This window comes from Vibrio fluvialis (genome assembly GCF_900460245.1).
Taxonomy (GTDB): domain Bacteria; phylum Pseudomonadota; class Gammaproteobacteria; order Enterobacterales; family Vibrionaceae; genus Vibrio; species Vibrio fluvialis.
This window is the reverse complement of the sequence record NZ_UHIP01000001.1, coordinates 1,727,248-1,842,590: the sequence shown is the minus strand read 5'-3', so window position 1 is coordinate 1,842,590 and position 115,343 is coordinate 1,727,248. Positions and strand designations below refer to the sequence as shown.

Here is a 115,343-nt window from a genome sequence, read left to right as displayed (position 1 = left end):
ACCACAGCCAGTACGGGGTCCGAAGTCACGCGCAATGCGGTTCTGCGTTCGGGGCAGGATAGGGTGAAAGTCAGCTTGCGAAGTCCGGAAATGTTGGCCGATGTTGCGATAGTTGATCCGACATTAACGTACGCTACGGATTTGGCGACATCTGGCCGTGGCGCGATGGATGCGTTCACCCATTTAATGGAAGCTTACGTGTGCGGTGAACCCAATCCGTTGACTGACATGATTTGCGAGGAAGGGGTACGTCGCCTCTCCCGCTCAATTCTGGCGGCTTGTGTACGGGATGATAGCAAGGCACGTGCAGATTTATCGTTTGCCGCAATGCTCGGTGGCATGGCTATTACCAACGCTAAACTCGGTGCGGCGCATGGGCTGGCTTCGGCTCTGGGGGGGAAACTCGATGCACCGCACAGCGTGATAACCGCGCGTTTAGCCCCTTATGTGATGCGCGAGAATATTCATGCTGCGCAGCTTGCAGGACGCGAGGATGTGCTGGCTCGCTACCGCAGGTTGTCACATCTTCTCACTGGGCGTAAAAATGCTAATGTCGAAGATGGTGCTTTATGGGCGCAGATGATGTTGGATAAATTGAAGCTACCAACGCTCAGTGAGTATGGCGTTTGCAGTACTTCATTCGAGCAGGTAGCGCGAGATGCGATGAAATCGAATGCGATCAAAGGCAACCCGATTCCACTAACCTCGGAAAGGCTGATTTATATTCTCAATCAGGTTTGTGCATGCCGGGGCGAATGTGTTGACGCGGATATAGAGGCGCACCGACATGGCGCGGTGTTGTTGATCCACGACTCAGCCGAAGAAGAAAGCAGCAAATTGAGCGGATAGAAAGACGGAGCCATCAGGCTCCGTTTTTTAATGATTAAAAGTGTGAAAGCTTGTCGTAACGGGAGTCTTTCAATACTTCTTTCACGCGCTTGAGATTTTCGCGGAAGCCTGAACCACGGCGCAGGGTGAAACCCGTTGCCAGCACGTCGATCACCGTCATCTGCACGACACGGCTCGCCATTGGCATATAGACATCGGTGTCTTCCGGCACGTCCAGACAAATAGACAATGAGGCTGCTTTGTCCAGTGGCGAATCTTTCGCGGTAATTGCAATCACTGTTGCACCGTTTTCACGCGCCAGATTAGCAATCTCGACCTGACTCTTAGTTCGACCAGTGTGCGAGATCAAGACGATCACGTCGTTGTCTGTACAGTTAATGCAGCTCATTCTTTGCATCACAATATCTTCAAAACAGGTAATTGGGATGTTGAAACGAATAAACTTATTCTGAGCATCACGTGCGACGGCAGACGATGCGCCCAGTCCAAAGAACGAAATACGTTTGGCCTGGGTCAGCAGGTCAACCGCGCGGTTGATCTGCATTGGATCAAGGCTGTTTTTTGCCACATCCAGACAGGCCATCGTTGATTCGAAAATCTTGTGGGTATAAGCATCCGGGCCATCGTCTTCTTCGACGTTGCGGTTCACATAAGGTGTACCGTTCGCCAGGCTTTGGGCCAGGTGCAGTTTAAAGTCGGGGAAGCCTTTGGTATCAAGGCGGCGGCAGAAGCGGTTAACAGTAGGCTCACTGACATCAGCCATCTTTGCAAGAGTCGCGATGCTTGAGTGAATAGCAGTTTGCGGCGAAGCCATGATCACTTCGGCAACTTTGCGTTCCGACTTGCTAAAATTTTCCAGATTCTTTTGAATTTTTTCTAATGTATTCATAGTGTTCACGCGGGCGTAGAGAACAACTCGTTGGTAAAGCGATGTGACCATTTAGGGGAGGGAAATAAATCATTTCCAAAAGGTACATTCACCAACGCCATGGGATGAGTATAAACCTAAGCACGGATAATTCAGAAATGAAACGACGTATCGAATGATGAGAATATGACAAGCCTCAAACTAAATTTCATAAAAACTACAGTTTTAAGCTCAGAATTCTCATCAAAAGGAATTCAAATGCGCCGTATTGATGTGTGAGTTACAGCAAAACGAAATAAATTTTCAGTTTGCTGTAACTTTATCCGATAGGTTTATGCCAGGATTTGTTTCGCCAAATGCTCGATTCTGCCCATAAGATTTGGGGCTAAAGCGGCAATCTGGCGTTGTTCTTCAAGAACTGATTGAAGAATTTCATTGGTGGTCAGCGGGTTAGCTAACACAACCCGGAACACGATGGTGTCGAGCTTATTCCAACAGATCGGGTTGAGGCGAGTCCGGGAAACAAAGGATTTACCCGTTTCACGCTGCTTCTTCTGAATAAACTTAGTCAGTTCATTCAGCAGTTCATTTAACAGAACCTGATCGTCTGCATTTGCTTTTTCCAATGCTTGTCTAATGTGTGATGGTAGATAGCGATAGGTCAGCAAGCACAGCTCCGGTTGAGAAACCAGCTCGAAATCATCCTGCGCCTGAATCAGATCAGCGAAGTAACGTGCTTTGGCGATACTTTGATCGATCAACAGTTCGTATCCGGCACGGCTGATAATGTGCATACTGGCGTAAACCAGCATGGCCATACCGGAGCGAGAGCCCTCCAGAGTGTGGCTTCCGAGGTCCTTTGACCCTTTACGCAGAATATATTGTGCGTGATGCTCAATAGAGTTCATGGCGCTCGGATCTTTAAACAGTACCATGCCAGCGCCCATAGGGATGTACAACTGCTTATGGGCATCAATAGTGACGGAATCGGCGAGTTCTACACCATCGAGCAGATGGCGATGATGGTTCGACATCAGAGTTGCACCGCCCCATGCCGCATCGACATGGAAATGGCAGCCTTCCTGATGAGAAATTTCTGCCATGATGCGCAGCGGATCGACGTTACCCGTTTCTGTGGTGCCGGCTACACCGACAACGGCAAATGGTTTGATGTTGTTCGCTTTAAGCTCGGTGATTTTACGCTTGAGATCTTCCGGGCAGATGCGGTTGTTTTCGTCCGTTTTGACTGAAACCAAACCCTCCTGACCAATACCCAGTACGTCGGCGGCTTTTTTCAGTGAGTAGTGGCCGCGCTCGGAAACCAGAATCGCCAAGCCTTCATAGCCATAATGGCGCATGGCTTTGAACAGACCTTCTTTCTCCACGCCGTGGAAATCACCGTCGGCTTTCAGTGCGTTGTTACGGGCAACCCACAAGGCCGTAATGTTGGCGATAGTACCGCCGGAGCAGAAAGCCCCAAGTGAGTGCTCGGCGCTGTGCATCCATTGTTGGTAGAACGAATCTTGCTCACCGTAGATGAGACGATGCAACATGCCCAGAACCTGACGCTCCAGCGGAGTGAACGCTTTAGAGGTTTCGATTTTGACCAGATTCTGGTTGAGGGCAATCATGATTTTGGACAGCGGCATTAAAAAGTAAGGCAACGCCGATGTCATGTGACCGATAAAGCTGGGAGAGGCGGTATGCACCGACTGTGCTACCAGTGTATCAAGCAGATGCTGAGTATGGTCCGAGACAAATTCCGGCTCATCAGGAATGCGCGCATCAGAGAAATCTTTTTCAATCTCTTTCAACGGTTTTTCTTCTGCTACGATGTGTTCGCGCAGAAATTTGTTGAGGTTGCGTGAAAGCTCTTCTTCGATACGGGTCAGTGTTGAGTCTGGCCCTTCTGGCACGGTAAAGATGCGCAGCAGAGTTTCAAAGTTCGCATCCGCGATTTTGTGTTCAGATACCATACAGCGTCGTTATAATTTTTAATCTATCGTTTCAGGCGAGACAATCTAAACGAAAACGGGACCAAAGTCCCGCCTTAATTCGGATGGCCATGGAGAGCAACAGGGCAGAATATACAGAGATGTACCATGCCACCGAGTGTTATTGACACTCGATTTTTTCTGTTTTGGCGATTGCCTCGTTGTACTTGTTAAGTGCACCTTCAATTTGCTTTGGATGGCTTAGAAGTTCAGCAAATGCAGAGCGCAGCTCATAGTTCTTTTCGTGTGGCTTGGCTTGACGATCATCAAACGTCGTTTTGGCGATCTGGCCCAGTTCATCACTGCGTGACGCCAGCACTTTGATATCGTGTTGTTCCAGTTTCAGCCAAGCTTCGACAGGTTGCGCGGTGGCGACTTTTGAAGCGTCATGCTCTAAGTAGTAATGAACCGCTGCACGGCTCAGTTCAAAATGGTGTTGGCGACCATCCAAGAACCATTGGCTCACGTCAGCCAAATCCGGGTATTTTTCCGTCGTCATTTTGGCAAGATCTGAGTACCACGCCAGTGAAGCATCAATGTAGGCATCGTATTTTTTCGCAAAACATTGATTGTCGGCTGCAGCCGCGGTCATTGAGGTAGCCGATAAGAGCATGGTGACAATAAAGCGTTTCATAATCGTTCCTTTTGCGACTTTTTTATCTTTACCCTGTGGGCAGGGTTTTATTGATTTCCAGTTGGGCTTTACTTAATGCGTATGAAACAAAATCGTCACACGCAAGGCGCACCATTTTAAAAGATGTGCAACGTTATTCCTGAGATCTAGCCTGCAAGAGACACAAAGAATAACATTAAAACGGGCACTAACAGGCTGAGAATGAACCCACTGACGATCGCAACTGGCACACAACGCACGCCACCAGTGGTCTGAATGACTGGCAAAGTGAAGTCCATGGCTGTCGCACCCGCGTAACCGATGGAGGTGCACGGTTTGCGACTAATAAACATCGGGATCAGCACCAGAGAAATCAGCTCGCGCAGCAGCTCTATCATAAATGAAGCGCCGCCATAAACCGGACCAAACGCATCGCCCATCAGGATACCGGCCAAAGAGTACCAGCCAAAGCCAGATGCCATTGCCAGCCCTCTGTAGATGGGAATATCCAGAATCAATGCAGCAATGATGCCGCCAATCCAACTGGTGATCATTACCACTGCGGCGATCACCATGCCATGTTTGTTCAATAGGATCTGACCTAAGGTAAGACCGCTGTTGCGAAGCTGAATGCCAATAAAGAACAGCAACAGGAACAGAATCCATTCGCTTGCGGTATCGACCCACGAAAGGTCAAGACTGAAAACGACACCAACCAGCAAGCCACTACCGACCACTAAAATCAGTTTGACGGATTCAAGAGCCATACTAGAAAGAGGCAATTTAGTGTGACTGGTGTCGGTGGCAAGCGGAAGAAAACGGTCAACCAGAGGTAGAGCAAGCAGGTTGCAGGTGCCAAGCAGAACGAAAAATACGCCCGCGTATTTCAGGATCAGTTGCAGGTTGTCACCGAGGTTATCCAAAGCCGCCAGACTGAGTCCCATGAGAAAAAGGATCACATAGACCAGTGATGAGGTAGCTTGGTTAAGTTTGGCGAGCCAGTTTTTATTGTGAATAGAGAACAGATACCCCACCACAAGTGGGGCAAAGATAAACAACATCCCTGATAACATACATTCCTCGAAAAGTGATTTAGAAACCGCTGGCGTTAATTACTGCACTGAGTTGGGTTTTGAATTCCACATCACTGAGATTGCTGAGATTGTAGAGGACTTCTGCGCCGGCCGCGTTGATTTCAACGTCGTGCTCTTCTATCGCATCGTCTTGTTTTCTAAACATAAGTAGGTGATGTGCAATCCGTGCCACATCAAGGTAGCTGACTTCCTGGCAATGTTCTACTAATTCTTCGTTACAAGCCACTTCAAGGAAATCTTCGTCAAATCCCCAATGTTTGAGGACCAGTTTACTGGTGCTGGAACAGCTGGACTGGAAGATTTGCAACGCGATGTCTTGATCGAGGTAGTTGCCGTTTTCGAGGTAGAGATAATATTCATTGACCAGACAAAACAAACCGATGTCAGCCAGCAGGCCAACCAACAGAGCTTTGTCCTGCTCAAGGTGAAGGTAGTTATCGGGTTCAAGCTTTTTGAACGACTGAGCGACTAACACCATGGTCGCTCCCAACTCGCGTGAGACAGAAGCGCTGTTGACCAGGATCTTGTTGCATTCTTTACTCAGATTGATTGAGTGTTTGAGTTGTTCAATGGCTTGTGCTGTGACAATGTCACGTACACGAACGATGCCCAGACGAGACACGGCAGTGAGCAGATCGGTACAGGTAATATTACGGCGGTTAAACACCACGGAGTTCGCGACGCGAATAACAATGGCCGCTAGGCCGGGATCATCAGTTAGGCAGTCAGCGACATCGGAGACGCCAGTTGACTCTTGGGTACACAGTTTCTGAATTTTCAGCACGACATCAGGAATCGGCGGCAGAGAAATCTTGCCGGTACTGATGGAGGATTTAACCAACTGGGCAAACTCACTTTCTAGCCCTTCAATGAGTTTGTGTCGGTTTTCCGGAAGCCAATAAAAAGCTAAGTGATTCATTGTTTATCATTGTTAGTTTTAGTCCTGTTCATTCTACCGATCGCTAATTAATAGAAGCAACTATAAACCGGAAGAAAGCGGCAATTTCTTTACATTTCGATGATCTGTGAGACATTTTGCGTGCTTATTCTGTTCGAAAAGCCAACAAAGATGGTGGCCTTGTGACACTTCTCTCATTCTAGACAAATATTCGATACGTTGATGTGAATTAAGTCCGGACTTATTTCGTTTCGTTAACTATGATATATGAAACATATAGGTAAGCGTGTAGTACATATATAAAGCTTACTAATTAACCTATTCATTTTATTCGCTAAAAATTTGCTGCTATCTGGTGATCTGTCTTAATCGGGGAATGTGATTAAAGGATCAATGGATATGTTTGAGCATAGATTTTTCGATTATGTAATTAAGTTTGGTACCTACCAAAAACGTTCTATGTTTGGTGGTATTGGGTTGTTCCAGCAAGACGCGATGTATGCGCTGCTGACAGAAGATTGCATTTTCATTCGCGGCGGCGAAGATCTCGATGAAGTTTTGACGAATCTTGGCTGTGATAAGTACCGTCATGTGAAGAAGCAGACAACGGCCACCGTTAATTACTACGATATTACGCAGTTATTTGAACAGAACCACTCTGAACTGGACTCCATTATTGAACGTTCAATACTGTATTCCATTGAGCAGCGCTCTTTTCAGAAATCCCAGGCGAACCGTCGTTTGAGGGATTTACCGAATATGCAGTTGACGCTGGAACGAATGGTAAAGAAAGCGGGCGTTGACGATGTGGAAACATTCATGCGTCTGGGTGCGCCGGATGTGTTTAACAAAGTTCGCCGCATTTATGGCAGCGATCTGGATGTGAAGTTATTGTGGAAGTTTGCCGGAGCGATTGAAGGTATTCACTGGAAATTGCTGCAAGAGCCGCGTAAGCGCCAATTGCTCGATATCTGTCACGGTCGTTAAAAAGTATGTGACAAAGAGCGCTGAGACAAGGAAGTACAGAGCTCAATAAAAAAACCGAGGCTATGACCTCGGTTTTTTTGTGTTCGTTTCTCTGCTTAGTATTTGAAACGAGCAGTAAACATCAGTTGGTCGCCGTAGGTATCGTTGATGCGGGCTTCAGCACCCAAAGAGAACAGTTCAGTTGAGTGGAAACGTGCGTAAACTGAGCCGATCCAGTTGTCGTCGTTGTCGATCGAAACGTAACCTGCTTTACCGCCAACTTCCAGCTGTGGACCTAACCACTGACGCACACCCAGATTCAGTTCCATACCAGTATCTGCGCTGCCATTGTTTTTCTTATCTTGCAGGTGGAATAGCATTTCACCTGTAAAGTCTGCCCAGTTGTTAACCGGCGCGTGGAAACCAAAACCCGCCGCCGCGTCGTAGTCGCTCTCAAACTCAGAGTCAACACGTGCAATCACGTGAGCGTTAGGGTGAATAGATTTACTGACTGCAGCACCATAGGTCACAGGGCTTGCACCGATGCGCGCTTCAATGTAGTCGTAGCTGAAGTTGCTCATCACGGATGGGCTGTTACGGTCAACTTCAGCCATTGATTGTGCTGAAGCAAGAAGAAGTGCTGTTGCAATGATTGTTTTACGCATAGTCACGATAAACCTATATCTTTATGATTAATTCCATGGTCGAAAGCGGAATATCCGCTAGGACGTAAAGCCTTGAAAGATAACCAGGCTTCAAAAGTGTCGACATCATAATTCATAGGTGCAGTCTGGCTCCACCAAAAAATGTCATTGTTTTGTCGTCTAAGTAAATATTAAGCAATTAAGATGCCAAATATATGAACTCTTTGTGATTTCCTCTGCGTTTGCTTATTCACCGAAACTGATTCGTTTGGCAGAAATCGCATTGAGGATCTTTTCGGCGTCGAGCACCTGAATCCACGGCATCAGTTCCGCTTCGTTGTCGATAATGTACTGCGTGAGCTGGTCTTTGATCGTTTGGCGCAACTGGTCGCCATGCCACGGCTTAGCCACGTAAAAATGCAGGCTGGCATGATTGATGGCTTCGACGGTATCCTCCAGACCGGCTTGACCCGTCAACAGAATTTTGCGTGTTTTGGCGGTATCTTCGTCGTCGTTTAATTCAATCAGAAAACTGATCCCCGTTTGTTCTGGCATGATGTGGTCACACAAAATCAGCGCCAGAGGAATGTCCTGCTGGCGATAATCTTCAATGACTTCTTTGGCTTCTGCTACAGATTCCGCAGCCTCAATCACGAAGTGTTCTTCAAAACAATCGAGATCCTGAACCACGCTATCGAGCACTTCTCTTTCATCATCGACACATAAAATCATGTACTTATTCATGTTATTTTCCTTATCGCATGATTTAGCGAGGTGAGAGCGGTAACCAAACGCTCATGGTGGTGTAATGACCAAGCTCACTGTCGACGTCAATCCACCCTTGATGTTGCAGCACTATCTGCTGGCAAACTGACAAACCAATGCCCAGTCCGAAGTTGCCTTCCCGCTTGGTGGTGTAGTTGAGGGCAAAAACCTGATCTTTGAGCTCATCCGGTATGCCACAGCCATTATCGGTGAAACTTATGACAGCATAGGTTTGATCATTTTTCTCCTCCATTCGTGTGCGAATGTGAAGTGTGCCGCGTTCAGGGAACGCATCGATGGCATTAGAAATTAAATTGGTCCACACCTGTTGCAGCGCAATTGGCAGACAGCGAAGCGGCGGAATATCGGCGTACTCTTTTTCAACACTGTGCATCTTGAGCCGGTTTTCGAAGATGACCAGAGTGTCTTCAATCCCTTCATGAATATCGACCTGATGAAAAGTTTCGTCATCCGGGCGGGCATAGCCTTTGAGGCTTTTCACCATGTCGGCAATGCGCTGCGCGCATACGTTGATGGAGCGTAAATTGCTGCCGGCAAGATGGTAACATTCCAGCTTATCTACCTGTACTAATGCGTCATCGGGATGGCTTCTTGCAAGATCGATCAGCGTCTGATCGTTTTCGAGGCCAAGTTTTACCAGCTTTTTGGCCAGTAAACGGTGGTGTGTTTTCTCTTCCAATTGTTTAGCGCGAGCGCGCTCTTCGGACGTCGACAGTGGTTTTGCCTGTAAAGCATTACGCAGCAGCGCGGCGCCTTGTGAGTCCCGGGAATGGTCCACGTTGCAGCCGTCGACAATCGATTCGATGTTACGACTTAAGGTTTCTGTGCCGCGTAGGATGGCAGCGACCGGGTTATTGAGTTCATGAGCTACGCCTGCGACCAACTGGCCAAGCATCGCCATCTTCTCACGTTCGATCAGCTGTTGATGCGCCAGTTCGAGCGATTCAAGCGTTTTTTGCAACTGGAGTTTGGTGTTGATACTGCGTTGTAGGCGACGGTTGAAGTGACGTAACAACAAGTTAGTGAACAAGGGTAATAGACTGCTGTCGGAGTGCATCACCTTGGCAAAGACATCACGTTCGAGTTTAATCACTTCGGTCTTGGTCAGAGTAATGGCGGTTGAGAACGAAGGCTCACCTGTGACAAACGACATGCCTCCGACGATATTACCTTTTTTATGCCGAACCACTTCACGTTGCTGGCCGAGATCATCTTTTTTATACAGCGCAACTTCACCTTCAGTGATAAACCATAAAAAGCGGTTCTCTTCGCCTTCCTTAGTCAGCAGATGTTCCGCAGAATAGGTACGACACGCTCGGGTCTCATCCTCTTTTTCAAAAAATTGGTACAAGGCGCCAATGACTTGTTCGGCCAGTTCGGCGTCGGACAGACGATGGTAATCCGTAATAAAGCCTTCGCGGAAAGAGCGCATCTTGTTATCGATATGAGCACGCAAAATGCGCTGTTGATCGAGCAGGGTACTGTAACTCAGGATGTTGTCTTTATCCTGTTCCAGAATGTAAGTGGTCAGCTCCTGTTGCACGGTTTTGCGCAGCACGTTGTCTTGCAAAGGTTTAGTCAGACAATAATCGAGACGGCCTTCGTTGACGGCATTCAGAATCGCCTGAATATCCTGCCCGCAGCTGATCAGCACTTTGCGCGCATTGCGTGTGTGCGGCAGCTTATCGAGGTGAATTAAGAAGTCTGCGCCGTTAAACGCTTCATGATGGCTGGCGACAACCAGAGCCACGGTCTGACCTTGCTCTTCGAGAAATTCTAAAGCCTGCTGAGCATCTTCTACAGAATCCGCAGTATGCAGGTCAAACTTGGCGGCAAACGCACTCAGCTCGTGGCGCCATTGTTCCACGCTGATGGGATTGTTGTCTAAACAGAGCAAAGCGTATCGATTCACGGCAGTCTCGTCGGTTACGGGTCGGCATCGATACTGTAACAAGCTTTGCCAGATGGAATTGGGAGCTAGGTTTGAAGACACTAAACTTTGACTAAGTAGGCATCAATACTCTGATTTAACTCAGTCTTTTCTCATTAATACCTGACATTACGCATTTATACTCGTGTCACTTGAGCTCATTGAAATAACTACGGTAGACTGAGCCAAACAATCAGGAAATCCTTTTATTATGAAAACTATTAAACGAATCGGTGCAGTTGGTGGCGCAATATCATTGGCACTTTGCTGGCCTTTGGCTGTCGGTCAAATCGGTCAGAACGTGATCACAGATGGTGTGAATCACATCGACAACGATAAGGTTAAAGCGGAAGTGGTCAGTTACGATCGTGGCTACCTGACTTCAACGGTCCAAACCCGTTATTCCATCGTAGATCCGGCCATTAAGCTCCAAATGGAAGCGGAAGGTATACCGACCGAAGTTGTGATGAACAGCGAAGTGCATCATGGTCTGCTGAGCCTGACTGCGGTCTCAACGTTCCCGGATTACCCGGATTTCCCCATGGTGATCAACAGTACCACCCGCTTAAACGGCAACACGGAGTACACAGCACAAACGGAAACCTGGCACTATGCCAATAACGGCGAGAATCCATTCACGCTGTCTGTAACACCGATGGTGTTTAAGGGCACAGCGACGACGCTAGGCGAACTGACTTACTCTGCGTCGATTCCATCCATTGATATGGATTTCCCGACGGGTGAAAAAGTTCAGATGAGCAATTTGGCGGGTGAAGGTCAGGGCATACAACAAAACGGTTTCTGGATTGGTCAGCAAAAAATGACCATGGAGCAACTGAATACTCAAGATACGGCAGGTGACTCGCCATTCAGCGCGAAACAGGCATCGTACGAATTCACCTCAACATTGGATGAGCCGAAACAGCGTTTTAGCAGCCAACATATTATCAAGATCGGTGAGTTGGTGAATGAAAGTGGCAAAGTTAACGACGTGCAAATCGATTTCACTTTGGGTGATGTTGACAGCCAGTCGTTTGCCAAACTTTCCGACATCTATCAGGAGAATCCTGATATGTCCCAACAGGCGATTTCTGAAGCGCTACCTTACGTGGACACCCTGTTCGCAAAAGGTTTCAAAGTCAGCATGAACAAAATGGCGCTGAAAGTGGGTGAGGGTGAATTCGACTCTAACTGGTCGTTTGCCATTCCAGAAGGCACTAAAGACGTGCTGCAGGACCCGAGCGTGATTTTATCGGCGCTGACTGGCAATCTGGACACTTTTGTCTCAACTCAGCTAGCGGCTGACTATCCGTTTGTTCAACAAGGTGTTGACGAACTGGTCATGATGGAAATGGCGACTCAGAACGAAAAAGGTTACCAGTTAAAAGCGGATGTGAAAGACGGAAATCTCGTTTTTGCCAATGGTCAACAGGTCCCGCTGGTGGCATTGCTGGTACCGTTAATGATGCAACAAGGTTACTAATCTGCTGATTTAATCGGTTATTAAAGAAAAGAGGTCTTAAGACCTCTTTTCTCGCTTTTTATCCTGATAAAAAAGTGGTATTAATCACACTAATTTTCGATAGCAGGAGCAAGGAACACATGGAGCCGAATACGGACACTGTTTTTAACTTTAGTGCTGGTCCAGCAGCGTTGCCAAAAGCAGTGATGCAAAAAGCACAGGCTGAATTTGTTAACTGGAACGATCTGGGCGTTTCAGTGATGGAAATCAGTCACCGTAGCAAACCTTTCATTCAAGTTGCTGAAGAAGCGGAACAGGATTTACGCGATCTTCTCAACATTCCAGATAACTACAAAGTGCTGTTCTGCCAAGGCGGTGCGCGTGCACAATTTGCGGCGGTTCCACTGAACCTACTGGGTGACAAAACTCAGGCGACCTACATCGACGCAGGTTACTGGGCGGCAAGTGCAGTGAAAGAAGCGAAAAAATACTGCAAACCGGCGGTATTTGACGCGAAAATCGAAAAAGACGGCAAAACGGCTGTCCTGCCTGCCAGCGAATGGAAAATTGACGCGGACTCCGCTTACGTTCACTTCTGTCCAAACGAAACTATCGACGGTATCGAAATTAACGACCTGCCTGTGACTGACAAACCGATCGTTGCTGACATGTCTTCTACCATTCTTTCGCGCGAAATCGACGTATCGAAATACGGCGTGATTTACGCGGGTGCTCAGAAAAACATCGGCCCTGCGGGTATCTGTATTGCGATCGTGCGTGATGATCTGTTGGGCTTAGCCAATGACGTTCTACCCAGCATTCTGAACTACAAACTGCTGGCGGAACAGGATTCGATGTTCAACACGCCACCAACGTTTGCTTGGTATCTGTCTGGCCTGGTGTTCAAATGGCTGAAAGAGCAGGGCGGTGTTAAAGCGATTGAAAAGATCAACCGTGAAAAAGCGGCACTGCTGTACGGTTACATCGATTCTTCAGACTTCTACCGTAACGAAATTCACTCTAACAACCGCTCACTGATGAACGTTCCGTTCCAGTTGGCAAAACCAGAACTGGATGGTACTTTCCTGGAACTGGCTGAAGCGCGTGGACTGACTTCTCTGAAAGGTCACCGCGTCGTGGGTGGTATGCGTGCTTCTATCTACAACGCAATGCCGCTGGAAGGCGTTCAGGCGTTGGTTGATTTCATGAAAGAGTTCGAAGCTCAGTACGCGTAATTGTCTGAGCTTGCTTGCAAGCTTGAACGCGCATTTTAAAAAGCTCAGTGGTCACACTGGGCTTTTTTGTTTCCGTTGCTCAGGGGGCCTTGAGCACAGCGATAAAAAAACCGCCATTGCTGGCGGTTTCTACATGGTTATCAGGCTCGTTGGCTGCTGCGACCCTGCGCTTTACCTTTTCCGGCCGGACGGGAACGGTTTTGACCCTGACCCGCACTGGTATTGGGGCGGCCATTGCTATTCGGTTTACCGTTCTGGCCTGACTTTGCCTGATTGCCCGCAGGTCTGCCGTTAGCTCCCGGCTTCGACTGACCGCCTGGTTTGCTGTTGCCCTGACGCTGACCGGCTGGTTTGTCGCCACGCAGTGCATCAAAGCCCGGTTGTGCCATCGTATGCTTGGTTGCAAAACGGTTCGAACCATGGCGACCAGATTTACGACGTTGTGCCGGCGTCAGTTTCTCACCATCTTCAGATGGTACCAGGCAACCCGGTTTGTCGCCGATCAGGTGTTTTTTACCCATGTTGATCAGCGCTTCACGGATCAGTGGCCAGTTGGCTGGATCGTGGTAGCGCAGCAGTGCTTTGTGCAGACGACGCTGACGCTCACCTTTTGGCACCGCCACGTCTTCACGTTTTTTGTACTTCACGCGTTTCAGTGGGTTCACTTCTGAGTGATACATCGCTGTCGCGTTACACATTGGCGAAGGGTAGAAGTTCTGTACCTGGTCACACTCGTAGTTGTTCTTCTTCAGCCACAGCGCTAGGTTGAGCATGTCTTCGTCTTTTGTGCCCGGGTGCGCGGAGATGAAGTACGGGATCAGGTACTGTTTCTTACCCGCTTCTGCGCTATATTTTTCAAACAGCTCTTTGAAGCGATCGTACGTTCCCATGCCCGGTTTCATCATCAGATCCAGTGGCGATTTCTCGGTATGTTCCGGTGCAATCTTCAGATAACCACCAACGTGGTGCGTGACCAGTTCTTTGATGTATTCCGGAGACTCAATCGCCAGATCGTAACGCACGCCTGAGGCAATCATGATCTTCTTAATGCCGTCGACTTTACGCGCTTCGCGATACAGGTCGATGGTGTGCTTATGATCGGTATTGAGTTTGTGACAGATACCCGGGAACACACACGACGGACGGCGACAGTTGGCTTCCGCTTTTGGATCCGAACAGCCAAGGCGGTACATGTTGGCCGTAGGGCCACCCAAATCCGAAATGGTGCCGGTAAAGCCCGGAACCTTGTCACGAATCTCTTTCAGTTCGTTGATGATCGACTCTTTCGAACGGTTCTGAATGATACGGCCTTCGTGTTCGGTGATCGAACAGAAAGAACAGCCACCAAAGCAGCCGCGCATGATGTTGACCGATGTCTTGATCATGTCATAAGCCGGAATTTTCGCTTTGCCATACATTGGGTGCGGAACACGCGCGTATGGTAAGTCGAACACGAAATCCATCTCTTCTGTCGAGAGTGGGATCGGTGCCTGGTTTACCCACAGTTCACGGTTGCCATGGCTCTGTAGCAGCGCGCGGCCAGAATATGGGTTGGTTTCCAGGTGCAGCACGCGGCTGGCGTGTGCGTAAAGAATACGGTCGTTTTGCAGTTTCTCGTAAGAAGGCAGACGCACGGCTGTCGTCTTGGCATCGTGGCGAGAAGGGCGAATGGTGATCGGTTTGGCTTCGGCTTCTTCTTTTTTGCCGGTCTCGCACTGCGTTTCCACTTCATACGGGTTGGTTGGTACGAACGGCGTGCTTGGTTTATCAATACGCGAAGAGTCGATAATGGTGTAGCCTTCCGGAGCAGCAGGCAGGTTGACTGCAGTGCCGCGCACGTTAGTCATGTCGCTGATGTTTTCGCCATTGGCCAGGCGATGCGCGACTTCGACCAGTGCACGCTCTGCGTTACCAAACAGCAGGATATCCGCTTTGGCATCAAACAGGACCGAGCGACGAACTTTATCTGACCAGTAGTCGTAATGCGCGACGCGTCGCAGGCTGGCTTCAATACCACCCAAAACGATTGGCACATCTTTGTACGCTTCGCGACAACGTTGTGAATACACCAGAGTGGCACGATCCGGACGTTTACCGCCTTCATTGTTTGGCGTGTAAGCATCATCGTGACGCAGCTTTTTGTCCGCCGTGTAACGGTTGATCATCGAGTCCATGTTTCCGGCCGTTACGCCAAAGAACAGGTTTGGTTTACCCAGCGTGGTAAAGGCGTCTTTGCTGCTCCATTCTGGCTGCGCAATGATGCCCACGCGGAAACCCTGCGATTCCAGCAAACGGCCAATGATCGCCATACCGAAGCTCGGATGATCGACATACGCATCGCCAGTGACGATGATGATGTCACAGCTGTCCCAACCCAGCGCCTGCATCTCTTTACGCGATGTCGGCAGGAATGGGGCTGTGCCAAAACACTCGGCCCAGTATTTCTTGTATTCGTTAATCTTTGGTGTATTCATAAGTTTAAAAACTTGCTCACTTTACTAAAGGGGCTGAGTGGCGTTCTGACCATTATTATGTGGTCACAGGGCAAAAGCCTGGCCTCTGTTGTGCGGTCTTCCACTCAACGCCCGACATTCTTGCGCGCTAGAGTCTTCCTGATCTTCATCACTCAGGTTCGCCTCACGCTCATCGCTTCCCGCTGGCGTTATTTACGCGTATTACGAGCGTCCAACCTCCGTTTTCCGCTCCGCTTTGTTCGGCTTAGATTGCGCCTAATATCGCGTATTAAGGTCTCTGTGCGGCCTTAATACCTGCAGTAATACTAGGTGAAAAAAGCAGCCAAACAAAATAGCGGTGGAGTGTATCACGTTCTCGGCAGAGTCGCTCAATTTCTGTGACGGATAACTAAAAACTTTACATTGTGGGTGATAGGACGATGAAGTTGCTTTGCAAGGCGATGGCGCCAATAAAAAAGCCACCGCAAATGCGATGGCTTTTTAGCAAGCGTTATGACTTAAAACCGGGTGGCGAATTAGCCAATCAGGCCTTGTTTCGCCAGGTACTCATCGTACGTACCGTGGAAGTCGTTCACACCATCTTTGGTGATTTCGATAATGCGAGTCGCAATCGATGATACGAACTGACGGTCGTGAGAAACAAACAGCAGCGTGCCTTTGTAGTTTTCCAGAGCCAGGTTCAGTGCTTCGATCGATTCCATGTCCATGTGGTTGGTTGGTTCGTCCATCAGCAGGATGTTTGGTTTTTGCATGATCAGCTTACCAAACAGCATACGACCTTGCTCACCACCAGAAATCACTTTGACCGATTTCTTGATGTCGTTTTGTGAGAACAGCATACGACCCAGAATACCGCGTACGGTTTGCTCGTCTTCGCCTTCGTTTTTCCACTGGCTCATCCAGTCCAGCAACGACATGTCTTCCGCGAAATCATGTGCGTGGTCCTGAGCGTAGAAACCGATGTTGTTGTTTTCAGACCATTTGATCATGCCCGCCATCGGTTCCATCACACCCGCCAGAGTGTTCAGCGTGGTGGATTTACCGATACCGTTCTCACCGATGATCGCGATGCGTTCACCCACTTCAACCATCAGGTTGACGTTGTTGATCAGAATGTTCTCGCCGTAACCCTGTTTCAAACCTTCCACTTCCAGCGCGTTACGGAACAGTTCTTTCTTCTGATCGAAACGGATGAATGGTGACTGGCGGCTTGACGGTTTCACTTCTTCCAGTTGGATTTTATCCAGCTGTTTCTGACGAGAAGTCGCCTGTTTCGCTTTTGATGCGTTCGCAGAGAAGCGGCTTACGAAGGTTTGCAGCTCAGCAATTTGAGCTTTCTTCTTCGCGTTGTCGGCATGCAGACGGTCACGCGCTTGTTCAGCCGCGATCATGTATTCGTCGTAGTTACCGTGGAACAGACGCAGTTCACCGTAATCCAGATCCGCCATGTGCGTACATACGGTATTCAGGAAGTGACGGTCGTGCGAGATGATGATCATGGTGCAGTTACGCGCCAGCAACGTTTGCTCCAGCCATGCGATAGTGTGCATGTCCAGGTTGTTGGTGGGTTCGTCGAGCAGCATGATTTCTGGTTCTGCGAACAGCACCTGCGCCAGCAACACACGCAGTTTCAGACCCGGTGCGAGCTCGCTCATCAGGCTGAAATGTTGTGCTTCAGGAATACCCAAGCCCAGCAGCAGTTCACCCGCGCGTGCTTCGGCGGAGTAGCCGTCCATTTCTGCGAATTCAGTTTCCAGATCGCCAACACGCATGCCGTCTTCGTCGGTCATTTCTGGCAGAGCGTAAATGCGGTCACGTTCTTCTTTGACCTTCCACAACTCTTTGTGACCCATGATAACTGTGTCCACCACCGTGAACTCTTCAAACGCGAACTGATCCTGACCCAGTTTAGCCATACGCTCGTTTGGATCGGTCGAAACAGAACCTGCCGATGGCTCCAGCTCGCCGCTGAGAATTTTCATAAATGTGGATTTACCACAACCGTTGGCACCAATCAGGCCGTAACGGTTGCCATTACCAAATTTAATCGAGATGTTTTCAAACAATGGCTTATCGCCAAATTGCATGGTGATGTTTGCAGTCGTTAACACAAGGCATTCCAAGTTGTTGGTCTACCCGTTCTGACTTGAAGTGACAGTGCCTCTGCGCTGAAGTGGCAGAGGAGCAGGCTTCGAAGTCGATTGGGTACAGTAAATAAGTAAAAAGTTGGCCAGGGCCAACTTTCAAAGCTGCGCGATAGTAACAGTTTTTGTGATTAACATCACCCATGATCGTTCAACTTGATGCGAATCGGCTTGCAAGCCCGGTATTTACTGCATTCTGCGCCTTGGATTATTGCGTTGCGTCCTGTGTTATCAGCGTTGCCGCGGTAGCACAGTGAGTACGCGAATCACAAACTGGTGTAACTCTTTCATGTAGTTTTCCAGAAACGCTTTGGTTCGCTCAGCGGTGACATTGTTATCGTCGTCTATCATGCCATCGTGATATTGCAGATACGCTTCAACGGTATTCATCAGCGGTGAATTACAAAAACAGAGCACACTGCGCAATTGGCTCTGTGCAACCGCTGTACCGATAGCACCGGGTGAAGTGCCGATAACGCCGGAAGGCTTGCTGGCAAACGAGTTCTGCCCCCAGGGACGGCTTGCCCAGTCAATGGCATTTTTCAGCCCGCCGGGAATGGAGCGGTTGAACTCCGGCGTCACAAACAGCAGGCCATCGCAATCGGCGATCGCCTGTTTGAACGCTTTTGCTACCTCAGGAAAATCTGCGTCGTAATCTTGGCTGTATAGCGGTAGATCCTTGATGGGGATTTCCACCAGTTCTAACTCCGGTGGGCTGAGTTTAGCCAGCGCATGAGCCAGCTTACGGTTGATGGAGGTAGATGACAAACTCCCGACGAAATAGCCGATTTTGTACTTGGTCATATCAAGCTCCTGGTTTTTCCTTGCCCACAAGCTGTTTTGGGAATGGCAAAGGAAAGGTCAATAAAACGCGTTGTAAAATCCGCTGTTGGGGGCTGATATAAAACGACTTCGGCCGTCACAAACAGGCAGATCACCGCCCCTAAGTCTAGTGCACGCTAAGAACGGCCACCAATTCAGCGCCGCCCTTTTAATCTGTCCAACAGCTTTGCCGTTAGCGATTCGGCATCGCCGTCCAGTGTATTTGTTTACCATCACTCAGCGTTGCCAGCACCGATTGCGCCTTGATGGTTACGCCATGGTGATTTCGCGAATGCGGTGAAAAATTGGCAATGATGGTGGAGCCATCGCTAAAGGTCGTTTGTTGCAACTGGCCGACATCATCCAACCATTGAAAGTCCGTCAATGCCTGGTTCCAGAGCTGCTGGTGGATCGGAGAAAATCCTTGCTGGTAATGCTTTAGCGCCTTGATTCTCTGGCTTGATGGCGACAACGCTTCATCCCGAGTCAGGTGCACCATCGGCGGCGTGTTGTAGAGCATGCTGGTTAAATCGCGTTCTGCCTGCACATTACTGAATTTAAGGCTGTCGCTGTGCCAATGATGGCTGTTGATCACCTCGTCGTGAAAAACGGTTTGATACAGCGGAACCCGGTACTGCGGGCTAAACAGCAGAGTTTTGTATGGCTCTTTAACTGCTGCTGATTTAAAGAAGAAATCCGGTTTGTGATTCGGATACCAACGACCGAGAAAATAGGGTGAGCGGGTATCGCGCTTCATCTCATTATCCTGCCAACCAAAGCCGATAGTTTCCAGGCCGTGAGCAAAACTGATGCCTTGTGTGGTGAGGCTGTTGCCATCTTCCGACCCCAGAACCAGGCGTTGCTGCTCGCTTATCCACAGCATGCGTTGATTAAACGCACGGAGCATGGCATTTTCACTGGTTGCATCGCGATAATCCTCGCGGGCCATGGCGGTGGCATCCACATCAACAAACAGACTATTGAAGTGTCCGTAGCGGACAATATCGAGCACGCGCTGCTGCACATACGCTAAGTGACAGTTTGGATTGAGGTAGTTACCTTGGCCACGAAAGCCTGGCTGCTTTTCGCCACTGGCTCGTTCGATGGCGCATTGCTCGCGCATTTCGCCGGGCAACTGCGCGGTGAGCCAACTGTCGTTCACGCCAAGGGGAATAGCGGTGTTGTACGAATCGTAAGTGGCCACTAAAAAGCCCGCCTTTTTAGCCTGCTCAACAGCGTCGGGTTGATAGAAGGCCGGCATCCAGTTGTCAAAACCGAGCCATAACTGAGTCAGCCCGGCAGATTGCAAGGTGTTGACCATTTCTGATGTTAACGCTTGCCCCCAGCGCTCAGGCGCTGAGAGGTAGCGCGCCGCGGCGGAGGCGAGCCAACGCTTTTGCTTTTGAGCCGCATCAAACTGTGCTGCAATTGCGTTGTTGCTCAAGGTCGGCGGGGAAGCGGCGAATCGCGCTGCCAGCGAATTGTTCAATGCATCGACCAGCAATTGTTGATGGTAGCGGCTGAATCCGTCTCGCCTTGCTTTCAGAGCTTGCAGTTCTTTACGGCTGGCAGGATCGACAGATAACGTAGAGGCATTGAGATACCAGTCGTTCAGCCCCCACCAGTCGCGTACATCTTGTGTGCTCAGCAAACCTTGCCCGAACAGATATACCTGACTGGCACCAATCAAGCGGGAAATGGCGGGGTTGCGCGCCACTTGTTGTTGCAATGGTGTCGATTGCTGATGCTGTTTGCGCCACTGGCGATAGGCTTTCGCACCATCAAGCGCATGTTTGCCGAGCGACAAGCGAACCTGAAACGGATCATGCTGATTCAGAACAGTGAACTGATGATCAGCCTGCATGTCGAGACGTTCATCTGCTTGGGAGAAGGTCAGCGTATTGTTAGTGGCGCTAAGCAACTGCACCGAAACAAAATTCGCTCCCTGCTGCGCAGTCCAGAACGGCATTTTGAGATCCTGAGTCGTGTTGGCTCCGGAATAGTTGTCGATCAGAAAGTCGCTCCAGGTGCGGTTGTCTGTCGGAATGCGCATCCCTTCGCTAAATGGCAGTAACAGGGCATCGGTGTCGCGCTGCGGCAGATCAAACCAGCGCAAGGTGACGGGATGATTACGCGTGATCCGCGGCTGAGCCGCGGGAGCGAAACTCAGTTCTAGTCCATCGCGATCGAGTGTGGCCGAGACGTTGATCTGGCTTGGCCGGAGCTGCCAACGCGCTGACCGAGCGCTGGTGGCCTCAATGTTTGAAGCCTGCTGCGGCTGCTGGTTAACGCTTAGCGCCGCGCTGTTGACGTGAATTCCGTTCCAGAGGATCGCGAGGTTGTCGGGTGAAATTTGAATCTGCTGCTGGTCACTATTGAGCGTGACAGGGGCGGCATGCACGGAGAGTGTCAGCGCCATCAGTGAAAGTGGAGCCCAAGAGAGCAATGGATGAGTCATAGTGAATTCCTGTGTCAATGAATGTCACTATTACAGCCAGAGTGACACTGACGATTGTCACCGCATTGTCTCTATTGGTGCAGCTATGGCTCCTGCGGTAACGGGATGGCTATCCTTTGCACGTACTCCACCTTTACGCCATGCTGATATTCGAACTGTGTTGCTACTGCGCTGAGGTGTCTGGCCGTAAAGGGAGTTTGCCCAGTGCCGGGCAGTGACGTTTGTGTTGAGGTGATGACGGTCGATAGCTTGACCATGTCATAGTGTTCATCCAGCCACAGCCAGTTTGCTACGGGGTCTGCGCATCCTGCAACGGTCTCAGGCAGACTCAGTGACAGGGTATGAGTCTGCACGTTCACACTCAACCAAGGTTGTGAATCATCGACCGAGACAACCAAAGGGTAGCGATTGGTGCCGAGTTTAAGCTGATAGAGCCCAAACGGTGGCGGAGTGAGCATTTCGCTGGTTTCGATTTCCTGATATTCGGCGCTCGGGGCCAATTGGCCTACTAGCAACGACTCTCCCGAAGGAGCCACAAGTTCAACGGGCACGGAAGAGGGGACCGAATCGGCGCTCAGTTTGATCTGATACCCTTGAGAGGCCACACCTGAGCGGCGAATGAAACTGACGCTGACGCCAGATGCGACTTGTACTGGCTCTGCGCGCAACGCTTTACCGCAATGAGTCTGCGTTAACATGGCTTGTTTCGCCGCATGCCAGTACCGGGGATCGAGCTGCTGTTCGCCGAGTGCAATCTGCAACTCTTGCCACGCCAGATTGGGCTGGTGTTCAGCCAGTGCCAAATAGGTTTTTTGCAATGGTGAGTCTGGAAACCAGCCCGCCTCAACATGGCACGATAGCCCCAATGCGACGGGAAATAGCAAACGCAGGTAATTCATTCCGGTGCCTCATTGAGTCGGTAGCCAACACCGCGATAAGTTTCGATATTGAGTTGCGGCAGTTTCTGCCTTAAACGAAGAATGTGGTTGTCAATCGTGCGGGTGCTGGGAAAAGCTTCATAGCCCCACACTTTGTTGAGCAGTTCGTCGCGATGAAAAACCCGGCCCGGATTCTGCGCCAGCAACACCAGAAGCTGAAATTCTTTTGGCTTGAGCACAACGGCTTGCCCGTTTGTCATCACCTCTCGTTTGGCGAGTTCAATGTGGATCTCGCCATATTGCAGGGAACTGGTGCCGAGCGGTCTGAGCTGGCTGATCACCCTCGCCACTAACTCTTCATGTGCAAACGGCTTGGTCACATAATCTTTGGCCCCAGCCATTAATCCGGCCACTTTCTCCTCGGTTTCCACTTTGGCAGTCAGCATGATAACCGGCAGTGCTTTGCGCTGTAGCCATTGCGGCAGATGCCGGAGCGAATCCCCGTCATTCAGTTGGCGATCAAGGATCACTAAATCGACCTTGTACCACAAAGTCTCTACTTGACGGGCTTCCTGAACCCACAAGCACTGATACCCTTGTGACTCGAACAGCGTCACCAGTCCCTGACCAAGCAGCGTATCATCTTCAATCAACAGCAGGGTGTTCATAACGGCAGCTCCAGAATACAGCGGGTGGGGTGGCGATGAAGGCGCAGTCTGCCACCCATCATCGACATCAGATGAGCCACGATGCTCAGCCCGATGCCCATGTTGTTGGTGTCCGATTGCGGCTGAAAGCGGCGCAGCCAGCGCGTGAACGACGAAGGCAACTCACCGCCATCGCGAACTTCAATCCTGAGCGTCTCCGCCACTTCGGCCTTAAGTAATATCGGCCCTTTGCCATGTTGACGAGCGTTGTTGATCAGGTTGTCGAGACAGATAGTCAGCCAGTAAAAAGGCAGCGCCAGCTCACGTTCGTCATTCAGTTGATAACTCAATCCGTGTTTCTCCGCGATGTGGCTCAGCCAGTCATCCAGCGACGCCGTCTGTTTAAGCAGTGGCTCTGAGCGGCGGGCACTCAGGTAGACTTTGCTGTTTTCTGTCAGTTGGGTGAGACGCTGATGATCGGACATCAGCCGCCACACGGTATCCTGAGTGTTTGGCGATAATTGATCAAACTGCTCGCGGAACAGCTCGACAGTCAGCCCCAGGCTGGTGATCGGCGTGCGTAATTCGTGCGTGAGCAGTTGCAGCACAAAGCGTTTTTCGCGGCTGTGCTGACGACGTGTATAGAGTGATTTGACGAGCAGAAACGTGACGGCTGCGATGAGCGCACTGACTAACAGAGTAAGCCATCGGGCGCTCGCCTCAATGGACGCCATACACAGGTTGCTGTAACGAAACGTGCAGTTTTGCGCGTGCAGATCAAGCTTCAACTGCTTAGCAAGGGGCAGCCAGTGCGCGGCGTCGATCGTTTTCCAACCCTGCTCACCACTGAGCCAGAGCGTGTTGCCCTCCAGCCAGGCGCGATAACCATTGAGCAGACTATCCCGCCCCTGAGAAGACAGGCCCGCGAGCGGAGCATGCAAAGGGTGCTGCTTATGACCAATCGTCAGATAACGTGCCAGTGCGGAACCGGGTACCAACGTCGGGTAGTGTGCCAGATAGCGATCGGCGTAACTGCCTCCGGCCGGGTGGAGCGGTTCGTGGCTGGCGAACCAGTGATGACTCAGCGGTTGGTTATTGCACAGTACCAGTTCAAACTCTACCGCTGTCGCAAGGCGAGCGCGCGGTTTAGCTGGGTGCTGACAAGTTTTCGCCACCTGATACAACTGCTCAATATCCTGCCAACTGAAGCGGCGAAAATCGGGGTAACGGGCACTCTCCAACAGTACTTCGAGCGGTGAATCACTCAGTTGTGACTGAGTGACGCTCAAGGGTTGGGATTGCCAGCTTTGCTGATAAAACTGTTGCCATTGTTCTTGCACACTCTGAGCCTGTGTGGCGCAAGGGAGCAGCAGAACAAAACAGATTGCCAGCGAAAATGGGCGCATTGCAGACTCGTCTAAAGCGTGAAATTGCTGAGATTGTAGTGCGAAATGCCGCTGTTTTGTAACCGCAATGTCAACATCGGGGTGTGGAATGCGCCAACGCCGCAGTATTACAGGCGTTGACGTTTTGGCATGCAGATTTAGTGCGAACGCTTTGCCATCGGATGGCTGTCGTTCATTTGCAGCAGATCCCACAGATTTCCATACAGATCTTCAAACACCGCGACGGTTCCGTAATCGGCTTCGGCCGGCGGGCGGACAAAGTGAATCCCATCTTCGACCATACGATGGTAGTCGCGCCAGAAATCATCGGTATTCAAAAACAGAAATACGCGACCGCCAGTCTGGTTGCCGATAAAAGGCTTTTGCTCCGGTTTGGATGCCTTGGCCAGCAGCAGAGTAACGCCCTGTGAACCCGGCGGAGAGACCACCACCCAACGTTTATCCTGCTCAGGTTGATACGTGTCTTCAACCAGTTCAAATTTGAGTTTATTGATGTAGAAATCCAGCGCTTCATCATAATCGTGCACGACGATACTGATGTGAATGATCGACTGTTTCATGCTGTTCCCTTGTTGGAGGTTTTCGATGGGAGATTAGGTCACACACCTTAACGCAAATCAGGCAAAAAGACACTGCCCTCAAGAGTCAGGTTCTCTCCGTTATTGAAAGGAAAGTGTGAGCCAAGCCGATTACATCTCGGCTTGGTTTGTTAGGATGGAGAACGCAGTTTGGTGATGAAAGGAAACGCAATGAAAACCATCGGAATGATTGGTGGCATGAGCTGGGAATCGACGCTCAGCTACTACAAGGCGATCAATGAAGGCGTTAAAGCGGAGTTGGGCGAGCTGAATTCGGCGCAAATCTGCCTGTACAGCGTCAACTTTGAGCCGATTGAAAAACTGCAACATGAAGGGAAATGGGATGAAACCGCGCAGCTGCTTGCTCAGGCGGCGAAGTCGGTCGAAGCGGGTGGCGCAGATTTTCTGCTGATTTGTACTAACACCATGCACAAAGTCGCGCCAGAGATTGAGGCGCAGATTTCGATTCCGATTCTGCACATTGCGGATGCGACGGCGAAACAGCTGCAACAAGATGGTATTGAGCGCGTCGGATTGCTCGGCACCCGTTTTACGATGGAGCAGGAGTTTTACAAAGGAAGGCTGCAACAGCAGTTTGGTATTGATGTGTTGATCCCTGATGCAGAACAACGGCAGCAGGTGCATCGTGTGATATATGAAGAGTTGTGTCTGGGCACAATTCGACCGGAGTCCCGTGCGCAGTATGTTGAGATTGTGGAAGATCTCCACCGACGTGGCGCTCAGGCGGTGATTCTGGGGTGTACGGAAATTGCGTTGCTGATTCAGCAGCACGATACCGACGTGCCGTTGTACGATACGACGAAAATTCATGCCGAGCAGGCGGTGCAGCTTGCCTTAACTTAAGGAAGAGTAACGATGAGTGACTATTGTGGACAGTGCCGCCAGTTTACCCGCACAGAGGGCGGGCAAGCAGATATTTGTGGCGCCTGGGATCAGCCGACGCAGGCAAAGCGGGCTGCATGTGGCTTTTTCATGCCGCGTAAACCCAAACGGGGCACTCAGCAACAGGCTGGCCAATCCACGGGAGGTGCACAATGACCTCTCGTTATCATGCCAGTTGCCTGTGTCAGCAAGTGACGTTCAGCGTTGCCGGTTTTGAGCCGCTGGTGGCGCATTGCCACTGCACCATGTGCCGCAAATTTCACGGCGCGGCATTTGGTACTCTGGCGGCGACGCAAGACCTACAGTGGCTGAGTGGTCACTCGCTGCTTAAAGAATTTACTGCCGCCAATGGTACCGTGCGTACTTTCTGCTCGGAATGCGGGTCGAGTATTGGTTTTCGCAGCAAGGGGGTTGCCCCGGAGCAGATGGAAGTCGCGCTGGGCCTGTTTGATCAACCCATTCCTGTCTCGCCAGACACCCATATTTACACTCACTACAAAGCGAATTGGTACACGATCCAAGATTCGCTGCCGCAAAAAGGCGAGGGGCGCCGCTCCTGAGTGTCACTCTCATCTCAAAGCGCCTGTGGAGGCGCTTTTTTTCACTTTGACCTCTGGTCCCCACAAGCTTCGGGCGACGTTCAGCTCACTCGCGTCTATTCTTGATAGGTTAGCGGACAAATCTTTGGCATTTCTGCCGTTGTGGTTTGTCCTGTAGCACGCTGTTTCTGCTTTGTTGGAACGGTGGTCTCAGAATGAATTAACGTCATTGAGTTTACGGGATCTGGCTTGCCAGCTGCTGCACAATGACGTCACCAACAACAATAACAGCAATATCCTGATTTAACGGGTGAGTGAACCAATGGCTGTCTAAAAGGAACGTAACATGTTCATCAACAATCTGACTTTGAAAACCCGCTTGATCATCGCGGTTGCAATCCCCTGCCTGGCGCTGGTGATTACCGGGCTTACCAGCCTCAATACGATGTCGACTATGCAGTTTCAGGCGGAGAAACTCTACCTCAACACCGCATCACCGCTGCGTGCGATGGCAGAAGCAGCTTCGCGTATTCCGCGTATGCGAGTGGGGATCGACATGATGCTGCTTCAGGAAACTCCGCTGCGCGACGAGAAAGGCGTCAAAACACGTGTCCAGGAAGCGCGCAATGAAGATATTCCTGAGATGCGCCAAACCATGAAACAGGCGGTGGATGCTCAGCTGAATCCGGAGATGAAACAGCAGGCGCAAAAGCTGCTTGATCAGTTTGAAACCATGGTCAAAACCGACCTTAACCCAATGTTGGATGCGTTTGACCGCGGCGATATGGCCAGCGCCCAGCGCATCTATCGCGACCAGTACGCCAAAACCTATGGTGTGATGCGCAAAGGCGCTAACGATATTCTCGATGCGCTGCTCGCGCAGGCGGAGCGTCGCAACGCAAACAGCGCGATCAGTTATCAGGCCGGACGTCGCGACAGTATGCTGATCATCGTGGCATCCATTGTCATTTCGATTCTGACCTCCTGGTTCATCATCGCCAATCTGCGTAATCGTGTGTCGTTCCTGCGCGAAACCATCGGTGATGCAGCGAAAAATATGTCGCTCAACACGCGCATTAAGCTGGAAGGTCAGGATGAACTGACCGACATCGGCCACAGTTTCAACCAGTTCATTGAAAAGGTGCATGCCTCGATTGATCAGGTCGCGAAAAGTGCCCGCGATTTGGCAACGATGTCGCACAACGTGGCTGATCAGGCTCACCACACGCAAAACAACTGTGTTGCCCAGCGCGATCGCACCGTTCAGGTTGCGACGGCCATTCATGAGTTGGGAGCGACGGTGAATGAAATTGCCTCAAATGCCGCGCAGGCCGCTGACGTAGCCCGCGAAGCCACACATCGTTCAGCGGATGGCCGTGAAGTGGTAAATCAGGCTCAGATGCGTATCACGGAACTGTCGAGCGAGTTGCAGCAGGCGACCGGTGTTGTGGAGGCGCTGGCCGGACAAATTAATGCCATCAGCTCTACACTGGATACGATTCGCAGTATCTCCGACCAAACCAACTTGCTGGCGCTTAACGCTGCGATTGAAGCGGCGCGTGCTGGCGAGCAGGGCCGAGGTTTTGCGGTGGTGGCCGATGAGGTGCGTACTCTGGCAAGCCGTTCGGCGGCATCGACCGATGAGATTCAGGAAGTGATTGATAAACTTCAGGCCGAATCCAAACGTGCGGTGGCCGTGATGGAAAAAGGTCGCGAGAAAAGTGTTCAGGTGGTCGATTACGCCAACAAGGCCAACGACTCTCTGGAGCAGATCAACGGCCACATTGACCAAATCAGTGATCAGAACATTCAGGTGGCAACCGCCACAGAGGAGCAGGCGAGTGTGGTGGAAGACATCAACCGTAACGTTGAAGACATCAACCAACTGACAATGCAAACCACGGATATCGCGGCGCAGCTTAATCAGTCGAGTGCCAGCCTGCAAAAACTCTCTTCCCAACTCGATAAACTGGTCGGGCAGTTCCGTCTGGCTTAGTGTGGAGCACCAACCGAATAACCTAAAAGGCGCCGAGGCGCCTTTTTTCTTGGTTTAATCCGGAAAACGTCTGGCAGAGGCAAAAGAGTCCGGCTGGCAGTAATCCTCGACGAAGTCATCCATGGTGATCGGCTTACTGAACAAATAACCCTGAAAGAAGTCCACGCCATGCACCGTCAGGTATTGCAACTGCTCCGGGCGTTCAACGCCTTCCGCGACGGTTGGAATATTCAGGCGGCGAGCCAAATCGAGTACGTTATTGACGATGTGATTCGACAGCGCATTCTCACCAATCAAATCGACGAAACTCTTATCAATTTTCAGGTAATCGGCTTTAAACATCTGGAAGTAGATCAGGCTCGAGTGGCCGGTGCCGAAATCGTCGACCGAGATCAGCACATTTTCCTCTTTGAGCGCCTGATAGGTATCCATCAGTTCGACGGCTTCCACCGCCTGTTCGCGTTCGGTCAGTTCCAGAATCAGCTGGACGTGGGGCGCGTTGATCATCTGGCGAAAGCGCTGGCAGCAGTGAACAATCTTACGGTCGGTCAGTTGTTCGGCGCTGATGTTAAATGACAGATGGAAACCGTCCGGCAACGCGTTGGCAATCGGGGCCAACTGCTCGGCAGCTTGCTCCATCAGGGATTCGGTCAATTTGTGCGATAGGCCACCCCGTTCCAGAATCGAAATGAATTCATAGGGCCCGATGATACCCAGTTTCGGGTGATGCCAGCGCACCAGAATTTCGCCGCCGACCAGACTGCCGCCACAGTCAAAGATCGGCTGAATATAAGGTTTGAATTGCTGGTGCGCCAAACCGCGTGCCAGTTCACTGGCGAGGCGCTCTGGTTGACAAAGAAAGCGATAAAACTGATAGCTGGCAAACAAATACAGGGCAAACGGGATCACCAGGTAATACGCCACGCGCTGCGCAAGTTCCCAAAAATACATCTTCTGATCGAATTGAACGCGCATGGTGTAGTCGTATTTGGAGGATGGAAACAACTCGCCCTTGATGAGGCGTGAGGCCGGATAGCCAGTGGTGAGCTCTTTGTCGGCCAGGATCAGGGTCGGCTTGATGAAATCGGGATTGATTTTCAACTGATAGAGAAAGTAGTTCATCGACAGCTCGTACACCAGCGACTTGTCACGGTAATAGACCGAAACGGGCTCAATGATGCCGGTATCCAGGCTAATGGAGGGGCCGCTTACCGCCACTGGCGACTGATCCATATACCCACGCAACGAGTTGCAAAAGCCGAGACGTAGTGGTTTGGTGGCGGTCAATCCACCTGGAACCTTAAGAATTTCTTCCATTAATTGCGGTTTGAGTGACTGACAGGAATCACTCAGACTCGGCACCAGATGTTGGGTCGCTTTGTCGAGTTGCGCGAAGAGGTTGTCCAGTTGATCCAACACGTTGGTGGCTTCACCTTGCGCCTGCAGAGCGATCTGGCGCGCGACGAGCTGATACGCCAGCATTACAGAACTTAAGGCGAGAACAATAAACAGCAGTCCCGCATAAAGACGAGCTTTAAGCAGGCGGGACTGACGATAACTGGTCGAAGACGTGTTGAACAAAATTTTTCATCCCTTAACTGCGTGGAAGCGAAAAATAGCCGTAGGTTACTAATACTTTAACTTATAACGAATGCTGTCCGTGCGACAGCTTGATGGAATCACAAAAATTGTGATCCGGGTAAAGCTTAGAAAATGAGTCTATCTGGCAAAACTTCTAGTAGTTCAATCGATTACATTGTCGTTTAGAACGATAAAAGCTTGCGCATCATCACCTCTTTTATTCGGTTTGTAAATGCGCATCGATTCATATTTTTGAGGGGGCAACGTCGCTTTATTTTTCTTCGTTATGCCACAATGGTTGTTCAAATCGGGCGTGTTCGACATCCCATCATGGAAAGGACCACAAGGAGATCGATGGACATTATTCTCTATAGCGCGCAGGGCTCGAACAGCTCGGAGCGAGTGGAGTGGACGCTTAAGTACAAAGCCATTGCGTATGCTCGGGTGGAAGTGACTGGCGAGCAACTGACGTCCACTTATTTGCAGATAAATCCGCTTGGTTATGTGCCGGCATTGTCGGTGAACGGGCTGGTGCTCACGGAGTCGATGGCCATCATTGAGTGTATGGAGGAGCTTTTTCCTCATCCGCCACTATTGGGCGGCGATGTGATGACCAAAGTCCGAGTGCGCGAGATCTGCGAATACGTCAATGGATCCATTCATACGCCGCAGAACCGTAGTGTGCTCAAGGCACTTCGCCCGGAACTCAATGAGCACGACAAACGTAAGTTACGCGCCCAATGGATCACGCAAGGGCTAGAGAAACTGGCGCTCAAACTGTGCCTCGATTCGCCGTTCGCGGTGGGTGAAACTTTTTCATTAGCTGACATTTTTGTGGCCACCATCTACAAGAAAGCGTTGCAGCACGGCGCACGTCCGATTGCCTTCTATGACTGCCATCTCGCTCAACTGCGTGAGCACCAACGTATCGCGCATGCAGAGCCTCAATCGTCAACCTAAGGAACTTACGGTGTATCAACTTTATTACTATCCGAATAACGCCAGCCTGGCGCCGCATTTTCTGCTGCATTACATGCAACTGCCGTATGAGTTGGTGCTGGTGGATAAGCGTACTCAGTCACAAAAATCGCCTGAGTATCTGAAGCTCAATCCGGCGGGGCGAATTCCAACTCTGGTGGACAAGGGGCAGGCCATCTTTGAAAGCTCTGCAATCTGTATTCATCTCTGTGAGCAGCACCCTGAACACGGGTTGATGCCGGAAATGGGAGATCCAGCTCGTCCGCTGTTTTATCAATGGCTGGCGTATCTCAATAACACGCTTCAGGCTGAACTGATGGTGCGTTATTACCCGCAGCGTCATACCAATGATCCCGCGACGATTCCCCATGTCGTCGCGGCGCAGGATGAGCGCATCGGTGATGCGTTGGCGGTGATTGATGACCAACTAGCCAAACATGCGTATCTGGTGGGAGAAAGGCTGACGGCGTGCGATTTTTTCCTGTTTATGCTCGCGGAATGGTGCCTGCCAGTGGCTCGCTCGCCACTGACGTTTCCAAATCTGGCGCGTTATCTTCAGCGTCTGGCTGGTCATCCGACTATCGCTGCGGTGTGTGCGATCGAAGAGATGGATCTCAGCCCGTTTATCTCGTATGTTGAGTGACAGTCATTCGCCGTTAATTGATAAGGAATTCAAATGGAAATGTTAGTGGGTAATGGTTCAACCTGGTCGCTGCGCGCGTGGATGTGTGGTCGCTTGGCGAACGTTGAACTGGGTATCAAAGTGGTCGATTTGACTAACTCTGATTACAAAAAGCATCTGGCGGTTCAGTCTCCTTCTGGCTTGGTTCCGGCATTGAATATTGATGGGACGGTGATTCACGATTCATTGGCGATTACGGAGTACTTTAACGAACTGGCAGACGGCGGACTTTATCCGCGCGATGCGTTGCAGCGTGCTATCGCTCGCAGTCTGTGCGCTGAAATGCATTCGGGCTTTTTGTCACTGCGCCGGTTGTGTCCGTTCAGCCTTGAGCCTGTCGAGCCGCTGACAGAACTGACGCCAGAGTTGGAAGCCGATATTGCGCGAGCAACGACGATATTTAATCAGGCGCAGCTACCGTTTATGTTTGAACAGGCGGGCGCTGTGGATGCGTTTTATGCGGTGCTGGCGTTTCGTCTGCAAAGCTATGGCGTGGCACTGGAAGGGAAAGCGGGTGAGTACCAGCAGAGTTTACTGGAGTGGCCGCTGACCAAAGATGCCGTTGTTGAAGCTCTGCGTTGGGAAGACAGCAAAAAATGACAGTGGCAAGCAGGATGCAAGACTATTCAGTCAGTAGCGAACCATCCAGACTGGATCTGGACGTCATTCATGGCTTTTTGGCCCAGAGCTATTGGGCTAAAGGCGTGCCTCGCAGCGTGGTCGAAAAAGCGCTGCAGCATTCACTCTGCTTTGGGGTATATGACGATGCTGCTGGTCAGGTCGGATTTGCACGCATGATCACCGATCGGGCGACGTTTGCTTATCTGGCCGATGTGTTCATTTTGCCTGAGCATCGCGGACAAGGCTTGAGCAAACAACTGATGGATGCGGTGGTGAGTCATGCGGATCTGCAAGGTCTACGCCGTATGGTGCTGGCAACCAGTGACGCCCATGGCTTATACGCTCAGTATGGATTCGAATCGATTGCCAAACCGGAATTATTTATGGAAGTGTGGCATCCCGATATCTATCAAAGACAGTCGTAATCCGGCTGCTAACAATCATTCACGTTGTGCTAGGAGAAAACCATGTCAGATATGGATAACAGAAAACAAGAAGTCACCGTGGTGGACATTAAAATGCCGTTTATGTCGATGGTGATCTTTATGGTGAAGTTTGCCATTGCATCGATCCCCGCGATGATCATTCTCGGTGCTATTTTTTCTATTTTTGGCTTGTTATTCGGCGGCATGTTCCATGGTATGGGCCGCTACTAACTTGAATTTAAAACAATAAAAAAGCGGTGTTTAACACCGCTTTTTTTGTTACCGCTTAGATGGCATCGGGTTGAGGCGTCATCAGAACTTTCTGTTTCGTGGCTGATGCGCCAAATATTTGCTGAGCGCGTTGCGTCAGATCGCTTGCCGTAATGCTGCGCGTGGTCGCTTCCATATCCAGCGCGGCATCCAGGCCAAAATCGTTGATCACGTAACGGTTAATATACCAAGCCATGCCAGAGGCATTTTTCTGCATGTTATTCAGATCGGTAATCAACTGCTTGGCGACGATCGCGGTTTCATCAGCACTAATGGACTGCGCCAAACTTTGTATCACCTCATCGAACGCGTTTTCGACTTTTTGCGCATCAGCCGGCTCAACCGAAGCGCTCAGAATCCAGTCAACGCCGTGTTCACTGTCCGAGTTTACGGCCATCGCAAAAGGTGAATAGTCCAGACTCTGATTCTCACGTACAACGGCGGTCAGGCGTTTATTGACGATGCGCATCAACAAGTCGTCCATGAATACCGTTTTGGCATCAGCGGTGCGTACCGGAGCGATCATGCGAACAAAGTACTGCGTATTGGCGTGGTTATTGATCGGCAACTCAAGACGAGCCTGAATCGGATCGCGATAACCGACACTAAAATCGGGTGTGCTGCCCGCATCAAATTGCAGACTGCCCACATATTGACGTAGTAGGGTTTGCAGTTCGGTTGGTGACGTGTTTGCGACGATCACCAGCGTGTTGTTGCGCTGTTTTTGGAACAGTTCATGGTGGACCTGATAAATCTGCTCCGGCGTCACTTGTTGGTAATCTGCCTCGCTAAACAACCAATGCTTAGAACCTTCGGTGTAGGAGCCGTGGTTGATCGCGTAAAGCAGTTGACCCGCCGGGGACGCTTTGTCTTGCTCAATGGCCTGAATCGTTTCTGATTTCACCGATGCCAGCTGATTGTCGTCCACGTGAATTTCACGTGTCAGTTGGTTCAACAGCGCGAACACATTGCCCAGTTGTTTCTTATTGGCACTCATCTCCACGCCGTGTGACGTTTCATTGATATACGGGCCTAAGTAGATGTTGTTCTCTTTCAGATAATTATTGAGCTGCACGTTGGACAGGTTGCCCAATCCGCTGCGGCTAGCGACGTTGACGGCCAGTTGGCCGGCAGGATACAGATCGCGTGGAAGAGCTGAAGCCCCACCCAGGCTGGCATAGCGCAAGTAAACATCGTCACCCGCGTGGCTGCTGCGCAGATAATAAACTTCGACGCCATTCGACAAGGTCCATTGCGTCAGATCCGGATAGTTGCTGAAGGTCTGAGTATGCACGATATCGCCAGGTGCGGCCGGAGATAAAAACGGCGTGTCGACCTGGCTAACCGTCTCCATCAGCCCCGGCTGTTGCAGGATTTGGCGCAGGCTGTCGGTCGATTTTTCCAAGGTATTAAGATCTTCATTCTCAGCACCCACCAGTTCAATCATAGGATTCACTGTCAAAAAGGCGTTGAGGTGCTGATTGATACGTTGGAGTGTGGCGGCGGAGAGTAGTGCTTTCAAACCTTTCTTGTATTCCAAATCGGATGGCAGTACTTCGTCGTAACTGATGGCATAGACGCGGTCATCGGCCAGCGTATTTGGTGTCAGTTGTGAGCGATACCAATCAAAATTCTCCAGATCGTCGCGGTAACTTTGCAGAACCATGTCCAGCTCTTGCTGAGTTGCGCCATGATCACGCAGTGACGCTAAGGTGTTCAGGAACAGCGATTGGGAAGCCGCGCGTTGCTCAACCGGAAACGCAATGGTCAGCTCGGTATAGCGTTGATCGTCCGTATTGTAATTGAACGCGGCTAAGTCCTGAGTCGGCAGCGCTGCGTTGTAAAACGCGTTTTGCAAGCGATGTTCCATCAGGCGAGTCGCAATTTCGTCGAAACGGTATTCCAACAAAGTTTCTTGATCCGCAATACGGATTTCACCCTGCGGGTAAAACAGCGACAGGCGCGGAGCATCACCCGCCGAGGCGGTGTAAATCAGATCGCTGGTGTTTTGCTGCGATAACGCCGGGCGAGCGGGACGTGGCGTCGTGCCTTGCTTCCAGTCTGAGAAATACTGGCGCACCCATTTCTCGCCTTGTTCTAAGGTGATATTGCCAGTAATGATCACTTCGGTGAGCTGTGGCTGGTACCAGGTCTGGTAGAACTCACGTAGCCCGTCTGCTGTCGCCATTTGCACGTTGCTGCGATTACCCAATGGATCGTAGGTCAGATAATCGGAGCCGTCGGCGAAATGTTCATACAGCGTATCTGGTTCTGAACGACGAAAACGGAATTCGCCCAGAATGACCCCTTTCTCTTTTTCGACTTCTTGCGGATCAAACGTCAGGCCATCGGCAATGTCACGCATCCACAACAGCGCGTCATCCATGTGCTGGTTGTCCGGCAGATCCAACTGATACACGGTTTGCGAGTAATTGGTGTAGGCGTTAAGGTCAGCACCAAACTGGCCGCCACTTTTGGCTACCATATCGATCACATCATTGTGTTCGTAATGGATGCTGCCGTTGAATGCCATGTGTTCAACATAATGTGCGTAGCCCGCTTGTCGCAGCGTTTCCTGGAACGACCCGGCGTGCACGTATAAGCGGATGGAGACCGACTCGTTGCTGTCAGGATAGAGATGATAGGTGAGCCCGTTATCAAGGGTTTGTGTTACCCAATGTTGACTCGGTTCGAAAGGCGTGGATGTTGGCTGACTCGCGCAACCCACTAATGTCAGCGCAAAAATGCCTGCCAAATGACGGTATTTCATAACAACCTCTGTTCTTGTTTTTGCGCCACTATATACCTATCCATATGATTTATTAAATATTTAAAACCAATTTAGCGGGAAAATGCGTGCTATCTACTCATATGCATTAAGTTTGTTATATTTTTGTAGTCACGGATGATGAAATGTGAACGTCAAACTGTGCGTGACAACATGCTCTAGGCATGCGCTGGCGGAGTTTGCTATTATCGCGCCAGTTTTTATTGCCATTAATTGTTGGATTTATGCTTTATTCACTGCTTTCTGTTTTTGCTCCGATGTTACTGGGAGCACAAATCATCCTGACCTTGGTTCTGGTCAAAGGGGAAATCTGCCCGGGCCAGCGTGGCCGTATTCACAAGGTGTTACCCGCTATCGGTGTGCTCTGGTTGGCGGTGGCATCGGTCAAAATTGAAGCGTTTATGATCGTTGCGGCGATCTTTTATTTCTATTCGCAAGTGCAAACTAAAAAGACTCGTGATGAAGGTCCTTTGTGGGTGTTGTATCTGGCCAACGGTTTGTCGATTGCTTATGTCGCGATTTTGATGGGGGAAGCGCCAAACTGGGCCGCATCACTGTCAATTCTCGCGATGGTGGCCATGCTAGGCGCGATGTTTGCGCACCTATTATTGACCATTGCTCGCACGCGTCTGCAGGCGTTTCACCGCATTTTGCCAGTGGCGGGCATTCTGGCTGCAATGCTCACCACTTTGTGTGTGGTGCCGTTTGCCCATCGTCTTGATCCGGAACTATTGGCGTCGCTGACCCAACCGCTGCTGATCAGTTTCGCCCTGATGGTGGCAGGCATTATTGTCTGGTGTTGGCACATCATGATGTCCAAAACGGTAGATAAAGTGCAACTGGCAGTGGCGCAACTGCTGATGCTGGCCGCTGCGACGGGTTTTCACGGTTTGTATCTGATGTAACTGTCGAGAAAACGGCGCTAAGCGCCGTTTTTGTGTGGCTAGAGCAAAATCACGGTTCAGGTGTCAATTTCGAACTAAGCTTAATGAAAGCGTTTCGAAAGAAGGAGCACGGAGATGGATCTGAGTAACGTCGGTAAGTTGGACAGTGTGATTTTGCTGGGCATTGTGAACGAAAAACTGCGTCTGGAGTGTGACAGTTTTGACGAGCTGGTGGTCACTTACGAAATGGATATGGATCATGTGGTGGATAAGCTGAGCGGACTGGGTTTTCAGTACGATCCGCTTACCAACCAGTTTAAATCTGTCGAACGATAGAAAGATTAAGCCATCTTGATTCCGTCAAGGTGGCTTTTACATTGCTGGCGCGCCGTGGCAAAGAAAGCCTGCAGATAGCGCTTATCTTTTTCACTGTTACGCGTGGCAGCAAACAGGCGGCGCCATAAACCTTTCCCCAGCGGTTTGCTGGTGATAAGTCCCTGACGGGAGAATTCACTGATAGCCCAGTTTGGCAAGGCCGCTACCCCCAATCCCGCCGACACCATCTGCACCAACATCAGCGTATTATCTGCCTGTTTCCATTTAGCTGGTTCCACTCCGGCTGGTTGCAAAAAGTGCTTCACCACATCGAGACGTTGCTTTTGCACCGGATAACTGAGCATGGTTTGCCCCGCCAGATCCTGCGGAGTAATCACGCTTTTTTCCGCCAGCGGATGATTGGTTGCGGTGATCAAACGCATTTCAAAATCAAACAGCGGCTCATAATGCACTTCAGAGCGCGGCAGAATATCAGAGGTGATGACCAGATCGAGCTCACCCGCTAACAGAGCGGGCAGGGGTTCAAAGCCAAAACCGGATGAGAAATCCAGCGCCACACTTGGCCAGGAAATCTGATATTCACGTAGCGCCGGCATCAGCCACTGGAAGCAGGAGTGGCACTCAATCGCCATGTGCAGGCGTCCGTTCACATCCTCTTTTAAGCTCGCCAGCTCGTTTTCTGCTTTGGCTAGCTTTGGCAGAATGTCATCTGCCAACTTCAGTAAAATGTCACCTTCGGAAGTAAAGCGTACCGGACGGGTTTTGCGCAGAAACAGCTGACCGCCAATGCGGGCTTCTAAATCTTTAATCTGATGAGAGAGCGCAGACTGAGTTAAGTGCAACGCGGTGGCGGTGGAAGTCAGCGAGCCGGTGTCGCGCAATGAAACTAACGTTCGCAAGTGTTTGAGCTCTATCATGAGTTCTCCTCATCTTTCCCTGGGCCAACATGAATTTTTATTTAAAGTACGCCGATTTTTTGGAGCTGTAAACATCTAGACGTCTATTTGTTGTGAGTGTTTACGAATCACAGCCAGTGCACCATGAATATTTTTAATAAACAAGTTGAATATTTGGATGTTGAGTAAACGTCAGTCGAGCGAGATAGTTTAGCCATCCAGACATCTTGATTGATTTAAGCACAGGGATGTCTGACTCAATTAATGACAATAAGGAATCAGGCTATGGCGACTACTACACACATCCTCGGCTACCCACGTATCGGCGAAAAACGTGAACTGAAATTTGCGCTGGAAAAATACTGGCGCGGCGAAATCAATCAGGCAGAACTTCAGACCGTTGGTCGTGATATTCGTCAGCGTAACTGGACGCTGCAAAAAGAAGCGGGTCTGAGCTTTGCCACCGCCGGCGACTTTGCATGGTACGACCATGTGTTGACGACCACCCTATTGCTGGGACATGTACCGAAACGTCATCAACATGGATTTCCAGACTTAGATACGCTGTTTCGTGTGGGTCGCGGCCAGTCGCAAAACAGCTGCGGTTGCAGTGGCAGCGCAGCGTCGGACATGACCAAGTGGTTCAATACTAACTACCACTACATCGTGCCGGAATTCAGCCGAGACGACAGTTTTGAAGTGAGCTGGCCGCAACTGTTTGAAGAGGTGAACGAAGCGGCCAAGAGTGGTTTTGACGTCAAACCTGTACTGCTTGGCCCGGTCAGCTACCTGTATCTGGGTAAAGAGGTGGAAGAGGATTTTGACCGTCTGACATTGTTACCGCGTCTTCTGACTGCGTATCAGGCGATTCTGGCAAAACTGGCGAAGCAGGGCGTAACCTGGGTACAAATCGACGAACCGATTCTTTCTCTGGAACTGGATCAAACTTGGCAGGATGCGTTCAAGCTGGCGTATCAGGTGATTCAGGGCGACGTGAAGCTGCTGCTGACCACCTATTTTGATTCAGTGCAGGACACACTGGACAAAGTCATTCAACTGCCGGTGAACGGTCTGCATATTGATTTATCTGCGGCGCCAGAGCAATTGGATGAGGTGCTCGCCAAACTGCCGAAAAACTGGGTCTTGTCGGCTGGTGTGGTCAACGGCCGAAATGTGTGGCGCGCGGATTTGAGTACGCTGCTGCACAAACTGGAACCCGTCAAAGCCGAGCTGGGCGAGCGCCTTTGGGTGGCAAGCTCTTGCTCGTTGTTGCACAGTCCGGTCGATCTGGAATTGGAGCAAAATCTGTCGGAAGAAGTGCGCAGCTGGTTTGCATTTGCCAAGCAGAAAGTGACCGAAGTGGCACTGCTCGGTCGTGCGCTGGATGGCGATCAGGCTGCGATTCTGGCTTGTGATACCTACAGCCAGCCGATTGCCGCGCGTAAAACCGCGACTCACGTGAACAAACCACAGGTTCAAGCAAGGCTGAATCAAATTACGGATGCTTTGGCGCAGCGCAGCGCGCCTTACGCCGAGCGTGCACACCATCAGGCAGAAGTGCTGGGCTTACCATTTTTACCGACCACAACCATCGGTTCTTTCCCACAAACGGGTGAAATCCGCACGCAGCGCAGCGCCTACCGTCAGGGTAAATTGTCGGAAGCGGAATACATCACGGCGTTGAAAGGGCATATTGCCGATGCGGTTAAACGTCAGGAAGCGTTGGATCTGGACGTGCTGGTGCACGGAGAAGCAGAACGCAACGACATGGTGGAATACTTTGCTGAGAATCTGGCGGGTTTTCAAACCACGCAATTTGGTTGGGTACAGAGCTACGGTTCACGTTGCGTAAAACCCGCGATTGTGGTGGCTGATATTGAACGCGAGCAGCCGATCACGGTCTCGTGGTCAACCTACGCGCAGTCGCTGACTTCGAAACAGATGAAAGGCATGCTGACCGGCCCGGTGACAATTCTGTGCTGGACCTTCCCGCGCGAAGACATTTCCCGTAAACAGATTGCGCAGCAACTGGCGTTGGCGCTGCGTGATGAAGTCTCGGATCTGCAAGATGCTGGTATCAACATCATTCAGATTGATGAGCCAGCGATTCGTGAAGGTTTGCCTTTGAAAAAACGTGATCACCAAACCTATCTCAATTGGGCAGTCGAAGCGTTTAAGATTTCCGCCGCGAGCGCCCGCCCGGAAACGCAGATTCACACGCATATGTGTTACAGCGAATTCAATGAAATCATTGAATCAGTCGCGGCGCTGGATGCAGACGTGATTACCATTGAAACGTCACGCTCCAATATGGAGCTGTTGAAAGCATTCGAAGAGTTCAATTATCCGAACGAAATCGGTCCGGGAGTGTATGACATTCACTCGCCAAACATTCCGGCTCAGGAGTGGATTGAAGATTTACTGCGCAAAGCTGCGGAGAAAATTCCGGCGGAGCGCCTGTGGGTCAACCCGGATTGTGGCCTGAAAACCCGCAACTGGCCCGAAGTGGAAGCGGCGCTGACCAACCTGGTTCTGGCGGCCAAAGCACTACGTAAAGAGTTGCAACCTGCGTAAAAATCAACGTTCCACGAATAGAAAAGGCCTCAAATGAGGCCTTTTTGTGTTGCTGAGTCTTGCAAATCACAAGCGGGAAGCGCCCGTGAGATTTATTTGCAGTCTTCTTTAGTCACCATCTGGTCAACCATCAACTGGCCACGGGTATTGCGCATTTTGATTCGGTAACCCACACCGACATCCAAATTGGCGCGGACATCGGAATTGTTACAGAAAGAATGAATGCTGTTTTTCAGCACTTGATCAATAGGCTTCGCGCCCTGATGGTCGGTGTTGTAGACCATCATCAGTTCAATCGTACTGCCTTTGGCATTGGCACGCATGATGTTGAGCGGGCCGTATTCCAGCGGAAGCTCTGAACTCAGAATGCTGGCTCGGTTGGCAGCAAGCAGCTCCAGATTTTTCTCGCGTTCGGCGTTGGCACTACAACCAGCCAGAACTGCGAGAGAGAGAAGTGCCAGACCCAAAGATGACTTTTTCATATCAGAATACTTTTTTGAAAGGTTTAACAATCACGTTTGCGTATACGCCAGCGCCCACATAAGGATCCGCGTCCGCCCATGTCTGAGCCTCTTCCAGCGAGTTGAATTCTGCAATCACGGTTGAACCGGTAAAACCTGCTTCGCCCGGATTGTCTGAGTCGATCGCTGGCATCGGACCTGCGGTCAACAGGCGGCCTTCATCTTGCAGTGCTTGCAGACGCTCAAGGTGAGCAGGGCGAACGCTCATGCGTTTTTCAAGCGAGTTTTCAACATCCTGAGAAAAGATGACGTACCACATATTGATATCCTTATTGATTTCTTAACAGTAAGTGTAGGCCTTAATGTACTGAAACAGAGCGACTTTTAAAGCCCAAAACGTATATTTCTGTGATCAGCTACCCTGCTTAATCGGTCTTGGGCGGCCATCGGCATCAATTGCCACGTAGTTGAAGGTCGCTTCACACACCTGAAAGCGATCTAACACGCCATCTTCTTTGATAGGTTTGACCCAAACTTCCAGATTAATTGACATCGACGTGCGGCCGATTTTGGTGCATTCGCCATAGCAGCACACAACGTCGCCGACTTTGACGGGTTTCTTAAACGTAATGCTGGAGACAGATACCGTGACGATACGGCCGCAGGAGATTTCTTTAGCCAGAATACCGCCGGCGAGATCGAGCTGCGACATAATCCAGCCACCGAAGATATCGCCATTGGCATTGGTGTCCGCTGGCATGGCCAGTGTACGCAGTAAGAGTTGACCTCGTGGTGAGTTCACTTCCTGATTCATGTTTTGACATCCACTACAAACAAAACAGCGACCAAAGTGGTCGCTGTAAAAAAGAGGGCCGAATTATAACAATAATTTCGTCACCAATTCATCTTTGAGTGCTCGGATGACTGGTTATTCACCGGAGTTTTTTTGCTCTTTTGGCAGATGCTTGTAGATGTAGATGCCCGTGAGCAGGGTATAAGCGAACGTGGCAGCCAGCAGGCCAAACACTTTGAAGTTCACCCACACATCCAGCGGAAGCTGATAGGCGATGTAAATATTGAGTACCGCGCAAACCGAGAAGAAACCAACCCAGGCCCAGTTGACCTTAGCCCACACCGTTTCAGGCAGAGTGATCTCTTTGCCCAACATGCCTTTGATGGCAGATTTACCCATCATGTGGCTGATAGTCAGACCCAGTGCGAAGATGACGTAAACAATGGTCACTTTCCATTTAATGAAGTTGTCGTCGTGAAGAAAAATGGTCATGCCACCAAACACTGCTACCAGTACAAAGGTGATGAGCTGCATTTTTTCGACTTTTTTGAACATGAAATACGTTACTGCGACCTGAACTGCAGTGGCTGCAATCAGAGCGCCCGTCGCGACGTAAATATCGTAGAACTTGAACAAAGCAAAGAAGATGATGAGCGGGATGAAGTCGAGCAGTTGTTTCATTGTGTAGATACGTCCAAATAATAGCGTGCCGACAGTCTAACCAAATAAGACTGTCAGCTAAACAGTAAATGATAATTTGAAACAAATTTATCGATCACAGTGTTGGTTCTCCAACGTAGGAATCGCATGCTTCATGTCCTCTAAGTAGCCTTCTGCCATCAGGTTTTCGACCAGTAGGTCCAATTCATCGTCGGATAAATTAAAACAACTGGATTTGCCAGTCATGGTGCGTAAAGTGCGGTGATAGGCCGCTTCGTCAAAATGTCCCATACGCTCTTGCAGCAAAGTCTCGATGCCGTGGTGGATCAGGCTATAGTAAATATGGCGCTGCATTGTCATGATGGTCACTCCTTACTTTGGCCGCTGCAGCCAAATTCTGCTTGGTTGTTCTCTTTATACGGCACAGTCACGATGAGGAAGCAGAAGCGGCACCAATAAAAAAGCCGCCCTGAAGGCGGCCTTTTGAAAGCGAAAAGCGATTACGCTTGCTGATTTTTGTACTCTTTCTCAGCCACTTCTTCTTTGATCAGTGAATCGACAATCACTGCACACGCGGCATCACCCGTGATGTTCAGAGCAGTACGAATCATGTCAAAGATACGGTCCAGAGCGAACAGCAGCGGCAGACCTTCGATTGGAATACCAGCCGCCAGAAGTACCGCAACAACCAGGAATGATGGCCCCGGTACACCCGCTTGACCTACTGCACCCAGTGTAGCTGTTACGATGATCGCGGCGTATGCGCCCATGCTCAGGTCGATGTTGAACAGCTGAGCGAAGAAGATCGCAACCAGACCGTAGTAAATCGCGTTACCGGACATGTTAATAGTCGCACCCAGTGGCAGAACGAATGACGCTGTAGAGTTGCGTACACCCAGATCGTGCTCAACCGTGTCCATAGTGACAGGCAGGGTCGCCATTGATGATGCTGTTGACAGTGCCACAGCCTGAGGCTTTTTCATCGCCAGAATAAATTTCTTCGCCGATGTTTTGGTGAACAGTTGAATCATCAGTGGGTAAGCAACGAAGCCGAAAATCAGGATTGCTGCAACGTAAACGACGAACAGCTTGAATACGACCATCAGAGCGCCGAAACCGAACGTACCTACTGCTTCTGCCATCAGGCCGAACACACCGATAGGAGCGATGACCATCACTTTGTTGATCATCCACACCATTGAATCAACAATCGTGTTTACGCCGTTGATCACAGGATCGCGCTTGTCTTTAGGCTGTTTTGAAATTGCAACGCCCAGGAACAGACAGAACACCAGGATTTGCAGAATGTTTGCATCGTTCAGTGACTGGAAAACGTTGGTTGGGATCATACCAATGATGGTTGCCCAGAAAGTTGGGAGTTCACCTTTTGACGCGTATTCTGATGAGAACATGCCTTCCACGCCAGACACGTCGATGCCCAGACCTGGTTGGAATACTGAACCCATGACCAGAGCCAGTGCGACTGCCAGAGCAGAAGTCACAGCAAAGTAACTCAGAGTCACGAAGCCCACTTTGCCCGCAGATTGGCTGTTACCCAGACCTGCAGCACCTGAAATCAGGGCAACGGCAACCAGTGGAATCACCAGCATCTTGATTAAGTTAATGAAGATGGCGCCAAGAGGTGCAAACATCGCAGCATCGTGGCCCATGCTGGCACCGACTGCAGTACCAACGATCATGGCAATAACGACTTGTACGCCGATGTTGCTTAGTAAATTCTTTTCCTTTAACACTTCCATAACCTCTGTGCTAATAAAATGTAAACTTCCAGTGATACTCACTGAACATTTGTTGTTCGATGGGTAAATATATTGCCCTCGCTTTTTACACTTATCTTTCACAATTGGCAATATGTGAATCGAGTGAATTCTCAGTAGAAATGCTATTTCATTGACGTGTGATGGATTTTTGTTCAAAGGAAAACGTTTGCTATTGGTTTTGACAATAAGAAGCGCAGTTTTTGTGTGCCAGGCAAATGAATAAAGAGAGGGGATGGTTGTTAAAAAAATGTTCGATTTCTTAGCGAATTAAGAAACCGAACACATATTGGGGGAGGATTATTTGTGCGTGGCTGCTTTCATTTTTTGCGTGAATTGTGCCAGCTTATTTAACATTTCATCAAAGTTATCTTGATTGGATTCGATGATTTTAACGACGGCTGAGCCAGAAATGGCGCCCGCAGCACCCGACGCAATCGCCTGTTTCACCTGTTCGGGTTCTGAAATACCAAAACCCAGCAGTGAAGGCGGTGCATTGTATTGAGTCAGCTTGTCCAATTGGGTTGTCACAGGCATGTTTGCTTTGGTTTCCGCACCTGTCACACCAGCACGAGACAGCAGGTAAGTGTAACCGCCTCCCAGCTCTGCCACATCTTTAAGCGTTTCGTCGCTTGCGGTTGGCGGGGCGATGAAGATCGGTTTAATGCCAAATTTACGTGCCGCAGCCACGAACTCTGCACTTTCATTGGTCGGTACATCGGCAACCAGCACGGAATCGACACCAGCTTGCTGGCAGCGTTGATAGAAGTTTTCAATCCCACGTGAGTACACCAGGTTGGCGTACATCAACAGACCGATCGGGAGATCGGGGTGCTGAGCACGGATCTGAGCGATCAGTTCAAAACAGACATCCGGTGTGGTTTTCGCTTTCAGGGCGCGTAGGTTTGCACCCTGGATGGTTGGGCCATCGGCCAGCGGATCGGAGAAAGGAATACCCAGTTCCAGTGCATCGGCTCCTGATTCAACCAGTGTCTGCATAATGCGTAGCGACTGCTCGGGGTTTGGATCGCCAATGGTGACAAACGGAACGAACGCACCTTGGTTGTTGTCAGCCAGACGCTGAAAAAGCGATTGATAGCGGTCCATTACAGCACTCCTTTCTCTTCTAAAATCTTATGCACGGTAAAGATGTCTTTGTCACCTCGACCAGACAGGTTCACAACCAGTAGCTGCTCTTTTTCAGGCTCGGCGTAAGCCATTTTCACGGCATGAGCCAGTGCATGTGAAGATTCCAGCGCAGGAATGATGCCTTCGGTACGCGCAAGTTGCTGGAATGCATCCAGTGCTTCATCGTCGGTGATGCTTTCGTATTCAGCGCGGCCGGTTGCATGCAGATGGGCGTGCTGCGGACCTACCGATGGAAAATCAAGACCCGCAGAGATGGAGTAAGACTCTTCAATCTGACCGTGCTCATCTTGCATCATCGGCGATTTCATCCCGAAGTAGATACCCGTTTTACCGTGTTTCAGCGGTGCGCCGTGCATGTCGGTATCAATGCCTTTGCCAGCTGGCTCCACACCAATCAGACGTACAGATTGTTCTTCAATAAAGTCGGCAAACATACCAATCGCGTTAGAACCACCGCCCACACAAGCGATCACTGCATCCGGAAGACGACCTTCACGAGCCAGAATCTGGTTCTTGGTTTCTTCACCGATGATGCGCTGGAATTCACGCACGATCGTCGGGAATGGGTGAGGGCCTGCCGCTGTGCCGAGCAGGTAGTGTGCGGTTTCGTAGCTGCCAGACCAGTCACGCAGCGCTTCGTTACACGCATCTTTCAGTGTGGCTGAACCGGAGTGAACCGGAATCACTTCAGCGCCCATCAGGCGCATGCGGAATACGTTCGGGCTTTGACGCTCAACGTCTTTAGCACCCATATAGACGCGACATTTCAGCCCCAGTAGTGCACAGGCCAGAGCCGTGGCCACGCCATGTTGACCCGCACCGGTTTCGGCAATGATTTCGTGTTTGCCCATGCGTTTGGCTAGCAGCGCCTGACCCAATACTTGGTTGGTTTTGTGCGCGCCGCCGTGCAGCAGATCTTCACGCTTGAGATAGAGTTTGGTTTTGGTGCCTTTTACGATATTGCGTGTCAGCGTCAGCGCTGTCGGACGACCCGCGTATTCCTGCAGCAGGCTCATGAACTCGCTGCGAAATTCGGGATCTTCCTGAGCATCGATAAATGCTTGTTCCAGTTGATCCAATGCCGGAACCAGAATCTGTGGTACATACTGACCACCGTATTCGCCAAAGTAGGCGTTGAGTTTAGCCATGATCTTCTTCCTTACGTAACCTGTTTGGCCCCTTTGGGCTTCATATCGTTCGCGTTAGCGAAGAGAAGGGGTCGGGTTACCTGTCATTAATAATTACGAATTTCGCTGAATGCCTGACGCAGTTTGGCGATGTCTTTTTTACCGGGTTCACTTTCTACGCCGGAGTTGAGATCCAACCCGAGGCAGCCGAGTTTCGCGGCTTGCTGGACATTGTCCGGATTCAGACCTCCGGCCAGCATGATGCGCTCTGGAGCTTCAATCAGTGACCAGTCGAACACGGTTCCTGTGCCGCCACTCTGATTGCCGACTTTGGCATCCAGCAGATGGCGATCGACCTGATTCAACAGAACGGGCATGTGATCGGTCACGCCGTAGGCTTTCCAGATTTCGACCGATTCAGGTAAAGCGGCTTTGAGTGCATCAATGTAAGCCTGATCTTCGTCGCCGTGCAGTTGCACCGCAAACAGACCAAGTTCGGTAACCGTGTCGGCAATCGTTTCAATGCTGTGATTTTGAAACACACCCACATATTGCAGTGGTGCACCACTCATTGTCAGACGTGCCGTTTCGATATCCACGCAGCGCTTGGATTGCTGAACAAAAATCAGCCCGCCAAACACCGCGCCAGCCTGATAAGCTTTGACGGCGTCATCGGCATGCGTCAGACCACAGACTTTGTTTTCACCCAGTACGACTTTGCGGACCGCCAGCTCCAGATTTTCCTGGCTCATCAGTGAGCTGCCAATCAGGAAACCGTTGGCAAAGCGAGACAAGTCACGTACTTGTTGGTGGGTGTAAATGCCGGATTCAGAAATCACGATGGTGCCTTGCGGCAGTTTCGGCGCCAACTGCTTGGTGCGGTTAAGGTCAGTGCTGAGATCGCGCAGATTGCGGTTATTGATACCAATCACTCGCGCTTGCAAAGCCACGGCACGTTCCAGCTCTTCTTCGTTGCTGACTTCAGTCAGTATGCCCATACCCAGCTCGTGCGCTACGTTGGCCAGTTCGCGGTATTGTTCATCATTCAGCACCGACAGCATCAGCAAAATCGCATCAGCACCGTAGTGTCGGGCGAGGTACACCTGATAGGTGTCGATCATGAAGTCTTTACACAGTACCGGCTGAGTGACCTGAGCGCGTACGCGCGGCAGGAAATCGAAATTGCCCTGAAAGTATTTCTCATCAGTCAGCACAGAGATGGCACTGGCGTATTGGTTGTAAACCGATGCAATGTAATCCAAATCAAACTGTTGGCGAATCAGGCCTTTTGATGGCGAAGCTTTTTTACATTCGAGGATAAAGGCTGTCTGGCCGTTATCCAGTGCTGCGTAGAAGTCGCGATCCGATGCTGTCAGCAGAGGTTTAAACGTTTCTACAGGCTGCACGGCTTTACGTTCCGCAACCCAGGTAATTTTGTCGTTGACGATTTTGGCCAGCACTTCAGCCATCTGGGCATTCTTTAGCGAAATATGTTCAGACAGCTGGACGTTTTGTTCAGACACGTTAATTTCAGACATCAGGGGGCTTAACCTCGCTCTGCTAGTTGTTTTACCAGATCAAACGCTTTGCCTGAGTTCATGACATCAATGGCGCGTTGTGCGTTGGCTTTCAAATCTTCAAAGCCGAACAGGCGCAGCAACAGGGCAACGTTAACCGCAACAGCGGAGACTTGAGCAGGCGTTCCCTTGCCAGTCAGAATATTTTCGATGATGGCGCGATTTTCCTGAGGCTCGCCACCTTTAATCGCTTCCAGCGGGTAGGTTTCTAAACCAAAGTCCTGCGGCGTTAAGGTGTATTCGAAAATTTCGCCATCTTTGATTTCGGCAACATGAGTGACTCCATGAATTGCCACTTCGTCCAATCCTGAACCATGAACCACAGCGGCTCGTTTCATACCCATTTGTACCATGGTTTCTGCGATAGGACGAACCAAATCTAGACTGTAAACGCCCATTAATTCGATATTAGGGCGCGCTGGGTTAATCAGTGGGCCAAGAATGTTGAAAATTGTACGGGTTTTCATGCTCTGGCGCACTGGCATCGCGTGACGAACGCCGCCGTGGTACTGAGGCGCGAACAGGAAAGCAACGCCCAGTTCATCGAGAGCCTGGCGAGAGTTTTCTGCGCTCATGGTCATGTTGATGCCAAAGGCATCAAGTAGATCGGAAGAGCCTGATTTGCTCGAGACGCTACGGTTACCGTGCTTGGCGACTTTGACGCCGCACGCGGCTGCGACAAAGGCCGATGTGGTTGAGATGTTGATGGTGTTGGCGCCGTCGCCACCTGTGCCTACGATATCGGCAAAGTCATAATCCGGGCGCGGGAACGGGCTCGCGTTTTCCAGCAGTGCACGTACGGCACCAACGATTTCATCCGGGGTTTCGCCTTTGATCTTCAATGCTGTCAGCGCAGCGGCCATTAGTGGTTGCTCACACTCACCGCGAATGATGTAGTCAAACAGCTGTTGGCTTTCGGCTTGCGTCAGTGATTGCTGGTCATAAAGTTTATTGATGATCTGTTGCATAATTCTTTCTCCGTATCCCTGAAGACCCGCTGTAATCGTTGTGTTTGCGAATCTTGTTTATTCTTGGTTGTGTCTGTGCGGCCTGAGGGGCTTATCGTGCCAGAGCCCAGTTAATCGCATTGGCCAGCAGGGTTGCGCCGTGGGTGGTCATGATGGATTCCGGGTGAAACTGGAAGCCACACAACTTGTCCTGTTCGTTGACAATCGACATCACCAGACCATCGACTTCCGCAGTCACCGTCAGGCTGTCCGGCACAGACGTTGCGACCAGCGAGTGATAGCGCGCAATCGCCAGTGGAGAAGGAAGGCCTTGATAAATCGGGTGGTTGTCATGCTCCATCATGGAGACTTTACCGTGCACGATTTCACCTGCGCCAGCAACGGTGCCGCCATAGGCTTCAACCATCGCCTGATGACCGAGACAGATGCCAATCATCGGCACTTTGCCTTTCAGGCGCTGCAGGATTTCCGGCATAGAACCGGCTTCAGAAGGTGCGCCCGGGCCAGGAGATAAAACCACTACCGGGTTTTCCAGTTGTGAGACGGCATTTTCAATCACGTCCGCGGCAATGTTGTTGCGGTAAATCGTGACGTGGTGGCCAAGAGAACGGAACTGATCCACCAAGTTGTAAGTAAAGGAATCAAAGTTATCGATAAAGACAATGTTTGCTGGTTGGGTTGTGTTCGCCATGATGAAATTCCTTACGCCTGATGGGCAAATTGAATGGCGGAAATAACCGCTTGTGCTTTGCCGCGAGTTTCATCGGCTTCGGCCTGTGGATCGGAGTCGTAAACAACGCCAGCGCCAGCCTGAACCTGAGCAATGCCGTTTTCGACAAACGCAGAGCGAATCACAATACAGGTGTCCAAGTCGCCTTCACCGGTCAGGTAACCGACCGCGCCGCCGTAGCTACCGCGGCGTTCCTGTTCCACTTCACGAATCAGTTGCATGGCGCGAATTTTCGGTGCGCCAGTCAGGGTACCCATATTCATACACGCTTGATAAGCATGCAGCGCATCCAAATCTTCACGTAGTTGGCCCACCACGCGTGACACCAGATGCATCACATGGCTGTAGCGGTCAACTTTGAGCAGATCCGCCACATGGCGGCTGCCAGCTTTGGCGATACGTGCTACATCGTTACGCGCTAGATCGACCAGCATCATGTGTTCGGCGTTCTCTTTTTTATCGCAGCGCAGCTCCAGTTCAATGCGGCTGTCGAGGTCAAAGTTAATCGAACCATCAGCATTTTTTCCGCGGCGACGCGTGCCGGCAATTGGGTAAATCTCGATTTGGTTGGTATCAGTGGCGTATTTCAACGCGCTTTCCGGAGAGGCACCAAACAGGGTAAAGCGCTCATCCTGCATGTAGAACATGTAAGGGCTTGGGTTGCTTTCTTTCAGGCGCTGATAAGCCGCAAGTGGAGAAGGGCAAGGCAGCGTGAAGCGGCGTGAAGGCACGACCTGGAAGATATCGCCTTTCACCACATACTGTTTTAAATCGCGTACGATATCGCAGAAATCTTCATCGCTGATGCTGGTGTCCACGTTCACTTCAGCCAGTTTTTGTGCCTCTGGCTGAGACAGAGCCTGCGACGCCTGAGCACGAATGGCTTCCTGACGCTGACGCAGTGTCGCTTTCACATTGCTGTCGGTCGTAAATGCAGTGGCCTGCAACTGACAGCTTGCACTCTGGTGATCAACGATCATCAGGTTCTCGGAGACATAAAATACGTAATCCGGGCACTGATTGGTCGCTTTTGCGTCGCCAAGCGGTTCGAAGTTGGCCACCAAGTCGTAAGCGAACAGACCACCAAGGAAAATCGCGTGTTTGTCGTGACCCGACAAATCAAAGCTGTGCTGCACCAGGCGCAATGCGTCAAACGATGAAGCTTCACGCAGGCGAGAGTCTTCATCCAACGTATCGCATGGCGTGGTGAAAGTCAGCGTCAGAGAGTCATCGGTGCGTTTGGCCGGGATATCTGCCACAACGTTTTGCGCCAGAACATCAATCAGGGCAAGACCGTTATCGCTTAGCGCCTGAAATGTCACTTCATGACCGAAGCAGATAATGCGTACGGCAGCATCAATCAGCAGCAGGCTCTTCAGGTTCTGTTTGGAGTCGATCTCCGCTGATTCCAGTAACAAGCAATCCGTTTTCCCTTCGCACAGTGCGTGAAACAGCGCCGTTGGATCTTGCGTGTAAGGTAGCGTTGCGTTGAGTACTTCAAGCTTTGCCAGATTTTTGATTTCAATGGCCTTGTTCACAAGACCTCCTTATCTGTTTTAAACGGTTTACGTCGCGGCTCTATCTAAGTATCGCTGTTGAATGCATAGTTTGTATGATGAACAGAGCCGGTGAATTTCGTATAAAAATGGGTGAAAAAAAGCCCGCTGAGTTGGCGGGCTTTTTTCATGCGTATCCTTTCTTAAAAGTACACGTGAGCCCACCAAGAACTTGCCCAAGTGCGCCACCAGTTAAGCTCAGCAGACGCTGTGCTTAAATTTGGATTATGGTTTGAGTTAAATTCTTGTAACATAGGAAGCCTTATTCATGTGCTCTCGTATTTGTGTACTAGTAAACTAGTGCGACGTTCGAAAGTCAAGCCTTAAAAACAGGCAAATTCAAAAAAATGATGAAAATTGACCTACATAGTCACACAACTGCATCAGACGGCCGTCTGAGCTTCGACCAACTGATTGAAAGAGCTGTTGAATTTGAGCTCGATGTGCTTGCCATTACCGATCACGATACGGTAGATGGGCTGGCGCCTGCGCGTGCTTATATTGCTGAGCGCGGCTATCCACTGACACTGATCAATGGTATTGAGTTCTCTACGGTATGGCAGAACAAGGACATTCACATTGTCGGCCTGAATATCGACCCGAATCATCCGGAGCTGAATGCGCTGATTGACAAACAAAAGCAGCACCGCATCGTACGCGCCGAGATGATTGCTGAGCGTTTGCAAAAGGCAACGCGCGAAGGCGTGCTGGACGAAGTCAAAGCGATTGCCGGCGATGCACCGATTACCCGAGCGCATTTTGCGAAATGGTTGGTGGATGCTGGGTATGTGAAGAATATGCAGCAAGTGTTTAAGAAATATCTGACGCGCAACAATCCGGGCTACGTGCCGCCAAACTGGTGCACAATGCAGGAGGCGATCGCCGCTATTCATGCTTCCGGTGGACAGGCGGTGCTGGCTCATCCGGGTCGATATGACTTGACGACCAAATGGCTGAAGCGCTTAATTGCAGCGTTTGTGGAAGCAGGCGGTGATGCAATGGAAGTTGCGCAGCCGCAACAAGCGCCACAAGAAAAACGCAATCTGGCCGATTATGCGATACAATACAACCTATTAGCTTCTCAAGGCAGCGACTTTCATTACCCGTCTCCGTGGATGGAATTGGGCCGTAATCTTTGGTTGCCTTCCGGAGTAGAACCTGTTTGGAGAGATTGGACCAATCTCCCCGATAAGCGAGTCGAGAGACTCAATGATGAGGAATGACAATGAGCCAGTTTTTTTATGTGCATCCTGAAAATCCGCAGGCGCGCCTGATCAACCAAGCGGTGGCTATCATTCGTAACGGCGGTGTGGTGGTTTACCCGACCGATTCCGGCTACGCACTGGGCTGTCAGTTAGAAAACAAACACGCGCTGGAGCGTATTTGCCAAATTCGACGTTTAGACGACAAGCACAACTTCACTCTGATGTGTCGCGATCTGTCTGAGCTGTCTCTTTATGCCCGTGTCGATAACGCAGCGTTTCGCCTGTTAAAGAACAACACGCCGGGGCCTTACACCTTTATTTTTAAAGGAACCAAAGAAGTGCCACGTCGTCTTATGAATGCGAAACGTAAAACCATCGGTATTCGTGTGCCTGACAACAAAATCGCACTGGATTTATTAGAAGCGATGGGTGAGCCGCTGATGTCGACCTCACTGATCTTACCGGGTAACGAAACGACTGAGTCAGATCCGGAAGAGATCCGCGATCGTCTTGAGCACGCGGTTGATGTCATTTTGAACGGCGGTTATCTGGGCGAGCAGCCAACGACCGTGATCGATTTCAGCGAAGATGACATGCAGGTTGTGCGTTTTGGCGCCGGGGATCCCACCCCATTCCAATAATCCTCGGGCCCAGAAAGCCGAGAGGGTTAAAGCCCCTGATAAAACGGGTGCTTTTTGCGAGAGAATTTGCGATACTACGCGACCGCGATTTTGAGGTCGCATCTTGTTATTCGACGTCTGAGAAGACGACACAATTAGGTAGATAAATGAGCGAAAAGTTACAAAAGGTTTTAGCACGTGCTGGTCATGGTTCTCGTCGTGAGCTGGAAGCTCTGATTCGAGCTGGGCGCGTAAGTGTTAATGGCAAGGTAGCTGTACTGGGCGAGCGCCTGGAAGATGAAAACGCCGTAGTGCGTATTGACGGACATGCTGTGTCTGCAAAAGCGCAAGAAGAAGTCATTTGCCGCGTACTGGCGTACTACAAGCCAGAAGGTGAACTGTGTACTCGTCACGACCCAGAAGGCCGTCGTACAGTATTTGACCGTCTACCAAAAATTCGTGGTTCTCGCTGGATTTCGGTGGGTCGTCTGGATGCCAACACATCCGGTCTATTGCTGTTCACAACTGATGGTGAACTGGCGAACCGCCTGATGCACCCAAGCCGTCAGGTTGAACGTGAATATCTGGTGCGTGTATTCGGCGATGTGACCGAAGATAAAATCCGCAACCTAGTTCGCGGTGTGCAACTGGAAGATGGTCTGGCTCGCTTTGAAGACGTGGTCTACGCGGGCGGTGAAGGTATGAACCATACTTTCTACGTAGTGATCAACGAAGGTCGTAACCGTGAAGTTCGTCGTCTGTGGGAATCGCAAGAAACCACAGTAAGCCGTCTGAAACGTGTGCGTTACGGTGACATCTTCCTCGATAAGAAACTGCCTCGTGGCGGTTGGATGGAACTGGACCTGAAAGATGTGAACTACCTGCGTGAGTTGGTTGAACTGAAGCCAGAGAAAACCACCATGCTGGACGTGTCTAAAGACAACACATCACGTAAACGTGAGCGTTCACGCAGCCAGAAAATCCGTCGTGCAGTGCGCCGTCACGAAGAACGTGTCACGGCTCCGGCAGGCCGCAGTGGTAGCTCTCGTCGCAAAGACGCAGCATCTCGCCAAAAAGCGGGCAATAACAGCTCGCCGCGTAAAGGTCGTTAATCTTTCGCCGTCAGAACGTATAAAAATCCCGGGCTTGTCCCGGGATTTTTTATGCCCGGAAAACAGCGTGAAATCGCAAATCCAAACATTAAATAGCAAAAGAGAAGCAGCAGGTGAGAGTCAGTCATAACGTCTCATACTAAAAAAGCCGCGATCACATTGGTACGCTGTCTTTCAAAAACGTTTATGCCCCGAAGTGAGTTTCGCTAGTTTTTGCTCGGTTGTAGTTAGGTAGATTGACCTGCCCCCGAGAACTAATCCAAAACTTCATTAGTAATGCTTGTTAAATTACCACTGTTTCGTGCCGTTCTTGTTGTCGCTGCAAACTCAGAAGGAGTTAAGTAACCCAGAGCTGAGTGGGGGCGATTTTCATTGTAATCCATTCGCCAGAGGCTGATTAGGTCACGAGCATGACTCAAATCCCTAAACCAGTGCTCGTTTAAACATTCATCTCTGAACTTACCATTAAAACTTTCAATATAAGCATTTTGTGTCGGTTTTCCTGCCTGGATTAATTTTAAAATCACACCATGCTGATAATCCCATTGGTCGAGCGCTTTCCCTGTAAATTCTGGGCCTTGATCCGTTCGTATCGATGCTGGATAACCGCGAAACGCAGCGATAGACTCCAGCGTGATCACGACTTCATCTCCCGAGATCCCCGTAGCAACAGGAATATCTAGGCACTCCTTTGTGTAATCATCCACAATCGTCAGGCATTTAATCCGTCTGCCGTCACTGAGCGCATCCATCACAAAGTCCATAGACCAAGTGTGATTTGGTACTGAAGGAAGCAAGAGAGGCTCTCGCTCAACACACTGTGATTTTCTACGTCTCCGTTTGCTGACCGTTAAGCCTAATTCGCAGTACAAGCGATAAACTCGCTTATGGTTAACATCAAAACCTTCTCGCCTCAGAAGGCGATGGATCCGACGATAACCGAATCGACGTCGTTCCAATGCCAGCTCTTTTATACGAGCCAGAAGCTTATCATCCTCGCGATTAGCTTGAGGTTGATATCGCAGTGACGCGCGTTGAATACCGACGAGTAGACAGGCTCTGCGTTCTGAAAGCTGGGTGCTTTTCTGAATGACTTTAACAGCCTTGCGCTTGTCCTCGACGGTCAGTACTTTTGGCTAAGAGCGATTTTAAGTGCTTCTGCATCCAGCAGTGTCTCAGCCAGCAGCTTTTTGAGCCGAGTGTTCTCGTCTTCCAGTGCCTTAAGGCGACGGGCTTCAGAGACATCTAGTCCTGCGTATTTTTTGCGCCATGTGTAAAACGTCGCATCCGATATCCCATGCTTGCGGCAAAGCTCTCTGGCGGGGATACCTGCTTCCGCTTCCTTTAAAATGGCAATGATTTGTTGTTCATTGAATCGCTTTTTCATGTTCATCATCTCCTTGGTTGGATGAACATTACTAAGTGTAGACTGGACTAGATTAAGGGGAGTAGGTCAAGATTTCACCAAAGAAAACATAATCTTTCCAGCGTGATTGATTCGTCTAGGGTGCCTCACCTTTGTCTATTTTATAATTAATAATCGTAATTCTCTAATGAGACCAAAATTACGACCTTTTTATGCTCCTTATGGTATATTCCAGATGAAAATTCACACCTTAATGGCATGCTGTGTGCGATAAGCTAAGGGGTGGTTCGCGTCAAGTTACTGACTTCGATATCCGACTAAAGCCTGTATCTGTATAAGTACGGCTTCCGACCAGTAACTAGTGATGATGCATACAAAGGCGTGCAAGAGCACGTCAAGAATAAATAAGAAAGGTACAAGTTAATGAGCAGTGACAGTTCACTACTAATCGAACGGATAAACAAATACAGAGACGCTATCGAAGGTGTCGAGATAAAAAACTATAAGAAACACGTGGCGACAAGAAGAATGTCATTAATAGCCTTAGTTGGTTTTTTTATTAGCTTTTTCGCTATCATTATTAATAATTTTTATAGTAATAACATTATTTTTGATGAATGTTTGTTAATAAAAACACTAGGAATTAATTTAATAACAACTAGTTTTTTGTCTATGTTTATTGTTATTATGATGCCTTTTTTTTTGTACTTTAGTGTATTTTATTTTTATAAAGATAAATCGAATAATCCTGGGGTAAAACATAAAATAATATTCTGTATTTTTTTATTTTTCATTGTGTTGATTGTGATTTTTTGTGCATCATCGTTATTCTTCATGGCTATGTGTACTGCTGGTGTAACCTTATTCGTTTTGTATTATGGATCTAATCGATACTTTGGTTACACGAGATCTTGGGTTCGGAACCGTGCTGTCCGCTTCCATTTAGAAAAAATGATGTCTGAGTATGAATTAAACATCTTAGACAAAGCACCATTTATGGTGGAAATTGAAGAGCAAGCACTGAAAAAAAAGTTCTACGCGTTAGTAGAAAAGAATATTGAACAACAGCAAAAAGATATTGTTGGCGACCATTTTTCAGTTGGTGACGCAACATTAAGTTGGATTAAAGGTTTGAAAAAGTAGGTTAGTTATGGTTTATAAGTTAGATGTTTCAAGAGAAGAATATCGTGATGATTATGCAAAGGAGAAAGAATCAGGAGAACTATGGCAGATTTATGCAAAGAACCAACTCGTTTCGAATCTTTCTTCTATTCTTAAAGATGCAGAAAAGTACAAGTTGACACGATCTGAAGGTGATCGTAAAGAAACGTGGTTGTCACATAATTCAATTCTTGTAACTAGCCCTAGAGGTTCTGGAAAAACTGTTTTTTTAAGAAATAGCAAACATATGTGGAATAGTTCTCAGCAGGGAAAAGAAGGGCGTGGGAAGTTATTTTTCTTAGATGTCATTGACCCCACTATGTTGATGGACAACGATTCTTTCGCAAATGTAATTATTGCTCAGATTTATCAATCCGTGAGTGACCACTTTAATAAAAAATCAAATATTTGTTCCAACGCACGGGATGAATTCCATCATAGCCTGAAGAGGCTGTCAGATTCTATGGGAAAATCCAGTGAGTTTGATGGTTCGATAGGTATCGATAAGATTTTAAAATATAGCTCTGGTATACAAGTAGAAAACAAATTCCATCATTTTGTAGAATCGGCAATAAAGGTTCTAGGTTGTTCAGCGATTGTTGTTTTAATTGATGATGTAGATATGGCTCTTGAAAATGCATTTGAAGTTGTTGATGAGGTTCGACGGTACTTAGGATGTCCTTATATTATTCCGATTGTAAGTGGTGATTTAAAGCTATATGAGCACATGACGCAAGTTCGCTTTGATGAGCGTGCTTACAGTAATGATTGTAGAGATGTAGCGTTAAGAAATGATGGGATTCAGTTAAGTTCTGAACTCACAACTGCATATCTAACAAAGGTATTTCCAAGTCACACACGTATTACATTATTTTCCATTGAAAATTTATTGTCTCAAATGGAAATAATTGAATCTGATAATGGAATAAAGGATTCGAACAAGATAATTCCATATTCCATTTATAGAGAGGATCTATTCAATAAATTTAACTATTTATGCCATAACCGAGATTCAAGAAAGGAACAATTTACACCTAAATCTGCTCGAGAACTAACTCAGTTAGTTCGTACTATAAAGCCATCTGAGCTTAAAGACGTAGAACAGACTGATACTGAATTAATGACTTTGTATATAAAAAACAAGGGATGGGCTGCTCAACAGAAGCAGGGAGATGCATTTTCAAACGCTGAATCAGCAATTACACTTAATTATAATCGGGACAAAAGCTTTAATATCCATCGATTACTAGCATTTAATATCAAGGCTCAATCAGACTTAGTCGTTTACCCGTGGGCTAGTTACCCAGTATATGAAAGCCAGTTAGAAGCTTTAGAGCTACTTCCAAGTCTTGGAGGTAAAGACGTAAAAAATAAGCAGTTGCTTGATAATATATTTGACGATAAGTCTAGAATATTAAAATCTATGCCACCATTAGAGTTTTTGGTTTCTGATTTATTTATTAGCAAGAAAGTTAATGAGGAAAATAAAAGTTACTCAGTTTTAATCTCTGATGATGTCTTGCCTGAGAATGTAAATCACCCTGATATGTTAGTCAGTGACATAAAATCAAAAGATTCGGGGGCAACAGAAAGGAAAATAGATGTTAAATATTCGGTAGAAAGTGCTCTACTAGACATATACACGGAAGGTGAGATTTATTCAACGCTAAATAATACCAAGAGGTTTGTTTTATTTAGTCGTGCGTTTGAGTTGCTTTTCTATTCGTTTGTAAAAAATGAAAGCGAATTATCTTATGATGTTGTTGATGAGATCATAAAGAAAAAACCATTTTATAGCATAGTAAGTTTTTCGGAAACTAAAATTTCAATTGACGGTGACAACGAAGAAATTATCGATGAGCTTGATAAAGGTCGGTCATCACTTGCATTATTCGGAGAGATTGTTCGATGGAAGAGAGAATATTCGCCTAAGATAAATGCAATGGGTTCATTTAAACTGATTCCGATATTTACATATATTTTTAATAGTGTTTTCACAGCGATGAATGTTATCAAAGCTAATTATTCTTTAAGCAAATCTAGTAAGAATAATACAGATGACTATAAAGACGAACACTTGTCAGATATAGTGCTACGTTTTAAGTATAATCTATTAAATGCGGTCCTACGCGCTGGAATATATGGAGAGGCTGTGTATGCTAACGTACTAATTGGTGCTAAGTCTGAAACAGTTAGAGATTTTGGTGAAGTTGTAAGTAGAGAGAAAACGTATACTCGAAATAAAGCTCGCCTTGAAAGTGAAATAGATCGTTTTACTAAAGCTGTTGATGTGGAAAAGTCGCAACGGCTACAAGAAGTTATGAAGTTACATGATGCGATTGATCAGCACCCTATTTTTTCCATCTTACGCAGTGAAGATGGGCTTTATTCTCCTACTTTGAAGCTTGGAGGAATATCTAAGAGATATCGTCAAGATAAAACTAACCAAGATTTGAAGGCATTGCTCGGACCCGCTATCGATGATGCAAATCATATTCTTAATAATATCGTTAGTAATAGAGTGAAAACACTGTCTACCTTTACAGATAAACTAGAAGACGCCTCAGTCTCTGAAGATGCTACAAAGGCTATTGTTGCAGTAAAGGATAATTTACCTCCGGATTTTGAGCAGCAGGAGTTTTATAAAAATCTAGATGAAAGACTTCAAAACTTTATTAAGGCGATAAGTATTTACGGTAACCAAGATGCTGAAAATTAGTGATGCAACCGCTATTCGGGCTGCCTATTTGTCATCCGACAGATTAGTACGTAACGTCAAGTCTCAGTTTCATCATTTGGAGCATAATAACCACTCTTTAAGGCTAGCAATCTTTGATTATGAGCCGTATGTCCAGCGCAAGCTTCGGCAAGATGACGTAGATGCAATCATCTCTACTCATGGTTTAATCGCTTTCGGTTCAGATGCATTGGATGAACAGTTTGTAGAAGTTCTTTCCACTATTGTTGATGAATATTTACATTGGCAGGGTAATTGTTTTGAAGTGAAGCCAGAAATGCTTTCTAGTTGGTTGGAGTTACTAAGTGTATTAGATAGTAGCTGGATAATTGCTCAAGCATACAGAGAGCTAGCGGAAAGTTACCACTTTAGTGTTCATGAAATCTCGCATTGTATTGAAGAGTATCAATGTCCTTTTGCGTTGCCGATGAATTCTATTCAGTCCAAGTTTGCCGATAATCATGTTCATCTTGGTGGTCATGGAATGCTTACACCATCCTTGTTGAGTTTTTGCCTATATGGCGAGTCGATAGATGAACAATTTCAATGGCCAAAGCGAGTGGAATACTCTCTTGTTGAAAGTGGTGTGTATTCAAAGCTCGATTTGGTAGCTAGTTGTTCACAGCATGCAGAGAACGTTGGGTACGGTATTTTTAGTGAGAAAAAATTGAATACCCCACAGTTTAACTTTGAAGTTCTCTCAGCAACTAAACGCGATATGATTGATAACCCTGCGCAGTTGCTGGTGATTAGATCGGCAAAAATGGAGTTATCATCGATGAAAAGATGGTTGCTTTATACAACAGGTATTCTGCTCGGTTCAGTTGATAAAATAGCGACTATTAATCTAATTCGCTTATGCAATATTCTTCGAAACTATATGGTTGTATCTGGAGTCGGATTAAGTGAGTTTGTTACGACATCTCGATTCAGAATGAGAGATACACGGGCAAGGCAGCAACAAAGCTCTCTTGTTGATGGATTGGAATTTGATATAGAGTCGAATACTGCTAGAGAGTTTAGGGTGACGCCAAATGCAATACTAGCAGGTAAAGGAGGTTCGCTTGACCCTACGCAATTTGCTGAAGGGCTAAAACACCTATACCTTAACTCTATCTCTGAAAACAGCCACTTTGTTCTTCATTTTACTCGTAGTGGTAAACGTAGCGATAAGCTGCAGCAAAGCAAGAGAAATAGCCTTATTAAACAGGTAGAGCACTTGCAAGATTTTTCTCACTCAATTACGTTCTCTGAGCATGATATTGTTGAGTGTAGTTCGTTGAAATCTTGCTTCGCGATTGGATTTGATTTACGTAAAGCTGTGCGCGGATATGATGTTGCGGGCAATGAGAATGAATTACCTATCGAGGTGTTTGCTCCTGCTTTAAGAGTCTTACGTGAGAGTCGATTCCCGGCACAGGGTATAAAGTTTAATCGCATATTTAAGCCATTTATAACCGTTCACGCAGGAGAAGATTACAGCCATCTAATTTCAGGAATACGAGCTATCGACGAAAGTATTATGTTCTGTAATTTTGGCTCTGGTGATCGTATCGGGCATGGTCTTGCTCTTGGTACTTCGCCATCAAATTGGGCCAAGAAGCAAGAGACTGCATATGTAACGGTTGGAGAACATTTAGACAACTTAGTCTGGAGTTATCAAAAGGCACTACTTGTTGTGCAATCCGTTCCTGAGATGGTAGGGACCCTCCAATTGTTAGTTGATAAAATTTCATTTTGGAGCGATTTTCTTTACCAAGAGCCTCATACCCCTAAGCGTTTATATGACGCATGGAAATTGAGACGAAATTGTCCCAATAAAGTTGCTAGTTTTATTGCCACATATGGTAAAGAGACAGCAGTTCCTGAGCATGACTCTGCATTTAAAGGGTGGATAGTTGATTTTAGGGATGACTACGATACTCACAAAAAAGCTAAACACGTAGATTTGTGGAAGAAATATCTCTATGCACAGAGTGACGAAACTTTCTTCAAACGCCGAGAGAAAATTGTGACAATCGCTTGCTCCAGCAATAATCGCAATACAGCTTTTGGAATTGAACGGAATTTGGCATTTGATTCAATATCATCTGTAGAGCTAGAGCTCTATGAAGCAATTCAAGATTTATGCATTGAAACTTATGCTAACAAAGGAATCATTCTTGAAGCCTGTCCAACATCAAATATTTATATTGGCCGCTTTAAGCATTATCACGAACATCCTATTTATCGTTGGCATCCACCAGAAGAGTCGTGGTTAGATAAGGGGGGCAAGTTCAATAAATTTGGCCTGCGTAATGGTTCAGTCCCCGTATGTATAAATACTGATGACAGCGCGTTGATGCCGACGACGATTCGTAATGAACACAGAGTTGTAAAAGAAGCAGCAATTAGTCATTTTGGTGTTGGTGTGAATAAAGCAGAAGATTGGATAGATCGTATTCGCCAGAAAGGTGTTGAGGTCTTTGAAGAAAACCATTTGGATTGGGTTAATAAGTGCTAAGGCTAGGGGGAACAGCAATTGACTCATTAGGCAGATTTTAGCTTTTGTTTTCCCCAACCATACTTATCCGAACGGTGCTTAGAGCATCAATTCTAAGCCATTTCTGTCCAGAAACTAATTTCATTAAATGATCAAGACAACCCATCTGAAACTTGATTCCTCTCCCACAGCAGAAAAAGAAAAGCCCCGGGCCAATCGGCGACGGGGCTTTTTGCTATTTAATGATCATCAAATCATAGTGTTTGATTGAGCTGGAAGTAGCGACCTTGCTGTGCCAACAGTGCTTGGTGGCTGCCGTGCTCGACGATTTCACCTTGTTCAATCAGGCAAACCGCGTCCATCGTTTCCAATTCGACTAGGCGGTGGGTGATGAAGATGACCGTCTTGTTCTCGAAATGGGACTTAAACAGCGCCATGATTTGTTGTTCAGTTTGTTTATCCAAACCTTCAGTTGGTTCGTCCAGTAGCAGGATAGGGCCATTGTGCAGCAGGGCACGGGCAATCCCGATGCGGCGCTTTTCACCGCCGGATAGCTGACGTCCACCGTCACCTAGCCAGGCATCCAGCCCCGGTGCTTCGAGCAGTTTACCCAGACCGACACGTTCCAGCATCGCGCTCAGTTCGTTATCATTCGCAGTTGGTTTGGCCATGATCAGGTTGTCACGCAGGCTGCCGTTGAGAATGTCGACGCGCTGGCTCACCACACTGATTGCTGCACGCAGATCGCTCTCTTTCCACTCTTGCAGGCGCGTACCCGCAATGCGGATGTCGCCTTGTTGTGCATCCCAATAGCGACACAGCAATTGAATCAGCGTCGATTTTCCTGAACCGGTTTGGCCGACAATCGCGACTTTGTTGCCCGCTGGAATAGTCAGGCTCACGTCTTTCAATGCCGGCTGTTCGCCGCCGCTGTAGTTGAACGTCAGGTTCTCAAAGGAGATGTCGAACTGACCCGAATGACGTGTCTCTTCGCTTGGGAATTTCACGTCCGGCTCGGAGAGAATGATCTCATTCAGGCGGCGTGCTGACGTTAGCGTTTGGCCGAGGTGTTGGAACGCGCCCGCGATTGGCATCAGCAGTTCAACACTGGCCATGGTCGCAAACACCACCAGAGCAATCATCGGATCCGGTGCTTGACCATTCACGCCGTCTGCTGCCAGCCACAGCATCAGAACCAAGGTCCAGCCGTTCGCTAACAGAAGCAGGGCAGAGGCAAGGCCGGTAAAACTTGCGTTGACTTTCTGGTTCGCCAGAAGTTTTTCCTGCGCCGCGTAAATCGCGTCACGGTAGCGAGACTCCGCGCCAAAAATGGTCAGTTCGCTGTAGCCTTGCAGCCAGTCGAGCGTGGCAACGCGCATTTCGGCTTTGTGTTGTGTCAGCTCAGCGCCGTTGCGTTTCCCCAGCTTGTAGAACATCACTGGCCACACCAGTAGCAGAACCAGTAGTACGCTACCGAGTGTTAAACCCAATGCCATGTCAAACCAGCACAGCAATGCCGTAAGCGCTGCAATACCTAAGACGCCCACCGTCACCGGGCTAATGAGGCGCAGGTAAACGTGGTCCATCGCATCGATGTCTGCCACCAAACGGTTGAGCAGGTCTGCATCGCGCAGGTTCGACACGCGGCCCGGAATCATCGGTGCCAGTTTTTCAAAGAAGAAGATACGCAGGTCGGTCAGGAGTTTGAACGTTGCGTTGTGGCTCACCACACGCTCGCCCCAACGACCAGCGGTACGACCCATCGCAAAGCCACGCACAAACGCGCCCGGCAACATGTAGTTGAACGTTTCACGGGCGATGGTCAGGCCGGCAACCGCTGCGGCAGACAGGAACCAGCCGGACAACGTTAACAAACCAATCGAAGCGCACAGCGTGACAAACGCCAGCAGCATGCCCAGTGTCAGGCCGAACCAATGCTTTTTATACAGTTTCAGATAAGGCAGTAAATCACGCATCGAGGTTCCCCTTATTCGCTTCTTGAAGGGCTTGGTTAGACGCTAACATGGTGGCAAACAAGCCATCTTGCTGGCTGAGCGTGGCATAGTCACCCGCTTGAACCAACTGACCATCCTGCATCACCAGGATTTGATTCACTGACTTGAGTGGCAGCAGTTGGTGCGTCACCAGCAGCGCCGTCTTGTGCGTGATTTGTTGATTGAGGCCTTGCATCACCAGCTGTTCGCTGCGTGCATCCAAACTGGCGGTCGGTTCATCCAACAGCCAGAACTGGCCGTTTTGCAGCATAGCGCGCGCCAGCGCAAGGCGCTGCGCCTGACCCACCGACAAACCGCCGGAGCGATCGCTGATTGGGTAATCCAGGCCATGTTTGCTGACAAACTCAGCTGCAAAGGAGCTGTCCAGGACCGCTTGCACTTGCGCATCCGCGATATTGGATTTACCTAGAGTGACGTTGTCATGAATGGTGCCGTGCACCAACAACGGGTTTTGTCCCACCCAACTGATCTGTTTGCGCCAGTGCGCATGATCCAGTTCACTCAGTTCGATGCCGTTAATGCTCAAGCTACCGCGGTAGGGCATGAAACCCAGAATGGCATTGATCAAACTGGTTTTGCCTGCGCCGCTTGGGCCGACCAGTGCGGTCGTCTGTTGGCTATTGAGCGTAAAGGTCAGTGGGCCGACAAGGCGTTTGCCTTCTGGGCTGAACACTTCCAGATCGCGCGCAACAATTTCGACGCCCTGCATCTCAGGCAGAGTTTGTGACCCCGACTGCACCTGGCTGACATCGATATTCAAAAACTCAACAATGCTTTCTGCTGCGCCGACCGCTTGCTGTTTCGCATGGTAGAAGGTGCCCAGATCGCGCAGTGGTTGATAAAACTCAGGCGCAAGCACCAACACAAAAATACCGGCAAACAGTGTGACACTGGCGCCATAGCCGCCGAAATTCAGTTCGCCGATAAAGCTAAAGCCAAAATACACCGCGGTGATCGCAATTGAGATCGAGGTGAAAAATTCCAGTACGGCAGATGACAAGAACGCAATGCGCAAGACATCCATGGTGCGTTTACGAAAGACTTCGGATGCGCCTTTCATCTGCTCCGTTTCTGCACTGGTGCGGTCAAACAGACGAATGGTGGTCATCGATTGCAGACGGTCGTAAAAGTGACCCGAAAGGCGTTGAAGTGCTTTGAAGTTTTTGCGTCCGGCGTCAGCGGCTTTGATGCCCACCAATGCCATGAAAAGCGGAACCAGTGGTGCGGTGATGAGAAAAATCAAACCAGCGGCCCAGTTGACCGGGAAAACGACAATAAGAATGACAAACGGGATCAGCACAGAAAGCGACATTTGCGGCAGGTAACGCGCGAAGAAGTCGTGCATGTTCTCGACTTGCTCTAACGTCAATGTGGCCCATGCACCTGCTGGTTTGCCTTTGATGTAGGCTGGGCCTAGTGCGCGCAGTTTGTCGAAAATTAACTGGCGGATATAGATTCGAATTTGCTGACCAGCGCGAAAACCAGCCAATTCTCGGGCCCAGGAACAGCCGGCGCGAATGGCGATGGTGACGGCCAATCCGACGAAATAAGGGATCAGTTCGTGTTTGTCGACATGCTCAATAATGAGCTGATGCAGAATCGAGGCGAGAAGGGCGGCCTGGGCGAGTAGGAACACACTTGATAACACGCCAAGCCCCACAGCAAGCATCAGCCAGCGTTTGGCGAGTTTGCTTTGCTGCTTGAGCCAAATATTCAAGCTACGTTGCTTTTTCTTATCCATTTTGAAGGCTTATTGAGAATTATTATGTTTTTGGAAGGGCGTTAGTATACAAAAGAAAACCCGGCGGATATACCGCCGGGTTTGTTGCTGTCTTGTCAAAAATGAAAAATAAACTTGTACGTCATATCCACTTAACGTTGCCAGCGTGTTGCTTGCACCTTGAAGCGGTAGGGCGTGAGTTATTTATCATTCAGCCCATCAAGGAAGCGTTCTGCGTCAAGCGCGGCCATACAGCCTGTTCCCGCAGAGGTAATCGCCTGACGGTAGTTATGATCCATCACATCACCGGCTGCGAAGATGCCTTCGATACTGGTTTGTGTTGCGTTACCTTCCAGACCAGATTTCACGATGATGTAGCCATCTTTCATGTCCAACTGACCTTCGAAAATCGCGGTGTTTGGCTGGTGGCCGATGGCAATAAACACGCCCATCACGTCGAACTCTTCCGTGTCACCGGATTGTGTGTCTTTCAGACGCACGCCAGTCACACCCATATCGTCGCCCAGCACTTCGTCCAGAGTACGATCGGTGTGCAGGACGATGTTGCCGTTTTCAACTTTGTCCATCAGACGGTTGATCAGAATCTTCTCGGCACGGAAGCTGTTACGACGGTGGATCAGGTGAACTTCGGCGGCAATGTTCGAGAGGTACAGTGCTTCTTCAACCGCAGTGTTACCGCCACCTACCACCGCAACTTTCTGGTTGCGGTAGAAGAAACCATCACACGTCGCACACGCCGATACGCCGCGACCTTTGAACGCTTCTTCCGAGTCCAGGCCTAAGTATTTCGCTGATGCACCGGTTGAGATGATCAGGGCATCACAGGTGTATTCGCCGCTGTCGCCTTTCAGGCGGTAAGGGCGTTGAGAAAAATCAACTTGGTTGATGTGATCAAACACGATTTCCGTTTCAAAACGTTCAGCGTGCTCTTTCATACGCTCCATCAGCGCAGGACCAGTCAGGCCTTCAGCATCGCCCGGCCAGTTTTCTACTTCAGTTGTTGTGGTCAGTTGACCACCTTGCTGCATACCTGTTACCAGAACAGGGTTAAGGTTCGCGCGCGCTGCGTACACTGCGGCAGTGTAGCCAGCCGGGCCCGAGCCCAGAATAAGAAGTTTGCAATGTTTAACGTCGCTCATGATTGCTCCACGTTCAATGTGCTCAGTAAATTTGATCGATTGTAGGGAATATAAGCGACCAATTAAAGCCTAAACGCGTGGAGAAACTGTAATTATTCGTTATTAGTTAGAACTTCGAGTCTCACTAAATCCCTTTAAATACAAAGGATTTGACAAGAAGCGGATGGATTCGAGCAAAGCGTAATCAATGGTGTGTAAATAATGGGCGGATTTGCCTTTGGTCCCGACCACATAAAGTTTGGGGTTGCGCACGTTTTTGCTTCAGGCGTAAGGTAGCGCTTTGCATAGCGACAAAGGATCAACCATGGTGAACTGGCCCGCACTACTGAAACTCGACGGAGATGATGAACTTGTCTATCTCGCTTCCGAAGTGCAATTTCATCAAGAGTGTGACGAAATGATTTTGGGAACGGGCGATCATCTTATCGACTGTCAAGGACAGAGTCATCACATTCGTAGCGCAGAGAACAGGCTGACCTTGGTGGCTGATGATAAATGTTACAGCGCTGAAGAAGTTTGCCAACTGATTCAGGCGCATGAATTTGCCGCGGCGCAGGTTTGTGTGACGAAAATTTACTTCCCGACGGTCGAGCAGGCGGTCAGGGCAATGGCGTTTTAATCTTCATCCGCTAAAAAGGACATTGCGTAGAAAGGAGAGGAAATCCGATGGCAGGCATTACAGAGTTACAAGTTTTGCTGCAAAGTATGCAGCCGGAACTGAACGATGAAGAGGTGGTGTTTTGCAGTGTCAGCGGCGACCTGCAAGATTATCTCAAGCTGAAGCCACTGGCGATGTTTCACGAACGGGAAGGGCTGACATTGGTACTATCGAAAGTCACAGCGCAAACCCACGGCTTGGCATTTGATGGCAGTTTTCAGCAGATCACGCTGAATGTCCATTCAAGTCTTGAAGCGGTTGGCCTGACGGCCGCAGTCTCTGCCGCGCTGACGCGGCAAGAGATCAGTGCCAATGTCATCGCCGCTTATTATCACGACCATATTTTTGTCCCGACTCAGCGCGCCAATGATGCGCTCAACGCGCTGAAGGCTTTATCCAATGAGTAATGATCAGCAACCATGAAACGCCGTCCGGCAGTCTCTCTTCTCCTCATCTCGCCCGGCTATCTTGCCGGGTTTTGTTTATCTGCAATCCGAACCGACGATTATCTCCGAAGATAGCGGATACTTGTGACATAAATAGCATGATTCACTGTCAGGCTTGACGAAGGTTTGGTCTGGTTTTCTTGTGCTGAGTTCAGTTGTATTTATAACTAAATTATTGATATTAAATGGTAAAATTATTTTTTAGTGAAACCGTTCAATTTTTTGAAGTCTGTAATGTTAAAACTGGTTGTTAGTTCTGGTTATTTGATGTTTTTTGGTTTTATATGTTATTTATTTAATTATGTTGGATTTATTTGTGGTGAAAAATTGATCTGACAAAATAATTGCGTATTCTGTGTGTAAATTATTTGTTAACAAAACTGATAATTAATGTGTCTTCATTAAGGAGTCGATGATGTTACACTCGCACCAAAATACCCTACATATCACTCAACTGAGTCATCAGGCGATCAACCAGCTTGCGCCGTCGTTTGTCGATCTGCCGCATACTGAACACGCGGATGGCCAGTATCGTTTGCGCCGTTATTCGGTGGTTCAATTCCAGGATGGGATTGTGCTGGAAACGGGCAAAAACGAATTTATGCAAACCGATCACTTCAACCATTTTCAGGGCAACATCGTCCGTCAGTTCGAGCCGATTTTAAAATCGACGCTGCAAAGCGATGGTATGCGCGAAATGTGCAAGCTATTCGTAGAAACCAACCGCCTGCCAAATGGTCAGGAAATCGAGATTCATCAGATTCGCATCGCTACCGTGTTCGATGAAACACAAGTCGCTCCGGAAGGGGTGCATCAGGATGGTTTCGATCACATCGCCATCGTGGGTATTGGTCGTCACAATATCGAAGGCGGCGAAATTCTGCTGTATCAGGATTGTCACGACGACCCGTTTTTCCGCAAAGTGCTGGGCAATGGTGAAGTTGCGATGCTGGCGGACAACAAGTTGTGGCATAACGCCCGTCCGATTCGCTCATTGAGCGGCAATGAACAAGGTTATATGGATCTGTTTGTCCTGACAGCAAAAGGCAGTAATCATGAGCTTCACTCCTGATCAAGCGCGCGTTCAGTTTTCCGCGCTCAATCAACGTATTCACGACAAACCTGTGGTGTTCCTCGATGGCCCGGGTGGATCGCAAGTGCCCCAATCCGTGCTGGAGAAAATGACCGCCTATTTGGGCCATTACAACTCCAATCTCGGCGGACACTATTTTTCCAGTCAGATCACCACGGATTTGATGCAGCAGGCGCGCGAACATGCTCAGGCACTGCTGAATGCAGAATCTTCCGGCAACATTATCTTCGGTGCGAACATGACATCGCTGACGTTTTCGCTCAGCCGCGCAATAAGCCGAGATTGGCAGGTGGGCGATGAAGTGATCGTCACAGCGCTCGACCACTATTCCAATGTGTCCAGCTGGCAGCAAGCTGCCGAAGACAAAGGGGCGATTGTGCATCAGGCGCGCATCAATCCTGTAGACTGCACGCTGGATGAAGAGCATCTGATTTCGCTCATCAATCCGAACACTAAGCTGGTGGCGCTCACTTACGCCTCCAACACCACAGGCTCTATCGTCAATGTGAAGCGCATCGTCGAAGCGGCGCATCAAGCGGGTGCGATGGTTTACGTGGATGCGGTGCATTACGCGCCACATCATCTCATTGATGTGCAGGAATTGGGGTGTGATTTCCTCGCTTGTTCGGCGTACAAATTCTTTGGCCCACATGTGGGGATTGCGTACGTTTCGTCGCAATGGCTGCATGCCCTCAAGCCTTATAAAGTCGAACCGGCGACCAATATTGGCCCGGGCCGTTTTGAAACCGGCACACAGAGTTTCGAAGGGCTGGCTGGCGTCATTGCGGCCATTGACTATCTGGCGCAGTGGGGACAGGCGGGGCTGAGTCTGCGCGAACGTCTTGAGCAGAGCTTTGCCCAGTTCAACGAACACGAGCAGACGCTGAGCAAGCATTTCCTTGCCAGACTGGCGGAGTTAAAAGGCGCCACACTCTATGGTCGTGACGATTATCAGAGCGAAAATCGCACGCCGACGTTTGCCATTCGTTTGGATGATTTCCATCCCGAATTGGTCGCCAGAGCACTGGGCGAGCAGAACATCTGCGTATGGAATGGTCACTTCTATGCCTTGGGGTTGGTTCGCCAACTGGATTTGGAAGACAAAGGCGGCGTAGTGCGTATCGGTTGCATGCACTACAACACCACCGAGGAAATCGATTCTCTGTTTGACGCTTTGCAGCGCTTATAACGTTTCCTCAGATGTTGAATACAAGGCTCGCTTTATGCGGGCCTTGTGCGTTTTTACCTCTTCCGTTATCTCTGTTCCGCCTTGCCAACGTCACTTCTGCTATCGCGCGCCAATTCTGCTTGAGATCGCATTATTTAATTATAATGATTTATTTTGTCTCATTATGGTCTAATTTTTAATCAAGAACGCAAATGAGAAGGTTAAAGGAATGACACAACGAATCGTTATGCCGGGATTGATGGAAGTGGGTGCCGGAGCGCTGAATAAAGTGGCGGAATTACTCACACTTATTGGTTGCCAAAAGCCGCTTATCATCACTGACCGGGTGATGGCGCAATTAGGTTATGTGCCAAAGGTCGAAACCCTGTTAAGTAGTCAGGGCATTCAGTGCGGCGTATTTCTTGATACTGAGCCCGAGCCCACGGAAGCGTCGATTCTGCCAGCTGTTGATCAGGTTCTCAGCGGACAGTTTGACAGCTTGATTGCGCTTGGTGGTGGCAGCGCCATCGACAGCGCCAAGGCGATTGGACTACTGGCCAAACATGGCGGACGCATGCGTGACTACAAAGTGCCTTACGTGGTTAACCAAGCCATTTTGCCAGTGATTGCTATACCGACCACGGCGGGCACGGGCTCTGAAGTCACGCGCGTAACCATCATTACCGATCAAAACAGTGACGAGAAAATGCTCTGCATGGGGCCGGGGTTGATAGCTCGTGCGGCAATCATCGACTTTGAGCTGACGCTTTCCGTTCCGGCGCGCATTGCCGCCGATACTGGCATTGATGCGCTGACGCATGCGATTGAAGCTTACGTTAGCGTAAAAGCGAGCGGTTTTACCGACCAGCAGGCGCTCGCGGCGATGCGCCTTATCGCGCCTAATCTGCGCACAGCCGTCACGCGGCCGGACAACATCGACGCCAAAGAGCAATTGATGCTCGGTGCCACATTGGCAGGCATGGCCTTTTCCAATGCTTCTGTGGCTCTGGTTCACGGCATGAGTCGCCCGATTGGCGCGCACTTTCATGTTCCGCACGGCATGAGCAATGCGATGCTTCTGCCAGCAATTACAGAGTATTCCGTGGCCGCAAGCCCAGAGCGCTATGCAGCGTGTGCCCGTGCGATGGGGCTAGCGGATATTCAAACCAGCGATGAGCAAGCCGTGCAATGCTTACTGACCGAACTGAAACAGCTGAATGCCGACCTTAATGTGCCGACCTTAGCCGAATTCGGCGTTGAAAAATCCCACTATTTCAGTGTGCTCGACATCATGGCCGAGCAGGCTCTGGCATCGGGTTCGCCGGGCAACAACCCAAGAGTCCCAAGCAAGGAAGAAGTGATCGACCTTTATAAAACAGTATGGAGCGAACAATGATTGGAAATTTCATTAACAACGAACATTCAGTGGCGACGTCCGGCCGTTCAGCCAAGGTTAGCGATCCGGCTAACGGTAAGCTCATCGGCGAAGTCGGTTTATCCAGTGTTCATGATACCGAGCAGGCGATCGCGGTAGCCGACGCTGCCTGGCCATCCTGGGCGCAGACAACGCCGCTGAATCGCGCGCGGATCCTGTTTCGCTTTAAAGCACTGTTAGAGCAGAATATGGATGTATTGGCCAGCCTCATCAGTCGTGAGCATGGCAAAGTGCACAGCGATGCGTTGGGCGAACTGACTCGCGGGCTTGAAGTGGTGGAGTTTGCTTGCGGTATTCCACATCTGCAAAAAGGGGAGCACAGTCGCAACGTCGGTAGTGAGGTCGATTCTCATTCGATGATGATGCCGCTTGGCGTGTGCGTCGGGATCACGCCGTTCAATTTCCCGGCCATGGTGCCGATGTGGATGTTCCCGATCGCATTGGCAACGGGCAACACCTTCATTCTCAAACCGTCAGAGAAAAATCCTTCTGCGGCGCTGAAACTGGCCGAACTGCTGCAACAAGCAGGATTACCGCCCGGTGTATTTAACGTGGTTCAAGGGGATAAAGAAGCGGTGGATACACTGCTGACGGACCCGCGGGTGAAAGCGGTGAGCTTTGTCGGATCCACACCGATTGCGGAGTATATCTATGCCAAAGGTTCGGCTTTCGGTAAGCGAGTACAAGCGCTGGGCGGCGCGAAAAACCATATGGTGGTGATGCCAGATGCCGATATTGAACAAGCGGTTAACGCCTTAATGGGGGCGGCGTTTGGCGCTGCTGGTGAACGCTGTATGGCTATTTCAGTGGCGGTCGCGGTGGGCGATGAGGTTGGCGATCGTCTGGCCCAGGCATTGAGCGCCCGACTGAGTCAACTGCGTGTCGGGCCTGGGTATGGTCAGGACGTTGAAAGCGAAATGGGGCCGCTCATTACCAAAGAGCATCAACAAAAAGTCAGTGCGTATATCGACCGGGGAGAGAGTGAAGGTGCAACGCTATTGGTGGATGGCCGTCATTATCAGGTACCCGGTTATGAAGAGGGCTTCTACGTCGGTGGAACGCTGTTTGATCATGTAACGCCAGAGATGACCATTTACCGCGAGGAAATCTTCGGACCCGTGCTGTCGATGATGCGTGTTGCTTCCCTTAACGACGCGCTGGAGCTGATCAATGCTCATGAATTTGGTAACGGCTGCGCCATTTTTACTTCGGATGGCGAAGCCGCGCGCCGTTTCAGCGATCAGGTTGAGGTGGGTATGGTGGGTGTCAACGTACCCATCCCGGTTCCCATGGCCTTTCACTCGTTCGGCGGTTGGAAACGCTCTCTGTTCGGACCGCTGCACATGCACGGCAGTGATGGCGTCCGTTTCTTCACCCGAATGAAAACCATCACCACTCGCTGGCCAAAACATCAGCATCAGGCGGCGGATTTTGTTATGCCAACCATGAAATAACCCTCCTTTCACAGGGCTGCTGTTCTGCTTGCAGGCGGCCTTGTGACAGACGCGATGAAGCGTTTGTGTGTGAGACTCGCAATAAAACGCTTTGTCTTATCAGGCATTACGTTGAACGCGCTGTACGAAGTGGTTACTCTGGGCTCGGCATGAAAACAAGATTGAAAAGGATCAGTGTGGTCAGAAGAGAAAAAGGCTCAACGATTGAGCGTGTGCTTCAAATGCTCGCGTTTATTGCTCAGCATGATGGGCAGTATGATCGCCAGCAGTTGGCATCGGCGATGGGCTTACCTGAATTGGCAACAGGCAAACTGCTCACTCAATTGAATGAGCTCGGCATGATCAGTGAAAATCTGCTGCGCAAGGTGGTGGCGGGTCCTCAGTTGCAGCAAGTGGCGCTGGCGGTATTACGCAACGACGTTTTCGCCCGGCAGCGCCTGAGCGTGCTGGAAGCCCTCGCGAACGAGATCGGTGAAACCTGCGGAATTTCTATCCCCAGCGGTATCGACATGCTTTATCTGGAAAAAGTGCAAACCAACTGGCCACTGCAGATTAACCTGCCGGAAGGGAGCCGGGTTCCGCTGGCAGCCACAGCATCAGGCAAGCTTTATCTGGCGACCTTACCGCAAAGCGCGCGCCGGGTGATTATGGATAATCTGGCGCTGGAAGTGTTTACTCAGCAAACCTTGGTCGACAAAACGGCGCTGGCGCAGGAACTTGATGCGATCGCACAACTGGGTTACGGACGAGACAATGGTGAATTTATTGATGGCATGGTGGCGGTGTCGGTGCCGATTCATTGTGGCGAACATCTGTTCGGTTATCTGTTCTGTCACTGTCCTCAAGTGCGTCATTCACTCGAAGCACTGGAAGTCTATTTACCTCAGTTGCGCCGAGCCGCTGCAGAGATTGGTGCATTGATGCAGTGATAATGAACAGCTAGTTGTTGTCGTCGTTGAGTTGATAAAGGTTGAGTAACTGTTCACGTGCACGTTCTAAATCCGGCAGATAGCTCAGTAACGTTGGGAGAGATTTGCGGGTTTTCGGGCAATGGCAGAAGAGTGAAGCGAGTAACTTGCCCTGTGGTGAAAACAGGGGAATCGCGACGGCAACCAAACCATCAATGAACTCTTCATTATCCACGCTCACTTGCTGGCTACGAATTTGGCGCAGTTCGGCCTCCAGAGATTCCCGATCGCGGTGGGTATTTTTTGCTAACTGTTCAATGGGTGTGCGCTCAAACAGCCGATCGCGCTGCGCTTTACTCAGAGTGCTGAGCAGCAGTTTACCACTGGCTGTGGCCCAGACTGGCGTTCTCATGCCAACAGGCAGCACAATGCGCAGCGGCCAGTTGGTTTCAATCCGTTCCTGATAGACCATCGCGTCGCCATCGGGGACCGCAATCCCACAGGTTTCGTCAATTCGGCGCGAAAGTCCATGCAAAATGGCTTGCAACTGCGCTCGCTGGGTATTGTTGCTCGCAAGGTTCAACGCGATGTTGCGCAGCGCTGCGCCAGGGTAGAGATTGCCACGCTGATCGGTGGTCAGAAAACCTTCCTCATCCAGTTGCTGAACCAAGCGGTGATAGGTCGGTTTGGCGATGTCGGAGTGATAAATCAGCTCTGAAACGGCCACAGGCTGCTCACGTTTGGTGCTTTCACCGATGATTTCAACAATTCGGCTGACAGCGTTTGCTTTGCTTTCCATGCTCACTCATTTCGGAAGGATGATGTGTTGAGAGCCAGTATATCGGCTCTGAGGAGTGGCGCCAGAGTTGCAGGCGCTGGATGTGATAAAACACAGGCCCAAATATCGGGCCTGTGTGAAAACAGCAACACTCAGTCTGCGCTGACTTCCACTTCGTATGAGGTGAACTTGCGAATGTTGATCACGCCGCTATCTAAGATCAGATACTGGCCTTTGATACCTTGCAGAACGCCCGTGACTTCCGGATTCTTATCAAAGTTGTGCGAGGTGATTTTCTTCGGATGCACATCAACCGGATAGGCAAGCTGCGTAGTTTGCTCACTGACTTCAACAACCGCATCTTCACCAAATTGCTGTTTGATTTCTGCAATTTTGTCGGCCAGCAGAGGTTTAAGCTCTGCTGCGCGTTCTTCCAGTGACAGGGGTTCGCCATCACCTTTCAGGAGTTCACGCCAGTTGGTCTTGTCGGCAATGTGTTTGGCGAGCTCAACTTCAACCAATCCTGAGATCTGACGAGTCTTTACTTTGTAGATAGGCAGGCCTTGGGTCGCGCCCTGATCAATCCAGCGTGTCGGGATTTGTGTGTGGCGGGTAATGCCCACTTTCAGGCTCGATGTGTTAGACAGATACACGTAATGATCGACCATACAGTGCGTTTCTGCCCAATCTGGTTCACGGCAGGTGCCCTGATCAAAGTGGCAGGTTTCCGGCTTCATGATGCACATATCGCAGCTGGCGAGTTTCTTCATGCACACAAAACAGTGACCCTGCGAATAACTTTTCTTGGTTTTCTTACCGCATGAGCAGCAGTAGATATTGCCCGTGTGTTTGAGGGTGATGGTGTGGCCCATCAGCGGATTGAGATCGATCTCTGCCTCACCCACCGGCAGTCGGTAAGCGACGGTACCGTCTAGATTGGCGCGCATTTTATCCAGCACGCCCGTTGCGATTATCGACATGACATTACTCTATAGTTTTAGTGTTTGACGTTAGTCTATCAGAAAAGAAAAGCAGAAAGGGCGCCAAGCCGAATGGAAGGCGCTGTTTGTCGGTTATTCGTTCGCTGGTGGAGCGGCAGATTCGGGCAGTGGCAAAGCATCGGCCTCGCTGACGCTATCATCGGCGATTTCAGCCAGTTGCGTGTCATCGAGAACAATGGGCTCTTTCGGGCCGAGGAATTTCGGCTGAGTATCGAAGATATACAGATCGAAAAATGCCTTCGTGCGGGCAAACACTTCGCGCAATCTGACCTGAAAACCGGAATGGTTGGTCGGCCCGGGCACGGCCAGACACGTGGCGTTGATGTCGTGATGATTAGCGATAAACAACGCGCGCTCGCAATGGAACCGCTGGGTAATGATCAGAAAATTATCGGTATCGAAAATGCGTTTCGCGCGCACAATCGAGTCCAGAGTGCGAAATCCGGCGTAGTCGAGATAAATATGCTCATCCGGAACGCCCGCTTTCAGCAGATCGCGCTTCATCGTCCAAGGTTCATTGTAGGAGCGATGCGCATTGTCGCCGCTGAGCAGAAAGCCATTCACTTTGCCCTGTTCGAACAGCTCAATGGCCGCATTGATGCGGTGCACATAGTAGTCATTCAGTGTGCGACCGAGGTACTTACTGGTGCCCAGCACCACGGCAACCTGAAACTTGGGGACGTTATTAATGTCGCTGATGATGCTGTCTTGAGTTTGCCAGCTCACCCAGCGGTCGATGCCATAAATGACGACGGCGCAGCCAAGCAGAGTCAGCGAAATTCGGCGCAGCCAGAGTCCCAGCCTCATACGTCGAAGCCGGGATTTCAGACGAGTGAACAACACTCTGAGATTTAGATTTGACGGTTTCTTTGAGCCCATAGGCCAATCACAACAAAGCTGATGAAAATGATGCCAAACATCATGCCTTGCTCTAAATGAGAGAGTGTCCGAGTCAGGTAAGGGCTTGCTTTAATTATGATTAATCCGTAACCAAACGCGTTAATCAAGATAAAAGCGACGGTGCGCAGAATGAAATGTTGATTGCGCATCACGCGACGCAGCAGTGCGTTGATTTCTCCGCCCAGCATAACCAGCAAACAGGCGATCAGCGCGGTAGAAATTTCGCTGAGATAAGGGGCGATGTAATGTCCCGCCGGGGCAAAAAAGCTCATCATATCCGTGATCTATCAGTAGAACGCCTACATAGGCGTGAACGTTTCAGTGGCAAAAATGATAAGGGATATTGCGGTGAACTATCAAGCTCTTAACTTGTAAGGGTTAACAATGTTTTAAGGCGGTTCAGTCTTCATGAGGTTCAGTGCGCGGCAGGCGAGTTACCGTTTGGGTGAGCTCCAATTTTCTGAGGGGGCTTGTACTCCCCCTATTGCAGAGCGCAATGGTTCAACTTCACCATTCTTCCGGATGCGTCAGGCGTGTTTTTTCGCTAAAGGTCTGCGCTCGAATATCTTGCGGGTTGTAAATGGCGCAGGACTCCATCGACAAGCAGCCGCAGCCAATACAGCCGCCGAGATCGTTCTGCAGTGCTTTTAGCTGCGCAATACGATGCTCCAGCATGGCGTTCCAGTTTGACGCCATCTGCTCCCATTCCTGTCGGCTTGGCGCTTGATGTTTGGGCAAATCCGCCAACGATTCGGCCACCTCTTCTAAGGTGAGCCCGACCATTTGCGCGGCTTTGATCACCGCAATCCGACGCAACACGTTGCGATGGTAACGGCGCTGATTACCAGCATTACGCCAACTATGAATCAATCCTTTCTGTTCGTAAAAGTGTAGGGTGGATACCTTCACTCCTGCGCGTTGGGCAACTTCACCGACGGTCATCTCCATCGTCCGGACTCCTGCTCAGCTACTCTTTTCTGATCATCAATAAAAAAGTGCTTTACCTTAAGTTAACTTGAGGTATTACCGTAACACCAAGTTGGCTTGATATGGAATACAAATATGGAATGGAATAATAAAACCCGCACGCGCTCCTATCTGACCGGACGCTTCTTTGACGGTATCTCTTCCGGGCTGTTTATGATGGCCCTGCCGTGGGCCATGCTGTCGACGCCCAATATGGGCGCGTTTGTGGCGATGGTGGCGCTGGCATGTACCGCCGTGTCTTTTGTGCTGACGCCGTTTTTCTCGACCTTGATCGACCGATTTTCGCGCAAACGCTTATTGGTCTTGGTGCAATGGCTTCAGGCCAGTACCGCAGGGGTGGTGGCTTTGGTTTATTGGGCCGGGTATGAGTCGAATTGGTTGCTGGCGGTGGCGCAATTGCTGTTCTGGACCTCCAGTAATTTGGCTTGGGCGACCAACAACGCCTTTACGCAGGAGAATTTTCATCAGCACGAATATGCGGCGATATCCGGTAAGCAGGAAGTGATCATGCAGGGCACGACGCTGGGTTCTGGCGCGCTCGGTGTGGTGCTGCTGGAAATGTGGGGCATGTTTGAATTCTCCAGCTTTGCGGCCATCGCCTCGGCGATTGCGTGTGTCAGCTATCTGATGACACCGTACCGTCGCCAGTTGCGCCACTCGACGCCGGTATCGTTTCTTGACCAGATGAAAGAGAGCCGGGAGATATTTACGTTAAGACCCCAGTTTTATGCGTTTTTAATGCTCTCGGCGCTGAGCTATCCCATCCTGACGTTTTTGACCAAGCTGGTGCCGATTTGGTTTTCCGAAACGGGGGTGTCGGGTGATTGGTTTGCCGGCTACAACATCGCTTTTGGCACGGGGTCATTGGTCACCGGACTGCTCGTGAGCCGTCTGCTGGGGCTGAGTTCTCATCCCAATATGATGATCGGAGCCATGGGGCTGGCGGCCATCATGTTGGTGGGCATGAGCGTTTCGCCGACGCCACTCTGGTTACTGGTGTTTACCTTCTTCTTTGGCACGTTTAACGCCTTGAATCGTATCGCTCGAACTAACTGGATGCATCATAGCATCAGTATCCACCAACGTGGGCGCGCAGACGGTGGACTGCAAATGTTCGCAACTTTGGTGCAGAGTCTCAGCTATGTGTCGATTGCGTTGCTGAGTCACTATGGCCTGACTCAGTGGGGATTTTTCTTCGCCGCGGCGGTCATGGTGTTGGCAGTCTTGACCATGATGCGTTTAAACAAAACCCCGGATCTGGCGGTCACCGCCGCGTAATATCTTGTTCGCTAAAGAGAAGGTGAATTTGTTCTGTCACTGAGCGAGAAAAGATGGTTAAGATGGTTGCTTCGTTGTCTTGTGGCTAAGACGGCCTAATTAAGCACCACTTAGGAGATCACCTTGAAGTTCGAGTTGGATAAGTTCAACGGCATCATTATCGGCCGGGAAGATGTGCCGGCTGATGTTGATACATTTCACGCACAACTGGCAGACATTGTGGCGTTGGCCCACGCTGAAGCAAAGAACATCATTTGGCTGACGCTGCCGATTGGTTTATCACACTTGGTGCCGATTGCCACCGAACTCGGGTTTGTGTTTCACAATTGCCTTGAGGACGAAGTCACTCTGATTCACAAAGCGCCGTCGACCACGTTTATTCCGTTTATCCCCACGCATACGTTGGGTGCTGGCGCGATAGTCAAAAACAGTCTCGGACAACTGTTGGTGATCAAAGAGCATGGTATGAAAGGCTACAAATTGCCGGGCGGCCATATCGAGTTAGGAGAGAAGATCGAAACGGCCATCATTCGCGAGGTATTGGAAGAAACGGGCGTTGAGACTGAATTTGATTCCATTCTGGGGTTCACCACGCGTCATCCGTTTCAGTTCGGCAAGACCAACATGTACTTGGTGTGTAAGCTCACGGCGTTGTCGGAAGCGATCAACATTCACGATACCGACGAAATTGCCGAGGCGAAGTGGCTTGATGTGCCAGCGTTTTTAGGTGATGACAACAATGCCCACTTTAATCGCCAAATGGTGGATGCGTTGCATGACGCTGACGGCTTGAAAGCGTTTGAGCCCGAGAACAACACCGGACCTTACCGAAAACATGAAACGTTTTTTGCTAAGGTAAGCCGCGACTGATTCGGTTGGGGGATTGTCTTGCGATGATTGTCGCGCCGTGCGGTAAACATTCATCGTTATTCGACATAAAAATGCGTTTTCAGCGCGTGGTCACCCTTGGCGGTGATGGTGACTTCGCGATAACCGATCACACGTTCAATCCAACGCTGCTGCTCAAAAAAGCGGAGCAGCGCCGCGCCTGCCTGTCCGCCAAGATGAAATTGACGCTCACTCCAGTCCAGACACGGACAACACGCCTTGCGCTTGGTTCTGGCATCGATGTCGATACCCAACTGCAAAAACTTCTCTTTCCCTTGTGGTGTCAGGCCAGAACCATCTTGCGTAAGCCAATCGTGTGCAATGAGTGAGTCGTAGAGCTTGACCGCCATTTCTCCGGCCAAATGGTCGTAGCAGGTGCGGGCTTTGCGCAAGTTTTTTGGCACCGTGGCGCGAACCGTGTGATTGGCCTGATACGTAATGCCCATCATCTGTTCAAGCAGCGCTGCGATGTGGGTACTGTAAAGACGAAAGTAGCGGTGGCGTCCTTGTGATAAACACGTCACCAGCTTGGCGTTAAGCAAGCGTGAAAGGTGAGCGCTGGTGGTGGACGCGGAAACATCGGCCACCGCACTCAGTTCCGTGGCCGTCCAGGCGCGTCCATCCATCAGCGCACAGAGAATTTTCATGCGCGAAGCATCAGACAGAGCAGCCGCCAAGGCTGCCATATCCACTTCCTGATTGAAATCTGCACTCTGCTCGGCAGACGAATGGTGTGTGCTCACGTTTAAGTTGCCCAGTTTCGCGTTGCGTCTTTCGCCAATGTATCGTTATCGGTCACCAGTATCAAATGGTTAGCGTGATCACTGTATTGGACGAGAATGTTGATGCCTTCAGCTGCAAGCGCTTGGGCAATGGCGCCGAGTTCGCCCGGCTGCTCTTGTTTCAGTTTGCGGATCAATGGCCGGATGACACTTTGGACGTCAAAGCCATGTTCCATCAGTACTGCTTGAGCTTTCTCGCCGTCCTCAACCAGAAAGTGGGCGTGTGCGCAGTCACCGATCGTAAATACGCCGCCTCCTTCCAGTCCGACACCATTAGCGCCTAACACTTGGCCAAAACGGGCGAGCTCGCCGGGTGTGTGAGCGAAAATAACGTGAATGTTTTGCATCTGCTTTTCCTTGCTTTAGAGGGAACGGTATTCGCGAACCGAGGTAAGTACGTTGATTGTGTAGGAAGAGAAAAGGTCGCGTTTCCCTTCATCTTGCGCCATTTGGTGGTGGACGTTGTGCTTCCAGTGCTGAATGGCCGCTTCATTTTCCCACCACGACAAGGAGATAAATTTGTCGGGATCAGTGGTACTTTGAAAACGTTCAATGGAAATAAAGCCTTCAATCTCACTGAGCAGCGGCTTGAGGATGGCTGCCAGTTCGAAGTAACGCTCTTTTTTGTCTGAGGCTGCGTGAGCTTCAAATAGAACCGCGATCATGATGTTTCCTTTTGGCATGTGACTCATGGATGAAACCCATCATAATCGGTTGAAAAACGGATACTTCGCTGCGCAGCGAAATGTGAAGGAAGGATCGTTTAACACGCAGCGTGAGTGGCGGCGCGCACAGCCAGCTTAAGCGCCGTGCGCGGCAGGGTTATTGGCCAAGATGCTGTTGAAGCTGCTGTTTTAGCGCGTTATACAGTTGCTGTTGTACCTCATCCAGTTGATTCTGACTACGATCCAGGCAAACGGTCAGGCTGCCTAAAGCGGGCAGCCCGGTTAATTTTGTCACACAATCGGGCTGGCCAAAGGCCGAGCGCACGGTGACGCCAAGTCCGGCTTCCACCGCTTTCCACAGGCTGCTCAGGCTGCGACCGATAAAGTTAATTTTCCACGGAATACCCGCAGCATCTAACGCTTCGGTGGCTTGCTGGCGAATCGCACAGGCGCCATCCAACATCACCAAAGGGAGAGGCTGCGTAGCTTGAATAGTGTCGCTTAAGTGCGGGTTGGCAGGACCAAACCAGTGCAAGGGAAGTTCTGCCAAACGTTCACTGTAAGGGGCGGCTTTGGGGCCTTCCCAACCCAAGGAAAAATCAATGTCGCCAGAATGAATCCCCTCAAGCAGCTCTTTATGGCGGCCGACCACCGATTGCAACTGCAATTGCGGGTGAGCGCGCGAAAAAGAGCCGAGCACCTGGGGTAGCAACGCTTCACTAAAATCCTCCTGCATACCGAAAATGACTTTGCCTTCCAGTGTATTGCCTTGTAGCCGCTGCAAGGCCTCATCGTTGAGCTGCAATAGCCGCCGGGCATAAGACAGGACCATTTCACCTGCCTCGGTTGGTTGCAGATGGCGGCCTGATTTGGTCACTAACGCCGTATGACATTGCTGCTCAAGCTTTTTCAATTGGGCACTGGCGGCCGAAGGGGAGCGATTAAGTCGCTCGGCGGCCAGCGCGAAACTGCCGAGTTCAATGCCCAACACAAAACATCGCAGTGCATCCAAATCCAGAGTTCGCATCATCAATGATCCTGAAAATCAAAATTGTTAGTTCCAATAGTTTTGATTTTTTGTATCAAAAGATCAACTTATGCTGACTCCAAAGACGAAATGGAGGCAACACAATGATCGCGATGCAATACAAAATGGTTTTACCCGCAGATTACCCAATGGAGAGCATTGAAAACCGAATCCGCGAGAAAGGACATCTGTTGGATGATTATCCCGGTTTGCTGTTTAAGGCGTATCTCTATTCGCGTAAAGATGCCACGACGTACCACAATGACGTGAACAGCTACGCGCCGTTTTACGTTTGGCGCGATCACGGCTCAATGCGTGCGTTCTTAAACAGCGATGGATTTAAAGGCTTGTGCGAGCAATTTGGTCGCCCGGCAGTGCAGGTCTGGTTTGTTGACGAAGTCCCAACCGCTCCAGATGAAAACGTGGTGTTTGCCTGTATCGAACACACTGCGCAGCTGGGCGCTGATGTTCGCGGCGTCAACGTGACGACCTGGCAATCACTTGGCGTAACGTGGCTCAGCCAGATTGATAACCGTAGCCCGATACAAGGTGATATTTACGCAGTGGGGTATGTGGCCCGTGGGGGTGAATGATTTGACACAGACTTCACGCGTAACATGAATGAAATCCATAAATTAGGCGGCGAATCAGTCATCCTTTTATTCCCAGTGAGAAAGCGGGCGTGGTCATTCTGGCTAACAAGAGTTATCCGAACACCGAACGTGTAAAAGCCGCCTATGAGATTTTGACGGCCGCGATGAAATAACGTGGGCGGTTCTTATTGTCCCCAATCGCCTCGGCAGACATCAACATGCCTTGAACACAGTGATCTGTGTGCTGGTTCACTGTGTTCGTGAGCAAAAATGCACTCTTCAAATATAAATTTGGATGCATATCTAATTAAATTGGAAATTGTTCGACCAAACGGCGTGCGTCATGGATTTATCACAAATCTGATATAAACCTAGTTTTATATGGAAACAGTTGGAGACGCAGTCAGCGGTATTGGTTCTCTGACTTAAGTAGTACTGATATTCATCTAAATATAGGGAATAGATAAATGAGTAATCTACTAGAAAGAACGAATGCATGGCTGGGACATATCACTGGCGCAGAGAAGATTTTGTTACCGCAATCCGTCTTTGCAAGCCAGTCGTTGTTGAAGATGTTAGACACCGACAGCTTGACAGAAAACCCGTCCCGAGCCGCTGCTGTTGGCGACTATAAAGCGCAGGCAGCTAAGGCTTCTACACCGGGTACCGCTCCACAAAGCGTGTTTGATGGTATGCAGACCGCTGTAAACATGTGCCGAACTAAAGCTGAATATAACCCACTAGATCCAGAAGGAAATGGTGATAAGGCGCACTTTATCCAGTTCACGCAATATATCAGCTCAATGCCTTTTGTCACATTGGACTGGGCGACAACCACTCAGATCAAACAGCAGAGCAGAAATGCCGATGTACTGATCAACTCCTTTGTCGACGGCTTTTGGGGGATTGAGAAAGGCGATAAAGACCAGATCGTCACGTCCGTTCAGGGGCTGGTTTCGGCGGCTTTATCTTATGCAAATCAAACTGAGAAACTCTCTAACTTTGCTCAGAACCTACTGCAGGTTGATTCTTCGGGCAACGTGCAGTTCAGTTTGTACAGCAGCACTTTCCAAATTTCAGCGACTGAAAAGAAAGGTATTATTACATTCCATTCTGAATACGAACTTTCTCAAGCGATGTATTCGTTGTCTCCGGCGAACTGGGAGACCGTGAAAGAAGCCTTCGCTCAACAATACAAAGTGACGGTTGACGATTGGATCAATGATATGACGACGCCAGCGAAAGCGGGCAGTACGGTTAAAGCGCTTTGTCTGGAAGAAAGATAACGCTGATAGAAACGTTGTTGTACTGACGTAATAACCAAGCCCGCAGCTGCGGGCTTATGTTTATGTTCAGGATATTCACTACCTTATATGTAAATGAAGAACTCTCTGAACTATGAACCCCGGAATCTGATAGGAGGTTAGATATGACAATGAAAACGCTCATTATGTTGTTCGTCAGCTTTTTTATAATTAGTGGATGTAGCTCATCAGCAACAAGTGAATCCCCTAATTCCATAGTGCCAAAGTCAACGTTTAAAAATACGACCGTTTGGAACAGCGGGCAAAAATTCTGGAATGTCATAGGGTCAACGGATGATCCGAAAATAGATCACAACTCTTGGATCGCGATATATCGAGATAAATGCGGAACAGACCCCGGTAAACTTAGTGCGACTGGCGCAATGTGCCCACACAACGCCCTTGGCGGGCACGTAGTGAAAGATGGCCAATCGCAATATCCAGCCAAAAATTCTGCCGTCTATATCCTTCCTATTTGTACGAGTGAAAATAACCAGCCTAGTCTGGAGATGACCGTCGCGGCGGATGACACTTGCGTCGTGGTATTGAACTATTGGATGAAGTAAACGCGCCAAGTGTTAGCAGATAAACATGGTGGCGTCTTTCCTCCTGCCAAAAAACAAAAAAGCCCCTTTACAGGGGCTTTATCAATTCAATCTCTTAGAAAGAAGTGCGTTTGTAGCGACGGTATACCGGTTGCCAGAAGTGCTGTTCAATTGCCACTTCCAGTGCCTCATCGGTGATCTCCAGAGCAACGCCTTGTTCAATGGCTTTCTTCGCCACAGCAAAGGCAATTTTCTTCGATACCGAGTGAATCGATTCCAATGGCGGCAGCAGTGGGCCGTGGCCGTTGATCGCCAGCGGAGAACACTCAGCCAGCGCACGGCTTGATTCCATCAGCATATCGTCAGTCACGCGTTTTGCGCCAACGGCCAGAACGCCCAGGCCAATACCCGGGAAGATGTAGCTGTTGTTACATTGTGCGATTGGGTAAGTCTTGCCTTCGTTGATCACTGGATCGAACGGGCTGCCTGTTGCAACCAGTGCTTCACCGTTGGTCCAACGAATGATGTCGCTTGGCGTTGCTTCCACACGGCTGGTTGGGTTCGACAGCGGGAACACGATTGGGCGAGGGCAGTGCAGGTGCATCTCTTTGATCACTTCTTCACTGAACAGACCCGGTGCACCAGATACACCGATCAGAACGGTTGGTTTCGCCTGACGAACTACGTCATGCAGCGAGTAACCATTGCCTTCGGTTGTCCACTCTTTGGTGTTGGCTTTTTTCTGAACCAAACGTTGTTGGAAGTCCAGCAGGTTTGGCATGCCTTCTTCCAGCAGACCCCAACGGTCTACCATGTAAACCTGAGAGCGTGCTTGTTCGTCGGAAATGCCTTCCGAGACCATTTGCGCGATGATCGCTTCGGCGATACCACAACCCGCAGAGCCTGCGCCCAGGAAGGTGATGCGTTGTTCAGACAGTTTGCTGCCTGCCGCTTTACACGCGGCCAGCAGAGAACCCACGGTAACCGCTGCAGTGCCTTGGATGTCATCGTTGAAACAACAGATACGGTTTTTGTAACGCTCAAGAAGCGGCATCGCGTTTTTCTGTGCGAAGTCTTCGAACTGCACCAGTGCTTCTGGCCAGCGGCGTTGAATCGCCTGAATCACTTCTTCAACAAACGCATCGTACTCAACGCCGGTAATACGTGGATGACGCCAGCCCATGTACATTGGGTCCGCCAGACGTTGTGGGTTGTTGGTACCGACATCCAGCACGATAGGCAGAGTATAAGCCGGGCTGATACCGCCACACGCGGTGTACAGTGACAGTTTACCGATTGGAATACCCATGCCGCCGATGCCCTGGTCACCCAGACCAAGAATACGTTCGCCGTCGGTGATGACGATAACTTTGACGTTGTGGTTCGCTGCGTTGTTCAGCAGATCGTCGATGCGATCGCGGTTCGCGTACGAGATGAACAGACCGCGACCACGGCGGTAAATGTTAGAGAAGTTTTCACACGCCGCACCAACGGTCGGCGTGTAGATGATTGGCATCATCTCAGAAATATGGTTTTGCACCAGACGGTAGAACAGTGTCTCGTTGGTGTCTTGCATGTTGCGCAGGTAAATGTGCTTGTCCATATCGCTTTCAAAGCTGCGATATTGTTGGTAGGCACGAACTACTTGTTCCTGTATTGTTTCCGTGGCTTCTGGTAACAAACCTTCCAGGTTGAATGATGCACGCTCTTCAGCGGAGAATGCACTGCCTTTGTTAAGAAGAGGGGTACTGAGCAGAGCTGGACCAGCGTAGGGAATATAAAGCGGACGTTTGTCGTTATTCATTTTCGGCCTTTGTAGGGTGGACGGGAAACGCAAAAATGATAACGGCTTATCTGCTAGGTTGTAAATAGACAACCCGTAACCTTCAGGAGATTATTCTGCCTAAAGTCAGTAACATTTCCTAAACCTAGTTAAAATTGGCCAAATCAATACCCAAACGGCTTACTATTTATCGAAATCATCCTTAGAATTTTCTTTTATAAAATATGCAGTTACTTCCTATTCAGCCCCTAAAAGAGACCTTTTTGCAGGCTTTGCAACAAGATCATGTGATTGTCGAAGCGGAAACCGGTTCCGGCAAGTCGACTTGTCTGCCACTTTGGGCAGCGCAGCAAGGGCGGGTTTTGGTCATCGAACCGCGCCGAATTGCCTGTACTTCTCTGGCTGAGTTTCTCGCTCAGCAGCGCGACGAAGCGATCGGCCAGCACATTGGTTACGCCATCAAACTCGAAAACCGTTATTCAGAACAGTCGCAAGTGGTGTTTGTCACCCCGGGTGTCGCGCTGCGCTGGTTTGCAGAAGATGGACTTAAGCAGTTTGATGTCATCATGGTGGATGAGTTTCACGAGCGTCGCTGGGATACCGATTTGCTGGTGGCACTGCTGAAAGAGCGTCAGAGTCATCGTTTAGTCGTGACCTCTGCAACACTGGAAGGGGAGCGCCTCGCGGCATATTTACAAGCTCAGCGGCTGCAAGCGAGTGGGCGCATTTATGACGTCAGTATTGAGTACCGTGCGTCTGACAGTCGGCAGTTACCCGATGGGCGCTATCTTGCCGAGCGGGTAAAAGCCGAAGTGACAGAAGCGATGTCAGCTACCGAGGGCGATATTTTGGTCTTTCTGCCCGGGCGCAAAGAGATTCAGCAGTGCCAACAGATGCTCAGCGGGATCGACTCACTGCTGGTGGTGCCGCTGCATGCTTCAGTCAGTGAACATGAGCGCTCGTTAGCTTTGAATCCGCAGCGCCAGCAAAAAGTGGTGCTGGCAACCAATGTGGCGGAGACCTCGCTCACCATTCCCAATATTGCCTGGGTGATCGACAGCGGCTTAGAGCGCCGCAACGAACAGCGCAATGGCCGCACGGCGCTTGTCTTAAAACACATTTCCAAAGCGAGTGCCAAGCAGCGTGCAGGTCGGGCTGGTCGCGTGATGCACGGCGTAGCCGTGCGTTTATATGGCCAACACGCCGCGCTGGATGCCGTCACGCCGCCGCAATTGCAACGTGAAGATCTGACTGAGCCGATGCTGGCCGCTGGCAGCTGTGGTTCGCCACTGCAATCACTGACGTTCCTTGAGACTTTGCCGGAAAAGACGCTGACCCAAGCTGCGGAGATGCTCAAGGGCATTGGTGCGCTGGATGAGCATTTGGCTATTACCGAGCACGGCCGCCGCATTGCACCCTTGCCGGTTGATGCGCTCTACGCCGATTTGGTGGCCCGCATCGAACCGAAAGCGCTGAAAGAAGCCATGATTGATCTCACGGCGGCATTGGCCGTGCCGGCGAGTCTCTATTCACTCTCTTCAAACGACGAGCTGCTGGAAAAATTGCAGCAGGAAGAGCCGCTGGGCTGTGACGCACAATTGGTGATTCAGCTTGTTCGTGGCCAGGCTTTTTCCGCTGTTACAACCGATGAAGAAGCGCTGCGGGAAGCGCGCGGTTTATCCGAGCAGATGCGTGATATCTATGAGTTGCCTGAGCTGGAGGTGGCTTCGCGCTATCAGCATGCGGCTTTGGCAGAAGCGATCGGCCGTTTGCATCCTGAGCTGCTGTTTGTACGCCGCGAACGGCGTCGAGAAGCGCTCGGCAACGGGCGAATGGAAGTGCTGACGGGGCGCAACAGTCGTTTCCCGGTGCGTTCTGAAGCTGCGCTGGTGTTGGATCAACACAGTTTGCCGGGCAAAGGCGTCAAGCAGACATTGACGCTGGCAACGGTCATGATGCCGGTACCGCTGTCACTGATTGAAACGCTGGAATTGGGGCAGTGGCAGCAGGGCGAAACGGTGCAGCAAGATGGCGTACTGAGCACCGTTCTCAATCTTCACTATGCTGGCCGCGTGGTCGCGAGCAAAACGGTGCAGGCGAGCGGTGAATTGGCGCTCAAACCTTTGGTGGAAGCCGTGAAAGCAAACGAATGTCTGCCCGGTTTTGCTGAGCGACGCCATTATGAAATCGAGTTGTGGAAACTTTACGTCGAGCTGGGGTTGGATGCTAATGCGCAACAACATGGCGAGATCACCTTCGAAAGCTGGTTTGAACAGCAACTTCAGGCGTTAGGGGTAGAGTCGCCGGAAGATCTGGCGATGTTTGACGCTGATGATATACCGTTCGCGGGAATCCCTTATTGGGAACTGAGCGATTTTGCTGAGGCCTATCCGTTTGAACTTAGTCTGGGTGATTTACAGCTCACGGTTGAATATTTCGTCAAACGTAAATTGGTACAGGTGGTGTACAAAAGTGGCCTGCGCAAAACGGTCCCTAAACGCTGGGAGCTCCCGCGCTGGAGCGGATACAAAGTCCAGTTCAGGAAGGCGAGCCGGGTGATTGATATTCAGTAATGATGTTCGGGCGTGAATAATTGTTGAATAAATTGTTTGTAGCCCGAAATATTAATCAACCACACACCTATTTTGTTGTCTTTGATCAATTTTTGTTACCAGATTGATTTTTATATAGCCCATTGGTTTGAAGGTGGGGCATAAAAGAATGTTTTTATATATCGTATTGCTATATAAGAAATCCTGAATAATATTGATCTCAAACGAGACCACTGATGTCGGGGGACAACATGGAAAAAACCGATCGAATCTCTGTCGTGTTTGATTACACCAGCTTCTTAGGCACCTCTTGTACAAAAAAATGGACTTTTTCAGATGCGCTCGTTTCATTTGCCCCTGTTTTCGGAACGGTGTGGCATGACACAGTGAAAGATGGCAAAAGTCATGAAGAGAGGCTGTGGGACATGGCGCTGCAGCGACTGTCCAGCCGCAGAAGCGATGAATCCAATCTGGTGACGCTGGTGAAGCTCGCCAAGCTGGAAGGGATTGAAGAGCTCAAACTGGTAATGCCCTATTCATTGGATGCAGACCAGATCGCTGCGATTCAGACCCGAGGTGAAGCGCAAATAAAAGTGTGTGCACCGGAAGAATTTATTATTACCTTTTAAAGAAAAACGGGGCTGATTGCCCCGTTTTTTTATCGGTCAAATTCTAAATAAACAGAAAGAACAGCGTTGTAGCAACGATACCAATCAGAGCATAAGGGAACTGCGTGATGGCGTGTTGCATTGAAGTACAGCCACTACCTTGCGCTGATAGTACCGTGGAGTCACTGAAGAAACACGAGTGGCTGCCTGCCGCTGATGCAGAGAGCAGAGCACCGATAGTCAGCGACACTGGCACGCCCATTTGCTCGCCCAGCGGGAATACAATCGGCATCGCAACTGCAAACAGACCCCAGGATGACGCCGTCGCAAAGACCAGACCGGTCATTACCAGGAAGATGATCGCTGGGAACAGAGCGGGTGACAGCCAAGGCGTAACCGCTTCAATTACGTAGGAAGTCAGGCCCAGTTGGTCGTTCACGTTCTTGAGCATGAAACCACCAATCACCGTCGCCAGCGGCAGCATCATGATTTTGATACCGTCGTAAATCGCTTCGAACATAGAGTTTACTGGCATCAGGCGCTGTACGCCGTACAGGAAAATGGTGAAAATAATCGCCACAAACACACCGGCCAGCAGGTCGATATCGAAGTACCAGCTTGCGCCGACCAACACCACCATCGGCAGCGCGAAGTTCAGCACGCCCATGGTTGAGTTTGGATGCGCCGTGACTTCTTCGCCCATCGAAATATCCACGCCACCATCAGGCTGAACCTGACCGGCTTGCGCGCGCTGCTCGGCAATCTTCATCTGGCCGAGGTCTGGAATTTTGTCCATCGCAACTAGGAATACTACCAGCAGCGTCACCCAACCGTAGGCCATGTAAGGAATCGCTTCGATGTAAGCCTGAATGCCTTTCCCTGCGTCTGCCACATTGTTGGCTTCCAGCAGTGAACCGAAGAAAATCGCCCAGGTTGAAATGGGGATCAGGATACACACTGGCGCAGCCGTTGAATCGACCAAATACGCCAACTTTTCGCGTGAGATCTGGTAGCTGTCGGTGATGCGCTTCATTGACGATGAAATCGCGATAGCGTTGAGATAATCGCAAAATACCCAGCACGAAAGTCAGCAGCATCGACTGACGCTTACTTTTTACTTTCGTCACCAGCGCTTCACTGAAACTGAGGATGCTGCCGCCTTTCTCAAGAATCGTGATCAGACCGCCCATCAGGCCACACACCAGAATCAGCCAGGCGATGGTTTCATCCATCATGACCGACATTGACATGTCGACCACGCCGCCAACCACTTCGGTCGGGTTAAGCATGATCAAGCCGACAATCGCGCCGCTGAACAGCGCTTCCACCGTACGGTGGGTCAGCAGGGCGAAGGCAAGAACGAAGACTGTTGGCAGTATGCTGTACCAACCGTATTCCGTATCTGGCTGGTGGCTGGTCCCGATGGTGGCGAAAATGCCAATGAGCACCGCGATACCAAGGACCGCAATCAGACTTTTAAAGTCGAATGCGGGTTGCATCTTTATTGCTGGGTTTTTAGTCGTCATAAATAGAGATCCTTTCTCAATTAGGCTGAATGAAGCATCCATTCCACTTCAAGTGGCGTTACTGCTTGTTCAAACTCCCTCAGCTCTTTGTCTTTACATGCGGTATAAAGCGAAACAAATTCCTGTGGCAAGTACATGCCAATCAGCTCACTGGAGCTCAGTGTTCTGAGTGCATCCGCCATGCGCGTTGGCAATGAGGCTGCGTGTTCATCCAGAGCGGGAGGACATTGCTCCGGCCCGAATTGTTGGCTGGCGAGCAGGCCGCTCAGTACCACGACCGCCAGCAAATATGGGTTCACGTCTGCGCCGGCAATTCGGTGCTCGATGCGGCGGTTTTTGCTGTCACTCATCGGGATACGAAGGGCAACACCGCGGTGGTTTTCAGCCCAGTCTGCACGGGTTGGGGTGTACATCATCGGACAGAAGCGTCGATAGGAGTTCACGTTGGGGCAGAGTAGTGCCATAGATTCCGGCATCATGGCAAGCATTGCTGTTAAAGTTTTGTAAAAAAATGGGCTGCAATCACCTTGGCTGTCTGAGAAGCGGTTATGACCGTGTTCGTCTAATACACTCAGGTGAATATGCATGCCGTTACCCGCTTCGTCAGCGAATGGCTTCGCCATAAAGGTCACATCAAACCCGTGTTTGAGCGCCACCTGGCGGATCAGACGTTTGGCATAAATGACCTGATCGCAGGCATTGATGACATCGGCTTGATGGTTGAAGTTGATTTCGAACTGGCCCGGTGCGGACTCAGACAATGCGCCGGACGTATTGAGGCCCTGGGCTTGCGCGGCGAAGTTGAGATCGCTGAGGAAGTCGGCGTAGTCATCCAGGTTTTCGATGTTGTACACATCCGATTTGAATTCGCGTCCCTGATGAATCGGGTTGACGGGGGGTTGGATTTCGCCTTTGTCGTTGCGGTTTTTGTCGATCAGATAAAATTCAAGCTCAATCGCGGTGACTGGAAAAAGATTGTTGGCGTGTAAGCGTTCCATCATCTGCGCCAGAACCACGCGCGGTGACATCAGTGTCTCTTTTTCTCCTTTGCGGTCCATCATGTTGAGCATGATCTGGCCGACTTCAGGGTTAAAGGTCGGGGTTAAGGTGCCCAGAATCGGATAACAAATATGATCTGGTTCGCCGATGGCTTCGCCCAGTCCCGCTTCTTCTACCACCTTGCCGTGTACACTCAATGACAGCGTCGACAGCGGCAGATAGACCCCTTTGTACACTTTATCGAGCGCTTCAATGGGGATGCGTTTGCCGCGAGGTCGCGCATTGATATCAGGAAAAATGAGATCGATGAAGCGTATCTCGGGCCATTCTTGTTTAAAATTTTTAACTTCTTGTATGAATCCGTCCATTTTCAGACACTCCGTATGGCTGACATGTAACTTATATTTAACAAGCTTTGTGTTTTTGGCAATAATTAATGACGAATTGGTAGAAATTTTTAACGAAGATCATGTTTTGTGTCTTTTTTGTTAATTTTGGGTTGTGTTTTTGGTTTTTGAGTTTTAGGTTGGTAAATATATTGAACAAGCGGGTAGGACGTCGCGATGAGTAAAGAGAACGGAATGACCAAGCCCGTGATTGGCGTGATTTGTTGTCGTAAGCAGGTAGAAGGCTATGACGTACAAAGTGTGAATGAGCTGTATCTGAATGCGGTTCGCGATGCCGGAGCCTCGCCATTGTTGCTGCCAGCCGGTGCCGATGCACAAGAGCTCAAGCAATTGCTAACCATGCTTGATGGCGTGTTGCTCACCGGGAGTCACTCAAACGTCGCTCCACATCGTTATGCAGCTACGCACGATGAACCGAAAACGGACGAGTCCCGCGATGCGCTCTCTTTTACTCTGATTGATCACTGCATCGAACAGAACATTCCGCTGCTGGGTATCTGCCGCGGTTTTCAGGAAATGAATGTGGCTTTGGGTGGAACACTGCACCCGAAAGTGCACGAGACCGACGGCTTTATGGATCACCGTGAAAGCCAGAGTCCGGACTTCAACGAGAAGTATGCCTACGTGCATACGGTAAAAATATCGTCCAACGGCAGCTTTGCTCACTGGCTCGGTTCTCAGGAAGACATTGAGGTCAATTCTCTGCATGGCCAGGGTGTCAACCAACTTGCACCGCGACTGACGAAAGAGGCCGAAGCGCCGGATGGGTTGGTTGAAGCCTTTAGTCTCAAGGGTCATCCGTACTTCATTGGTGTGCAATGGCACCCAGAATGGCAATCTCGTAAAAGGATCTTTTCCAGAATTCTATTCGATCGGTTTATCATAGCGGCTTCGGAACGTCGGAGTCTTTTAAATGGAAACAGATTCAATTGGTCAAAAAATTGCGCAACTGCGTAAGGAACACAAATTATCTCAACGTGAACTGGCGGAGAAAGCCAATATAACTCACAGCGCTATCTCGTCGATTGAGAATAACAAAGTGAGTCCTTCTGTCAGTTCGCTGCACAAGATTGTGAAAGTATTCAATCTGTCTCTGTCCGAGTTCTTCACTCAGGACCAGACAATTGAAGAGCGCCCGGTGGTGATTGCTCCGGATCAGCTGATTGAAATCGGTAACGAACGTGTATCGATGCGATTGGTGTGTGATGGTCGTGATAAACGCCGGATGGGCTTCTTGATTGAGTGTTTTCAACCTCATACCGATACCGGTGTGATCAGTATTAAACACGAAGGCGAGGAAAGCGGAACGGTACTCGAAGGTGAAATCGAGCTGACCCTGGGCGATAAAACTTATGTCATTCGCGAGGGTGAGTGTTACCTCTTCGATACCAACGTGCCTCATAAATTTACCAATAAAACGGATAGAGTTTGCCGGATAATTAGTGCTCATACGCCGCCAAGCTTCTAGACGTTTTCTTTGTTAAGGAAGCGTGATGAGAACTCAACAGCAATGGATGGATTTGCGGCAGCAACACAATATTGAAGGACGAGCCTTCATCAATGGTCAATATCAGGATTCACTCAGCGGCGAGACGTTTGAAGTCATCAACCCCGCCACTGAAGAAGTCATCGCCTATGTGGCGCGATGCAGTGATCAGGATGCAATAGCCGCAGTTGAGTATGCAAAGGGCGCTTTCCGAAGCGGAGAATGGACCGGTCAGTCACCGGCAGCGAGAAAACAGGTTCTGCTCAAACTGGCGGATCTGATTGAACAGGAGAAAGAGACTCTGGCTCTGCTGGAGACCTTAGATACAGGAAAACCCATCAGTCACAGCTATCAGACTGACATTCCCGGCGCGGCGTCCTGCCTCCGTTGGTATGCGGAGGCCATCGACAAGATTTACGGCGAGGTCGCGACCACCGAACACAATGTTCACGCCTACATTACTCATCAGGCGGTCGGCGTAGTGGCCGCCATCGTTCCTTGGAACTTCCCGTTGTGGCTCGCGTGCTGGAAAATTGGTCCGGCATTGGCGGCAGGCAACAGCGTGATCCTCAAACCGTCAGAGAAATCGCCCCTCACCGCTATCTTCCTTGGTCAACTGGCGCAACAAGCCGGGCTGCCCAATGGTGTTTTTCAAGTTCTGCCTGGTTTTGGCCACGAAGTGGGCGATGCGCTGGCGCGTCATCATGACGTCGATTGTATTGCGTTCACCGGTTCCACGCGTGTCGCTCGCCAACTGATGATCTGCTCTGGCGAGTCCAATATGAAGCGCGTATGGGCGGAAGCGGGCGGCAAGAACGCCAACATCGTGTTCGCTGACTATAAAAACTTAGATAAAGCAGCGCAAGAAACGGCGGCCGGCTGCTTCTACAACCAAGGCGAAGTCTGTGTCGCGGCGACCCGCTTGCTGGTGCACGAGAGCATCAAAGAAGAGTTTGTGCGTAAAGTGATTGCCGCGAGCGAAGCCTTCACTCCGAAAGATCCACTCGACCCAAGCAGCAGCATGGGCGCGCTGATTGACCAAGAGCACAAGAACAAGGTGCTGAGCTACATTCGTCAGGGCGTGGAAGAGGGCGCAACCCAATTATGCGGTGGCAGTGTGCAATGCAAAGGCGCGTTTGTGTCACCGGTCATTCTCGATAACATCACCAACGACATGACCGTGGCGCAGGAAGAGATTTTTGGCCCGGTATTGTGTGTGATCCCATTCTCGACCGAAGAAGAAGCGATTCAGATTGCCAATGACTCCCCATACGGATTGGGCGCGGCATTGTGGACCTCCGATCTCGACCGCGCTCACCGCGTGGCGCGCAAACTGGAAGCGGGTTCGGTGTGGATCAACAACTACAACGAAGGCGACATGACTGTGCCTTTCGGTGGGTTCAAACAGAGTGGCAACGGACGCGACAAATCGCTGCACGCATTGGAAAAATTTACGGAAGTGAAGACGACCTGGCTACGTCTGGGCTCGTACTAAAAGGAGTTAGCTGTGATTAATCATACCAGTTCATATTACGCCGCAACGGCGAATTACCATCGTGATTTCCCTGTGCTTGAAGGCGACATGGAGTGCGATATCTGTATTGTTGGCGCTGGATTCAGTGGCCTCTCTTCAGCGCTGCATCTGGCGCAGAAAGGTTTCAAAGTCGTGGTGCTGGAAAGTGCCAAAGTGGGCTTTGGTGCCACCGGTCGCAACGGCGGCCAAATTGTGAATAGCTACAGTCGTGACGTGGAAGTGATCGAAAAACGTTACTCACCGGATGTAGCGCAATCACTGTGTAGCATGATTTTTGAAGGCGGCGACATCATTCGCGGCCTGATCAAAGACCACAACATCGATTGTGATTACCGTCAGGGCGGCCTGTTTACCTCGGTCAACAAGAAGCAGCAAGCCGGGCTCGCCGCGCACAAACATCACTGGGAACGCTACGGCAACCACGATCTGACGCTGCTGGACAAACAAGAGCTGCAAACTATGGTCGGCACCGATGCCTACGAAGGCGGCTTGCTTGACATGCGTGGCGGTCACATTCATCCGCTGAAACTGGCGCTGGGCGAAGCCGAAGTGATTTTATCTCTCGGCGGCCAGATCTTTGAACAGTCGGCAGTCACGCGCATCGAAAAAGGGACGAACCCTATCGCACACACGGCGAACGGGTCGGTCAAAGCCAAATATCTGGTGTTGGCTGGCAACGCGTATCTTGGCGGTTTAGCTCCCAATATCAGCAACAAGGCGATTCCGTGCGGCACTCAGATTGTGACTACCGAAGTGCTGAGTGATGAATTGGCAAGCGAGCTGCTGCCACAGCGTTACTGTGTCGAAGATTGTAACTATCTGCTGGATTATTTCCGCCTCACGGCCGACAACCGCATGCTGTTTGGGGGTGGTGTGGTGTACGGCGCGCGCGATCCAAACGACATCGAAAAACTGATTCGTCCGAAGATGGAAACCGTGTTTCCACAGCTCAAAGGCAAGAAAATAGACTTTGCCTGGACGGGTAACTTCCTGCTGACTTACTCGCGTATGCCGCAGTTCGGTGCCTTTGCCGATAACATCTATTACCTGCAAGGCTACAGCGGCCACGGCGTGACGTGCACGCATCTGGCGGGCAAATTGCTGGCAGAAGCACTGACCGGACACGCTGAGCGTTTCGATGCCTTTGCATCGCTCAAACATTACGCCTTCCCGGGCGGACGCCACTTCCAGGTGCCGTTCACTGCGCTCGGCGCTGCTTACTACAACCTTCGCGATAAATTAGCTATCTAACCAGCCTGCGGGTAAAAGGAAAAATCCAATGTCTAGAAACGTAACGTTTGCTTCCGTTCAGTTGGCGATCTCCTGGAATATGGAAGAGAACCTGAACAAAATCCGTCTGGCGGTGGCTGAAGCCGCGTCACATGGCGCGAATGTGGTAGTCCTGCAGGAGCTGATTGCCGCGCCGTATTTCTGCAAAAAGCAGGAAGCGAAATATTTCTCGCTGGCCGAGGAAACTGACCAGTGCCGCCTGATTAAAGAGATGAGCCTGCTGGCGAAAGAGTTCAACGTGGTGATTCCGGTGTCTTACTTTGAAAAAGCGGGCAACAGCTTTTTCAACTCACTGGTGATGGTGGATGCGGACGGCACGGTGCTGGACAACTACCGCAAATCGCACATTCCTGATGGGCCGGGCTACAGCGAAAAATTCTACTTCAGCCCCGGCGATACCGGCTTCAAAGTGTGGGATACCCGTTTTGGTCGTTTTGGTGTCGGCATCTGCTGGGATCAATGGTTCCCCGAGTTGGCGCGCAGCCTAGCACTGGCGGGCGCGGAAGCCATTTTTTACCCCACTGCCATCGGCTCGGAGCCACAAGATCCCACGTTGGATTCACGCGACCATTGGCAGCGCACCATGCAAGGCCACTCGGCGGCGAATTTGGTGCCGGTGATTGCGTCTAACCGCACTGGCGTTGAAACCGATGATGGCATCGAAACCACCTTCTACGGCTCGTCATTTATCACCGACCACACCGGCAAGAAATTGGCGGAAGCGGAGCGCCATGAAGAGACCATCCTCTATGCGACCATCGACCTTGAGCAAACTGCTCAGGCGCGTCATAGCTGGGGCTTGTTCCGCGACCGTCGTCCGGACCTTTACGGCGCGATTCAGTCGCTGACCGGAAAATAACGCGGAGGTCGGATATGGAACTTACCGGCACACCTAAAGAGAACGGATTTTACTTCCCGGCCGAATTTGCGCCGCAGGAGCAAGTTTGGATGGCGTGGCCGTCTCGCCCGGACAACTGGCGCGACAACGGCGAGCATGCGCAGCGCGCTTTTGCGGATGTCGCGACGGCGATCAGCCGCAAAGCCAAAGTCACCGTCGCGGTCATCGCGGATTATCTTGAGGCGGCGCGTGCGTTGCTACCTGAGCCGATTTCGGTGGTGGAAATGGCATACAACGATGCCTGGATGCGCGATATCGGCCCGACGATGGTAGTGAACTCCGACGGCGAACGTCGTGGCATCAGCTGGCAGTTCAACGCCTGGGGCGGTGAATACAATGGATTGTATGCGCACTGGAGCGAGGACGATCAAGTGGCGGGACAGATCTGCAATCAGCTGAACGTCGATCACTACCAAGCGCCGTTTGTGCTGGAAGGCGGCGCGATTCACACCGATGGCGAAGGCACGTTGTATACCACGGAAGAGTGTTTACTCTCTCCGGGGCGTAACCCGCACCTCAGCCGTGAAGAGATTGAAGCACAACTGGCGCAATATCTTGGCATTCGCAAAGTGATTTGGCTGCCTCGCGGTCTGTTTAACGACGAAACTGACGGCCACGTCGACAACCTGATGCACGTGATTGCGCCGGGCGAAGTAGTGCTCAGTTGGTGCGACGATGCATCGGATCCGCAGTATGCGATTTCGCGCCAAGCGTACGATGTGCTCAAGCGTGAAACCGACGCACAGGGCCGGCGCATTGTGGTGCACAAGCTGCCGATTCCCGGGCCGCTCTATCTTGATGAACATGAAGCTGCGGGCATTGCGGCTTCACAAGGAATGAAGCGCGCGGCGGGTGAACGACTCGGCGGCTCATACGCGAATTTTCTGATGTGTAACCAGAGCATTTTTCTGCCGCTGCTGGATGACACGATGGATAGCAAAGCGATCGCGGTACTGCAAACGGCGCTGCCCGATTACGAGATCATTGGCGTCGCCACGCGAGAAATCCTGCTTGGTGGCGGCAACATACACTGTATTACCCAGCAGATTCCCGCCGCTCGTTAATACGTCACTCAGGTAAACAAAATGGAACAGATAAAAAATAAAGCGCTGCTGGCGTTCCTTGGTGAACCCTGCGGCATGGAGTTGGCCGTCTCAAATCCGGCGACCGGCGACGTTTTAGGCTACCTTCCGACTCAAAGTGAAGGCGAAATTCTGGATGCGATTGAACGTGCACATTTGGCACAAAAATCGTGGCAAACGCGCACCGCGAAAGAGCGCGGTGCCATTCTTGAGCGTTGGTATGACTTGATCATGGCCAATCAGGAGGATCTCGGTCGCCTGATGACGATGGAGCAGGGTAAACCGCTGGCGGAAGCCAAGGGTGAAGTGGCGTACGGCGCCAGTTTCATTCAGTGGTTTGCCGAAGAGGGCAAGCGTACGTATGGCGAGTCCATCCCTGCGCCAGCCAGTGACAAGCGCATCGTCACCATCAAACAGCCGATCGGTGTGGCTTGTGCAATCACGCCTTGGAACTTTCCGATTGCGATGATCACACGCAAAGCGGCGCCAGCACTGGCGGCCGGCTGCGCGTTCATCTGCAAACCGGCCAACCAGACGCCGCTGTCGGCCTATGCGGTTGCAGAGCTGGCGTATCAGGCGGGTGTACCGCGCGATGTGTTGCAGCTGGTGGTCAATGAATCGTCGTCCATGATTGGTGAGGTGTTTACCGCCAGCCCGCTGATTCGCAAGTTGTCGTTTACCGGTTCAACTCAGGTTGGACGTCTGCTGATGGCGCAGTGCGCGGGCAGTGTGAAACGCATGTCGATGGAACTTGGCGGCAACGCGCCATTCATCGTGTTTGACGATGCGGACATTGAACTGGCGGTCAAAGGCGCGATGGCATCAAAGTTTCGTAATGCCGGGCAGACCTGCGTGTGCGCAAACCGTTTCTACGTGCATGACTCCGTCTACGACACGTTCGTCAATCGTTTCAAACAAGAAGTGGAAAAACTCGTCGTGGGCAATGGCTTGGATGACGGCGTGACGGTCGGTCCGGTCATTGAGCAAAAGGCCAAAGAGAACATTTTGGCGCTGATCGAAACTGCGGTTGAGCAGGGCGCGACTCAATTGACGGGCAAAGCGTCGCTGGATGGTCTGTTTATTCAGCCTTGCATTCTGACTGATGTTCGCCACGATATGGACATCGTGCAGGAAGAGATCTTCGGCCCGGTTGCGCCAGTGATTCGTTTCCACAGCGACGCTGAATTGATTGAGATGGCCAACGACACCATTTACGGCTTGGCGGCGTACTTCTACAGCCAGAACATTGCCCGCATTTGGCAGGTCGCGGAAGCACTTGAATACGGCATGGTCGGCATCAACGACGGCATGATTTCAACTGAAGTCGCTCCATTTGGCGGCGTCAAACAATCCGGCATCGGCCGGGAAGGTGCCAAACAAGGCATCGACGAATACCTGGACATCAAATACCTCTGCTTTGGCGGACTCAAAGGATAAGGAACATAGCGATGAATAACTCTCAATGGCAGGAAAGAAAGCAGCAGGTGATCGCCAATGGTATGGCGAACCAGAGTCCGATTTACGTGGAAAAAGCGAACAACGCGCAGCTGTGGGACATCGAAGGCAATCGTTACATCGATTTCGCTGCGGGGATTGCGGTCAACAACACGGGTCATTCGCACCCGCGCATTGTGGCCGCCGTGACCGCGCAATTACAGCGTTTCTCCCACACCTGTTCGATGGTGACGCCGTATGCGTCATTCATCGAGCTGGCTGAAGAGCTGACGCGCCGCGCGCCGGGCCCTTCGGAGAAGAAAGCGATCTTTCTGACCACTGGCGCTGAAGCGGTAGAAAACGCCGTGAAAGTCGCACGTGCCCACACCGGTCGGCCGGGCGTCATTGCTTTTAAAGGCGGCTTCCACGGCCGCACTAACATGACCATGGGACTGACGGGCAAAGTGGCGCCCTACAAGAGCAGCTTTGGTCCGTTCCCGGGCGAAATCTTCCACGTGCCGTACCCGAATGACGTACACGGCATTTCTATTGAGCAAAGTTTACAGGCGCTGGATGATCTGTTCGCGTGTGATATCGAGCCCTCACGTGTGGCCGCGATCATCTTTGAACCTGTGCAGGGAGAGGGCGGCTTCTACGCCGCTCCCCCAGCGTTTGCTCATGCACTGCGCGAGCTGTGTAATCGTCACGGCATCATGCTGATCGCCGACGAAATTCAGACGGGTTTTGCTCGTACCGGCAAACTGTTTGCCACCGAATATCTGGGTATTGAACCAGATCTGATGACCATGGCCAAAGGCATTGCGGGCGGATTCCCGATTTCAGCCGTGGTGGGGAAAGCACAAGTGATGGATTCGGCAGCGCCGGGTGGTTTGGGCGGCACGTATGCGGGTTCTCCGCTGGGCTGTGTGGCGGGTCTGGAAGTGCTCAAGATCATCGAAGAAGAGCGTTTGTGTGAAAAAGCGCTGGATATCGGTGAAGTGATGACAACCGAACTGAAATCGTGGCAGCAACGCTGGCCACAAATCGGGGATGTGCGCAATTTGGGCGCAATGATCGCGATGGAGTTTATTGACCCGAACGACGGCAAACCGATGGCCGAACTGACGAGATCGTTGGTGGCTGCGGCGCGCGATCAGGGCGTTGTCCTGCTTTCGTGTGGCGTGAAAGGCAACGTGATTCGCTTCCTGCCACCACTGACGATTGAGGCAGACGTACTGCGTGAAGGCTTAGACAAAGTGAAGCAAGCACTGAGCACGCTAATCTAACTGATGCTGATCTCATTGAGGCAGATCGAAGGTATGGCCTGTCGATAAAAGCGAGCGCGATGGGTGGTTTTCAATCGCGCTTGCTTCAAATCGACACAAACAAAAACGGTCCGGCTGAATTAGCGGGACCGTTTTTCTATTTCATGCGGGATGAAACACTTAATCGATCAAACCGTACTCTTTTGCCAGTACGTCGATGATTTCCTGTTTTGGATTCGTGCTCAGCTCAATCTTATGGCCGACGATTTTCTCGGCAATACCAAGGTAAGTGCGCGAGATATCCATCAGTGATTCCAGAGGCAGCGCGTTGTCACGTGCGAGTGCTTCACGCTCAGACATGCGCTCTTTGTTGAGCAGAATGTCTGGATCCGGGAAGTAGTTCAGCAGGAACTGACGGAACCCTTCTTTTGAGTTTTCGACAATCTTACCCGCTTGGTATTCCTGCTCATCCCAAATGCGAGAAGAGTCTGGCGTACCCACTTCATCCATATAGATCAGCTTTTCAACGCCATTGGCATCGGTCACGTAGCCAAATTCAAACTTGGTGTCGACGAAAATCTGACCAATCGCTTTCAGTGCATCGCTGATCACGCCAAAGCCTTCTTTCAGCAGTTTTTCGTACAGTGCGATGTCCGACGCTTTGCTGAAATTGAATGCCGCAAAGTTATCTTCAATGTTCTGACGTGTGATGTTGACGTCGTCCGCTTCCGGCACGCCTGGAATGCCTTTCAGAATACCTTTGGTCGATGGCGTCATCAGCAGTTCTGGCAGCGCTTTATCTTTCTCCAGACCTTCTGGCAGCTCAATACCACAGAATTCACGTTCGCCTTTTGAGTACGCACGCCACATAGAACCGGTAATGTACTTGCGGCAAATCGCTTCAATCTTGATTGGTTTGGCTTTTTGTACGATCCACACAAACGGGTGAGGGATGTCCAGAATATGGCTGTCGGCCAGACCATTTTCTTGAAATAGCTTAAACCAGTGGTTTGAAATCGCGTTCAGTGCCGCACCTTTGCCCGGAACGCCTTTTACGCCGCCTTCGGCGTGCCAGATACAGTCAAAAGCAGAAATTCGGTCACTGATCACCATGATGGCCAACGGCGCATCTTCGGCCACGTTGTAGCCTTTTTCTTTGATCAGGCGACGGCTGTCTTCTTCAGTCAGCCAGTATACCGAGCGGACTTTTCCGCTGTGAACAGGTTGGTTAGTGCGGATTGGGAGGTCGTCATTGACGGCAAGAACTTGGTCAGCAAGGCTCATTTAGACATTCCTATCTTATTTCAAACGTCGTTGAGAGAAGATATCCGTAGCGTAAAAACGGGATGAGATATCAAATACTGAGCGCATCATACCAGAACTATTTTCTGTCGCCAGAGAAAAAGCAAACGTTTGCCTAAATAACTCAGCACACTGTCTGGCCAGAGGTGTGTACAGCGACAAAGGTTCCTAGACGTGTGAATGACGAAGAGAAATAGAAAAGCCCCTCAGCCGGAACTGAGGGGAAAAGACAGTGAAAATAAAGATTAATGGAAAGCGGTTTGCATGCTGCTCAGAAAGAACACTTCGCAGTGATGTTCCGTAGCCAATTGAGTCAGTAGCTTCTGGCTGACGATGTCGATTTCACCGGAGGCCACAATCGCGCTGGCATTGCCGGACTGAATCGCTTTCATCACGATTTCGATTTCAGATTGAGACTGAGAAGGCTTCATATGAATAATTTTTCTGCACTGTACGTGATGAGCGGCAAGCTCATCGTATTGAGGACGCGGGCACTGAGCAGTGTAAAGAATCCACTGTTGCTGCTGCGATAAATTAGCCAGGCGAGACATCATGCCGGTGTTAGCACCTTGTGTGGTGTAACGAGTGGTGTTGTAAGTGTGGTTTACAAAACGTGTGGTATTGAAATCTGCGTGAAGCATAATACTGTCCTTTCATACATGCTGTATGTGTATACAGTATTATTAAATGCGGTACTGATCAAGTAGTAATTTGCTTATGGATTGCACGAATTGCGGCTCGATTAAGTGGGGATTTAGCTTATCTGTCTGATATTTATAATTATTTTTAAAATTAGATCTGATTGTTTTTTGTTCTGTTAGTGTGGTGTTTTGTGATCAAAGCGGTAGTTTACTACTGGATGCATACCTGTATAGCCTGTAAAACGACGGTATTGCGCAGGAATGGCGTTGTTATCAGCTTACCAAGCAGAGGGATGTCGGAATGCTGCGGAAAGGGAAAAGTGCAGAATAACGGAGATCAAAAAAGCGCCGTCCTGGCGCTTTTTCATCGGATTAAGGTCTTAATGCGGCTGCTGGGCCTGTCGCTCTCGGAACGCTTGTTCGGCAATATTAAATTGTCGTACATCCATACGAGCAAACTCATTGCAGTTTGCACAAGAGTGATGTGATTTTCCGTCGATATATTCGTGTTTGGTCAGCAGTCTTGGTTGTTTACACCAATCGCAAATGCCTTCGATTGTGAACATGTTTTCTCCCCACCTGGATCAGGTGCTCAATTCGCGGCGGATTATCGCATATCCGCCGAGGGGAAGTTAAGTATTTGTTATGTTGTTTGAGATGGTAATCGATTGCGCTATAAGGGCTGGGAGCTATTGATGACTGGCGTTATAAGCCAGAATTAAGAATTTGTAACTATTTATTAACGTAACTAATAATAATCTTTAATGCGCCGTTCAAACGCTTCATTTCTTCTTCACTGCCCTTCATGTCGGGGTGGTAAATTTTTGATAATTGTTTGTATCGTATTTTGACGTTGCGCTCATCGGGCAGTTGGCTAGGGTGGAAGCCAAACATGGCACAGGCGAGGGCGAGTTTATGATCCTGGTTCTGCGTTGCCTGCGTCGATTGCAGCTTTTTCAACTCACGATAGAGTTTATCCAGTTGTCGCTTCTGCTGCTTAACCACACCCGACTGCTCGTTGAGTTGAGTCGTCAGCTTTTCCTGCTCCTGGGTCGACTGCTGCTGCCTTGCTTGCTTGACGTAACGGTATACCGACAGCAGGGCAACGATAACCAGCACAAACAGAATAATGAACAGGTAATCGCTCATCAGACTCTCGGTCTGGTTCTGGGTGTGGTTGGTGGTGGTCGCGGTAGGCTCTTGTGAAGTTGCCGACTGGTCAATGGTGGATTCCAGTTGCTCGATGGAGGAAACCTGGCGAGCGCGCTGCTGGTTGAATTTCTGTTCCAGCAATTGGGTATAGAGCTGCTCTGCTTTGGGGTTGCTGCCAGCAACGGTGTGATACCAAATCTCGGCCATCGTTTGCGGCGCGGGAGAGCGATTGAGCGACTCGTACAATTGGCCAATTTGGATTGCCGCATCCTGATTACCCGTGGCAAACGCTTTGGTCAGCCAGAGCAGCGCTTTGTCGATATCTTTTTCTGTACCACTGCCGCTGAGGTAAGTGTTGGCGAGCTGAATCATGGCAGCAGGGTGCCCGGACTCCGCGGCTTGCTGGAACCAATAAAACGCATCGTCCTGACTTACTGGTGTGGTTTGACCACTTTGGTAGTCAATCGCGAGTTGATATTGCGCGTTGCGATCGCCCTGATTCGCTTGCGCGATCAGCTCCGACAAATCGGCATGCGCACTCAGCGGTAGCATGACACTGGCGATAATCATCAAACCTCGGACAACACGCTTCATTCTTTTTATCGATCCCTATAAAAAAGCCCGGCACAGGGCCAGGCTTTAAGTCATTGAAGTTCAGACACATCCCATAAAGGTGGCCGGGGCATTAAATCATTTTAGCGGTAGAATTTGAATCTCAACACGGCGGTTACATGAACGGCCTTCCGCTGTGCTGTTTGAACATAGTGGGTAACGTTCACCATTGCCACGAGCAACAGCACGGCCAGCGGCGACACCTTGTGAAAGCAGGAATGAACGAACGGATTCAGCGCGACGCTCTGACAAAATCTGGTTGGTGGTGTCGCTACCGGTACTGTCCGTATGACCGTCGATAACCAGACTGGTATCCGGGTATTCCACCAGAATTTTTGCTACGCCACGCAAAGTGTTGTGAATAGAAGAGTCAAGCTGATAAGAGTTGGTCTGGAAACCGATGCCGTTTTGCATACGTAGCAGCAGTTGGTTTTCACCGACACGTTGTACCTGAACGCCTGAGTTCAGCAATTCTTGGCGTAGTGCGGCTTCTTGCTGGTCGAAGTAGTAACCAATGCCGCCGCCGACAGCGGCGCCACCTGCGGCACCAATCAGCGCACGTTGACGTCGCTCTTTGGCATCATCGCCGCTGGCAAGGCCCACCGCCGCGCCCGCAAGGGCACCAATCAGAGCGCCTTTGGTTGCTGAGTTCGTTTCCGTTTCGCCCGTTGTGGCATTTTGGCGTTGTGTGGCAGCACAACCAGAAAGCGCGATCAACACTGCTAGAGCCAGGGTCATTTTTTTCAAAACATCATCTCCGTGAGTCATTATTTTTTACGCTCGCAATAAACGAGAAAAGCGCGTTCACGTCAATGCAAGCTTAGACGATTTTACCTAGGTTTGACGCAAGATTTACTTTAACAACTTCGGAGCTTGTCCGCCGTCGATGGGACGGTTGACCGAGATTCGACGCCCCTTTTTCAGCCCGACTTCATAGTCGGCCGTCAGGTTCTTCATTGCTTCGCGCAATTGCTGCTTAAAGGTTTCGCGGTCGATATTTTTAAATTCTTTATCGATGTAGCTGTTGATCTTGTTCGCGGAATCTTCATCTGGTGTGATGACAGGCAGTTTTTCCAGGGCGCCTTCGACCCAACCGGAGAGGAAGGAGTTTACGCGACGTTGAACTTCCAGATTTGACGTGCCGCTGCCAGCAAAGCTGTTGCGGAACTGGCCCGTTTGTTCGTTCATTTCGCGGTAAACGATGTCGAATGCAAACGCCGCAAAGATAGCGCGATCCGCTTCGCCGATAAATTCAACGCGTTTGAGGCCTTTGTGATTAAGCAGCACTGCTTCAACACCAAATTTGGTGTTGATACCGCGAATGACACGTAAAATGGCCGAAGAGATCGAAGCCGGCAGCAGGTGCGTCGACTGAGTCTTCCCCATTTTGATGAACTCAATGTCATCTTTATCCAGACCATACTTGAGCATTAGGCGATGGGCCATTTTGATGGCGTTCGCGGCTTCGTTCACGTTGGCTGAATTGCCCAATTCCAGGCATTTTGCGATTTTTTTGAGGGCTTTTTGTTTATCCATCGACATGCAAAAAACGTTTCTACGGCATTAAGAAAAGTCCGCCATTTTAACGTTTCTGTCATGGAAATTAAAGCGAGGGCGCCAATCTCGTGAAAGATTGACGCCCTGAGAGATTACAGACCGAGCTCGTCTAGCAGGTCAGAAGGGTCGATGTCGTTGTTTTTGGTAGACTCTTTATTCGATGCCATTTTCTGTTGGGTCGCTTCAAGAATGGAATCCGGGCTTTCATCTTCTTGGACTTCAAACTCTTCCAACTGGATGAACTCCGTTTTGTCCATCGCTAGCTCAAGGTAGAAGATGTTGTTGTTTGCTGTGGAGAAAGTCACGCGGCGCGCTTGCGGGCGATCGAGGTTGGTATCGACCGACAGAATCACCTGTTTGTTCAACGACAGCATTTTCGGTTGGTTCTGAGTGATGTTGGTTTGCAGCTCTTTGCGCACTTTATTGGTGAAGTCACCAACCAGCTGGTTCATCAGCTCGCCCAACACGTCGCCCACTTCGTCCGAGGTGTGCAGCACCGCCAGTTCGTCCTCTGGCATGCCCATGTTGCGCATGTAATTGGTATACACTTCCAGCGCCGCTTTGGCGGTAAAGTTGATGACCACCAGACCGGTAAAGCCACCGTCAAACAGAACGAAGCAGCCGAAATCAGGTTTCAATGAGGTTTTGTTGATCTTCTGCACCATCGCAGAATAGGAGATGTTAGAACCTGTGGCTGAAGTCAGAACGGTTGAAACTGATTGGCAAAGTTTCAACAAAATATCTTCAGTGGTGACGATTTTGTTTTTTTTCATGTGTTTGTCCGTAAATGCTGATAAGACGAAAGCGGAATAAGAAGAATATACCCTTCATCAACCAAGTGGCAGCCCAAATCGTAAAACCATTCAATAAATCTGACTTTTCGAATTCGACTAAAATGACCACCTAAACGTTTGCGTCACGGTTTTGTGTCGCATTTTTGTACCAAATGACCCCGGTTTGGTGCTTGTTGGGGCAGGTTGATAAAAAATTCCGTTTCATTTCATTCTGTCATTGAGATTCTGATTTGATCACCTTTTTAAATGTTGTAAAGTGACCTGATTCAAAGATTAATTCCAAAATTAACTCACAACCCAGAGCTGATAGGATCAGCGCAGTACGGGCAGGAAGCAAATGTTACCTAGACTTCACCTCCAATCCGATGTCGACCCAGTTGTTTTGACCTTTTTGCATGAACTGGAAGCAGCAGGCTTTAGCGGCGACATTGAAACTCAGTATTCAAGCCGTCTGGCTGTTTCAACCGACAACAGTGTGTATCAGCAACTGCCGCAAGCGGTTATTCATCCGAAATCGACCTACGATGTGTCCCTGATCGGTAAATTGAGCACCAAACCTGAATTTGAACGTGTGACGTTTTCGGCCCGTGGCGGCGGTACCGGCACCAATGGTCAGTCGCTGACTAAGGGTGTGGTGGTTGATCTGTCGCGTCACATGAACCAGATCCTGGAAGTGAATCCGGAAGAAGGCTGGGTTCGAGTTCAGGCCGGCGTGATTAAAGATCAGCTCAACGATGCCGTTCGCCCTTATGGTTTCTTCTTTTCTCCCGATCTTTCGACCAGTAACCGAGCCACGCTGGGCGGCATGATCAATACCGATGCGTCCGGCCAAGGCTCACTCAAATACGGTAAAACATCGGATCACGTGTTATCGCTGCAAGCGGTATTTGCCGATGGCTCTGTGCTGGAAACCGATTTATCACGTGGTTTGCCGAGTGAAGGTGAATACGCGGCGGTCGCTATGCAGGTGACCGAAGCGGTATGCCGTGAAAAACGTGCGCAGATTGTGGAAAAATTCCCGCCGCTCAACCGTTTCCTGACGGGTTACGATCTGAAAAATGCAATAGATGAGCAGACGGACCAGTTCAACATTACCCGTGTGCTGTGTGGCGCGGAAGGGTCACTGGCGTTTATTACCGAAGCCAAACTGAACCTGACTCCGATTCCGAAAGCCCGTACGTTGGTGAACATTAAATATGACAGCTTTGACTCCGCACTGCGCAACGCGCCCGTGATGGTGGAAGCGAACGCGCTGTCGGTGGAAACGGTCGATTCGAAAGTGCTTAACCTTGCTAAAGAAGACATCGTCTGGCACAGCGTGAGCGATTTGATCACCGACGTCCCGGGTAAAGTGATGCAGGGCATCAACATCGTCGAGTTTGCTGACCAGGATGAAGCGTTGGTGAAATCGCAGGTGGAAAAACTGACCGAACGCTTAGAAAAGATGGTTGAGAATCAGGAAGCGGGCATTATCGGCTTCCAGGTGTGTGACGATCTGCCAAGCATCAACCGCATCTACAACATGCGTAAAAAAGCGGTTGGCCTGCTCGGTGCGGCGAAAGGTCGTGCTAAGCCGGTTCCGTTTACTGAAGATACCTGTGTGCCGCCGGAAAATCTGGCAGACTTCATCGCAGAATTCCGCCAGTTACTCGATTCAAAAGGCCTAGCTTACGGCATGTTCGGTCACGTGGATGCAGGCGTACTGCATGTGCGTCCGGCGCTGGATATGTGCGATCCTAAGCAAGAACTGATGATGCATGAAGTCTCGGATGAGGTGGTCAAACTGGTCGCGAAATACGGCGGTTTGATGTGGGGTGAGCACGGTAAAGGTTACCGCTCTGAATACGGCCCTGAGTTTTTCGGCGACGAACTGTTTACCGAGTTACGTCGCGTCAAAGCGGCGTTTGACCCGCATAACAAGATGAACCCGGGCAAAATTTGTACGCCACTCGACACCAATTTTGAATTGGTCAAAGTGTCTGACACCAAACGCGGCTACTTTGACCGTCAAATTGACGTGCAAGTGCGCGACAGCTTCAAGCAAGCGATGGAGTGTAATGGTAACGGCTTGTGCTTTAACTACGACACCAGCTCGCCGATGTGCCCGTCGATGAAGGTCACCGCAGATCGCCGTCATTCACCAAAAGGCCGCGCTGGTCTGGTGCGTGAATGGCTGCGCCAACTGACCGAGCAGGGCATCGATATTCTCGATCTGGAAAAACAGACGCTGGAAACCGCACCAACCATCAAGACCATGATTGAGCGCGTGCGTAACCGCATGAACAAACGCCACGAGTACGACTTCTCACATGAAGTGTATGAAGCGATGAATGGCTGTTTGGCGTGTAAAGCGTGTGCCAGTCAGTGTCCGATTAAAGTGGACGTGCCGAGTTTCCGTTCGCGCTTCCTGAACATTTATCACTCCCGTTACCAACGTCCGGTGAAGGATTACTTGGTGGCGAATATTGAAACCATGTTACCGATGATGGGTAAAGCACCGAAGCTGGTCAATGGTGTGATGTCGCAGAAATGGGTACAAAGCCTGACGGCGTCGACGGTTGGGTATGTGGATGCACCGCTGTTGTCAGTGCCGACGCTGGCTCAGCGCACACGTCGTCACCCGGTTGCGCAATTCGACCTGCAGCGTCTTGCGTCGCTGTCGCAGGCGGATCGCGATCAGCACGTGATCATTGTGCAAGATCCGTTCACCAGCTACTACGATGCGGATGTGGTGGAAGACTTCATCGCACTGGCGATCAAGTTGGGTAAGAAGCCGATTCTGCTGCCGTTCAAGCCAAACGGTAAAGCGCAGCACATCAAAGGATTCCTGCAACAGTTTCGCACCACGGCGGCCAATACCTCGGCCTTCCTGTCACAGGTCGCGGACCTGAATATTCCAATGGTGGGTGTCGATCCGGCGTTGGTGCTGTGTTACCGCGACGAATACGTCGAAGTGTTGGGCGCTGAACGTGGTGACTATCAGGTACTGACCGTGCACGAATGGTTGCAACCTCGTCTGCGTGAGTTCGACGCGCATGAAGCGGCTACGGACGAGCCTTGGTATCTGCTGGCACACTGTACTGAGAAAACCAAAATGCCAAACGCCGAGAAAGAGTGGGGCGCTATCTTTGCTCACTTTGGAGCCAAGCTGCAAACCGTACCGGTCGGCTGTTGTGGTATGGCGGGTACGTTTGGTCACGAAGTGGATAAGCTGCAAATGTCGAAAGACATTTATGGCCTGAGCTGGAAGCCAAGCTTAGACAAGCTGCCAAAAGATCGTTGCCTGATTACCGGCTACTCGTGCCGCAGTCAGGTGAAACGCTTTGAGCAGGTTAAGCCGAAGCATCCGTTGCAGGCGCTGTTGGCTCTGCTGTAATCGAAAGCCCGGCTTTGCCGGGCTTTGTTCTTTCTGGCGCGCTTTGCATATACTGAATGCAGAGATGATGGGAGTGGTTATGCGATTTCTTGAGTTAAAAATCCCGCCTGTGGCGCTGTTTCTGATTGCGCTGGTGATGGTCAATCGCCTTGCTCAGGCCTTTATGTTTGCGGATGTGGCGTTGCCTTTCAAATACCTGGTATTCGCGGCGTGCTTTGTGTTGTCCGGTGTGATCGGGATTGCGGGAGTGGTACAGTTTCGCCGCGCGAAGACCACGGTGAATCCGACCAAACCGCATGAAGCATCAACCGTAGTGGATAGTGGAATTTTTCATTACAGCCGCAACCCGATGTATCTGGCACTGTTGCTGCTTCTGCTCGGGTTTGCTTACTGGCATCAGAATGTCGCCAGCCTACTGGTGGTGGCGCTGTTTGTGATTTATATGAACCGATTCCAGATTCAACCGGAAGAGAGGGTGCTCGAGCGTTTGTTCGGCCGGGCTTATACGGATTACAAAGCGCGCGTGCGTCGCTGGATATGAAAAAAGCTCCCTCGGGAGCTTTTTCTCTTTATGCCGCTTTAGCGAACTTTGCCAGGAAGGCATCCTTTCGCTCGTTGAAGCGATTCACCAGATCGTCAATCTCTTCTTGGCTGTAGGGTTTCAGGCCGCTGGCCACCATGCGCTTCACGCCTTTACCGACCACTTGGCCTTCTTCTTTAAACGCGAAGTTCAGGGTCACGAGACCACGCTTGCCATCGACATCAAAGGTCGCGCCAGTAAACGCAACTTCCGGGTGAGTCAGATTCAGGTGATCGAATTCCACTTCCATGCTTTCGTATATGACAAGCGGACGCTGGCAGTTGATCATCATTTGCTTCTCTTCCATCAGCGGCACCATGATGTGCGGGAAGTTCATGCCTGAAAACTGTACGTAGTTCGTCACCACGTGTTCAATGAATGCGGCGTTGTGGCTAACATCACCTTCGCGGTTCATGTGCAGGTACTCTTTACCTGACGCGTCAACCACGGCGCTTTCTTTGCTGCACTTGTTCTCAATGTGAAGTGCCGTTCCGTCACTCACCATACCCGAGAAGTTGAAGTGCATCTTTTGGCTAATGCCTTCTTTTTGCAGCAGCACCGCAAACAGAAGATCGCCTGGCACACAGAAGCGTTTGCTGTCTTCGTCGTGGATAGGGTTAAAGTCGCCCGCCACTTTTTTGGCAAAGTGACTTGCCTGCTCGCGGGTAAACTGGAACTGGTGTTCTTGAGATGAGAAGTAAGGAGCTAGAAACATAATTTACGCTATTTCGTCTAAACTGTGTCGGATTATAGCCGTCTGAAAAGTTTTAATGGTCCAATCAGTGCCAACTTATTGTGAAATCTTAGCTTTGAGAGCAAAAGAGAGACAATTTGCAGTGATCTTGAGAGGCGAGGCTGCGTATTTTTCTCTGTTCTACAAAGTCGGAGACGATGATGACAGGCCATCAGAAACCTCATCTGCCTCACAAGATTTGTATCGTATGCGAGCGATCGTTCAGTTGGCGGAAAAAGTGGGCGCAGTGCTGGGATGACGTGAAATATTGCTCGCAGCGCTGCCGCCGCAATAAGCCAGCAAAATAAAAGAGCCCCGCAGGGCTCTTTTGGCTTTTACGATGCTTACTGGAAGCTTGGCAGAATCTGCTCGGGCATCAGGTGGTTGTGGACCGCCTGTTTCAGTAGCTCATTCGCGTCAGCGATATCTGGCGCGAAGTAACGGTCTTTGTCGTAGAACGGTACTTTGTTGCGCAGGATCTGCTTCGCTTCTTCCACACGTGCTGACGACTTGTTTGGCGCACGGAAGTCCAGACCCTGAGCAGACGCGAGGTATTCTACGGCCAGAATACCACGGGTATTTTCGCTCATTTCACGTAGGCGACGACCTGCGAAGGTGGCCATTGAAACGTGGTCTTCCTGGTTGGCAGATGTTGGCAGGCTATCCACCGATGCTGGATGAGCCAACGATTTGTTTTCGCTGGCCAGTGCCGCCGAGGTTACCTGCGCAATCATAAAGCCTGAGTTCACGCCGCCGTTGTCAACCAAGAACGGTGGCAGTTTGCTCAGCGCGCTGTCGATAAGCAGGGCCATACGACGCTCAGACAGGCTGCCGATTTCTGCAATCGCCAGTGCCAGATTGTCCGCCGCCATGGCAACCGGTTCAGCATGGAAGTTACCGCCGGAGATGATGTCGCCGTCTTCAGCGAATACCAGTGGGTTGTCGGAAACAGAGTTCGCTTCGACCACCAATGTGTCAGCGGCGTTGCGGATTTGCTGCAGACACGCACCCATCACCTGTGGCTGGCAACGCAGTGAATACGGATCCTGCACTTTTTCACAACCTTGGTGCGAATCACCGATGTCACTCTGGTTATCCAGCATATGACGATACGCGGCAGCGGCATCCATCTGGCAGCGGTGGCCACGAACGGCGTGAATACGAGCATCGAACGGACGACGGCTACCCAGAGCTGCTTCTACGGACATGGCGCCGCAGACGGTCGCCGACGCAAACAGGTCTTCCGCCATGAACAGACCTTCGAGTGCAAACGCCGTCGATGCCTGAGTTCCGTTCAGTAGTGCCAAACCTTCTTTCGGCGCCAGCGTGACAGGCTCTAGACCTGCGATTTTCAGCGCTTGCAGACCCGAAACGATTTCACCTTTGTGACGTGCCTGACCTTCGCCCAGCAGTACGGTACTCATGTGAGCCAGCGGAGCCAGGTCACCTGATGCGCCCACAGACCCTTTTTGTGGTACGCATGGGTACACTTCGCTGTTAACCAGTGCCATCAGCGCTTCCAGCACTTTCAAGCGAATGCCCGAGAAACCACGTGCCAGGCTGTTGATTTTCAGCACCATCATCAGACGAACAGTTTCGTCTGACATAAATTCACCAATACCCGCTGCATGCGAAAGCACGATACTTCTTTGCAGGATTTCCAGATCTTCCGGTGCAATCTTGGTATTAGCCAACAATCCAAAACCGGTGTTGATGCCGTAAACGGTACGACCTTCCGCGATCACTTGCTCGACAACCTGCGTGCTCTGTTCAATGGCAGGAATTGCTGCTGAATCGAGTGACAGTGTCACTGGTGAGCGGCTGATTTGACGCAGTTGGTTCAGCGTGAGCGAACCCGGTTTAATGACTAAATTCAACATGTCCATTGTCCTTACTTCAGTTGAGCCAGCTCGTCGTTCAGCATTGGCAGATCGAGCTTTTGTTCTTTTGCACAGCGTTTCGCGATATCGTAGCCTGCATCAGCGTGACGCATCACACCCGTTGCCGGATCGTTATGCAAGACGCGAGCAATACGTTGTGAAGCGTCATCACTACCGTCACAGCAAATCACCATACCGGAGTGTTGGGAGAAGCCCATGCCGACGCCGCCACCGTGATGCAAAGACACCCACGTCGCGCCGCCAGCCGTATTGAGCAACGCATTCAGTAGTGGCCAGTCAGACACAGCGTCTGAGCCGTCCATCATGCCTTCGGTTTCACGGTTCGGGCTGGCGACTGAACCTGAATCCAAGTGATCACGACCGATGACGACTGGCGCTTTCAGTTCGCCATTTTTCACCATTTCGTTGAATGCCTGACCCAGACGTTCACGATCTTTCAGACCGACCCAACAGATGCGTGCTGGCAGACCTTGGAAGTGGATGCGCTCACGCGCCATGTCCAGCCAGTTGTGCAGATGCGGGTTATCCGGGATCAGTTCTTTCACTTTTTGATCCGTTTTGTAGATATCCTCTGGATCGCCGGATAGGGCAGCCCAGCGGAAAGGACCGATGCCTTCACAGAACAGTGGACGAATGTACGCCGGTACAAAGCCTGGGAAATCAAAGGCATTCTCAACGCCTTCTTCCAGTGCCATCTGACGAATGTTGTTGCCGTAGTCGAGGGTTGCAGCGCCGCGGTTTTGCAGTTCCAGCATGGCGCGAACCTGAATCGCCATCGACTCTTTCGCTGCTTTGACGACTTTCGCTTCGTCGATTTTACGCATTTCTGCTGCGTGTTCCATGCTCCAGCCCAGTGGCAGGTAACCGTTGAGCGGATCGTGCGCCGAAGTTTGGTCAGTGACCACATCAGGCGTGATGTTGCGCTCAAGCAGCTGCGGGAAAATGTCCGCGGCGTTGCCCAGCAGGCCAACTGAGACCGGCTCATCCGATTCGTAAATGATCGCCAGTGCTTCGTCCAGGCTGGTGGCTTTCTTATCCACGTAACCAGTACGCAGACGGTAGTCGATACGTGACTCGTCACATTCCACCGCAATCATAGAGAAACCGGCCATGGTCGCGGCCAGAGGCTGTGCGCCACCCATGCCGCCCAAACCGCCAGTCAGTACCCAGCGACCTTTCGCGTTGCCGTCGAAATGCTTCTTCGCGACTGCAACGAACGTTTCGTAAGTACCCTGAACGATGCCCTGAGAGCCGATGTAGATCCAAGAGCCCGCCGTCATCTGGCCGTACATCATCAGGCCTTGTTTATCCAGCTCGTTAAAGTG

At 50.3% G+C, this 115,343-nt stretch carries 104 protein-coding genes, 1 pseudogene and 1 other annotated feature (2 of these 106 only partly in view); of the genes and pseudogenes, 47 read left to right on the top strand and 58 right to left on the bottom strand.

Translation table 11 applies throughout. From position 1 onward, the window contains the following. Positions 1-849: the 3' portion of an iron-containing alcohol dehydrogenase gene (locus DYA43_RS08685; protein WP_061056654.1), read on the top strand. Its footprint begins 402 nt before the window's first position; the window shows 849 of its 1,251 coding nt (coding positions 403-1,251); its start codon lies beyond the left edge, outside the window; its stop codon occupies positions 847-849. A gap of 34 nt (positions 850-883) precedes the next feature. On the opposite strand, the gene DYA43_RS08680 is transcribed toward DYA43_RS08685, so the two are convergent. From DYA43_RS08680 to DYA43_RS08660, 5 genes are all read right to left on the bottom strand, one after another. Beyond that, positions 884-1,738, bottom strand: coding sequence for a MurR/RpiR family transcriptional regulator (locus tag DYA43_RS08680; protein ID WP_020327718.1), 855 nt, complete (start codon positions 1,736-1,738; stop codon positions 884-886). Between the two features lie 311 nt (positions 1,739-2,049). Continuing rightward, entirely contained in the window at positions 2,050-3,693 is a 1,644-nt protein-coding gene (panP, locus tag DYA43_RS08675; protein ID WP_020327717.1) for a pyridoxal-dependent aspartate 1-decarboxylase PanP, read from the bottom strand. 139 nt (positions 3,694-3,832) lie between these two features. Next, positions 3,833-4,345, bottom strand: a complete 513-nt coding sequence (locus tag DYA43_RS08670) for a hypothetical protein (RefSeq protein ID WP_061056653.1) — start codon at positions 4,343-4,345, stop codon at positions 3,833-3,835. 146 nt (positions 4,346-4,491) lie between these two features. Further along, positions 4,492-5,397: a LysO family transporter gene (locus DYA43_RS08665; protein ID WP_061056652.1), complete on the bottom strand. Its 906-nt coding sequence runs from the start codon at positions 5,395-5,397 to the stop codon at positions 4,492-4,494. A 19-nt stretch (positions 5,398-5,416) separates the two neighbouring features. Beyond that, positions 5,417-6,337, bottom strand: coding sequence for an HDOD domain-containing protein (locus tag DYA43_RS08660; RefSeq protein ID WP_020327714.1), 921 nt, complete (start codon positions 6,335-6,337; stop codon positions 5,417-5,419). 372 nt (positions 6,338-6,709) lie between these two features. Between DYA43_RS08660 and DYA43_RS08655 the strand changes: the two genes are divergently transcribed. Further along, entirely contained in the window at positions 6,710-7,303 is a 594-nt protein-coding gene (locus tag DYA43_RS08655; RefSeq protein WP_024374700.1) for a TfoX/Sxy family DNA transformation protein, read from the top strand. A gap of 95 nt (positions 7,304-7,398) precedes the next feature. Here DYA43_RS08655 and DYA43_RS08650 read toward each other — a convergent pair whose 3' ends face one another. From DYA43_RS08650 to DYA43_RS08640, 3 genes are all read right to left on the bottom strand, one after another. Beyond that, positions 7,399-7,947, bottom strand: coding sequence for a hypothetical protein (locus tag DYA43_RS08650; protein ID WP_020327712.1), 549 nt, complete (start codon positions 7,945-7,947; stop codon positions 7,399-7,401). 225 nt (positions 7,948-8,172) lie between these two features. Continuing rightward, positions 8,173-8,670 carry a response regulator gene (locus DYA43_RS08645; protein WP_020327711.1) on the bottom strand — a complete coding sequence of 166 codons (498 nt, stop codon included), beginning with the start codon at positions 8,668-8,670 and terminating at the stop codon, positions 8,173-8,175. 22 nt (positions 8,671-8,692) lie between these two features. Continuing rightward, positions 8,693-10,624 (bottom strand): ATP-binding protein, encoded by a 1,932-nt coding sequence (locus DYA43_RS08640; RefSeq protein WP_061056651.1) that lies wholly within the window; start codon positions 10,622-10,624, stop codon positions 8,693-8,695. Positions 10,625-10,853: 229 nt separating this feature from the next. Here DYA43_RS08640 and DYA43_RS08635 point away from each other — a divergent pair, with 229 nt between their 5' ends. Both DYA43_RS08635 and serC read left to right on the top strand, forming a co-directional pair. Further along, the gene (locus DYA43_RS08635) at positions 10,854-12,125 is read left to right on the top strand and encodes a DUF945 family protein (protein WP_061056650.1); all 1,272 of its coding nucleotides are present in this window, start codon (positions 10,854-10,856) and stop codon (positions 12,123-12,125) included. Between the two features lie 119 nt (positions 12,126-12,244). Further along, the gene (gene serC, locus DYA43_RS08630) at positions 12,245-13,339 is read left to right on the top strand and encodes a 3-phosphoserine/phosphohydroxythreonine transaminase (RefSeq protein WP_020327708.1); all 1,095 of its coding nucleotides are present in this window, start codon (positions 12,245-12,247) and stop codon (positions 13,337-13,339) included. A gap of 140 nt (positions 13,340-13,479) precedes the next feature. On the opposite strand, the gene DYA43_RS08625 is transcribed toward serC, so the two are convergent. The 8 genes from DYA43_RS08625 to DYA43_RS08590 form a co-directional block, all read right to left on the bottom strand. Further along, positions 13,480-15,813 (bottom strand): YgiQ family radical SAM protein, encoded by a 2,334-nt coding sequence (locus DYA43_RS08625; RefSeq protein WP_061056649.1) that lies wholly within the window; start codon positions 15,811-15,813, stop codon positions 13,480-13,482. Between the two features lie 515 nt (positions 15,814-16,328). Next, positions 16,329-17,924, bottom strand: coding sequence for an ABC-F family ATPase (locus DYA43_RS08620; RefSeq protein ID WP_020431592.1), 1,596 nt, complete (start codon positions 17,922-17,924; stop codon positions 16,329-16,331). A gap of 264 nt (positions 17,925-18,188) precedes the next feature. Beyond that, positions 18,189-18,761 (bottom strand): NADPH-dependent FMN reductase, encoded by a 573-nt coding sequence (locus DYA43_RS08615; protein ID WP_061056648.1) that lies wholly within the window; start codon positions 18,759-18,761, stop codon positions 18,189-18,191. Between the two features lie 211 nt (positions 18,762-18,972). Continuing rightward, positions 18,973-21,237, bottom strand: coding sequence for a glycoside hydrolase (locus DYA43_RS08610; protein WP_061056647.1), 2,265 nt, complete (start codon positions 21,235-21,237; stop codon positions 18,973-18,975). An 83-nt stretch (positions 21,238-21,320) separates the two neighbouring features. Further along, positions 21,321-22,136 carry a DUF2861 family protein gene (locus DYA43_RS08605; protein ID WP_061056646.1) on the bottom strand — a complete coding sequence of 272 codons (816 nt, stop codon included), beginning with the start codon at positions 22,134-22,136 and terminating at the stop codon, positions 21,321-21,323. Next, a complete protein-coding gene (locus DYA43_RS08600; protein WP_061056645.1) occupies positions 22,133-22,783 on the bottom strand; it encodes a response regulator transcription factor in 651 nt (216 codons plus the stop codon). Before DYA43_RS08600 ends, DYA43_RS08605 begins: the two co-directional genes overlap by 4 nt. Continuing rightward, complete coding sequence (locus tag DYA43_RS08595; RefSeq protein WP_081094772.1) at positions 22,780-24,168, bottom strand: ATP-binding protein; 1,389 nt, start codon at positions 24,166-24,168, stop codon at positions 22,780-22,782. The genes DYA43_RS08600 and DYA43_RS08595 overlap by 4 nt, the downstream gene beginning before the upstream one ends. A 137-nt stretch (positions 24,169-24,305) precedes the next feature. Continuing rightward, positions 24,306-24,728, bottom strand: coding sequence for a VOC family protein (locus DYA43_RS08590; RefSeq protein WP_020327700.1), 423 nt, complete (start codon positions 24,726-24,728; stop codon positions 24,306-24,308). Positions 24,729-24,917: 189 nt separating this feature from the next. Between DYA43_RS08590 and DYA43_RS08585 the strand changes: the two genes are divergently transcribed. The 4 genes from DYA43_RS08585 to DYA43_RS08570 all read left to right on the top strand — a co-directional run bounded on the left by DYA43_RS08585 (position 24,918) and on the right by DYA43_RS08570 (position 28,184). After that, positions 24,918-25,610 (top strand): aspartate/glutamate racemase family protein, encoded by a 693-nt coding sequence (locus tag DYA43_RS08585; RefSeq protein ID WP_061056644.1) that lies wholly within the window; start codon positions 24,918-24,920, stop codon positions 25,608-25,610. A 12-nt stretch (positions 25,611-25,622) separates the two neighbouring features. After that, positions 25,623-25,805: a hypothetical protein gene (locus tag DYA43_RS08580; RefSeq protein ID WP_024373567.1), complete on the top strand. Its 183-nt coding sequence runs from the start codon at positions 25,623-25,625 to the stop codon at positions 25,803-25,805. Then, positions 25,802-26,209 (top strand): GFA family protein, encoded by a 408-nt coding sequence (locus tag DYA43_RS08575; protein WP_024373568.1) that lies wholly within the window; start codon positions 25,802-25,804, stop codon positions 26,207-26,209. Before DYA43_RS08580 ends, DYA43_RS08575 begins: the two co-directional genes overlap by 4 nt. 325 nt (positions 26,210-26,534) lie before the next feature. Then, positions 26,535-28,184 carry a methyl-accepting chemotaxis protein gene (locus DYA43_RS08570; protein WP_032082309.1) on the top strand — a complete coding sequence of 550 codons (1,650 nt, stop codon included), beginning with the start codon at positions 26,535-26,537 and terminating at the stop codon, positions 28,182-28,184. Between the two features lie 54 nt (positions 28,185-28,238). Here DYA43_RS08570 and DYA43_RS08565 read toward each other — a convergent pair whose 3' ends face one another. Further along, the gene (locus DYA43_RS08565) at positions 28,239-29,765 is read right to left on the bottom strand and encodes an EAL domain-containing protein (RefSeq protein ID WP_024373570.1); all 1,527 of its coding nucleotides are present in this window, start codon (positions 29,763-29,765) and stop codon (positions 28,239-28,241) included. 354 nt (positions 29,766-30,119) lie between these two features. On the opposite strand from DYA43_RS08565, the gene DYA43_RS08560 reads away from it, so the two are divergent. The 5 genes from DYA43_RS08560 to DYA43_RS08540 are packed head-to-tail and all read left to right on the top strand — an operon-like array spanning position 30,120 to position 32,702. Next, entirely contained in the window at positions 30,120-30,725 is a 606-nt protein-coding gene (locus DYA43_RS08560; protein WP_061056643.1) for a glutathione S-transferase family protein, read from the top strand. A gap of 10 nt (positions 30,726-30,735) precedes the next feature. Then, positions 30,736-31,386, top strand: a complete 651-nt coding sequence (locus DYA43_RS08555) for a glutathione S-transferase family protein (RefSeq protein ID WP_024373572.1) — start codon at positions 30,736-30,738, stop codon at positions 31,384-31,386. Between the two features lie 33 nt (positions 31,387-31,419). Next, complete coding sequence (locus DYA43_RS08550; protein WP_024373573.1) at positions 31,420-32,025, top strand: glutathione S-transferase; 606 nt, start codon at positions 31,420-31,422, stop codon at positions 32,023-32,025. 14 nt (positions 32,026-32,039) lie between these two features. Then, positions 32,040-32,471, top strand: coding sequence for a GNAT family N-acetyltransferase (locus DYA43_RS08545; RefSeq protein WP_061056642.1), 432 nt, complete (start codon positions 32,040-32,042; stop codon positions 32,469-32,471). A gap of 42 nt (positions 32,472-32,513) precedes the next feature. Continuing rightward, positions 32,514-32,702 (top strand): hypothetical protein, encoded by a 189-nt coding sequence (locus tag DYA43_RS08540; RefSeq protein ID WP_020327691.1) that lies wholly within the window; start codon positions 32,514-32,516, stop codon positions 32,700-32,702. Positions 32,703-32,757: 55 nt separating this feature from the next. On the opposite strand, the gene DYA43_RS08535 is transcribed toward DYA43_RS08540, so the two are convergent. Continuing rightward, a complete protein-coding gene (locus DYA43_RS08535; RefSeq protein WP_061056641.1) occupies positions 32,758-35,511 on the bottom strand; it encodes a M16 family metallopeptidase in 2,754 nt (917 codons plus the stop codon). 242 nt (positions 35,512-35,753) lie between these two features. Here DYA43_RS08535 and DYA43_RS08530 point away from each other — a divergent pair, with 242 nt between their 5' ends. Both DYA43_RS08530 and DYA43_RS08525 read left to right on the top strand, forming a co-directional pair. Beyond that, positions 35,754-36,434, top strand: coding sequence for an HI_1241 family integral membrane domain (locus tag DYA43_RS08530; protein ID WP_032082314.1), 681 nt, complete (start codon positions 35,754-35,756; stop codon positions 36,432-36,434). A 114-nt stretch (positions 36,435-36,548) separates the two neighbouring features. Next, positions 36,549-36,749 (top strand): DUF4250 domain-containing protein, encoded by a 201-nt coding sequence (locus DYA43_RS08525; RefSeq protein ID WP_020327688.1) that lies wholly within the window; start codon positions 36,549-36,551, stop codon positions 36,747-36,749. A 5-nt stretch (positions 36,750-36,754) separates the two neighbouring features. Here DYA43_RS08525 and metR read toward each other — a convergent pair whose 3' ends face one another. After that, positions 36,755-37,666: an HTH-type transcriptional regulator MetR gene (gene metR / locus DYA43_RS08520; RefSeq protein ID WP_020327687.1), complete on the bottom strand. Its 912-nt coding sequence runs from the start codon at positions 37,664-37,666 to the stop codon at positions 36,755-36,757. Positions 37,667-37,930: 264 nt separating this feature from the next. On the opposite strand from metR, the gene metE reads away from it, so the two are divergent. Continuing rightward, positions 37,931-40,219, top strand: coding sequence for a 5-methyltetrahydropteroyltriglutamate--homocysteine S-methyltransferase (metE, locus tag DYA43_RS08515; protein WP_061056640.1), 2,289 nt, complete (start codon positions 37,931-37,933; stop codon positions 40,217-40,219). 92 nt (positions 40,220-40,311) lie between these two features. Here the strand turns inward: metE and DYA43_RS08510 are convergent, their stop codons facing one another. From DYA43_RS08510 to trpL2, 13 genes are all read right to left on the bottom strand, one after another. Then, on the bottom strand, positions 40,312-40,701 hold the full coding sequence (locus DYA43_RS08510; protein WP_024373580.1) for a GspS/AspS pilotin family protein: 390 nt from the start codon (positions 40,699-40,701) through the stop codon (positions 40,312-40,314). A 1-nt stretch (position 40,702) separates the two neighbouring features. Further along, the gene (locus DYA43_RS08505) at positions 40,703-40,999 is read right to left on the bottom strand and encodes a YciI family protein (RefSeq protein ID WP_024373581.1); all 297 of its coding nucleotides are present in this window, start codon (positions 40,997-40,999) and stop codon (positions 40,703-40,705) included. A gap of 93 nt (positions 41,000-41,092) precedes the next feature. Continuing rightward, complete coding sequence (gene yciA / locus DYA43_RS08500; RefSeq protein ID WP_020327685.1) at positions 41,093-41,494, bottom strand: acyl-CoA thioester hydrolase YciA; 402 nt, start codon at positions 41,492-41,494, stop codon at positions 41,093-41,095. Between the two features lie 114 nt (positions 41,495-41,608). After that, positions 41,609-42,154: a septation protein A gene (locus DYA43_RS08495; protein WP_020327684.1), complete on the bottom strand. Its 546-nt coding sequence runs from the start codon at positions 42,152-42,154 to the stop codon at positions 41,609-41,611. Between the two features lie 87 nt (positions 42,155-42,241). Beyond that, positions 42,242-42,493 carry a hypothetical protein gene (locus DYA43_RS08490; protein ID WP_061056639.1) on the bottom strand — a complete coding sequence of 84 codons (252 nt, stop codon included), beginning with the start codon at positions 42,491-42,493 and terminating at the stop codon, positions 42,242-42,244. 140 nt (positions 42,494-42,633) lie between these two features. After that, positions 42,634-43,893, bottom strand: coding sequence for a dicarboxylate/amino acid:cation symporter (locus tag DYA43_RS08485; protein WP_061056638.1), 1,260 nt, complete (start codon positions 43,891-43,893; stop codon positions 42,634-42,636). A gap of 318 nt (positions 43,894-44,211) precedes the next feature. Then, positions 44,212-45,018 (bottom strand): tryptophan synthase subunit alpha, encoded by an 807-nt coding sequence (gene trpA, locus DYA43_RS08480; protein WP_061056637.1) that lies wholly within the window; start codon positions 45,016-45,018, stop codon positions 44,212-44,214. Then, positions 45,018-46,208 (bottom strand): tryptophan synthase subunit beta, encoded by a 1,191-nt coding sequence (gene trpB / locus DYA43_RS08475; protein WP_020327680.1) that lies wholly within the window; start codon positions 46,206-46,208, stop codon positions 45,018-45,020. Before trpB ends, trpA begins: the two co-directional genes overlap by 1 nt. A gap of 86 nt (positions 46,209-46,294) precedes the next feature. Further along, positions 46,295-47,725, bottom strand: coding sequence for a bifunctional indole-3-glycerol-phosphate synthase TrpC/phosphoribosylanthranilate isomerase TrpF (gene trpCF, locus DYA43_RS08470; protein ID WP_061056636.1), 1,431 nt, complete (start codon positions 47,723-47,725; stop codon positions 46,295-46,297). 8 nt (positions 47,726-47,733) lie between these two features. Further along, entirely contained in the window at positions 47,734-48,732 is a 999-nt protein-coding gene (trpD, locus tag DYA43_RS08465) for an anthranilate phosphoribosyltransferase (RefSeq protein ID WP_061056635.1), read from the bottom strand. Between the two features lie 91 nt (positions 48,733-48,823). After that, positions 48,824-49,423 carry an aminodeoxychorismate/anthranilate synthase component II gene (locus DYA43_RS08460; protein ID WP_061056634.1) on the bottom strand — a complete coding sequence of 200 codons (600 nt, stop codon included), beginning with the start codon at positions 49,421-49,423 and terminating at the stop codon, positions 48,824-48,826. 11 nt (positions 49,424-49,434) lie between these two features. Next, positions 49,435-51,000 carry an anthranilate synthase component 1 gene (locus DYA43_RS08455; RefSeq protein ID WP_061056633.1) on the bottom strand — a complete coding sequence of 522 codons (1,566 nt, stop codon included), beginning with the start codon at positions 50,998-51,000 and terminating at the stop codon, positions 49,435-49,437. 113 nt (positions 51,001-51,113) lie between these two features. Next, positions 51,114-51,215, bottom strand: a sequence feature (Trp leader region). Further along, on the bottom strand, positions 51,162-51,272 hold the full coding sequence (trpL2, locus tag DYA43_RS08450; RefSeq protein ID WP_075988675.1) for a tryptophan operon leader peptide: 111 nt from the start codon (positions 51,270-51,272) through the stop codon (positions 51,162-51,164). It overlaps the preceding feature by 54 nt. A 96-nt stretch (positions 51,273-51,368) precedes the next feature. Here trpL2 and rnm point away from each other — a divergent pair, with 96 nt between their 5' ends. From rnm to rluB, 3 genes are all read left to right on the top strand, one after another. Next, positions 51,369-52,241, top strand: coding sequence for an RNase RNM (gene rnm / locus DYA43_RS08445; protein ID WP_024373590.1), 873 nt, complete (start codon positions 51,369-51,371; stop codon positions 52,239-52,241). 2 nt (positions 52,242-52,243) lie between these two features. Next, positions 52,244-52,864 (top strand): L-threonylcarbamoyladenylate synthase, encoded by a 621-nt coding sequence (locus tag DYA43_RS08440; RefSeq protein WP_020327674.1) that lies wholly within the window; start codon positions 52,244-52,246, stop codon positions 52,862-52,864. Positions 52,865-53,010: 146 nt separating this feature from the next. After that, complete coding sequence (gene rluB, locus DYA43_RS08435; protein ID WP_004726272.1) at positions 53,011-53,955, top strand: 23S rRNA pseudouridine(2605) synthase RluB; 945 nt, start codon at positions 53,011-53,013, stop codon at positions 53,953-53,955. A gap of 254 nt (positions 53,956-54,209) precedes the next feature. On the opposite strand, the gene DYA43_RS08430 is transcribed toward rluB, so the two are convergent. Beyond that, positions 54,210-55,342 (bottom strand): IS3 family transposase gene (locus tag DYA43_RS08430; RefSeq protein ID WP_104408510.1). Its coding sequence is split into 2 segments (ribosomal slippage): positions 54,210-55,090 and positions 55,090-55,342, totalling 1,134 coding nucleotides; the frame shifts between segments, so codons are not numbered across the junction. A gap of 402 nt (positions 55,343-55,744) precedes the next feature. Between DYA43_RS08430 and DYA43_RS08425 the strand changes: the two genes are divergently transcribed. From DYA43_RS08425 to rdrB, 3 genes are read left to right on the top strand one after another with little or no spacing between them, the layout of a single operon-like run. Next, entirely contained in the window at positions 55,745-56,464 is a 720-nt protein-coding gene (locus DYA43_RS08425) for a hypothetical protein (RefSeq protein ID WP_061056631.1), read from the top strand. 7 nt (positions 56,465-56,471) lie between these two features. Beyond that, positions 56,472-59,201, top strand: coding sequence for a hypothetical protein (locus DYA43_RS08420; protein WP_061056630.1), 2,730 nt, complete (start codon positions 56,472-56,474; stop codon positions 59,199-59,201). Then, entirely contained in the window at positions 59,188-61,722 is a 2,535-nt protein-coding gene (gene rdrB / locus DYA43_RS08415) for an antiviral RADAR system adenosine deaminase RdrB (protein WP_061056629.1), read from the top strand. The genes DYA43_RS08420 and rdrB overlap by 14 nt, the downstream gene beginning before the upstream one ends. A gap of 233 nt (positions 61,723-61,955) precedes the next feature. Here the strand turns inward: rdrB and cydC are convergent, their stop codons facing one another. The 3 genes from cydC to trxB all read right to left on the bottom strand — a co-directional run bounded on the left by cydC (position 61,956) and on the right by trxB (position 66,596). Then, positions 61,956-63,677: a heme ABC transporter ATP-binding protein/permease CydC gene (gene cydC, locus DYA43_RS08410; protein ID WP_061056628.1), complete on the bottom strand. Its 1,722-nt coding sequence runs from the start codon at positions 63,675-63,677 to the stop codon at positions 61,956-61,958. Further along, entirely contained in the window at positions 63,670-65,457 is a 1,788-nt protein-coding gene (gene cydD, locus DYA43_RS08405; protein WP_061056627.1) for a heme ABC transporter permease/ATP-binding protein CydD, read from the bottom strand. The genes cydC and cydD overlap by 8 nt, the downstream gene beginning before the upstream one ends. Positions 65,458-65,636: 179 nt before the next feature. Next, positions 65,637-66,596 carry a thioredoxin-disulfide reductase gene (gene trxB / locus DYA43_RS08400; RefSeq protein ID WP_061056626.1) on the bottom strand — a complete coding sequence of 320 codons (960 nt, stop codon included), beginning with the start codon at positions 66,594-66,596 and terminating at the stop codon, positions 65,637-65,639. A 304-nt stretch (positions 66,597-66,900) separates the two neighbouring features. Here trxB and DYA43_RS08395 point away from each other — a divergent pair, with 304 nt between their 5' ends. The 7 genes from DYA43_RS08395 to DYA43_RS08365 all read left to right on the top strand — a co-directional run bounded on the left by DYA43_RS08395 (position 66,901) and on the right by DYA43_RS08365 (position 73,779). Further along, a complete protein-coding gene (locus DYA43_RS08395; protein ID WP_061056625.1) occupies positions 66,901-67,215 on the top strand; it encodes a DUF4144 family protein in 315 nt (104 codons plus the stop codon). 47 nt (positions 67,216-67,262) lie between these two features. Beyond that, the gene (locus DYA43_RS08390) at positions 67,263-67,661 is read left to right on the top strand and encodes an ACT domain-containing protein (RefSeq protein WP_061056624.1); all 399 of its coding nucleotides are present in this window, start codon (positions 67,263-67,265) and stop codon (positions 67,659-67,661) included. A gap of 454 nt (positions 67,662-68,115) precedes the next feature. Then, positions 68,116-68,772: a 2OG-Fe dioxygenase family protein gene (locus tag DYA43_RS08385; protein WP_020431537.1), complete on the top strand. Its 657-nt coding sequence runs from the start codon at positions 68,116-68,118 to the stop codon at positions 68,770-68,772. Next, positions 68,756-69,982 carry a cysteine desulfurase-like protein gene (locus DYA43_RS08380; RefSeq protein ID WP_061056623.1) on the top strand — a complete coding sequence of 409 codons (1,227 nt, stop codon included), beginning with the start codon at positions 68,756-68,758 and terminating at the stop codon, positions 69,980-69,982. Before DYA43_RS08385 ends, DYA43_RS08380 begins: the two co-directional genes overlap by 17 nt. Before the next feature lie 208 nt (positions 69,983-70,190). Further along, positions 70,191-71,357 carry an iron-containing alcohol dehydrogenase gene (locus tag DYA43_RS08375; protein WP_061056622.1) on the top strand — a complete coding sequence of 389 codons (1,167 nt, stop codon included), beginning with the start codon at positions 70,191-70,193 and terminating at the stop codon, positions 71,355-71,357. Next, positions 71,354-72,850 (top strand): CoA-acylating methylmalonate-semialdehyde dehydrogenase, encoded by a 1,497-nt coding sequence (locus DYA43_RS08370; RefSeq protein WP_061056621.1) that lies wholly within the window; start codon positions 71,354-71,356, stop codon positions 72,848-72,850. Before DYA43_RS08375 ends, DYA43_RS08370 begins: the two co-directional genes overlap by 4 nt. A 176-nt stretch (positions 72,851-73,026) precedes the next feature. Further along, the gene (locus DYA43_RS08365) at positions 73,027-73,779 is read left to right on the top strand and encodes an IclR family transcriptional regulator (RefSeq protein ID WP_061056620.1); all 753 of its coding nucleotides are present in this window, start codon (positions 73,027-73,029) and stop codon (positions 73,777-73,779) included. Positions 73,780-73,789: 10 nt separating this feature from the next. Here the strand turns inward: DYA43_RS08365 and DYA43_RS08360 are convergent, their stop codons facing one another. The 5 genes from DYA43_RS08360 to soxR all read right to left on the bottom strand — a co-directional run bounded on the left by DYA43_RS08360 (position 73,790) and on the right by soxR (position 77,385). Next, a complete protein-coding gene (locus DYA43_RS08360; RefSeq protein WP_061056619.1) occupies positions 73,790-74,557 on the bottom strand; it encodes an IclR family transcriptional regulator in 768 nt (255 codons plus the stop codon). Between the two features lie 131 nt (positions 74,558-74,688). Beyond that, positions 74,689-75,516: a DUF2797 domain-containing protein gene (locus tag DYA43_RS08355; RefSeq protein ID WP_024374175.1), complete on the bottom strand. Its 828-nt coding sequence runs from the start codon at positions 75,514-75,516 to the stop codon at positions 74,689-74,691. A 93-nt stretch (positions 75,517-75,609) separates the two neighbouring features. Then, positions 75,610-76,416: a SanA/YdcF family protein gene (locus DYA43_RS08350; protein ID WP_024374176.1), complete on the bottom strand. Its 807-nt coding sequence runs from the start codon at positions 76,414-76,416 to the stop codon at positions 75,610-75,612. Further along, positions 76,389-76,712, bottom strand: coding sequence for a DUF3392 domain-containing protein (locus tag DYA43_RS08345; protein ID WP_038126994.1), 324 nt, complete (start codon positions 76,710-76,712; stop codon positions 76,389-76,391). The genes DYA43_RS08350 and DYA43_RS08345 overlap by 28 nt, the downstream gene beginning before the upstream one ends. Before the next feature lie 232 nt (positions 76,713-76,944). Beyond that, positions 76,945-77,385: a redox-sensitive transcriptional activator SoxR gene (gene soxR / locus DYA43_RS08340; RefSeq protein WP_020327655.1), complete on the bottom strand. Its 441-nt coding sequence runs from the start codon at positions 77,383-77,385 to the stop codon at positions 76,945-76,947. Positions 77,386-77,499: 114 nt separating this feature from the next. On the opposite strand from soxR, the gene DYA43_RS08335 reads away from it, so the two are divergent. Both DYA43_RS08335 and DYA43_RS08330 read left to right on the top strand, forming a co-directional pair. Next, positions 77,500-78,702: an MFS transporter gene (locus DYA43_RS08335; RefSeq protein ID WP_061056618.1), complete on the top strand. Its 1,203-nt coding sequence runs from the start codon at positions 77,500-77,502 to the stop codon at positions 78,700-78,702. 123 nt (positions 78,703-78,825) lie between these two features. Continuing rightward, positions 78,826-79,572, top strand: coding sequence for an NUDIX hydrolase (locus DYA43_RS08330; RefSeq protein ID WP_061056617.1), 747 nt, complete (start codon positions 78,826-78,828; stop codon positions 79,570-79,572). Positions 79,573-79,628: 56 nt separating this feature from the next. On the opposite strand, the gene DYA43_RS08325 is transcribed toward DYA43_RS08330, so the two are convergent. From DYA43_RS08325 to DYA43_RS08310, 4 genes are all read right to left on the bottom strand, one after another. Continuing rightward, complete coding sequence (locus DYA43_RS08325) at positions 79,629-80,333, bottom strand: ArsR/SmtB family transcription factor (RefSeq protein WP_225869439.1); 705 nt, start codon at positions 80,331-80,333, stop codon at positions 79,629-79,631. A gap of 2 nt (positions 80,334-80,335) precedes the next feature. Then, a complete protein-coding gene (locus tag DYA43_RS08320; RefSeq protein ID WP_061056615.1) occupies positions 80,336-80,719 on the bottom strand; it encodes a hypothetical protein in 384 nt (127 codons plus the stop codon). Positions 80,720-80,734: 15 nt separating this feature from the next. Further along, positions 80,735-81,037: an antibiotic biosynthesis monooxygenase family protein gene (locus DYA43_RS08315; protein WP_061056614.1), complete on the bottom strand. Its 303-nt coding sequence runs from the start codon at positions 81,035-81,037 to the stop codon at positions 80,735-80,737. Positions 81,038-81,194: 157 nt separating this feature from the next. Next, a complete protein-coding gene (locus tag DYA43_RS08310; RefSeq protein ID WP_225869438.1) occupies positions 81,195-82,067 on the bottom strand; it encodes a LysR substrate-binding domain-containing protein in 873 nt (290 codons plus the stop codon). Positions 82,068-82,168: 101 nt separating this feature from the next. Between DYA43_RS08310 and DYA43_RS08305 the strand changes: the two genes are divergently transcribed. From DYA43_RS08305 to DYA43_RS08295, 3 genes are all read left to right on the top strand, one after another. Continuing rightward, positions 82,169-82,657: a DUF4865 family protein gene (locus DYA43_RS08305; RefSeq protein WP_061056613.1), complete on the top strand. Its 489-nt coding sequence runs from the start codon at positions 82,169-82,171 to the stop codon at positions 82,655-82,657. A 467-nt stretch (positions 82,658-83,124) separates the two neighbouring features. Beyond that, the gene (locus DYA43_RS08300; protein ID WP_061056612.1) at positions 83,125-83,943 is read left to right on the top strand and encodes a hypothetical protein; all 819 of its coding nucleotides are present in this window, start codon (positions 83,125-83,127) and stop codon (positions 83,941-83,943) included. 143 nt (positions 83,944-84,086) lie between these two features. After that, positions 84,087-84,527, top strand: coding sequence for a hypothetical protein (locus DYA43_RS08295; protein WP_061056611.1), 441 nt, complete (start codon positions 84,087-84,089; stop codon positions 84,525-84,527). Positions 84,528-84,621: 94 nt separating this feature from the next. On the opposite strand, the gene DYA43_RS08290 is transcribed toward DYA43_RS08295, so the two are convergent. After that, entirely contained in the window at positions 84,622-86,310 is a 1,689-nt protein-coding gene (locus DYA43_RS08290) for an NAD-dependent malic enzyme (RefSeq protein WP_020327646.1), read from the bottom strand. A 203-nt stretch (positions 86,311-86,513) separates the two neighbouring features. Here DYA43_RS08290 and DYA43_RS08285 point away from each other — a divergent pair, with 203 nt between their 5' ends. Both DYA43_RS08285 and DYA43_RS08280 read left to right on the top strand, forming a co-directional pair. Continuing rightward, complete coding sequence (locus DYA43_RS08285; protein WP_061056610.1) at positions 86,514-88,862, top strand: helicase-related protein; 2,349 nt, start codon at positions 86,514-86,516, stop codon at positions 88,860-88,862. Positions 88,863-89,092: 230 nt separating this feature from the next. Further along, positions 89,093-89,470: a transporter gene (locus DYA43_RS08280; RefSeq protein WP_225869437.1), complete on the top strand. Its 378-nt coding sequence runs from the start codon at positions 89,093-89,095 to the stop codon at positions 89,468-89,470. A gap of 43 nt (positions 89,471-89,513) precedes the next feature. Here the strand turns inward: DYA43_RS08280 and DYA43_RS08275 are convergent. Together DYA43_RS08275 and DYA43_RS08270 are read right to left on the bottom strand one after the other, a co-directional pair. Next, positions 89,514-90,975 (bottom strand): annotated as a pseudogene (locus DYA43_RS08275) (Na+/H+ antiporter NhaC family protein). 20 nt (positions 90,976-90,995) lie between these two features. Beyond that, positions 90,996-92,342: a glutamine synthetase family protein gene (locus tag DYA43_RS08270; protein ID WP_020327642.1), complete on the bottom strand. Its 1,347-nt coding sequence runs from the start codon at positions 92,340-92,342 to the stop codon at positions 90,996-90,998. Positions 92,343-92,537: 195 nt separating this feature from the next. Here DYA43_RS08270 and DYA43_RS08265 point away from each other — a divergent pair, with 195 nt between their 5' ends. The 8 genes from DYA43_RS08265 to gabT are packed head-to-tail and all read left to right on the top strand — an operon-like array spanning position 92,538 to position 101,391. Continuing rightward, complete coding sequence (locus tag DYA43_RS08265) at positions 92,538-93,338, top strand: gamma-glutamyl-gamma-aminobutyrate hydrolase family protein (protein ID WP_061056609.1); 801 nt, start codon at positions 92,538-92,540, stop codon at positions 93,336-93,338. Continuing rightward, positions 93,295-93,849, top strand: a complete 555-nt coding sequence (gene puuR / locus DYA43_RS08260; protein WP_020327640.1) for an HTH-type transcriptional regulator PuuR — start codon at positions 93,295-93,297, stop codon at positions 93,847-93,849. The genes DYA43_RS08265 and puuR overlap by 44 nt, the downstream gene beginning before the upstream one ends. A gap of 25 nt (positions 93,850-93,874) precedes the next feature. Continuing rightward, complete coding sequence (locus tag DYA43_RS08255) at positions 93,875-95,362, top strand: aldehyde dehydrogenase (RefSeq protein WP_061056608.1); 1,488 nt, start codon at positions 93,875-93,877, stop codon at positions 95,360-95,362. 12 nt (positions 95,363-95,374) lie between these two features. Next, positions 95,375-96,652 carry an NAD(P)/FAD-dependent oxidoreductase gene (locus DYA43_RS08250; RefSeq protein ID WP_061056607.1) on the top strand — a complete coding sequence of 426 codons (1,278 nt, stop codon included), beginning with the start codon at positions 95,375-95,377 and terminating at the stop codon, positions 96,650-96,652. A 28-nt stretch (positions 96,653-96,680) separates the two neighbouring features. Next, positions 96,681-97,550, top strand: a complete 870-nt coding sequence (gene aguB / locus DYA43_RS08245; RefSeq protein ID WP_020327636.1) for an N-carbamoylputrescine amidase — start codon at positions 96,681-96,683, stop codon at positions 97,548-97,550. 14 nt (positions 97,551-97,564) lie between these two features. Further along, positions 97,565-98,653: an agmatine deiminase gene (aguA, locus tag DYA43_RS08240; protein ID WP_061056606.1), complete on the top strand. Its 1,089-nt coding sequence runs from the start codon at positions 97,565-97,567 to the stop codon at positions 98,651-98,653. Positions 98,654-98,674: 21 nt separating this feature from the next. Continuing rightward, positions 98,675-100,108 carry an NAD-dependent succinate-semialdehyde dehydrogenase gene (locus DYA43_RS08235; RefSeq protein ID WP_061056605.1) on the top strand — a complete coding sequence of 478 codons (1,434 nt, stop codon included), beginning with the start codon at positions 98,675-98,677 and terminating at the stop codon, positions 100,106-100,108. 11 nt (positions 100,109-100,119) lie between these two features. Continuing rightward, a complete protein-coding gene (gene gabT, locus DYA43_RS08230; RefSeq protein ID WP_020327633.1) occupies positions 100,120-101,391 on the top strand; it encodes a 4-aminobutyrate--2-oxoglutarate transaminase in 1,272 nt (423 codons plus the stop codon). 159 nt (positions 101,392-101,550) lie between these two features. Here the strand turns inward: gabT and DYA43_RS08225 are convergent, their stop codons facing one another. The 7 genes from DYA43_RS08225 to DYA43_RS08195 all read right to left on the bottom strand — a co-directional run bounded on the left by DYA43_RS08225 (position 101,551) and on the right by DYA43_RS08195 (position 107,407). Beyond that, complete coding sequence (locus tag DYA43_RS08225; protein WP_061056604.1) at positions 101,551-102,654, bottom strand: phosphoribosylaminoimidazolesuccinocarboxamide synthase; 1,104 nt, start codon at positions 102,652-102,654, stop codon at positions 101,551-101,553. A 263-nt stretch (positions 102,655-102,917) separates the two neighbouring features. Next, complete coding sequence (locus DYA43_RS08220; protein ID WP_055451957.1) at positions 102,918-103,313, bottom strand: hypothetical protein; 396 nt, start codon at positions 103,311-103,313, stop codon at positions 102,918-102,920. 380 nt (positions 103,314-103,693) lie between these two features. Further along, on the bottom strand, positions 103,694-103,879 hold the full coding sequence (locus DYA43_RS08215) for a hypothetical protein (RefSeq protein WP_020327630.1): 186 nt from the start codon (positions 103,877-103,879) through the stop codon (positions 103,694-103,696). A gap of 166 nt (positions 103,880-104,045) precedes the next feature. After that, positions 104,046-105,059: a J domain-containing protein gene (locus tag DYA43_RS08210; protein ID WP_061056603.1), complete on the bottom strand. Its 1,014-nt coding sequence runs from the start codon at positions 105,057-105,059 to the stop codon at positions 104,046-104,048. 96 nt (positions 105,060-105,155) lie between these two features. Further along, positions 105,156-105,824, bottom strand: coding sequence for a YiaD family glycine zipper/OmpA-like lipoprotein (locus DYA43_RS08205; RefSeq protein WP_038126988.1), 669 nt, complete (start codon positions 105,822-105,824; stop codon positions 105,156-105,158). 105 nt (positions 105,825-105,929) lie between these two features. Beyond that, a complete protein-coding gene (locus DYA43_RS08200; RefSeq protein ID WP_032080123.1) occupies positions 105,930-106,613 on the bottom strand; it encodes a DUF2786 domain-containing protein in 684 nt (227 codons plus the stop codon). Positions 106,614-106,726: 113 nt separating this feature from the next. Continuing rightward, positions 106,727-107,407 (bottom strand): DUF3334 family protein, encoded by a 681-nt coding sequence (locus DYA43_RS08195; RefSeq protein ID WP_020327627.1) that lies wholly within the window; start codon positions 107,405-107,407, stop codon positions 106,727-106,729. Positions 107,408-107,765: 358 nt separating this feature from the next. On the opposite strand from DYA43_RS08195, the gene ydiJ reads away from it, so the two are divergent. Both ydiJ and DYA43_RS08185 read left to right on the top strand, forming a co-directional pair. Next, positions 107,766-110,804 (top strand): D-2-hydroxyglutarate dehydrogenase YdiJ, encoded by a 3,039-nt coding sequence (gene ydiJ / locus DYA43_RS08190; protein ID WP_038157155.1) that lies wholly within the window; start codon positions 107,766-107,768, stop codon positions 110,802-110,804. A 79-nt stretch (positions 110,805-110,883) separates the two neighbouring features. After that, entirely contained in the window at positions 110,884-111,345 is a 462-nt protein-coding gene (locus DYA43_RS08185) for a methyltransferase family protein (RefSeq protein ID WP_020327623.1), read from the top strand. Between the two features lie 28 nt (positions 111,346-111,373). Here DYA43_RS08185 and DYA43_RS08180 read toward each other — a convergent pair whose 3' ends face one another. After that, positions 111,374-112,099: a DUF3581 domain-containing protein gene (locus DYA43_RS08180; RefSeq protein WP_020431467.1), complete on the bottom strand. Its 726-nt coding sequence runs from the start codon at positions 112,097-112,099 to the stop codon at positions 111,374-111,376. Between the two features lie 179 nt (positions 112,100-112,278). On the opposite strand from DYA43_RS08180, the gene DYA43_RS08175 reads away from it, so the two are divergent. After that, a complete protein-coding gene (locus tag DYA43_RS08175; RefSeq protein ID WP_081035108.1) occupies positions 112,279-112,425 on the top strand; it encodes a DUF2256 domain-containing protein in 147 nt (48 codons plus the stop codon). A 36-nt stretch (positions 112,426-112,461) separates the two neighbouring features. Here DYA43_RS08175 and hutH read toward each other — a convergent pair whose 3' ends face one another. Further along, positions 112,462-114,003 carry a histidine ammonia-lyase gene (gene hutH / locus DYA43_RS08170; RefSeq protein ID WP_172465283.1) on the bottom strand — a complete coding sequence of 514 codons (1,542 nt, stop codon included), beginning with the start codon at positions 114,001-114,003 and terminating at the stop codon, positions 112,462-112,464. A 5-nt stretch (positions 114,004-114,008) separates the two neighbouring features. Continuing rightward, positions 114,009-115,343: the 3' portion of a urocanate hydratase gene (gene hutU, locus DYA43_RS08165; protein ID WP_024374208.1), read on the bottom strand. It continues 363 nt past the right edge of the window; 1,335 of the gene's 1,698 nt are visible here — the last part of the coding sequence; the start codon falls outside the window, past its right edge; it ends in the stop codon at positions 114,009-114,011.

Bases quoted from the DNA above. Each gene is read 5' to 3' on its own strand.
- DYA43_RS08625 (WP_061056649.1), bottom strand. From the start codon at position 15,813: ATGAATACACCAAAGATTAACGAATACAAGAAATACTGGGCCGAGTGT.
- DYA43_RS08235 (WP_061056605.1), top strand. From the start codon at position 98,675: ATGGAACAGATAAAAAATAAAGCGCTGCTGGCGTTCCTTGGTGAACCC.
- DYA43_RS08295 (WP_061056611.1), top strand. From the start codon at position 84,087: ATGACAATGAAAACGCTCATTATGTTGTTCGTCAGCTTTTTTATAATT.
- DYA43_RS08440 (WP_020327674.1), top strand. From the start codon at position 52,244: ATGAGCCAGTTTTTTTATGTGCATCCTGAAAATCCGCAGGCGCGCCTG.
- trpA (WP_061056637.1), bottom strand. From the start codon at position 45,018: ATGGACCGCTATCAATCGCTTTTTCAGCGTCTGGCTGACAACAACCAA.
- DYA43_RS08525 (WP_020327688.1), top strand. From the start codon at position 36,549: ATGGATCTGAGTAACGTCGGTAAGTTGGACAGTGTGATTTTGCTGGGC.
- DYA43_RS08490 (WP_061056639.1), bottom strand. From the start codon at position 42,493: ATGACAATGCAGCGCCATATTTACTATAGCCTGATCCACCACGGCATC.
- DYA43_RS08360 (WP_061056619.1), bottom strand. From the start codon at position 74,557: ATGGAAAGCAAAGCAAACGCTGTCAGCCGAATTGTTGAAATCATCGGT.
- metR (WP_020327687.1), bottom strand. From the start codon at position 37,666: ATGATAGAGCTCAAACACTTGCGAACGTTAGTTTCATTGCGCGACACC.
- hutH (WP_172465283.1), bottom strand. From the start codon at position 114,003: ATGGACATGTTGAATTTAGTCATTAAACCGGGTTCGCTCACGCTGAAC.
- DYA43_RS08320 (WP_061056615.1), bottom strand. From the start codon at position 80,719: ATGCAAAACATTCACGTTATTTTCGCTCACACACCCGGCGAGCTCGCC.
- cydD (WP_061056627.1), bottom strand. From the start codon at position 65,457: ATGGATAAGAAAAAGCAACGTAGCTTGAATATTTGGCTCAAGCAGCAA.
- DYA43_RS08425 (WP_061056631.1), top strand. From the start codon at position 55,745: ATGAGCAGTGACAGTTCACTACTAATCGAACGGATAAACAAATACAGA.
- DYA43_RS08635 (WP_061056650.1), top strand. From the start codon at position 10,854: ATGAAAACTATTAAACGAATCGGTGCAGTTGGTGGCGCAATATCATTG.
- metE (WP_061056640.1), top strand. From the start codon at position 37,931: ATGGCGACTACTACACACATCCTCGGCTACCCACGTATCGGCGAAAAA.
- serC (WP_020327708.1), top strand. From the start codon at position 12,245: ATGGAGCCGAATACGGACACTGTTTTTAACTTTAGTGCTGGTCCAGCA.
- trpCF (WP_061056636.1), bottom strand. From the start codon at position 47,725: ATGTCTGAAATTAACGTGTCTGAACAAAACGTCCAGCTGTCTGAACAT.
- DYA43_RS08185 (WP_020327623.1), top strand. From the start codon at position 110,884: ATGCGATTTCTTGAGTTAAAAATCCCGCCTGTGGCGCTGTTTCTGATT.
- DYA43_RS08570 (WP_032082309.1), top strand. From the start codon at position 26,535: ATGTTCATCAACAATCTGACTTTGAAAACCCGCTTGATCATCGCGGTT.
- DYA43_RS08265 (WP_061056609.1), top strand. From the start codon at position 92,538: ATGAGTAAAGAGAACGGAATGACCAAGCCCGTGATTGGCGTGATTTGT.
- DYA43_RS08220 (WP_055451957.1), bottom strand. From the start codon at position 103,313: ATGCTTCACGCAGATTTCAATACCACACGTTTTGTAAACCACACTTAC.
- DYA43_RS08270 (WP_020327642.1), bottom strand. From the start codon at position 92,342: ATGGACGGATTCATACAAGAAGTTAAAAATTTTAAACAAGAATGGCCC.
- DYA43_RS08280 (WP_225869437.1), top strand. From the start codon at position 89,093: ATGGAAAAAACCGATCGAATCTCTGTCGTGTTTGATTACACCAGCTTC.
- puuR (WP_020327640.1), top strand. From the start codon at position 93,295: ATGGAAACAGATTCAATTGGTCAAAAAATTGCGCAACTGCGTAAGGAA.
- cydC (WP_061056628.1), bottom strand. From the start codon at position 63,677: ATGCGTGATTTACTGCCTTATCTGAAACTGTATAAAAAGCATTGGTTC.
- DYA43_RS08300 (WP_061056612.1), top strand. From the start codon at position 83,125: ATGAGTAATCTACTAGAAAGAACGAATGCATGGCTGGGACATATCACT.
- DYA43_RS08290 (WP_020327646.1), bottom strand. From the start codon at position 86,310: ATGAATAACGACAAACGTCCGCTTTATATTCCCTACGCTGGTCCAGCT.
- DYA43_RS08495 (WP_020327684.1), bottom strand. From the start codon at position 42,154: ATGAAACAACTGCTCGACTTCATCCCGCTCATCATCTTCTTTGCTTTG.
- DYA43_RS08335 (WP_061056618.1), top strand. From the start codon at position 77,500: ATGGAATGGAATAATAAAACCCGCACGCGCTCCTATCTGACCGGACGC.
- DYA43_RS08225 (WP_061056604.1), bottom strand. From the start codon at position 102,654: ATGAGCCTTGCTGACCAAGTTCTTGCCGTCAATGACGACCTCCCAATC.
- DYA43_RS08670 (WP_061056653.1), bottom strand. From the start codon at position 4,345: ATGAAACGCTTTATTGTCACCATGCTCTTATCGGCTACCTCAATGACC.
- rluB (WP_004726272.1), top strand. From the start codon at position 53,011: ATGAGCGAAAAGTTACAAAAGGTTTTAGCACGTGCTGGTCATGGTTCT.
- DYA43_RS08665 (WP_061056652.1), bottom strand. From the start codon at position 5,397: ATGTTATCAGGGATGTTGTTTATCTTTGCCCCACTTGTGGTGGGGTAT.
- DYA43_RS08395 (WP_061056625.1), top strand. From the start codon at position 66,901: ATGGTGAACTGGCCCGCACTACTGAAACTCGACGGAGATGATGAACTT.
- DYA43_RS08505 (WP_024373581.1), bottom strand. From the start codon at position 40,999: ATGTGGTACGTCATCTTTTCTCAGGATGTTGAAAACTCGCTTGAAAAA.
- DYA43_RS08645 (WP_020327711.1), bottom strand. From the start codon at position 8,670: ATGAATAAGTACATGATTTTATGTGTCGATGATGAAAGAGAAGTGCTC.
- DYA43_RS08200 (WP_032080123.1), bottom strand. From the start codon at position 106,613: ATGGATAAACAAAAAGCCCTCAAAAAAATCGCAAAATGCCTGGAATTG.
- DYA43_RS08195 (WP_020327627.1), bottom strand. From the start codon at position 107,407: ATGAAAAAAAACAAAATCGTCACCACTGAAGATATTTTGTTGAAACTT.
- rdrB (WP_061056629.1), top strand. From the start codon at position 59,188: ATGCTGAAAATTAGTGATGCAACCGCTATTCGGGCTGCCTATTTGTCA.
- DYA43_RS08660 (WP_020327714.1), bottom strand. From the start codon at position 6,337: ATGAATCACTTAGCTTTTTATTGGCTTCCGGAAAACCGACACAAACTC.
- DYA43_RS08315 (WP_061056614.1), bottom strand. From the start codon at position 81,037: ATGATCGCGGTTCTATTTGAAGCTCACGCAGCCTCAGACAAAAAAGAG.
- DYA43_RS08615 (WP_061056648.1), bottom strand. From the start codon at position 18,761: ATGACCAAGTACAAAATCGGCTATTTCGTCGGGAGTTTGTCATCTACC.
- trpL2 (WP_075988675.1), bottom strand. From the start codon at position 51,272: ATGTTACAAGAATTTAACTCAAACCATAATCCAAATTTAAGCACAGCG.
- soxR (WP_020327655.1), bottom strand. From the start codon at position 77,385: ATGGAGATGACCGTCGGTGAAGTTGCCCAACGCGCAGGAGTGAAGGTA.
- aguB (WP_020327636.1), top strand. From the start codon at position 96,681: ATGTCTAGAAACGTAACGTTTGCTTCCGTTCAGTTGGCGATCTCCTGG.
- DYA43_RS08575 (WP_024373568.1), top strand. From the start codon at position 25,802: ATGACCTCTCGTTATCATGCCAGTTGCCTGTGTCAGCAAGTGACGTTC.
- DYA43_RS08585 (WP_061056644.1), top strand. From the start codon at position 24,918: ATGAAAACCATCGGAATGATTGGTGGCATGAGCTGGGAATCGACGCTC.
- DYA43_RS08580 (WP_024373567.1), top strand. From the start codon at position 25,623: ATGAGTGACTATTGTGGACAGTGCCGCCAGTTTACCCGCACAGAGGGC.
- trxB (WP_061056626.1), bottom strand. From the start codon at position 66,596: ATGAGCGACGTTAAACATTGCAAACTTCTTATTCTGGGCTCGGGCCCG.
- trpD (WP_061056635.1), bottom strand. From the start codon at position 48,732: ATGCAACAGATCATCAATAAACTTTATGACCAGCAATCACTGACGCAA.
- DYA43_RS08510 (WP_024373580.1), bottom strand. From the start codon at position 40,701: ATGAAAAAGTCATCTTTGGGTCTGGCACTTCTCTCTCTCGCAGTTCTG.
- ydiJ (WP_038157155.1), top strand. From the start codon at position 107,766: ATGTTACCTAGACTTCACCTCCAATCCGATGTCGACCCAGTTGTTTTG.
- DYA43_RS08605 (WP_061056646.1), bottom strand. From the start codon at position 22,136: ATGAATTACCTGCGTTTGCTATTTCCCGTCGCATTGGGGCTATCGTGC.
- DYA43_RS08375 (WP_061056622.1), top strand. From the start codon at position 70,191: ATGACACAACGAATCGTTATGCCGGGATTGATGGAAGTGGGTGCCGGA.
- DYA43_RS08385 (WP_020431537.1), top strand. From the start codon at position 68,116: ATGTTACACTCGCACCAAAATACCCTACATATCACTCAACTGAGTCAT.
- DYA43_RS08310 (WP_225869438.1), bottom strand. From the start codon at position 82,067: ATGATGCGAACTCTGGATTTGGATGCACTGCGATGTTTTGTGTTGGGC.
- DYA43_RS08655 (WP_024374700.1), top strand. From the start codon at position 6,710: ATGGATATGTTTGAGCATAGATTTTTCGATTATGTAATTAAGTTTGGT.
- DYA43_RS08460 (WP_061056634.1), bottom strand. From the start codon at position 49,423: ATGGCGAACACAACCCAACCAGCAAACATTGTCTTTATCGATAACTTT.
- DYA43_RS08595 (WP_081094772.1), bottom strand. From the start codon at position 24,168: ATGCGCCCATTTTCGCTGGCAATCTGTTTTGTTCTGCTGCTCCCTTGC.
- DYA43_RS08350 (WP_024374176.1), bottom strand. From the start codon at position 76,416: ATGGGCTCAAAGAAACCGTCAAATCTAAATCTCAGAGTGTTGTTCACT.
- yciA (WP_020327685.1), bottom strand. From the start codon at position 41,494: ATGAATCAGGAAGTGAACTCACCACGAGGTCAACTCTTACTGCGTACA.
- DYA43_RS08535 (WP_061056641.1), bottom strand. From the start codon at position 35,511: ATGAAATACCGTCATTTGGCAGGCATTTTTGCGCTGACATTAGTGGGT.
- DYA43_RS08550 (WP_024373573.1), top strand. From the start codon at position 31,420: ATGGAAATGTTAGTGGGTAATGGTTCAACCTGGTCGCTGCGCGCGTGG.
- DYA43_RS08210 (WP_061056603.1), bottom strand. From the start codon at position 105,059: ATGAAGCGTGTTGTCCGAGGTTTGATGATTATCGCCAGTGTCATGCTA.
- DYA43_RS08345 (WP_038126994.1), bottom strand. From the start codon at position 76,712: ATGATGAGCTTTTTTGCCCCGGCGGGACATTACATCGCCCCTTATCTC.
- DYA43_RS08530 (WP_032082314.1), top strand. From the start codon at position 35,754: ATGCTTTATTCACTGCTTTCTGTTTTTGCTCCGATGTTACTGGGAGCA.
- trpB (WP_020327680.1), bottom strand. From the start codon at position 46,208: ATGGCTAAACTCAACGCCTACTTTGGCGAATACGGTGGTCAGTATGTA.
- gabT (WP_020327633.1), top strand. From the start codon at position 100,120: ATGAATAACTCTCAATGGCAGGAAAGAAAGCAGCAGGTGATCGCCAAT.
- DYA43_RS08420 (WP_061056630.1), top strand. From the start codon at position 56,472: ATGGTTTATAAGTTAGATGTTTCAAGAGAAGAATATCGTGATGATTAT.
- DYA43_RS08610 (WP_061056647.1), bottom strand. From the start codon at position 21,237: ATGACTCATCCATTGCTCTCTTGGGCTCCACTTTCACTGATGGCGCTG.
- DYA43_RS08285 (WP_061056610.1), top strand. From the start codon at position 86,514: ATGCAGTTACTTCCTATTCAGCCCCTAAAAGAGACCTTTTTGCAGGCT.
- DYA43_RS08590 (WP_020327700.1), bottom strand. From the start codon at position 24,728: ATGAAACAGTCGATCATTCACATCAGTATCGTCGTGCACGATTATGAT.
- DYA43_RS08305 (WP_061056613.1), top strand. From the start codon at position 82,169: ATGATCGCGATGCAATACAAAATGGTTTTACCCGCAGATTACCCAATG.
- panP (WP_020327717.1), bottom strand. From the start codon at position 3,693: ATGGTATCTGAACACAAAATCGCGGATGCGAACTTTGAAACTCTGCTG.
- DYA43_RS08180 (WP_020431467.1), bottom strand. From the start codon at position 112,099: ATGTTTCTAGCTCCTTACTTCTCATCTCAAGAACACCAGTTCCAGTTT.
- DYA43_RS08380 (WP_061056623.1), top strand. From the start codon at position 68,756: ATGAGCTTCACTCCTGATCAAGCGCGCGTTCAGTTTTCCGCGCTCAAT.
- DYA43_RS08370 (WP_061056621.1), top strand. From the start codon at position 71,354: ATGATTGGAAATTTCATTAACAACGAACATTCAGTGGCGACGTCCGGC.
- DYA43_RS08215 (WP_020327630.1), bottom strand. From the start codon at position 103,879: ATGTTCACAATCGAAGGCATTTGCGATTGGTGTAAACAACCAAGACTG.
- rnm (WP_024373590.1), top strand. From the start codon at position 51,369: ATGAAAATTGACCTACATAGTCACACAACTGCATCAGACGGCCGTCTG.
- DYA43_RS08485 (WP_061056638.1), bottom strand. From the start codon at position 43,893: ATGGAAGTGTTAAAGGAAAAGAATTTACTAAGCAACATCGGCGTACAA.
- DYA43_RS08600 (WP_061056645.1), bottom strand. From the start codon at position 22,783: ATGAACACCCTGCTGTTGATTGAAGATGATACGCTGCTTGGTCAGGGA.
- DYA43_RS08540 (WP_020327691.1), top strand. From the start codon at position 32,514: ATGTCAGATATGGATAACAGAAAACAAGAAGTCACCGTGGTGGACATT.
- DYA43_RS08650 (WP_020327712.1), bottom strand. From the start codon at position 7,947: ATGCGTAAAACAATCATTGCAACAGCACTTCTTCTTGCTTCAGCACAA.
- DYA43_RS08545 (WP_061056642.1), top strand. From the start codon at position 32,040: ATGCAAGACTATTCAGTCAGTAGCGAACCATCCAGACTGGATCTGGAC.
- DYA43_RS08175 (WP_081035108.1), top strand. From the start codon at position 112,279: ATGACAGGCCATCAGAAACCTCATCTGCCTCACAAGATTTGTATCGTA.
- DYA43_RS08560 (WP_061056643.1), top strand. From the start codon at position 30,120: ATGGACATTATTCTCTATAGCGCGCAGGGCTCGAACAGCTCGGAGCGA.
- DYA43_RS08390 (WP_061056624.1), top strand. From the start codon at position 67,263: ATGGCAGGCATTACAGAGTTACAAGTTTTGCTGCAAAGTATGCAGCCG.
- aguA (WP_061056606.1), top strand. From the start codon at position 97,565: ATGGAACTTACCGGCACACCTAAAGAGAACGGATTTTACTTCCCGGCC.
- DYA43_RS08255 (WP_061056608.1), top strand. From the start codon at position 93,875: ATGAGAACTCAACAGCAATGGATGGATTTGCGGCAGCAACACAATATT.
- DYA43_RS08355 (WP_024374175.1), bottom strand. From the start codon at position 75,516: ATGTCGATAATCGCAACGGGCGTGCTGGATAAAATGCGCGCCAATCTA.
- DYA43_RS08680 (WP_020327718.1), bottom strand. From the start codon at position 1,738: ATGAATACATTAGAAAAAATTCAAAAGAATCTGGAAAATTTTAGCAAG.